Genomic DNA, 112,692 nt, shown 5'->3' with positions numbered 1-112,692 from the left:
TGACGGGGTCATAGTCCAGCTTGGAATACAGGCTCACATTGATGGCATGCGAGCTGATGGTGCCGCCCAGAATGGTGTAGCCGTCGGCCGGCGCACGGGCAGCTTGGGCCGAGCCCACGCTACCGCCAGCACCGCCCTTGTTTTCGATGATCACGGGCGTGCCAAGCGCCTTGCTCAGCGGCTGGGCAATCACGCGTGCCAGGGTGTCGGTATTGCCGCCGGGAGGAAACGGCACCAGATAAGTAATGGCTTTGCCGGTGGGCCAGTTGCCCTGTGCCAGGGCGGGCGCGGCCAGTTGGGATGCGCCGAGCAGCAGGAAGCTGGCGGCGAGAGTGCATTGGATTAAAGTGCGGCGTTGCATGGTGCGTGTCTCCGGTTGGGCGATAGCGTCTTCTTGCGCTGTGGATTGGGGGTTCAAAAACGGGGTTGATGGCCGGTGAAGCCAGGGTCGTACTTGCGCATTTGCCCCAGGTCGTCCCGGTTGCGAATGCCACAGCGCAGATAGTTGCCATGCAGGCGGGCCAGCGCCTCGCGGTCCAGCGTCACGCCCAGGCCCGGTGTGGTGGGCACGCGCAGGCTGCCCTGCTCGAACTGCAGACGACCGCCTGCGACGACCTCTTCGTCCTGCCAGGGGTAGTGGGTGTCGCAGGCATAGGTCAGCAGCGGCACGCTGGCGCAAAGGTGGGTCATGGCCACCAGGCTCACGCCCAGGTGGGAGTTGCTGTGCATGGACAGGCCCAAATCGAAAGTGCGGCACAGTGTGGACAGGCGCTGGGTGGCACGCAGGCCGCCCCAGTAGTGGTGGTCGCTGAGCACAATCTTCACCGGGCAGCCCATGTCGGCATTGCGGCGGAACTCGGCAAAGTCCGTCACCACCATATTCGTGGCCAGAGGCACCTCACACTCGCGCGCCACAGCCGCCATGCCGTCCAGACCGGGGGCCGGATCTTCGTAGTACTCCAGCACGCCGCGCAGCTGCTGCACGATCTTGAGACTGGTTTCCACCGTCCAGTTGCCATTGGGGTCTATGCGCAACGGCAGACCCGGAAAAGCCTCGGCCAGGGCCAGAATGCCTGCGGCCTCTTGCTCGGGCGGCAGCGTACCGGCCTTGAGCTTGATGCTCTGAAAACCGTACTGCGAGATCATGCGGCGCGCCTGCTCCACCAGTTGCTGCGGCGCCAGTGCCTCGCCCCAGGCGTCCGGCGCATAAGGCTTGTCGATGTGTTCGGCGTATTTGTAAAACAGATAGGCCGAAAACGGCACGCGGTCGCGCGCTGCGCCGCCCAGCAGATCCACGATGGGCGCCTGGGCCATCTGACCTTGCAGGTCCAGCATGGCGACTTCAAAGGCGCTGACCACCTTGGCCACGGTCTTGGACACATGGGTGCCCGGTGCCAGCGAAACCTGCTGGCCCAGAAACTCCGAAGCCGTCAGCTGGGGCGGCGTCACCAGGGCCGCAACACGCACTTCCATTTCGTTGAGCGCCCAGGGTGACAGTCCGATCAATGACGGTGCCACCTTGGCCAGCGCCTCCAGCATGGGCTGGTCGCCATAGCTTTCATTGATGCCCACCAGACCCGATGCGGTCTCGATTTCGATGATGGAGCGCAGCGCCCAGGGCTCGTGGATGCCGGCCGCATTGAGCAGCGGCGGATCACGGAAAGCAATAGGTGTGATGCGGATGTGGCGGATCGCGTGAGAGGTGCTCATTTTGGACGGGCAGCGGCGGTAGTGAAATCAGGGTGGCTGGGTGAAGCCACGGAGCTTGAGTACAGAGGTCTTGTGGTATGTTGTCGTACAACTAAAAACTATTATCATCAGAGCCATGAGCACCCAGACATCGGAATTACCCCAATCCACTGCATTTTTATTGCCGACGGAGGGGTCTGCGCTGCGCAGCAAGACCAGCCGAGGCAGTCGCAGCCTGGCCAATCTGTTGTCTGAAGAGTTCGAGCAAAAGATTCGACAAGGCCTGCTCAATGAAGGCGACAAGCTGCCTACCGAATCCGAGCTGGTTCGCAGCTACGACGTCAGCCGCACCGTGGTGCGTGAAGCCTTGTCCAAGCTGCAAGCCGGCGGTCTGGTGGAAACACGGCATGGCATAGGCACTTTTGTGCTGCCGGCACCGGTACGCCAGAGCCCCGTGCTCAACGCCCATGAATTGAGTGAATCGGTGGATGTGCTGGCCGTGCTGGAGCTGCGCATCAGCCTGGAGACCGAAGCCGCCGGCCTGGCCGCACAGCGCCGCCAAGCCCCACATCTGCAGGCCATGCGCGAGGCACTGCAGGCCTTCGAGCACAACTTTGCGCTCGGGCACGAGACCGTCAGCCACGACCTAGCCTTTCACCTGTGCATTGCGCAGGCCACGGGCAATCGCTACTTCCAGGAAATCCTCCAGCATTTCGGCACGCTGCTGATTCCGCGCAACCGCATCACCTCCATCCATACGCCGGCCCGCGACCCCGATTACCTGCGCCGCGTCAATCGCGAGCACGAGGAAATCTATGCCGCTATTGAGCGCCAGGACGCAGACTCTGCCCGGGCCGCCATGCGCATTCACTTGACCAATTCGCGCGAGCGCCTGCGCCTGGCACAACGTCTGAGTCAGTCTCAGGAATCAGGTCCAGCGGCTTAATCACCGCCCCATCCGCGTTTTCCCCTAGCAAGAAGGTATTGGGTTCTGAGATCTCTAGTTGTATGATGACAGACAACAACCAGGAGACAATCTCATCATGCTTTGCCGCTCCCGATTTCTGTGTTCCGCGCTGGCGCTTGCCGCCAGCAGCCTGTTTTCCCCTCAGCTGCTGGCAGCCGAAGCCTGGCCTTCCAAGCCGATTCGCCTGGTTGTTCCCTACCCCCCCGGCGGCAGTTCCGACATCATTGCCCGTGCCATAGGCCAGCAGCTTTCGCAAGAGTTCAAGCAACCCGTGGTGATCGAAAACAAGCCCGGTGCCAACGGCAATCTGGGCGCAGAGTTTGTCGCCCGCGCACCGGCTGACGGCTACACCTGGCTGCTCTGCGATCTGGGCGCGCTGGCCATCTCGCCTTCGGTCTATACCAAGCTCAGCTTCGATCCATCCAAGGCCTTGCGCGGGGCAGCCATGCTGGCTTACTCGCCCCATATGCTGGTGGTTCATCCCTCCGTGAAGGCCAACAATCTCAAGGAGCTGGTGGAACTGTCCAAGAAGCAGGATCTGAACTTCGCCGTGACGGCCAATGGCAGCGCCCCCCATCTGGCAGGCGTGGAGCTGGCCCGACTGACGGGAGCGAAATGGGTTTACGTGCCTTACAAGGGCGGCGTGCAATCGGTACAGGACACCGTCGCCGGCCAGACCCAGGTGCTGATGAACGGCATGTTGGCCACCTACCCCCATGTACAAAGCGGCAAGCTCAAGCTGCTGGGTATCTCCAAGAGCAGCCGCATGCCCTTGATCTCCGATGTGCCCACGCTGGCCGAGCAAGGCGCCCAGGGCTTTGATTCCGGCACCTGGCAAGGCGTGGTGCTGCCGGCCAAGACACCCGAAGCCGTCATTCAGCGCGTGAACCAGGCCCTGCTGGCCTCCATCCGCTCGCCCGAAGTGCGCTCGCGCCTCACGGCCCAAGGCGCCGAGGTGGTGACGATGACGCCCACCGAAACCGACAAGTTCTTCAACGCCGAGCGTGCCCGCTGGCGCACCGTGGTGCAAACCGCCAATTTGCAGCTGGACTGAAGTTCAGCACCTTTTCTGCTCTCTTCTTTCAAAGGATTACCATGACCCCCCAAGACCTCAAAGACGTGATGAGTTCCGGCCTGCTGTCCTTCCCCGTGACGGACTTCGACAGCAACGGTAACTTCAATGCCAAGGGCTATGCCGCCCGCCTGGAATGGCTGGCCCCCTACGGTGCCAGTGCCCTGTTCGCCGCTGGCGGCACGGGCGAGTACTTCTCGCTGTACGGCGATGAATACGGCCAGATCATCAAGACCGCCGTGGACACCTGCCGCGGCAAGGTGCCCATCATTGCCGGCGCCGGCGGCCCCACCCGCACTGCCATCGCCCACGCCCAGGAAGCCGAGCGCCTGGGTGCCCACGGCATCCTGCTGCTGCCCCACTACCTGACAGAAGCCGGCCAGGAAGGCCTGATCGCCCACGTGGAGCAGGTCTGCAAGAGCGTGAAATTCGGCGTCATCGTCTACAACCGCGACCGCACCCGCTTCACGCCCGAATCCCTGGCCATCCTGGCCGAGCGCTGCCCCAACCTGGTGGGCTTCAAGGACGGCATGGGCAACATCGAAACCATGTCCTCCATCTTTATGAAGATGGGCGACCGCTTCGCCTATCTGGGCGGCCTGCCCACGGCCGAGATCTATGCCGCCGCCTACAAGGCGCTGGGCACACCCGTGTACTCCTCGGCCGTCTTCAACTTCATTCCCAAGACGGCAATGGATTTCTACGAAGCCGTGCGCACCGACGACATGGCCACGCAGCACAAGCTGCTCAAGGATTTCTTCATGCCTTACCTGAAGATCCGCAACCGCGTAGAAGGCTACGGCGTCAGCATCATCAAGGCCGGCGCCAAGCTGGTAGGCCACGATGCCGGCCCCGTGCGCGCTCCGCTGACGGACCTCAAGCCTTCCGAGATGGAAGAGCTCAAGGCCTTGATCGACAAGCTCGGCCCCCAATAAGCCTGGCACCGGCAGGTGCCAGCACCTGCCGCCCCAAGGAGACAAACGCATGAAAAAAACATGGATCACTCTGGGCGCAGCGCTCGCCCTCACCACCCAGCTAGCGCCCATGGCCCAGGCGGCCGGGAGCTTTCCTGAAAAAGCCGTCAACATCATCGTGCCATTCCCGGCCGGCGGCTCTACCGACACCGTGGCGCGAGCCGTGGCCCTGAGCATGGCCGAGCAGCTGGGCAAGCCCTTTGTCGTGGAAAACCGCCCTGGTGCCACCGGCACCATCGGTGCGGGAGCCGTCAAGCGCGCGGCGGCCGACGGCTATACCCTGCTTGTCGCGTCGCTGGGCCCGTACGTCGTCACGCCCCATCTGGTCAAGAGCGTCCCCTACGACGCTGCCAAGGACTTCGACTACATCACCATTCCCGTGCAGGCGCCCAATGTGCTGGTGGCCAGCCCCAAGCAAAAGGTCCGCAGCGTGAGCGAAGTCATCGCCGCACTCAAGGCCAATCCCGGAAAAATCAGTTTTGCCAGTTCGGGCAACGGTTCTTCCGATCATCTGTCGGCCGAACTGTTCTGGCAGCAAACCGGCACCGAAGCCATGCACGTGCCCTACAAGGGTGGCGCACCGGCCATCACCGACCTGCTGGGCGGCCAGGTGGATTTCTCGTTCCAGAACGTCAATGCCGTGCTGTCCCACCTGCGCAGCGGCAAGCTGCACGCGATTGCCGTGACCGGCACGCAGCGCTCGCCCGTGCTGCCTGACGTGCCCACGCTGGCAGAGTCAGGCGTCAAAGGCGCGGAAGTCTATTCCTGGCAAGGCATGGCGGCCCCCAAAGGCTTGCCCGCCGATGTGAAGGCCAAGCTGGCCAAGGCCGCCATCGCCGCCGTGCAGCAGCCCGACATCCGCAAGCGCTTTGTGGAGCAGGGTCTGGAAATCGTAGGCAACACGCCCGAAGAGTTCACACGCTTTCAGACCCAGGAAAACGAACGCTGGAAGCAACTGATCCAGACCCGAAAAATCACTGCCGACTGAAGCCTTTTCGCCGCCGCTGGCGGCCCATGCACCCACAACACCGATAACGGAGACAACGCATGCGAAACCCTTCCCGCCGATTGCTGATCACACTGGCCTTGGCCGGCCTGTCTTGCGCTGCCAGCGCACAGTCCGGCAAACCCCTGACCCTGGTCATCCCCTTCTCACCCGGGGGCGGCAGTGACACCAGTGCCCGCCTGCTCAGTCAGACCCTAGGTACCCGCTTGGGTCAGACCGTGGTCATAGAGAACAAACCCGGTGCCGCCGGTGTCATCGGCGCCGACCAAGTGGCCCGTGCTCCAGCCGATGGCAACACCTTGCTGCTGGGCAATATCGGCACCCAGTCCATCAATCCCATCCTCTACAAAAAGCTGCCTTACGACGCCAAGACAGCTTTCGCCCCGGTCAGCCTGATTGCCGAACTGCCCCAGGTGCTGCTGGTACACCCCAGCGTGCAGGCCAAGGATGTGCCCGGACTCATCGCACTGCTCAAGGCCCAGCCCGGCAAACTCAGCTACAGCACCTCGGGTGCTGGCGGCTCCATGCACCTAGCCGCCGAGATGTTCAAAAGCGCCACCCGTACCGAGATCCAGCACGTACCTTACCGCGGCGGCGGACCGGCCATTGCAGACCTGCTGGCCGGCCATGTTCAGATGTCGTTTGCCACCGTGCTGGAAAGCATGGGTCACATCAAGTCGGGCAAGCTGCGCGCTGTGGCCGTGACCGGCGACAAGCGCGTTGCGGCTCTGCCCGATGTACCCACGGTTGCCGAGACCGTACCAGGCTTCAAGTCCATCTCCTGGGTCGGTGTGCTGGCCCCAGCCAAGACTCCGCAAGCCACCATAGACCGCCTGGCTGCGGCCATCCGCGACACCGTCGCCCAGCCCGAGATTGCCAGCAAGCTCAACGAGCAGGGTGCTGTCGCCAAGACCACGACGCCGGCACAGTTCGCCGCGCTGATCCAGGCCGACTACAACACCTACGCCCAGCTCATCACAGAAAAGGGGATCACGGCCGAATAAGCTGTACGCCCCTGACGGCACGCTGCGGCGGGCCGCTTCCACTTCCAGGGGGCCTTGGCCCCCGCCATTGACTGACAAGGATTTCCCGGCATGGCGACCACCCGACCACGCGTTCTCCAATACGGCAAGATGCCGCTGCCCCAGCTTGACGCCGACTTGGCTCAGGCCTACGAGGTAAGCATCCTCTCCGAGCAGCCCGACCCTGAACACTTTCTGGCCGAGCATGGTGCTCAGTTCGAATATCTGGTCACTTCGGCGGCCATGGGCTTGCCGGCGCGCGTGATCCAAGCTTTGCCCAAGCTCAAGTTTGTGAGCAGCTTTGGCGTAGGCTTTGATGCCCTGGATCGCGAAGCCCTGCAAGACAAGGGCGTGCGTGTGGGCTATACCCCCGGCGTGCTTGACGACTGTGTGGCCGATATGGCTTTTGCCCTGCTGCTGGACTCCACACGCGGCCTCAGCGAATCCGACCGTTTTGTGCGTCGCGGCGACTGGAGCAAAGGCCGCTTCGGCATCCGCACTCGCGCCAGCGGCAAGCGCCTGGGCATCTTCGGCATGGGCCGCATCGGCAGCACCGTGGCGCGCCGTGCAGCGGGCTTCGACATGGAAGTGGGCTACCACAACCGCCGCCCCATCGAGGGCTCGCCCCATCACTACCTGCCCTCGCTGCTGGAGCTGGCACGCTGGTCTGATTTTCTGATCATCACGGCCGCCGGCGGCGACAGCACCCAACATCTGGTCAGCACCGAAGTGCTTGACGCTCTGGGCCCGCAAGGCTTTCTGATCAATGTGGCCCGCGGCAGCGTGGTGGACGAAGCCGCCTTGGTGACCGCTCTGCAGCAGCAGCGCATTGCCGGCGCCGGCCTGGATGTGTTCGAGGACGAGCCCCGCCCCAAGCCCGAACTGCTCGCGCTGGACAACGTGGTGCTGGCACCCCACATCGCCAGCGGAACCCATGAAACCCGCCGCGCCATGGCCGACCTGGTGCTGCACAACCTGCAGCAATACATCGCCACGGGGCGCCCCGCGGCCGAAGTGCCTTGGTCAGCCGCGCAGTGATCACCGTCTATTCCTTCCGAGTCTGTTGAACGAGCACTCCATGTCCACTACCCCGACCATCACCGAGATTGAAGTCATCCCCGTCGCCGGCCGCGACGGCATGCTGATGAACCTCAGCGGCGCACACGCGCCCTACTTCACCCGCAACATCGTGCTGATTCACGACAGCAGCGGCCACACCGGTGTTGGCGAGGTGCCAGGTGGCGAAAGCATTCGCCAGGCTCTGGAAGACAGCAAAAGCGTGCTGATCGGCCAGTCCATCGGTCAGCATCTGCAACTGCTGCAGCGCGTGCAAAAGCATCTGGAAGGCCGCGACACCGGCGGCCGCGGCTTGCAGACCTTTGACCTGCGCATTGGCGTGCATGCGGTCACGGCCGTGGAATCGGCCCTGCTGGACCTGCTGGGCCAGCACCTGGGCGTGCCCGTGGCGGCCTTGCTGGGAGAAGGCCAGCAGCGCGACCGCGTGGAAATGCTGGGTTATCTCTTCTTTGTCGGCCCGTCGGACAAGACCCGCCTGCCCTATGTCAAACCCGGTGAAGACCAGCTGGGCAACGACAGCTGGACCCAGGTGCGCCATATGGAAGCCATGACGCCCGAGGCCATCGTGCGCCAGGCCGAAGCCGCTTACGAACGCTACGGCTTCAACGACTTCAAGCTCAAGGGCGGCGTGCTGGCCGGCGAGCAGGAAATCGAAGCCGTTACAGCCCTGGCCAAGCGCTTTCCCGAGGCCCGTGTCACGCTCGACCCCAACGGCGGCTGGCTGCTCAAGGACGCCATCCGCCTGATGCGCGACATGCACGGCGTGCTGGCCTATGCCGAAGATCCTTGCGGTGCCGAAGGCGGTTTCTCGGGTCGCGAAGTCATGGCGGAATTTCGCCGTTCCACCGGCCTGCCCACGGCCACCAATATGGTCGCCACCGACTGGCGCCAAATGGTGCACGCGCTGTCGCTGCAGTCGGTGGACATTCCGCTGGCCGACCCGCATTTCTGGACCATGGCCGGCTCCGTGCGCGTAGGCCAGACCTGCCGCGACTGGGGTCTGACCTGGGGTTCGCACTCCAACAACCACTTCGACATTTCGCTGGCCATGTTCACCCATGTGGCCGCTGCCGTGCCCGGCAAGGTCACGGCCATTGATACGCACTGGATCTGGCAGGACGGCCAGTACCTCACACAGAACCCGCTGCAGATCAAGGGCGGCTTTGTGGAAGTACCCAAAACGCCAGGCCTGGGCGTGAGCGTGGACCGCGCCGCCTTGCAGCGCGCCAACGCCCTGTACCTGGAGCACGGCCTGGGTGCCCGCGACGACGCCATCGCCATGCAATACCTGATCCCCGACTGGAAGTTCGACAACAAGCGGCCTTGCATGGTGCGCTGAACGCCGTCTGCCCCCGCACTTCGCCCGGAAAACGCCATGAGAAATGCCATGAATCGCCGCAAGCTTCTGAGCACCGCAGGTGCCTCCGCACTAGGTGTCTGGAGCGCCGCTGCAGGGGCGCAGTCTTTCAGCTTTTTGCCAAACCAGCGCTACCCGGATCCAGCCGTTTTTCTGCTGGACCCCAGCTTTGCCAAATACCGCATCTACAGCAGCACCGTGGAGCAGTTGGGCTCCGGCATGCGCTGGGCCGAAGGCCCGGCCTATTTCCCAGAAACCGGTACGCTGATCCTCAGTGACATTCCAAACAACCGGCTCATGAAATATGAGGAAAAAACCGGTATGTTTTCAGTGCACAAGGAAGGCGTGAACTACACCAACGGCAACACCCGGGATCGCCAGGGACGCCTGGTCAGCTGCGAGCATTCGGTGACACGCCGCGTGGTGCGTACCGAGCGCGATGGCCGCATGACGGTGCTTGCTGACAGCTATCAGGGCAAGCGCCTGAATGCGCCCAATGACGTGGTGGTGAAGTCGGACGACAGCATCTGGTTCAGCGACCCCCTGTTCGGTATCAACGGCGAATGGGAGGGCACGCGCGCCACGTCCGAGCAGGCCACCACCAATGTTTACCGCATTGGCAAAGACGGCCAGATCACCGCCGTGGTGACCGATATCGTCAACCCCAACGGGTTGGCGTTTTCCCCCGACGAGAAGAAGCTCTATGTGATCGAGTGGAAGGGCACGCCCAACCGCAGCCTCTGGAGTTTCGATGTCTCGCCCGACGGCAGTACCTTGTCAAACAAAACCAAGCTCATCGACGCCGAGGGCGCCGGTGCGCTGGATGGCTTTCGCGTGGACCGCGACGGCAATCTCTGGTGCGGCTGGGGCTTTAGCGGCGCCTTCAGCCCTGAGACCACCGACATCGGCGGCGGCATGCGAGCCCATTTGCCGCTGGGCAAATCCGCCGATATGGACGGCGTCAAAGTTTTCAACTCCCAGGGTAAGCCGATTGGCTTTATCCGCCTGCCCGAACGCTGCGCCAACCTCACGTTTGGCGGCCCTAAAAACAACCGCCTCTACATGGCCAGCAGCCATTCGCTGTACGCGCTCTATGTCGAAGCACATGGCGCCGTGTAAGCGCTTTTCCCATTTTTCTTCAGGACACCAGACATGACGATGCACAACAACCTCATCAACGGCCAATGGGTAGCAGGCAAAAGCTACGCCCCCAACCTCAACCCCAGTGATCTGTCCGATGTCATCGGCGAATACGCCCAGGGCGATGCCAGTGATGTGGAAGCGGCCGTGGCCGCTGCCACGGCCGCTTTCCCGGCCTGGTCGGTCAGCGGCATCCAGGCGCGTTCCGACGCCCTGGACAAGATCGGCTCCGAGATTCTGGCCCGCAAGGAAGAGCTGGGCGATCTGCTGGCCCACGAGGAAGGCAAAACCCGCGCCGAAGGCATTGGCGAAGTGGCCCGTGCCGGCCAGATCTTCAAGTTCTTTGCCGGTGAATGCCTGCGTCTGAGCGGCGAGACCGTACCTTCGGTGCGCCCCGGCATTGGCGTGGAGATCACCCGCGAGCCCATCGGGGTGGTCGGCCTGATTACGCCCTGGAACTTCCCCATCGCCATTCCGGCCTGGAAGATCGCCCCGGCCCTGGCCTTCGGCAACTGCGTGGTCTTGAAGCCCGCCGATCTGGTGCCCGGCAGCGCCTGGGCCCTGGCCGACATCATCCACCGCAGCGGCATCCCCGCCGGTGTCTTCAACCTGGTCATGGGCCGTGGCCGCGTGATCGGCGAAGCCCTGGTGCAACACCCAGGCATTGCCGCCATCAGCTTCACCGGCTCGGTAGGCGTAGGCCGAGGCATTGCGGCGGCTTGCGTGGCATCAGGCAAGAAGGTGCAGCTGGAAATGGGCGGCAAGAACCCGCAAGTGGTGCTGGACGATGCCGACCTGAACCAGGCCGTGGAGCTGTCCGCGCAAAGCTGCTTTTACTCCACCGGCCAGCGCTGCACGGCGTCCAGCCGCCTGATCGTCACCGACAAGATCTATCCGGCCTTTGTCGAAGCGTTGCAAGAGCGCATGGCAAAAATCAAGGTCGGCGATGCACGCGCTGCGGGCACCGACATCGGCCCCGTGGTCAGCCAGGCCCAGCTGGAGCAAGACCTTTCCTATGTGGAAATTGCCAAGGCCGAAGGCGCCCGGCTCGCCTCGGGTGGCGGCCGCGTGGCCTGCCACACCGGCAGCGGCAAGGAGGGCTTTTTCATGCAGCCTGCGCTCTTGGTGGACACCGAAGCCGGCATGCGCATCAACCGCGAAGAAGTCTTCGGCCCCGTGGCCAGCGTGATCCGCGTCAGCGGCTACGAGGAGGCACTGGCCGTGGCCAACGACACCGAGTTCGGCCTGTCCGCCGGCCTTGCCACCACCAGCCTCAAATACGCCACCCACTTCAAGCGCCACAGCCAGGCAGGCATGGTGATGGTCAACCTGCCCACGGCGGGTGTGGACTATCACGTGCCGTTTGGCGGCCGCAAGGGTTCGAGCTACGGCCCACGTGAGCAGGGCCGCTATGCCCAGGAGTTCTACACCACCGTGAAGACGGCCTATACCCTGGCCTGATTCAACAAAGTTGCAGCTTCTCTTTTGCCGGGCCTAGAGCCCGGCTTTTTTAAGCCCGAGCGTGAAAGCGGTAATCAGGCAAACCTCTATTGCTTGGGATTCCGTTTGGGCTCGGCCGCCGCCTCAGTTGGGCGATGCAGCAGCTCCAGAAAACGCTGCGCAGCACGGCTGATGGGACGGTCCTTGCGCACCAGGCTGCCATACGCCTCCAATTTGCGTCGCATCCGGTAGGGAAGGATATGCAACATGCCATGTGCGGCATTGATTTCAGCCACCGTCTGCGGAATCACACCCACCATATCGGAGCTGCGGATCAGATTCATCGTGGTCAGTATGGAACCCGTCTCGATCAGCCCTCTTGGCAAGGGAATGCAGTTCTCTCTGAACTCCTGCTCAATCAAGGCTCGCATAGGGCTGCCCGGAGGCTGCAGCACCCAGCCATAGGCCTGCAGGGCTTGAAAGGTGATCGGCTGCCCCCTCAGTAGCGGATGCTCATTGCCGACGATGACTGCCAGACTCTCATCATCGATCACACGGAAGCTGCAATCTTCTCCTGCCTCCGTCGTCATGCGCCCCAGTACCACCTCCAGCACGCCTTCCTGCAGCTGAGCCAGCAAGCGGTCACTGGTATCTACCGCTACCTCCACCTCCAGCAGCGGCAGCTCCTTCTTGAGCTCCAGCAAAGCCTGGGTCAGTCGCCCCGGCGACGCGGCCATGATGCTGCCGATCACCAGACGCCCGGCACTTCCATGGCGCAGTTCACCCAACTCGCGGTTCAGCGCTTCGATGTTGCCGCGCAGCGAGCGAAAGTAGGCCAACACCCGCTCGCCGGCCTCATTGCGTTGCAAGCGGCGCCCCACCCGCTCAAACAAGGGCTGCCCCAGCGCATCCTCCAGCTCATGCAGCATTTTGGTGGCCGCAGGCTGCGTCAACCCCAGCTCGGCCGCAGCGGCGCGCAGCGTCTGCCGCTCCTCAATCGCCAGCATCAAAGCCACCTGACGCATGCGCAAGCGGTTCAGAAGCTGAGGCGTGTTGTTCTGCTTGTCTATTGAACCCATGGTTTTGTTTTCTGATTCCTTCAGGTTATCGATTTATCAATAACTTTCAATTTACGTATATCAGAGCTCTCCCTAGGATCGGGGGCGATGAGATAAGAAACACCGGAGACAACCATGCATAGACGCCATCTGCTTTCTGCCGCCTTGTGCGGTACCGTCCTGCTTTCCTGGCAGGCCCATGCCCAAGACGCCAGTAACTGGCCCACCAAGCCCGTGCGCATGCTGGTGGGCTCGGCCCCGGGCGGCGGTACCGATGCCATGGCCCGCGCCGTGGCAGACCGGCTGGCACCCCTGCTCAAGCAACCTGTGGTGGTGGAAAACCGCCCCGGTGTCTCCAACACCATGGCCGTGGATGTCACGGCCAAATCCACCGACGGCCACACCATGGTGATGGGCGTGGTAACCGCTCACGCCATCGCTCCCCACTTGCTCAAGCTCGGCTATGACAACAACAAGGATCTGGTGCCGGTGGCCTTTGTCGGCTCCGTACCTAACGTACTGATCGTCGGCAACTCCGTCTCTGCCAACTCGGTGGCAGAGCTCATCAGCATGGCCAAGAAAAAGCCCAACCAGATCAACTTTGCCAGCAGCGGTACCGGCAGCACCCAACACATTGCCGCCGAAATGTTCAAAGATGCTGCGGGCATCAACATCACCCATGTGCCTTACAAAGGCAGCTCCGCAGCACTGGTCGATCTGGTCAGCGGCCAGGTGCAAATGAGTTTTGACACCATGCCCTCCGTCATCGGTCAGATCAAGGCGGGCAAGCTGCGGGCGCTGGCCGTCACCTCTCCCCAGCGCAATGCGCAGTTGCCCCAGGTTCCCACCATGGCCGAAGCGGGCCTGCCCAACGTGGAAATCAGCGCCTGGTATGGCATCTACATGCCGGCCTCCACGCCCAAGGCCGTGCAGCAAAAAGTGCATGACGAAGTCAACAAGGTCATCGCCATGCCCGAAACCAAAACCCGTCTGGAAGCCGTGGGCGCCGAACTGCGTCCCATGACCCAAGCGGACTTCGCCACCTACCATCTCGCCGAATACAAACGCTTCGGCGACATCATTCGCAAGAACAATATCAAGCTGGACTGAATCATGGCTACCGATTCTCTTCCCGTCGTCGCCCTCACCCTCGGAGATCCTGCGGGGATCGGGCCCGAACTCATCGCACGCTTGCTGGCAAAGCCCGAGGCCGCACAGCAAGCCAACCTGGTACTGATCGGTGACCCCTGGCTGTGGGAGCAAGGCCAGCGCATTGCCGGCGTACAGGTTGCCACCGTTCCCGCGCAGAATCTGGCCGAGGTGCGCCACCGCAGCAACGCCAATCTGCCTGCCTTCATCGCCATGGAGACGGTCTCGTCCACCGATGTGATGCAAGGTCAAGTCGGTGCTGTGGGCGGGAAGTCGGTGCTGCAGGTGCTCAATCGATGCATGGATGCGGCGCTGGTGGGCGACATCGATGCCATCTGCTTTGCCCCGTTGAACAAGCAAGCCATGAAGCTGGGCGGCCTGCGCCATGAGGATGAGTTGCATCACTTTGCCGAGTACCTGGGGGCACAAGGCTACTTCTGCGAATTCAACACCTTGGGCGATTTGTGGACCTCGCGCATCTCATCGCATGTGCCGCTCAAGGATGTCGCCAGCTATCTCAGTGTGGAGCGGATCACCCAGGCGGCCGAGCTGATCTACAAGGCCTTGCGTGCCAGCGGTTTTGCGGCACCCAAGGTCGCCATTGCGGGCTTCAATCCGCATAACGGCGATGGAGGCACCTGCGGTCGCGAGGAGATCGACATCATCGCCCCCGCCGTGCAGTCCTTGCAGGCTCGTGAATGGCCCAGCGAAGCACCGTTTCACGGTCCGTTTCCGGCCGACACCATCTTTCTGAAAGCCCTGGCCGGCGAGTACCAGGCCATCGTGACCATGTACCACGACCAAGGCCAGATCGCGATCAAGCTGCTGGGCTTTTCGCGCGGTGTCACGGTGCAGGGCGGTCTGCCCATTCCCATCACGACACCGGCCCACGGCACGGCCTACGACATTGCCGGCCAGGGCCGCGCCAATGTGGAGGCTACCTGGCAGGCGCTGCAGATTGCGGCCCGCATGGGCACCGCCCACCGCAGCAAACAACAGGCCACTGCCTGACCGACTCCCGCAGGTGGCTGCCGTCACCTGTCTTGTTCACGCTTTTTTGTAGAGGTCTTTATGAAGATCAAGTCTGTCCGCGCCCGTGTCTTCCAGTGGAAGGGCAAAACCGTTCCGCCCCAGGGCAACTTCTGCTCCAACGCCATGGATCTGATGTATTCCAACACCGAGTCCATGAGCACCTTCCGCTTTCATTCCTGGACGGTGGTGGAGATCGAAACCGATGACGGCATCGTCGGCATCGGCAATGTGGCGCTAGCACCGAAAATCGCCAAGGCCATCATCGACGAATACCTGGCGCCGCTGGTCATCGGTCAGGACCCCTGGGACTATGAATACCTGTGGCAACGCATGTATCGCGCCACCCATGCCTGGGGCCGCAAAGGCGTGACCATGGCGGCCATCTCGGCCATAGATCTGGCCATCTGGGACATTCTGGGCAAGAGCGTGAACAAGCCCGTGTTCAAACTGCTGGGCGGACGCACCAAGGAAAAAATTCCCTGCTACTACTCCAAGCTCTACCGCACCGACCTCAAGGAAATGCAGGACGAGGCACAGAAATTTCTGGACCAGGGCTTCACCGCTTTCAAGATGCGCTTCGGCTACGGCCCGGCCCATCTGCAGCACGGCGTGAAGGAGAACCTCAAGTCGGTCGAAGCCATCCGCGAAGTGATCGGCTACGACAACGACCTGATGCTGGAGTGCTACATGGGCTGGAACCTGGAATACGCCAAGCGCATGTTGCCCAAGCTCGCCAAGTTCGAGCCGCGCTGGCTGGAGGAGCCGGTGATTGCCGACGACATCGATGGCTACGCCGAACTGAACAATATGAACATCATCCCGATCTCGGGCGGCGAGCATGAATTCAGCCTTTACGGCTTCAAGCAACTGCTCGACAAGAAGGCGGTCAGCGTCGTGCAGTACGACACCAACCGCGTGGGCGGCATCACGGCCGCACACAAGATCAATGCCCTGTGCGAGGCCTATTCCGTGCCTGTCATTCCGCACGCCGGTCAGATGCACAACTACCACCTGACCATGAGCACGATTGCCTCGCCCATGGCCGAGTACTTTCCCATCTTCGACGTGGAAGTCGGCAACGAGCTGTTCTGGTACATCTTCGACGGCGAACCGATTGCCGACAACGGTTTCCTGCAACTGCGCGACGACGTGCCGGGTCTGGGCCTTTCGCTCAAGACCGAGTACCTCGACCAGTTCGACATCATCGAGTAAGGAGCCGCACCATGCCCGGACTTTCCAATCCCCGCTATCGCGGCATTTACCCCGTCGTTCCCACTACCTTCCACGAGGACGGCACGCTGGACCTGGTCAGCCAACGTCGCTGCGTGGACTTCATGATTGACTCCGGCGTTGACGGCCTGTGCATTCTGGCCAACTATTCCGAGCAGTTCCTGCTCGGAGATGAGGAGCGTGAAACCCTCACCCGCCTCGTGCTGGAGCATGTGGCGGGGCGCGTTCCGGTGATCGTCACCACCACCCACACCAGCACTGCCATCTGCGCCGCACGCAGCCGCCGTGCGCAGGATATGGGTGCGGCCATGGTGATGGTGATGCCGCCCTATCACGGTGCCACCTTCCGATTCGGTGAACCGCAGATACAGGCCTTCTACCAGGGCGTATCAGATGCCATCGACATTCCCATCATGATCCAGGATGCTCCGGCCGCCGGCACGCCGCTGCCACCCGCCTTTCTGGCCAAAATGGCCAAAGAGATAGAGCAGGTCAGCTACTTCAAGATGGAAACCGCCGGTGCAGCCAACAAGCTGCGCGAGCTGATTGCCCTGGGCGGCGAAGCCATCGAAGGTCCATGGGACGGCGAAGAAGGCATCACCTTGCTGGCCGACCTGGAGGCCGGCGCCACGGGCGCCATGACCGGCGGCGGTTTTGCCGACGGCATTCGCCCCATCATCGAAGCCCACCGCAACGGCGACAAGGACAAGGCTTTCGAGCAATACCAGCGCTGGCTGCCATTGATCAATCACGAAAACCGTCAGGCCGGATTTCTGGCCGCCAAAGCGCTGATGAAAGAAGGTAGCGTGATTGCTTGCGAAGCACCGCGTGCACCCTGGCCTGCACTGCACCCCGAGGTGCGCCGACAACTCATCGCCATTGCGCGCCGACTCGACCCTCTGGTTCTGCGCTGGGCGCGTTAAAAGGGCTGTGATGTCTCGTTTTGACAATCTGATTGCCGGCCAATGGACGGCTGGCACAAGCTACGCCCCCAACCTCAACCCCAGTGATCTGTCCGATGTCATCGGCGAATACGCCCAGGGAGATGCCAGTGATGTGGAAGCGGCCGTGGCCGCTGCCACGGCCGCCTTCCCGGCATGGTCCACATCGGGCATCCAGGCCCGCTTCGACGCCCTGGACAAGATCGGCTCCGAGATCTTGGCCCGCAAGGAAGAGCTGGGCGATCTGCTGGCCCGCGAGGAAGGCAAAACCCGCGCCGAAGGCATTGGCGAAGTGGCCCGTGCCGGCCAGATCTTCAAGTTCTTTGCCGGCGAATGCCTGCGCCTGAGCGGCGAGACCGTACCTTCGGTGCGCCCCGGCATTGGCGTGGAGATCACCCGCGAGCCCATCGGGGTGGTCGGCCTGATTACGCCCTGGAACTTCCCCATCGCCATTCCGGCCTGGAAGATCGCCCCGGCCCTGGCCTTCGGCAACTGCGTGGTCTTGAAGCCCGCCGATCTGGTTCCCGGCAGCGCCTGGGCCCTGGCCGACATCATCCACCGCAGCGGCATCCCCGCCGGTGTCTTCAACCTGGTCATGGGCCGTGGCCGTGTGATCGGCGAAGCCCTGGTACAGCACCCTGGCATTGCCGCCATCAGCTTCACCGGCTCGGTAGGCGTGGGCCGTGGCATTGCGGCGGCTTGCGTGGCATCGGGCAAGAAGGTGCAGCTGGAAATGGGCGGCAAGAACCCGCAAGTGGTACTGGACGATGCCGACCTGAACCAGGCCGTGGAGCTGTCCGCACAAAGCTGCTTTTACTCCACCGGCCAGCGCTGCACGGCGTCCAGCCGCCTGATCGTCACCGACAAGATCTATCCGGCCTTTGTCGAAGCGCTGCAGGCCCGCATGGCAAAAATCAAGGTCGGCGATGCGCGTGCTGCAGGCACCGACATCGGCCCCGTGGTCAGCCAGGCCCAGCTGGAGCAAGACCTCAGCTATGTAGAAATCGCCAAGGCCGAAGGTGCCCGCCTGGCGGCTGGCGGCTCCCGTGTGGCCTGCCACACCGGCAGCGGCAAGGAGGGCTTTTTCATGCAGCCTGCTCTCTTGGTGGACACCGAAGCCGGCATGCGCATCAACCGCGAAGAAGTCTTCGGCCCCGTGGCCAGCGTGATCCGCGTCAGCGGCTACGAGGAGGCACTGGCCGTGGCCAACGACACCGAGTTCGGCCTGTCGGCCGGCATTGCCACCACCAGCCTCAAATACGCCACCCACTTCAAACGCCACAGCCAGGCCGGCATGGTGATGGTCAACCTGCCCACGGCTGGCGTGGACTATCACGTTCCGTTTGGCGGTCGCAAGGGTTCGAGCTATGGGCCGCGTGAGCAGGGGCGCTATGCCCAGGAGTTCTACACCACGGTGAAGACGGCCTACACCCTGGCCTGAGGCTTGCACCATGCAAAAAGGCACAGCCTCCTGGCTTGGAGGCCGTGCCTTTTCCTGTCTGAATCGGCTAGCTAGCCGGTGGGGCTATCTGGCCCTAACCCGCCATGGCCCGAATGCGGGCCTCACGTTGTGCCGGCGTTTCATTGAGCAGCTCCCTGATGACTTCCTGGCGCGTTTTTCCGGGGCCCTTGGCTGCAGGAAGCTGCACCTGGTAGTTGCCGTCGCCGTAGATCAGCAGACCTTGACGCATGGCAGCCTCAGTCTCCGCCCTGACCTGGGCGCGGGTCTTCTGGCTGATGAAATGCTGTGGATGCACCACGACGCCCTTTTCGGTGGTGGTCGCGTGCTCATAGGCCGCAGAAGCCATGCCAGGCAGACCCAGAGCCACAACCGCAGCAGCGTTGGCAAGCAGCAAAGAGATGGAGAGATGACGTTGGGACATGGTGCGACCTCCTGATTGAAGTTGATGAAACCTAGCTCTCTCATGCCTTGGCAGGTGAGGAGTAGATGGCTTCATCCTAGACAGCCGACCCCCACAGAATCAGGACAGCACGGTGATATTCCTGTCATCTTTCATGGCGCCGGCAAGCTCTAGGCTCGAGCATGAAAAAAGGCAGCGCCCCCCTGAAGAGAAAACGCTGCCTTTGGTCTGATTTTTTAATGTTTTCGGCCGTAGATGCAGATTGGATAAGCGCCAGATGCTCCTGTTTTAGAAGAACAGCATGCGTACCCAGGGTGCGGCCAGCACGTTCAGCGCGCCGGCAATCATCATCACCAGCGAGGCCATCACGGCCTGCACCTCGCCGGCCTGGCGGGCACGCGCTACGCCGCTGCCGTGGGCGGCGCCGCCCCAGCTGGCACCGGTGGCCAGTTTGCTGCGGATACGAGGCAGAAAACGCAGCACGGTCTGGCCCAGCAGCATGGCGCTGACGCCGGTGAGCAGCACGAACAGGGCCGCCAGATCGGTGGGGCCGCCCAGCACTTTTTCGGCCTCGATGGCAAACGGTGTGGTGATGGAACGCACGGCCAGGCCTTTTTGCAGCTCCTGCGAAAGACCCAACTCATGGGCCAGCAGCAAGGTGCTAGCTATCGAGACCACGCTGGCCACGATGACCCCGGTGGCAATCGACATCCAGTGCTTGCGCAGCAAGCTGCGATGCTCATAAAGCGGAAGCGCAAAGGCCACGGTGGTCGGGCCCAGCAGCCAGACCAGCCAATGGGTCTGGGCATAGTATTGCGGAAAGCTCACCTGGGTCAGCAGGGCCAGGCCTATCAAGACCGCAGGCGTGGCGATGATGGGCATGAGCAGCACATGGGGGTGCTGGCGGTACAGGCGCTTGTTGAGCGCATAGCAGGCCAGCGTTGCCACCAAGGCCAGCACGCCTATGACTTCATTGGAGAACATGCTCTTCAAGCCTTGCCGCCCGCATGCAGACGGCGGCTGGATTTTCGCCGCGCCAGCCACAGCTCCAGCCGGTAGACCCGGTCTACCGCCAGCGCCGTCACGGCCATCACGCAGGCGGTGCTGGCCACGATGACGGCCAGAATGCGCAGACCCTGGTGGCGAATCAGATCAGGGTATTCGGTCACCACCAGCATGGCCGGCACAAAGAACAGCAGCATCTCGGCCATCAGCCAGTTGGTTCCGCTCTGCAGCCATTGCAGCTTGATCAGCCCCGAGAACAGGCCCAGGGCCAGCAGCGCAAAACCCATCAGCCCGGCGGGCATGCTCCAGCCAAAGTGCTGACGCAGCGCATCCATGACGACCCAGATGGCGCTGAGCACCGCAATCTGAGCCACGACTTTGACTTTGGGCAGCAGGCTGGGCAGACGCAGTGCCGGGATTTGAGAAAACGAGGACATGCTGCAATCCTAGGGTTTTTACTCATATTCGTGAAATGAATTATTCTCATTTTTTCGATGCAAAAAAGGCATTCCCATGGACTTGCGGGCTCTGCGCTACTTTGTCGAGGTGGTGCGCCAGAACGGCTTCACCCGTGCCGCCGAGGTCTTGCATGTGACCCAGCCCACCATCAGCAAGATGGTCAGATCACTGGAAGACGAGCTGGGCGGCCCGCTGTTGCTGCGCGAAGGGCGCGGCGTGCAGCTGACCGATGCGGGCCGGGTGGTGTTCGAGCGCGGCGTGACGCTGCTCGAACAGGCCCAGCTGCTGCGCCAGGAAGTGGCCGAGGTGGACGGCATTGCGCGTGGCGAGCTGTCGGTAGGCATCATGCCCACGGCGGGCCACTATATGGCGCCGGTGATTGCGCTGTTCCAGCAACGCCACCCCGGCGTGCGTCTGCATGTGGACGAGCAAGGTGCCCGCGCCCAGCGCCAGCGCGTACTTGATGGCTCGCTGGACATGGCCCTGGGCCTGCTCGACGCGGCCGAGACAGGTGCCGATACCGGGCTGGAAAGCTATACCTTCGCCCGCCAGAAAACCCGCGTGGCCCTGGCCGCCCATCGCGTCGGCAACGCCGAACAGCCTTTGCGCTGGCAGGATTTGCGCGAGCTGCCCTTTGTGCTCTACACCAGCGACTTCGCCCTGCACAACGCCGTGCAGCAGCAGTGCGCGGCCGCTGGCTTCGAGCCCCGGGTACAGCTGCAGACGCGCTACTGGGATTTCATCGGCGATCTGGTGGCACAGGATGTGGGCGTGGCCGTGATGTTCGAACATGTGATCGCCAAATTCGATCCGCAACGCGTGGCCAGCCGTCCGCTGACCGAGCCGGAGCTGGCCTGGGATGTGGTGCTGCTATGGCGCTCAGGCCATATGTCGCGGGCGGCGCGGGCCTGGCTGGACTGCGTGCGCGAGATCTATCCCCAGCCGCTACAGGGCGCCGCCTTGCCCGACTATCAAAATACATAGCTGCCTGCGCTTTCCTCATATAGGCTACAGCCTGTTTGATTCCAATTCTGCTCTTCGGGCACAGCTTTGGCTCAGGCGCTAAGCTCGCGGCATGCCACGTCCCACCCCGCCCAGCCGCACCTTCAACCGCTCACCCAACCCGCGCAGCAGCGTCGTGCGCCAGAGCGCGCCCCGGCCCGAAGTCCCCAGACTGCTGTGCTTTCACAAGCCCTATGGCGTGCTCAGCCAGTTCACGCCCGAGGGCAAGTGGCAAGGGCTGAAGGACTGGATTGATGTGCCCGGCGTGTATGTGGCGGGCCGGCTGGACGCCGACAGCGAAGGCCTGCTGCTGCTGACCAATGACGGCCAGTTGCAGGCCCGCATTGCCGATCCGCGGCACAAGATGGAGAAGACTTACTGGGTGCAGGTGGAAGGCGTGCCCGACGCTGCCGCACTGCAGCACCTGCGCGATGGCGTGCAGCTCAATGACGGCCTGACCTTGCCCGCCAAGGCCCGCCTGCTCGATCCCCAGCCTCTGATGGCCGCACGCAAGCCGCCGATCCGCGTGCGCCAGAACATTCCCGACAGCTGGATTGAGCTGATCATTCGCGAAGGCAAGAACCGCCAGGTGCGGCGCATGACGGCTGCCGTGGGCCACCCCACGCTGCGCCTGGTACGGATGGCGATCGGCCCCTACTCGATTGAAGGACTGGAGCCTGGGCAGTGGGTGGATGCACTGCCGGACAGCGGCTCGACCAGCGACTCTTAACGCAAGGTATCGAGCTGCTCCAGCGCGTCCTCGTCTTCAGGCAGGAGTGCAGCCTGCCAGCGCGGCAGGCTCAACCAGGGGCGAAAGTGACGCCAGCCTATCTGCACCTCCTGCAGATTGCCCTGCAGCAAAGGCAGGACGGCAGCCAGCTCGGACTGACGGGTCTGTACGCAACCGCGCAGCGATGACATGGCTTGCTGGCCGCGGCCGAAAAAGCGCTGCCTGCCCAGCCATTCCGGTGACGGCAGGCATTGGGCGTAGGCCAGCTGCAAGCTGCCGGCCTCGGCCCCTTCCACCACGGAAACCAGGGCCTGCAGGTGCACATTGAGCTGCTCCTGCGGCATCAGCCCCGCCAGCTGCAGCTCCAGCGCACCCTCATGAAAACGATAGCGCGCAGGCAAGGCGGCGCTCAGGGTGTAGCTGCTGCCGCTGCGTGAACTGGCACGGTGGCTCAAGATGCGGCTGCCCTGCTCCAGCACGGGCCGGACCAGCTGCAGTGCGGCGCGCTGGTGCTCGGCATCGTTGCGTTTCAAGGAAATGCGCAGCTGCGTGCTGTCATAGCCGCGCCACTCCTCGCGCCAGACCATCCAGCCAGCGGTATGAGGGGCGAAAAAGATCAGCACGATCACCACGAGCATGGGCACAATGCCCGCCGCCAGCGACCAGCCCGCCTTGATGTCAGCTGCAGCCTGCGCATCCTTGCCCAGGCTGAGCAGATTGCCTGCCAGCTTGATCAGCGCCGCAAGGCTGATGACCAGCGCGATGCCAGCACCCAGCGAGAGTTGCTCGGGCGAGAACATGCGCTGCGGCAGATGGACCAGGGTGGTCAGCATGATGACGCAGCCCAGCAGCACCACCAGGGTCGAGAGCACATAAAACAGGGCCGGATGCTTCTGCGCCTCTTGCTGCAGATCCAGCGCCGGGTTCAGCTCCAATGCATGCTGCAACTGCCTTCTGCGCCACCAGCGCAACGGCAGCCAAAGCAAGGCGCTTGCCAGCAGACCGACCAGGATGGAGATCAGCACCGCCGAAAACGCCCAAAGAAACACCAAGCCCATCAACACCATCATCAAGCCAACCAGCCACATCATCCCTCGTCACTCCCTATGTCATTGATAGCAGCTGGCGATTGGCGCATGCTGGCTACCGCCTGGTTTTACCTTAAAAAGAAAACGCGCTTGCTGCTCAGGCAGACAAGCGCGTCGAGAGGAATGACAGTGCTTTAAGCGCAGGTCTTGTTGTTGGCGCCGTGCATGCCTGCGGCCTTGGCTTCGGCTTCCGTCATATATTTGCCGTTCTTGGTCGTGCCATAAAAGCGGCTGCCCTGGCAGTGGTAAATCTTGCTGTCCTCATTGGCCCAGACCTTGCCGGCACCGCCGCCTGCTGCAGCCGTTTTTGCCGTCTTGGCCGCTGGTGCCGGCGTCGCGGCGGCTGCCGCTGCTGCGGGCTTTCCGGCCGCTGCAGGTGCCGATGCCGGTGCGGCCTTGGTCGCTGGCATGGCAGCGGCTGCAGGCGGCGTCTTGGCCGCAGGCGCGGGGGCCGTCTTGGCTGCCGGTGCGGTAGCGGGCGCCGCCGGTGTCTGGGCGAAGCTGGTCAAGGAACTGCCCATCAAGGCTGCAGCCAGCCACAAAGTCCATGTGTTGCGCATCAATGCACTCCCGGTTTGGTGGAATGCCGCGCCAGACCTGGCGCGGCCGCTGACATGCTGCGCCAGCCTGCTTCAATCCGCAAGAGTGCCAGCGTCAAAAAGTGTCTGACAGCGTGGGGTAGAGCTGCTGCATCACCACCTGCAGCCCGCGCTGCAACAGCTGCTCCACATCGGTCTGGACTGCGCCGGCATCGGCCGACGCATCGGCAGCACGCAAGCTGTCCCACAGCTGTGACCATTCCTCGCCTTGCGCCTGCATGGCAGTCTGCACGGCCTCGCTCCATGGCTGCGGAGCCGCAGGGCTGGTGTAACGGCCGCGACCGCGTCCGAAGTGGGAGATGAGCAGATACTTGAGCAGCACCTGGGCCGCCAGGGCGTTCAGATAGTCGCTCGAGAGCTGAAAAGTCTGCGCCTGCTGGTCAAACATCTTGTTCGCACCCCAGGCCGCGCCCGCAAACGTGGCCGCACCCACCAGAGCCCCCAGCAAGGCACCCGTGCCCAGCGTGAGGCCGCCGGCCACCAGATCCGCACCCAGGCCGGTGGCAGCACCCGCCGTCAGCGCCCCCCAGAGGCTGGCGGCCTGGGGATCGAGCGGCGTGCTCACCTTGAGCTGGTTTTGCAGCTGCTCCTCGATCTGGCTGGCGGCCTTGCCGTCCAGCTGATGGATCTCCAGCAAGCGCTGCGTGGTCTGCATATCGGCCTGGCGCAGCGTCTGCATCAGCCGCTGCACGGCGGCCCTGGCCTGCGGCTCCAGAGTCTCGGCATCACCCTGGCTCTTGCCCAGCTTGGCGGTGAGGCTGCTCAGGCTGTGCCAGGCACGCGCCAGCAGCTTGCCCTGGGCCGGGTCCATGCGCTCCTGCAAGCGGGCCGAGGCGATCAGCTGCTCGGCCATGGCCTGCAGGCTTTGCGCCTGCCGCTGCGCCTGGCGCTGGGCACGCTCTTGCAGCAGGCGCTCGTATGCAGCCTGCTTGGCCTGCGGCAGCAGCGGGGCAATGCTTTGCATCATCCGGCGCTCATGCCACCAGCTGCGGGTGAAGGCATCGAGCACCAGCACGTCCTGCACAGTGTCCTTGAAGGCGGCCGTGGCCTGCTTCCAGCGCAGCAGATCGTCGGCGGTCTGCTGCTGCGTGGTGTCGCTGCCGATCTGGTTGAGCAAGACGATGACGGGCTTGCCCAGCCAGCGCAAGATGCTCATCTCCGCACTCCAGTAACCGGCATCGGCCGGGTCTTCGGCGGCGTTGACCAGATAGAGCATCACATCGGCATGATCGCGCGCGGCCAGCAGGGCGCGCTGGCTCAGGAAAAACGGTTTGTCGCGCCAGCGATCCCAGACATTGCTGAGAAACCAGCCCAGGGGATTGCCCTGCTGCCGCAGGCGCTCATACAGGCGCACGGAATCGCCAAAGCCCGGCGTATCCCACAGCCACAGCTCATCGCCTTGCTGCGTTTTCTGCAGCAAATAGCGCTGCGACTGGGTGGTGACATGGGCTCCGTCCTCGATCTCGCCCACGTCGTCGGAAACCAGGGTACGGGTCAGCGTGGTCTTGCCGATATTGGTGTGCGACAGCAGACACCATTGAATGCTTTGCTCGGGGTCTGTGGCCAGAGCCACGGCGGTATTTTCTGTGGACATATTCAGTTTCCGGCGGCGGGAATCAGCGTGACATGCAGGCCTGCGCGGCGTACAAAGTCCTGCCACAGATGCTCACGCTCCTGCACTCGGCCTGGTGCGCCGGTGTTGCGGGCACGAAAGTCCTGCGCCCACAGCCAGACGTCCGTCTGTGCCCCCCAGTAATGCAAGACCTGGCCGAGCAGGGCGCCGTGAATCTCCGCCTCGGGCGTGGCGGCCAGATTGAGCAGCAGCACTTGCTGGCCTGTACCATCCAGCGCCTGCGGCAAAGGCGAGCCATAGGCCAGCGCAGGCAGCAGCGTCAGCTGCGCGCCGGCGCCATAGCTTTGCACCACATGGTTGCGCAACACGGCTTCGCGTTCGGGGGTGAGGTCCAGACTATAGGGCTGCACCAGCAGCTGCGTGGCCCGGCCCGCCCAGTCGCGCTGCAGTTTTTGAAAATACGGCTGCTGCAAAGGCAGGGCCATATGACGTTTCATCCAGCCCAAGCGCACGCCCTGCCACAGCGCCAGCAACAGACGCGGCCCTATCACCGTGATGCACAGCAGCAAGGTATAGAGCTGCACCCAGCGCTCGCCCACCGTGGGGCGCTCCAGCCACTGAACGAGGCCCGCCGCCACCTCGGGTGTGCCGCTGGGCACCCAGCCTTGCAGGGCACGGATTTCTTCCAGACTCCAGGGGGGGGCGCCCACCAGCCAGTGAACCGGGGCAAACAGAATGTTGAGACAGGTCTGAACGGCCGCAGGCGAGAGAAACGTGCTCTCCCAGCCCACCTGATACTCGCGGGTCAGTCCCGTGATCCACAGCGACGCCAGCGCGCCCAGCGCCAGCATGGCCGCGCCCAGATGCAGGCACAGCAGCCATTGCGCATGGCGCTGGCGGCGGCTGATCTGCCACCAGTTGCGCTCAAAGGTCAGCGCCAGCTTGCGCAGGCCGGTACCGGCCGTCAGCTGTGCGCGCCTGGCAGCCAGCTTTTGCAGCCAGCCGCTGGGGGCCCTTGCCGCCTCGCCCGCGTTGGCGGCATGGGCCTGTGTAGGCGCCAGCGGCAGCAGCACCTCGGGCTTGCGCCTCACCAGCGCCCGCAGGCCTCCGACGATCAGCAGCCCATAGACCAGCAGATTCCACAACACAATGCCTACCAGCGAAAGCGAGAGCAGATCGACCCGGTGCGGATCGGTGATGGCATGGCCCAGATAGCCCAGCACCAGCGCCGCCGCCAGAATGCCGATGACCGCCCAACGCGATACACCGGCCGAGCGCAGCCACAGCGCACGGATGTCGGCAGGCAGTTGCGCATTGGCAATGATGCGTTTGGCGCGCTCCTGTAGAAATGCGGCAAAGGCGGTGCTGCCATCGCCACTCTTGCCCAGGGCATGCAGACTCTCTTGCGTGATGGCATTGCAGCGCGCGGCCGTGGGCAGACTCTCATGGGGCGCTGCAGTCTCTATGGCATGCGCAAAGACAATGTCGCGGACGGTTCTGGCTTTCATGGCCTTATTGTGTTGCAGGCCGCCGCGGACGGCCAAAAATACCAAAACAATAGCTGTAAACGCTTGTGATATGTAGGCTGGCGTCCATTTCTGCTCTGACAGGCTCGGGCTTGTCTGCATCGGCAGCGCACAGCGGCTGTGATATGAAGACGGTCTCAGAACCATGACACCAGGAGACAAGCAATGAGCAAAAATCCCGCGGCCATGCCGGACGCCAACGGTTTTTTCGGCCCCTACGGTGGTCAGCTGGTACCGCCCGATCTGAAAAAGTGCATGGATGAAATCTCGCAGGCCTATGACGAGATCGTCAAGCGCCAGGACTTTCAGGACGAGCTGGCCGCCCTGTTTGCCGACTATGTGGGGCGCCCCAGCCCGATTTTTCACGCCAAGCGCCTGTCGGATCAATTGGGCGGCGCGCAGATTCACCTCAAGCGTGAAGACCTGAACCACACCGGTGCGCACAAGATCAATCACTGCCTGGGCGAGGCCTTGCTGGCCAAGTTCATGGGCAAGAAAAAAGTGATTGCCGAAACCGGAGCCGGCCAGCACGGCGTGGCTCTGGCCACGGCCTGCGCTCTGGTGGGTATTCCCTGTGAGATTCACATGGGCCAGGTGGACATAGAGAAAGAGCACCCCAACGTCACCAAGATGCGCATTCTGGGCTGCACCCTGGTGCCCGTCACGCGCGGCGCTGCCACTTTGAAGGAAGCGGTGGACAGCGCTTTCGAGGTCTATCTGCAAGACCCCGTGAACACCATCTATGCCATTGGCTCGGTGGTCGGCCCCCACCCCTTCCCCATGATGGTGCGCGACTTCCAGTCCATCGTGGGTCGCGAGGCCCGCGAGCAATTCCAGCACAAGCACGGCAAGCTGCCCGAGCATGTGGCCGCCTGCGTGGGCGGCGGCAGCAACGCCATGGGCATCTTCACGGCCTTTCTGAACGATGCCTCCGTGCACCTGGTGGGCGTGGAGCCTGCAGGCGAAGGCATTGACAAGCCCGGCCGCCATGCCGCCACCCTCTCGGTGGGCAAGCCCGGCGAGATTCACGGCATGAAGTGCTATGTGCTGGAAAACGCCGACGGCACGCCCGCCGCCGTGCACAGCATTGCCTCGGGCCTGGACTACCCCGGCGTGGGCCCGCAGCACAGCTATCTGAAGGATCTGGGCCGGGTGGACTACCAATCGGTGGACGACAAGGCCTGCCTTGACGCCTTCATGACGCTGTCGCGCGTGGAAGGCATCATCCCCGCACTGGAGAGCGCCCATGCCGTGGCCTGGGCCATACGTGAGGCACCCAAGCTGGGCCGCGACCAGCACATTCTGGTCAACCTCTCGGGTCGCGGCGACAAGGACGCGGATTACGTGGCCAAGAAGCTGGGGCTGTAATCACAATCTTCAAAGTCTGCGCAATGCGCCGAGAGACTCGCTCAATGAAAAGCGGTAGCTCGGCGCTCTTGTCACCTCCACGCCGCCCGGCAGCCACCTGACCCGGGCGATGAGCAAGCCCCTGCGGGGCCATCCATGCTCTGACACCGCAGATTCGCGCCAGCCGTATGACACGCTGGCGCTGCTCTTGCGTGGTCATGGGTGCGGGAATCCTTACAGACTAACGAGGCCGATGCGCAACAGTCCATGCGCTGCACGCTCGCGCCGCCATCCTTCCTCCACGCCCCCAAACCGGGCCAGGCTCAGACACTTGCCCCAGCATCCACCGATCTGAGCCGGCGAAACCTGGCTTCAAGCGGATTTTTGCAACAGCGTCATGACAAAACATGAGCGCTTGATTTTCGGTATCAGACGTGGACTGTCCATATAATTTTGCACTTTAATCGTCGGGGTGGGAAAAGGTGGCTATCGTTGGCATGTGCGATGCTTCCGATTCGATATTTAAGGATTTGCTATGGATAGACTGGGTGAAGAATTACAAGATTTCATGAATGGAATCGCAGCCAGCGTGGCTTTGATTCGCGTGAATGAAGAGGGTTTGGCCGTCAGCTCTTGCAACGAAATATTCTTCGACATGATGGGGGCTAAAAGAAACTCCATTCACCGCTATCCATTTTCGCTAGAAACAATCGTTCCCAATTATGCAAGACGAGAACTGCGTTTAGCAGTTATCAATTGCCTGGCAGATGGTGTTTCTCATGAATTGGAGCAAGCCTATGATTTGAAAGATGGAACGCACTGGTGGCGTCTGTCTTTGAAACCTTTCAAGAAATCAGCCAACTCCGAAACGGCCGAAGGGGTTTTTCTCACCGGAATTGAAATCACCAAGAAAATGCTGTTGATGCATGATCTTGAAGTCAGCACATCACGTTTCCGTTCGGTTGTGGATGCCGCATACGACGCCATCATCACCATCGATCAGCAGCATCACATCACCTTGTTCAATCGGGCTGCGGAAGGCTTGTTCGGCTACGACCAGGAAGAAATGCTGGACCAGCCGCTGGAAGTATTGCTTCCTCCTGCGGCCCGCGAAGGTCACCGGGGATATGTGCATCAGTTTGCGCGTTCTCCGGTGCGTTCCAGACAAATGGACGAGCGAAACCGGATTTACGGACTTCATAAGGACGGAAGCCGTATCCCGGTAGAAATTGCCATCTCTAAGATTACCGTGAATGGACTGGTGGAATTCACCGCGATTATCAGAGACATCACGGACAAGGTCCATTTGGTCGATCTTCTGCACCGTCAGGCGGCGGTCGATGATTTAACCGGACTGCCTAATCGCCGCGAATTCAATGATGTGGCCAGGAGCTTGTTTGAAACAGAAAATCCGCTCTCCATACTGATGATGGATCTGGATAATTTCAAACTGGTCAATGACACTTATGGTCATGAGGGCGGAGACGATGTGCTGAAAGCCTTTGCATCCATCGCCCGCGAGACGATAGGAAAAGAGCATATTGTTGCCAGGCTCGGTGGCGAAGAATTTGTGGCCTGCCTGATTAATACCGATAAAGAAGAGGCGCTGGAAATAGCTGAAAATTTGAGAAAGAAAATCTCTGACAGAGATTTTTCCTATTCTTGGCCAGAAGACAGAGCCATCCCCTTTACCTTGAGCATAGGCGTGGCCGTGAAAGGCGCCAAAGACAGAGAGATGTCAAATTTGCTCAGAAGAGCCGATGAAGGGCTGTATTTGGCCAAAGAGAACGGCCGCAACCGAGTCGAGGCGATTGGCTGATCTGGCCCGAGCTCAGACGGCTGCCATTGCATAAAGCCGTCTGAGATCAGAGCAAATCAGGCTTGCAGCCTCATGACTGCAAGAAAAATCAAGCCAGATTCGGGGCTAGATACCTGCGCAGCTCCTCGATATCCATACCTCGACGCGCAGCCATATCGGCCAACTGGTCTTCGCCGATTTCGCCCACGTTGAAGTATGTGGCTTCGGGGTAGCCGATGTAAAAGCCGCTGACGCTGGAGGCGGGGTTCATGGCCAGGCTTTCGGTCAGCGTCATGCCGACTTCCTCGGCCTGCAGCGTCTTGAACAGGTCCCACTTGGCCGTATGGTCGGGGCAGGCCGGATAGCCTGGCGCAGGACGAATGCCTTTGTATTCTTCCTTGATCAGCGCTTCGTTGCTCAGTGTTTCATCCTCGGCATAGCCCCACAAATCCTTGCGCACGCGCTGATGCAGGCATTCGGCAAAAGCTTCGGCCAGACGGTCGGCCAAGGCCTTGAACATGATGCCGCTGTAGTCGTCCAGCGCGGCTTCAAATTCCTTGTCCTTTTTCTCGGCACCGATACCGGCCGTGACGGCGAACAGACCCGCATAGTCGGCAATGCCCGATTCCTTGGTGGCCACAAAATCAGACAGGCAGCGGCTGGGGCGCATCACGGGCCGGCCATCCGGGCCGTCAATCGCCTGCTTTTCGGTTTGCTGGCGCATGCCATACCAGGTCATCAGCACCTGGCTGCGCGACTCGTCGGTGTAGAACTCGATGTCGTCGCCCACGCGGTTGGCGGGGAACAGGCCCATCACGCCATTGGCTTGCAGCCAGCGGCCTTCGATGATTTTCTTGAGCATGGCCTGGGCATCGGCCTGCACCTTGCGCGCTTCCACGCCCACGATTTCGTCGTCGAGGATGGCGGGATAGGCACCTGCCAGGTCCCAGGTCTGGAAGAACGGACCCCAGTCGATGAACTGGGCAATCTCGGCCAAGTCAAAGTTCTTGAACACGCGGCGGCCCTGGGCACGCGGTGCCACGGGCCGGTGGGCGGCAAAGTCCACGGGCGTGGCATTGGCGCGGGCCTTTTCCAAAGGCCACAGCGGCGTCTTCTTCTTGTTGGCGTGCTGGGTGCGCACCTTGTCGTAGTCGGCCTGCACTTCCTGCAGATAGGCCTCCTTGTTCTCGCCCAGCAGGCTTTGCGCCACGCTCACGCTGCGCGAGGCATCGGGCACATACAGCACCGGGCCTTCGTACTTGGGCGCAATCTTCACGGCGGTGTGCACGCGCGAGCAGGTGGCGCCGCCGATCAGCAGCGGAATCTTCTTGATGCGGAAATAGTCGTCCTTGTGCATCTCGCCTGCCACGTACTGCATCTCTTCCAGGCTGGGCGTGATCAGGCCCGACAGGCCGATGATGTCCGCGCCTTCGGCCTTGGCTCGCGCCAGGATTTCGTGGCAGGGCACCATCACGCCCATGTTGATGACTTCGAAGTTGTTGCACTGCAAGACCACGGTGACGATGTTCTTGCCGATATCGTGCACATCGCCCTTGACGGTGGCGATCACGATCTTGCCGCGGCTGCTCACGTCCATGCCGGCAGCTTCCTGCTGGCGTTTTTCTTCCTCGATATAGGGCACGAGGTGGGCCACGGCCTGCTTCATCACGCGGGCCGATTTCACCACCTGGGGCAGGAACATCTTGCCGGCGCCAAACAGGTCGCCGACCACGTTCATGCCGTCCATCAACGGGCCTTCGATCACATGCAGCGGACGGCCGCCACCCTGGATCACGATGGCCTGATAAGCCTCTTCCGTGTCTTCGGTGATGAAGTCGGTGATGCCGTGCACCAGAGCGTGCGACAGGCGCTCACCCACGGTTCTGGGGTGCTCGGGCGTGCCGCGCCATTCCAGCTTCTTGCTTTCGTCCTTGGCGCCGCTCTTGGCGCTGTCGGCCACTTCCACCAGACGCTCGCCGGCGTCGGGGCGGCGATTGAGCACCACGTCTTCCACGCGCTCGCGCAGCACCGGCTCCAGGTCGTCATACACGCCCACCATGCCGGCGTTGACGATGCCCATGTCCATGCCGGCCTTGATGGCGTGGTACAGGAACACGGTGTGGATCGCTTCGCGCACCGGGTCGTTGCCGCGGAAGGAGAAGCTCACATTGGACACGCCGCCGGACACCTTGGCACCCGGCAGGTTCTGCTTGATCCAGCGCGTGGCTTCGATGAAGTCCACGCCGTAGTTGTTGTGCTCTTCGATGCCGGTGGCCACGGCAAAGATATTGGGGTCGAAGATGATGTCCTCGGGGGCAAAACCCACTTCGTCCACCAGGATGCGGTAAGCACGCTCGCAGATCTCGATCTTGCGCTCGAAGGTGTCGGCCTGGCCTTTCTCGTCAAAGGCCATCACCACGGCGGCAGCGCCATAGCGCTTGACGAGTTTGGCGTGCTTCTTGAACTCGTCAACGCCCTCTTTCATCGAGATGGAATTGACGATGCCCTTGCCCTGGATGCAGCGCAGACCGGCTTCGATCACCTCCCACTTGGAGCTGTCCACCATGATGGGCACGCGGGCGATATCGGGCTCGGAGGCGATCAGGTTCAGAAAGCGCACCATGGCGGCCTTGCTGTCCAGCATGGCCTCGTCCATGTTCACGTCGATCACCTGAGCGCCGTTTTCCACCTGCTGGCGGGCCACGGCCAGCGCTTCTTCGTACTGCTCGTTGAGAATCAGGCGCGCAAAGGCTTTGGAGCCGGTGACGTTGGTGCGCTCGCCCACGTTGACGAACAGCGTGTCTTCGCCGATGAACACGGGCTCCAGGCCCGACAGGCGCATGGGGGGCACGGAAGAAATAGCAGTGGCGGGGATTGCAGCAGACATCATGCTCACCTGTGTGAAAACCAGAATCAGAAATAACAGGTGAGCGCCGTTGTTGCGAGGCAGTTGGGTAACAAGACCAGAACTGCTGACCCCAAGCCTGACGCACTGGTTGGACATCAACCAGCTAGCTGCAGCGCTCCTTGGGGCGAAGCCCTGCATTTTATGTCCATGCAGCCGATCTGCACCATGGGCGCTGGTGAATGCGCCTTAAACCCCCATGCGTCCATCGCACGACCTGGGCCTGGAGCCGCGCCGCATCTTCTTGCGCAAACGCCAAACTTTGCCCAGGGAATATCGTCAACGACGAACGCTGCCATCTGGTTTCAAGCATATTCGCCCGCTAGACCACACCGATGCCAGATGAATGCCGGTTGCACCCGCCATGGACGGCTGTCATGCTGGCGCCATCAAAGCGCAGGTCCTGTTTCGAGGCACTGGCCAAACCAGCCCGAACACTTTTTTGCGAGTCCGATGCACGGTTCAAGCCGTAGCCCCGGACTTCCCCCAAAAAATCACCGCCTGCCGTTGAGGGACAGGCAACGATTGGAGAACCTACATGCACGTCGGCTTTGGCGCGTACTACACCCTTATTTTTGCCGTGCTGGTGCTGCTGCTGGGCAAGCTGATGACGCGGCACATCCGCTTTCTGCGCGACTTCAACATCCCCGAGCCCGTCTCCGGCGGACTGGTGGCAGCGGCAACGATTTTCCTGCTCCATGAAACCACGGGCCTGACCCTGGGTTTTGAGTCCAGCCTGCAAGACGCCTTCATGCTGGTGTTTTTCTCCTCCATTGGCCTGAGCGCCAACCTCTCCAAACTGCGCGAAGGCGGCACGGCACTGCTGGTCTTTCTGGGGCTGATCGCCGGTTTCATCTTTTTGCAGAACGTGGTGGGCGTGGGCATGGCCACCTTGCTGGGACAAGATCCGCTGATGGGCCTGGTCGCGGGCTCCATCACCCTCGTCGGAGGCCATGGAACAGCCGGCGCCTACGGCGCAATGCTGGAGAACGAATACGGCCTCACCGGTGCCACGGCACTGGGCATTGCCTGCGCCACCTTTGGCCTGGTCATAGGCGGCCTGCTCGGCGGCCCGCTGGCCAAGCGGCTGATCACCAGCCGCCAACTGGCCCAGCCCCGCACCGAGGCCCAGCAGCTGAGCACCGAAGAACCCGCAGTGAGCGAGAGCAGCGATGTGGCCAATTTCGAATCCTCCAGCAAGGCTCCTCGCCTGATCACGGCCGACGCCGCCGTGGAAACCCTGGCGCTGTTTGCCGGCTGCCTGGCGTTTGCCGAACTCATGACCTCGCTGACCCAGGGCGTTATCAAGCTGCCCACCTTTGTCTGGGCCCTGGGCGGCGGCGTGATCATTCGCAATGCGCTGGACTATGTGTTCGGCATCAAGGTCTTTGACCGGGCCATCGACGTCTTCGGCAGCGCGGCCCTGTCGATTTATCTGGCCATTGCCCTGCTGTCGCTCAGACTGTGGGAGCTGACGGATCTCGCCGCACCGCTGATGGTCATTTTGCTGGTGCAGACCTTGTTTTTGGCCGCATACGCCACCTTGGTGACTTTCCGCGTCATGGGCAAAGACTACGACGCCGCCGTACTGGCCGCCGGCCACTGCGGCTTTGGCATGGGTGCCACGCCCACGGCCGTGGCCAATATGCAGGCCTTGACCAACCAGTATGGCCCCTCGCACAAGGCCTTTCTGATCGTGCCACTGGTGGGCGCCTTCTTCATCGACATCATCAACGCCTTTTTGCTGCAGGGCTTCATCAGCTGGTTGCGCTGATTCCTGTCACTGCTCCCCAACGAAAAAAGCGTGCACCTTGACAGGGTGCACGCTTTTTTTGATAGCTGCCTGCGCTTGACCATCAAGCGCTGCAGCTGGATTTTTTTACTTGACTCAGGCCGACAGATTCTGGGCCGAGGCAGGCAGGCCGAACAGGCGGTCAAACGCCCAGTTGAAGGCAAAGGTGTAGACCATGAAGAACACCAGCAGGCCGGCTTCCATCACCGTCGCCTGCCACAGCGAGACGTCGAACCACCAGGCCATGAGCGGGATGAGGGCCAGCGCCAAGCCGCCCTCAAAGCCAATCGCATGCACCACGCGGCGCAGCACGGAGCGGCCCTTGACGGCCTGGCGTGCTTCCCATTTTTCAAACAGGTGGTTGAAGCTCAGGTTCCAACAGATCGCAATCACCGATGCGGCGACGGCCATGACGCTGGAGTCGCCGGCCTTCTGGCCGATGGCCATGAAGATCAGGCTGGAGACGGCGATGGCGATCGCCTCGTACAAAGAGACATAGATGATGCGACGCTTGGGGCCTTGCAGACCAGTGGCCTTGGTGGGCGCGGCGCCATTGGCAGAAGCATGAACAGTGTGAGCGGCAGAAGAAGAAGCGGATGCCATCGCGGAGGCTTGTTGAGACATGGACCGCAGTGTATGTTCTGAAAACTGAAGATAAAAGTCATCTCCTTTCAATTTTCCTGATAGATAACGCCATGCCATTCGCTGCCGACCAGGTTCCGCTGTTTCTTGCCGTGCTCGATGAAGGTTCGTTTTCCGCTGCCGCCCGCAAGCTGGGGCGCGTGCCCTCGGCCGTGAGCATGGCCGTGGCCCAGCTCGAAGCCGAACTGGATTTGCAGCTGTTCGACCGCAGCGGGCGCGAACCCCGGCCCACGGCTGCCGCCCGGGCGCTGGAGCCGCAGGCCCGTCTGCTGGCCGAGCAGCTGCAGCAGCTCAACTGGCAGGCCAGCGCCTTGCATCAGGGGCTGGAAGAAAGATTGACGCTGGCGATTGCGCCCGAGCTGCTCTCCACCCCCTGGACCGAGACGCTGGCCGCCCTGGTGCAGGAGTTTCCCGCCCTGCCGATTGAAGTGCTGACCGCACCGCAGACCGATGCCCTGCAGCTTTTGCACGCAGGCCGCGCCCATCTGGCCCTGGTGTTTGAACGCCCGGCCATTGACGGGCGCGAAGGCTTTCAGGAAATGGGGCGCGAGACGCTGCTGGCCGTGATGTCCCCCCAGTTCGCCCCCTGGCAGCAGGCGCTGGCCGAGCATGGTAAGCGCGCCCGGCTCAGCGTGGAACAGTTGGCCGCGACCCGCCAGGTGCTGGTGGCCAGCCGCGATCCGCAACAGACCGACCCGCGCTTTGTTTTTGCCCGCCAGCTGTGGCGCACCGACAGCCATCAGGCCGCACTGTCGCTGATTGGCGCGGGCATGGCCTGGGGCTGGCTGCCCAAGGGCCTGGTCGAGCCGCGCATTGCCGCCGGTCAGCTGCTGGAAATTCCCGTGCAAAACCTGAGCAATGGCACCACACTGTTCGTGGACTGGGTCTGGTCCAAGGAAAGCCCGCAAGGCCTGGCCGCCCGCCGCTTTGTGCAGCTGCTGCGCGAGCAGGGAGTGCCGCAGCGGCCGAATTAGGCATTAAATCAGCCTGAAGCCATTACCAACCAATCACATACAGCTAGATTATTCATAGCAACCGCTTTCATCCACCTTGTTCATGGAGCTGCGTTATGTCCACCCCCAGCCAGCCGGTACAGCCCTCGCCCTCTGCCGAGAATGTCTATCCTTTCGAGAGCAAGCACAAAGCCCTGCGCAAGCTCTGGCAGCAATGGCAGCCCGGCGTGCCGCGCGACAGCCGCAAGCAGGATGCCGATGCGCCGCCCGCCGTGGAGCTGGCCGGCTTCGAGCCCGGAGCCAAGCCGTTTTCGGCCGGCCAGGGCAAGCAGCATGACAAGGACAGCGTCAGCACGCTGGCCCGGGAACTCGATGGTCTGCAGAACATCTTCTATGCCGACCGGCGCTTCAAGCTGCTGGTCATACTGCAAGGCATGGATGCGGCCGGCAAGGACGGCACGCTGCGCGGCGTGTTCGGCCAGATGACGCCGCTGGGCGTGCACACCGTGGGCTGGAAAGCGCCCACCGATGCCGAAAAAGCCCATGACTATCTGTGGCGCATCCACCAGCAGGTGCCGGGCGCGGGCGAGATCGTGGTGTTCAACCGCAGCCAGTACGAAGACGTGCTGGTGCCCGTGGTCAACCGCTGGATCACGCCCGAGCAGCAGGCCCAGCGCTATGCCCAGATCAACGACTTCGAGCGCATGCTCAGCGAAAACGGCACCCTGGTCGTCAAGTTCATGCTGCACATCAGCAAGGACGAGCAGCGCCAGCGCCTGCAAGAGCGGCTGGACGACCCCTGCAAACACTGGAAGTTTGACGAAAGCGACCTCAAGGCGCGCGCCCAGTGGGACGAGTATCAGCAGGCCTATGAAAAACTGCTGGCCGCCACCCACACACCCTGGGCTCCCTGGACCATTGTTCCCGCCGACTCCAAAACCCACCGCAATCTGATGATTGCCACCTTGTTGCGCGAGGTGCTGGGCAATCTGGAACTCCAATACCCTGCGGGCTCGCCGGCGCTGGAGAAAATCCAGGTGAAGTGAAGCGGCTTGCTATTATTTCAAAAGCTGCTGGCGCTCAGCTTGATTTGAATGCAGCGTGTTTTCGCATCAAGATCCAACAATCATTGGCGCAAGCGGCTTCTGTTTTATGAGCAAACCGGCTTAGAACTGCCAGCCCAGCTGGCCCAGGCCCTCGAAAGCAACGGTCAGGCGGTCCCCCGCGTCAAGCTTCAGACAGCCGCACCAGCTGCCCGTGGTCACCACCGTGCCTGCGGGCACGCTGCCGTAGCGGCGCGCCACATGCTGCATCCAGTCCAGCAGCAACCAGGCCGGATCACCCAGGCTATGCGTGCCGGTAAAACGCTGGGGCGCCTCACCGTTCACGGCCACGGTGCAGACCTGCTGCGCCCAATCCCGGCCCGCCAGCAATGTGGCGGGCAGCCATTCGCCCAGCGCCAGACCGCCATGGCATTGGCCGTCGGCCAGCAAGGCCAGGGCCGGCGCCTGCAAGCCGTCGCGCCAGCGCACATCCACCCATTCAATGGCCACGGCCACACCGTCCACCAGGGCCAGAGCGCTCTCGGGAGTCAGGGCGGCAGCTTGCTGTGCAGAAATGTCCTGGCCTATGCGTAAGGCGATTTCCGCCTCTGCACCACGCAGATTGAATACGGTTTGCGGGGCGGCAGCCCAGGCCAGGCCTTGCTGCACGCCGGACTCGGGCAGGGGCACATGCAGCAAGGCCGTCTGGCGGTTGGCAGCGCCGGACTTCCAGTAGCGCGGGGCCCGGTCTGCGGGCCACCAGCCCCAGACGCCGGCCAGCGCGGACTGCACAGCGCGTGCATCTTCCTCGCTACGCATCAGTGCTGCCACATCCGCGCCCAGGCTCATCTTCTCGCCCAGCTTGCGTGACCACCACAGCGCATCGGCCGTGGCATAGGCATCTTCATGCAGGGCCGGAGCCAGCTGCGCCCAATCGGGCAGCACATCCTGCACGTCCCGCAACTCGGGGGCCAAACCCATGGGCGGGGTGTTGGCAAAAGGGGCGGGGCCGCACCAGCCGTCTTGGCAATCGTTGTTTTCAGACATGGAAGCAATGATGGCAAATTCCGCGCCCGGTTGCGCATTCCCCCGCCAACACTGGGCAGCATCGACGGTTTTTCAGGGTTATGCATTAAATGCATAAGACCCCAAGCAACAAGCCTTGGACAAGCCACACAGCCCCGCGCACACTGTAGATCCCGGACAGCGAGGCCTCACAACGGCCCGTTCCACCTCAGTCAACCAGGCCCAAATCATGCAAGCCACAGACTCTTCCGCACACGCTCTGCCTTCTTATCTGAATTCCGAGCACCTCGGCCCCTGGGGCAACTATCTGCAGCAAGTAGATCGCGTCACGCCTTATCTGGGCTCGCTCGCCCGCTGGGTCGAGACCCTCAAGCGCCCCAAGCGCATTCTGATCGTCGACGTGCCCATCGAGATGGACAACGGCACCATCGCCCACTTCGAGGGCTACCGCGTTCAGCACAATCTGAGCCGCGGCCCCGGCAAGGGCGGCGTGCGTTTCCACCAGGACGTGACGCTGTCTGAAGTCATGGCGCTGTCGGCCTGGATGTCGGTCAAGAATGCCGCAGTGAACGTGCCTTACGGCGGTGCCAAGGGTGGTATCCGCGTCGATCCGCGCAAGCTTTCGACCTCCGAACTGGAACGCCTGACACGTCGCTACACCAGCGAGATCGGTCTGCTGATCGGCCCATCCAAGGACATTCCTGCTCCCGACGTGAACACCAACGGCCAGATCATGGCCTGGATGATGGACACCTACTCCATGAACACCGGCGCCACCTCCACTGGCGTGGTAACCGGCAAGCCGGTCGATCTGGGCGGCTCGCTGGGTCGCGTGGAAGCGACAGGCCGCGGCGTGTTCACCGTGGGCGTGGAAGCCGCCAAGCTGACCGGCCTGCCCTTGCAAGGCGCACGCGTGGCCGTGCAAGGCTTTGGCAATGTGGGCGGTACTGCAGGCAAGCTGTTTGCTGAAGCCGGCGCCAACATCGTGGCCGTGCAAGACCATACCGGCACCATCTACAACGCCAACGGCTTTGATGTGACGGCTCTGCTGGCGCACGTGGCAGCCAATGGCGGCGTGGGCGGCTTTGCCGGTGGCGAAGCCATGGATACCAAGGATTTCTGGGCCGTGGATTGCGAGATCCTCATCCCTGCTGCGCTGGAAAGCCAGATCACCAAGGACAACGCCGCTCAGATCAAGGCCAAGATCGTGATCGAAGGCGCCAACGGCCCCACCACGCCCGAAGCCGACGACATCCTGACCGACAAGGGCGTGCTGGTGCTGCCCGACGTGATTGCCAACGCCGGTGGCGTGACCGTGTCCTACTTCGAGTGGGTGCAGGATTTCTCCAGCTTCTTCTGGACCGAGGACGAAATCAACGCCCGCCTGGTGCGCATCATGCAAGAGGCCTTCGCTGGCATCTGGCAAGTGGCCCAGGAAAACAAGGTGTCGCTGCGTACCGCCACCTTCATCGTGGCTTGCAAGCGCATTCTGCACGCTCGCGAAATGCGCGGTCTGTACCCATAAGCATCAGCGGTGGGCGCCTGGCGCCTTCCCTTTGCACATCGCCCCTGTTTCTTCGGAAGAGGGGCGATTTTTTTTGCGGCAAGGCGGCACGCCCTGATCGGCGTGGGACTTAGCCACTGTGAAGTGCACAACGAAAAAAGCCTTCTGTTTCCAGAAGGCTTTTTTGATGGTTGCGCGAGAAGGATTTGAACCTCCGACCTTTGGGTTATGAGCCCAACGAGCTACCAGACTGCTCCATCGCGCGGTAATTTCTCTGACTTGGCAGCTTTATGTCGTTGCCGTATCGATGGATGGATTGTAGCCGATATTCTCTTGTCATGCGCACTGGTTATATGAACTCATTGCTTTTATGGCTATTGGCTCTGAAATTTGTCGCCCGCCTACCAGTGGCTAGCGGCAATCTGCGCTCTGTATAGTGGCCGCCCATGGCCAAAGAAAAAACCACGTTTACCTGCAATGCCTGCGGCGGCACCAGCCCGCGCTGGCTGGGCAAATGCCCTAGCTGCGGCGCCTGGAACTCGCTGATAGAGACCGTGGCCGAATCGGCTTCGGGCGGCAAGAACCGGCTGAGCCAGCCCCAGGGCTACGCAGGCCTGGCCAATGCCCAGCCCGTCACGCCGCTGTCGGCCATCGAAGCACAGGACGTGGCGCGCACGCCCAGCGGCATCGAGGAACTGGACCGGGTACTGGGCGGCGGCGTGGTGGAAGGCGGCGTGGTCCTGATTGGCGGAGACCCTGGCATAGGCAAGTCCACACTTCTTCTGCAGGCCATGGATGCCTTGCACCGCATAGGCCTGCCCACGCTGTATGTGACCGGGGAGGAAAGCGGTGCCCAGGTGGCCCTGCGTTCGCGACGCCTGGGGCTGGACAACAGCCAGGTCAATGTGCTGGCCGAGATTCAGCTGGAGAAAATCCTGGCCACGGTGGAAGCGACTCAGCCGGCCGTGGTGGTGGTCGACTCGATTCAGACCGTGTATTCGGACCAGCTATCGTCCGCACCCGGCTCGGTGGCCCAGGTGCGCGAATGCGCTGCGCATCTGACACGTGCGGCCAAGACCACGGGCATCACCATCATCCTGGTAGGCCACGTCACCAAGGACGGCGCCCTGGCCGGCCCGCGCGTGCTGGAACATATGGTGGACACGGTGCTCTACTTCGAGGGCGATACACACAGTAACTTCCGCCTGGTGCGCGCCATCAAGAACCGCTTTGGAGCGGTGAACGAGATTGGCGTCTTCGCCATGACGGAAAAAGGCCTCAAGGGCGTGAGCAACCCCAGCGCCATCTTCCTCTCCCAGCACAGCGAGCCCGTGCCCGGCAGCTGCGTGCTGGTGACGCTGGAAGGCACGCGCCCTCTGTTGGTGGAAATTCAGGCACTCGTCGATCAAGGCGGCCCGCAGGCCCGCAGGCTGTCTGTCGGCCTGGACAAGGACCGCCTGGCCATGCTGCTGGCCGTGCTCAACCGCCATGCGGGCGTGGCCTGTGCCGATCAGGATGTGTTCGTCAATGCCGTGGGCGGCGTGCGCATCAATGAGCCGGCAGCTGATCTGGCGGTGATGTTGGCGATCACTTCCAGTCTGCGTGGCAAAGCGCTGCCCAAGGGCTTTATCGCCTTTGGCGAAGTCGGCCTGGCCGGCGAGGTGCGCCCCGCGCCACGTGGGCAAGAGCGCCTGAAGGAAGCAGCAAAGTTAGGATTCACTGTCGCTGTAGTCCCCAAGGCCAATGCGCCCAAGAAGGCCATTCCCGGCCTGACCATTCATGCGGTGGAGCGCGTGGACGAAGCCATGAATATCGTGAGAGGCATTGCTTGATTCTTAAAAAGGCTAGCTATCAGCGCTTGATTTGATTGAATTTCAAATACAAAACGACTGAATTCTCAACTTCTGAAAGCGCCACCCGCTCCTGTTTTGGAATCCATCACCCGCCCCTCCGAGTTGAATCAAGGGGCATACGCACTGACCGCAGACTCCGACCTCTGCTTGCATAAGACAATCTCACCCATGAATTTGCGCAATATTCTGATTCCTGTGGGCCTGCTCATTCTGGTGCTTGCGGCCCATCGGTCTGCGGGCTGGCCAGGCGTGGCCGCCGTGGCCGGCGGCATCATCATGTGGCTGCTGCTGCACTTCACGCGGCTGATGTCCGTCATGAAGAAAGCCGCCAACCGCCCCATGGGCTATGTGGGCAGCGCCGTCATGCTCAATGCCAAGCTCAAGCCCAAAGTGCCCCTGGTGCACGTGGTGGCCATGACACGCTCGCTGGGCGAGCGCCTGTCCGAAGAAGGCAAGGATCCTGAAATCTACCGCTGGACCGACGGCAGCCAGTCGCATGTGACCTGCGAATTTGTCTCGGGCCGCTTGGTGAAATGGTCGCTGCAACGCCCCGAGCCCAAGGAGGATGCAGCCGCTTTGCCCACACCGGAAACAAACGCCCAGACTCCAGGCTCTGCGACATCCTAAAATAAGGGCTTACGGAGACAAACGCCGCAGCTGAACACTTCAGCGCTGGCGTCCGTCCGCACACAAGCCCTTAGAGGATGGTTTTATGAGCCCTGTTGTTCCCTCGATGTCCGACCGCGACGGCAAGATCTGGATGGATGGCCAGATGGTGGAATGGCGCGATGCCAAGATCCATGTGCTGACCCACACGCTGCACTACGGCTGCGGCGCATTCGAAGGCGTACGCGCCTATGAGACCGAACAAGGCACGGCCATCTTCCGCTTGCAGGATCACACCAAGCGCCTGTTCAACAGCGCCAAGATCCTGCGCATGCAGATCCCCCTCACCCAGGACCAGGTCAATCAGGCCCAGGTGGACGTGGTCAAGGCCAACGGCCTGAAGTCCTGCTATCTGCGCCCACTGACCTGGATTGGCGACCGCAAGCTGGGCGTGAGCCCCAAGGGCAACACCATCCATTTGATGGTGGCCGCATGGGCCTGGGGCGCCTATCTGGGCGAAGACGGCATGGAGCGCGGCATCCGCACCAAGATCTCCAGCTTCACGCGCCACCATGTGAACATCACCATGAGCCAGGCCAAAGCGGTGAGCAACTACACCAACTCCATACTGGCCAACACCGAAGCCCTGGACGACGGTTACGACGAAGCCATCTTGCTGGATGCCTCCGGTTTTGTGTCCGAAGGCTCGGGCGAAAATATCTTTGTCATCAAGGACGGCGTGGTCTACACACCCGATCTGTCGGCCGGTGCCCTGAACGGCATCACCCGCAACACCGTGATGCACATCTGCGAAGACCTGGGCCTGCAAGTCGTGCAAAAGCGCATCACCCGCGATGAGCTGTATATCTCCGACGAGCTGTTCTTCACCGGCACCGCCGCCGAAGTGACTCCCATCCGCGAAGTGGACCGCATCCAGATCGGTGAAGGCCGTCGCGGCCCACTGACCGAAAAAATCCAGAAGGCCTTCTTTGACATCGTCAACGGCCGCAACCCCAAGTACGCTCACTGGCTGACTTTGGTCTGACCCCCCTAAGGCGCTGGACGGCGCCTTCGCTGCGAGATGATGCTGGCTGGTCTCCCCTTGCTCAGGCACCCGTTGGCAGCGTCGAACCGATTACCATCCCCACTGAAATTTCTGAGAAAGATTACCTAGCATGTCTACCAATGCCGTCATCGAACTGGCCGCCCAGGATTTGAACCACCAAGGCGGCGTGTTCTGCCCCAGCCCCAAAGCCGACATGAAGCTGTGGAACACCCATCCCAAGGTTTATCTGGACGTGGCCAAAACCGGCGAAGCCAAGTGCCCCTATTGCGGCACGGTCTACCGTCTGAAGGCTGGCGAAGTGTTCTCGGGCGGTCATTGAGCCAACTGCACACACCTCACCTCAAGGCCTTTTCAAGGCCTTTTTTCTTGAGGGTGCAAGGCCTGATGCCAGGTGCTGCCAGGCACGGATCCGCCATGCGAGGCAAACATTTCCGTGAAGTGACGACGCTCGCCGCCGCGCAGTTTGACGATGGGAGCACTTTGCCTGGGTGCAGCGACCAGACATAGCTGTGGGTAAAGCAGGTACCACTTCCAGCGCAAAGCGCGGTGATAGTAGTAAGCCGTGTCCTCGGCCTTGAACAAGGCCATGCGCGAGAATTGCTGGCCACGCAGTACCTGCTGGGCCGTGATGTGAATCAGCAAATAGCGGGGGTCTTCGATATTTTGCTGAATCTCAGACCAGCCCGGCATGGATTGGTGACGTTGCAGATAGGCATCCGTTCCCTCTTCAATCAAAGCCAGGTGGAACTCTTTCTGCCAAGCTGTGATGAAGGGCGAGCCAGCTACGGCGCCGAATGCCCAGCTTTCAATCACCGGAAATTGAGCGTCCTTGGTGAATTTCTCAAGGTAAAAACCAGTGAACTCGGAGCGTGGATCCGCTCCAGCCTGCATCCAGTCCAGAGAACTGGTCAGCAAGGTGCTGGCATCCAGCCAAAAACCACCGTAGCAGGCAACAAGATACAGACGCAGCCAGTCGGACTGCTTGGTGGGATGCAGCTGTGCAAATTGCGCGGGAAGCTCCCCGGATCGCACGTACTGATCCAAATTGCCGGGATGCACCAGACGGACTTCATAATCCGGGCATTGCAGACGCCAGCTCTGAATGCATTCGTTCACAAACGCATCCGGCTGCGGGTGATTCCAATAAGTCCACAGCAGCTTGGGAATTTTTACCTCACCTTCCCGTTGATCAAGGCGGCCTTCCAGCATTACTGAGCGGGGCAATCTGTACTCTGCAGAGGAGTTCAGCACTTTGGGCTGAACCAGTTGCAATACGCCCTTGAACAGGCAGGCTGGAATCCGGGTCATGATGGAAAAGCGTCGCTGGATACTTGGATTGAAAACACAAAATTTGTCGCACACGGATTGTCCGTCAGAACCCATGAACCACGATTTCTCGGATACGCAAAAACCTGCAAGCCACCCACCCAAGCGACTGCTGCATTTTGTGACGGGGGGGTTTTCTGGAGCGACTCAGGTCGCTGTTGATCTGTGCCTCGCCGCGCAGCGAAGCTCCGACTTCCAGGTTCTGCTGGTACTCAGACGCAAGCGCAGCACATCCGACGAGAAGATACAGGCCTTGAGGGACCAGGGCCTGCAAGTGATTGTGGTGTCCAACTGGCTGCATGCCTTGACCGTATGGGAGCTGCGAAAAATCATTCGCTCATGGAAGCCGGATGTCGTCTTCGCCCATGGTTTCAGTGACCATATTTGGGGCCGCAAGGCGGCAGCCCTGGAAGGCGTGCCCCATATCTTCCATGTCGAACATAACTCGCGGGAGCGCTACACCGATCGCCGTCTGCGCCAGGCCTTGGCACTCGAGCCATTCACACAGGCTCACATCGGTGTTTCGGAAGGCGTGCGTACCAGCCTAGTGGAACGAGGCTTTCCGCCCGAAAAATGCATTGCCTTGTGCAATGGCATAGACCTGGCTCGCTTCCCCGACAGTGCCATCCCTCTTCACTGGAAGCAGCGAGAAGCCGCAATCATCATGGCCTCACGCTTTGCACGGCAAAAGGATCAAACCACGCTCATTCAAGCCTTGGCGGTCCTCAAGGAGCGCGGCCTCAAGCCACAGCTGTACCTGGCCGGCGCAGGAAAAAAGTATCTGCGAACCAAGGCAGAACACCTGGTCAAACAACTGCATCTGGAGCAGCAGGTTCAATTCCTGGGCAATGTGCCTGATCTGCCTCAGCGTTTGACTCAAATTCAGATCTTTGTGCTGTCCACCCACTGGGAGGGCATGCCTCTGGCGCTGGTCGAAGGCATGGCCGCGGGCTGCGCCTGCGTTGTCTCCGATGTGATCGGTGCACGCGAAGTGGTTGAACCCGGCGTCACGGGCTTGCGGGTGCCCGAGTCCGACGCAAACGCCATGGCCGATGCATTGCAGAAATTACTTCAGAACCCGGATCATGCCCAGCAATTGGGCCAAGCCGCCAGGCTGCAGGCAACCCAGCATTACGGACGTGATCACATGTGGCAGGGATATCGCAAGCTGCTCAGGACTTAGCCTTCAACACCTCGGAGACATGGGGTGGCGTAGCCCGTGAATTGGCCCATGTGAGTTGCAATTTCATCTTGAACTTGCGCAAGCGCTGAGCCAGATCGGCAGGAGCCTCACGCTGCGCCCAAATGCTGCTGACCTCACTGGTATCGTCAAGTGCAATCACCGACGGATAGACCCCAAAGACCCGCAATCCGTTTTCAAGCCAGAAGCGGATATCCACATCCACAGGCCTGCCAAACGGCCTACGCGTGGCCAGCATTTTTTGAGCTCCAGCCCTGCTGATCACGTAACCGGCAGCAAAACTGGGAATGCGCTGGTAAGAAATAAGCTCCAAAGCGCTTTCGCCCAAAGGCGCTCTGGATGCGATCTTCTCTTTCTCACGTCCAAACAACTTAATCATGTCCCAGCTGGCATCCTGCGACAGCGCTGCAATCGCATTCAATGCCTGGGGAAGCGCTGGCAATAAACGCACATCGTCCTCAAACACGACCAGGGCGGGCGCATCGCTGCCCAGCAATTTCTCACACGCCGTCAAGTGGCTGCAATAGCAGCCTTTTTCGCCATTGCCCATGGGCTTAAAGTACTGGTCTTGATTCAGCTGTTCACAAAAATACTGCGACTGAATTTGAGCCGGTAAATCATTCCACCAAACAGCAGGCAAACGTGAAGCGCTTAAGCCCATGTTTGCCAGCTGGGATTCCATACGCTCGCGGCGCTCCACATCCTTGGCCAGATTGATATAGACGATAGGCAATGACGGCATACACTTCGCACCCAATAAAGACGGCTGAAGTGTAGTGCCGTGAGCCCGGCACCCTTTGGGAGCCGTCAAAAGACCCATATAAACATGAAACCGCAAAGCAATTCATTACAACCGCACACGCCGTTGGCCCACGGGCTCTCGTACGCCCTGGACGTCGCCTGCTTTGTGTTTTTTGCACTCAGCCTCTGCCTTCCGTCCGGATACTCATATGGCTCAACCGCAATAGCCATCTTGACCCTGGCGGGTTGCCTGCTTGCACGCCCGGCCACTCGGATGCCACAGGGCACGGCCTATCTGCTGGGCATTCTTCTGCTGATGGGCCTGTTATGGAGCATATCGCTTGACCATTGGTTCTCTTTTGCAGGCTGGGGCTATGGAGCCAAATATGCGCTCGCAGCGCTAAGCCTTTGGTATCTCAGCAAAACCGGCGTTCGTATGAGCGCTGTGGTGTGGGGTCTTGCCTGCGGAGCGGCCGGAGCACTCGCGATTGCTGCCTATCAGGCCGGCGTGCTCAAGATGCCTCGAGTCAGTGGTTTTACCAATGCCATACAGTTTGGTGGCATCGCCATGTATCTGGGCTTCGCTACATGGGTGCTGGCCTTGTTTGGCCGCTGGAGCAAATCTCAAACGACGGCTCTTGGCATCCTCGGAGCATGCGCCATTTACGCCTCTTTTCTGTCAGATTCCCGCGGATCCTGGGTCGTGGTGCCCATGCTGATCGTGGCCGTGTGGTGCATGGCCTGGCTCAATGGCTTCAAGCGACTGGCCACGGTGTCTGCAGTTCTCATGGTTGTCATTGGCCTGGCCTTGGCAATGCCGGCATACAACAAGCTGGAGCAGCGCGGCTCCGAAGCGGTGTCAGAAGTTTCCCTGTACCTCAAGGAACCTCAGAAATATGCAGAGACCTCGGTGGGTCAGCGGCTGGAACAGTGGCGCCTGGCACTGCATCTGATTGAACAACGTCCGCTCGCGGGCTGGGGCCTGTCCGGCTATGCTCAAGCCAAGCAAGAGATGGTTGACAAGCACCTGGCGCATCCATCAGTCATGGAATATGGCCATGCACACAATGAAATTCTGGACATGTGGGTCAAACGCGGAATGCTGGGGCTGCTACTGCTGCTCTTGTTCTACGCAGTACCTCTGTGCGTTTTCTGGCCCAGCTCGCGCCGTCTGGCCCTGGTCAGCGAAGAGGTAAAGCCCAAGCTGTTTGCCCTGCGTGCAGCAGCATCCCTGCTGCCGCTCGCGTATTTCGGCTTCGGTTGGACTCAGGTCTTCTTCGCCCACAACAGCGGAAACATGTTCTACATCTTCAGTCTGGTTGCTCTCTGGGGCGCGATCTGCCGTCTGGTGGCGCAGAACCCGGTTGCTGCGCAGCCAGAGAAAAATCACTTCTGAGTTTTTGCTGGCAAACCCAGCACCAAGGCGCCAAGCGCGCCTTGGGCCAGGGCAAAAAATCCATAGAGCAGCCCGACACCTATTGCCGAGGCTGCGGCCACGCCAAAAGGCGCCAGCGCAGCGACACAGGCCGCTTCACGCGTACCCCAGCCACCGACGCTGACAGGTAAGGCAGCCATCAGAAAAATGGGCGCGATGGCAAATGCCCAGACACTCCAGGGCAGATTGAGGCCCAAGGCCACTCCTCCGCATGCCAATGCCGTAGCAGAGAAAACTTGAACCAAGGCAGACAAAAGTGCCTGCACCCACAAAAGCTTTGCGCTATGTTCTTGCGCCACCGCTGCCTGTAGCGGCTTGGCCCATGTAGGGAGCCTGGATAGCGCAGAGCTTTTCTTGAGCCAGTTCAATAGCACCATCGGCATAGCCAGCCATATCACGGCGATGGCCACACAAGCTACGGCAAAGTACTCAGTAGGAAGATGAAGCACAGGTGCCAGTACCGATGCATTCAGTACCGCGCCAGCAGCACCGATAGCGCACAGCATCCACAAGCCGCTGATGCGATCCAGGAATACAGAAATTCCGGCACCTTGATTGGCTGCAGCACTGCGCTGAAGCATGACGGCGCGGTAAACATCCCCCCCCAACACAGCACCCGGCAGCAGCACATTGAGGCCCATGGCCTGAAAATACCACTGCAAGGCATGGGGGACGGACATCCGGGCACCAAACCACTGGGCCAACTCGCGCCAGCGCCAGGCAGAAACCAGGTTGGAGGCAATGCCAGCCAACAGCCCTGCGCACAGCCACCACTTGTCGGCATGACGCAGTCGCTGCAGCAACGACAAAGGATCCGCCACATAGACAATGCCCGCCAGCAGCAACAGTCCGACCAACAGCCGAAGGCCCGATTTGAGACTCTTTTTCACGTCTTGGCCCTGGCTGCCATCACCACCCAAGACATGCTTATGAAGCAACTTTGCGGCGCTCTTCAACCGTCGCTGCGCCGTATTCCTTGGCGTAATACTGCAGACCGCTACCCGATTCGTAATAGATGCGCGTCAGCAGCTCGCCAATCAGACCCGCGGCAATGAACTGCATGCCCATCAGCATCAGCATGACGCCCGCCATGAGCAAAGGCCGTCCGCCAATGTCTTCACCCATCAGTTTTTCCACGAACAGCCACATCAGAATCAGCGCACCAGGTGTGGCAAGCCATAGGCCAAAACCACCGAAGGCATGCAAGGGGCGCTGACGAAAGCGCATGAAAAAGACAATGAAAATTAGATCCAGAATCACCCTGAATGTGCGATCGATACCGTACTTGGACACGCCGTGAGTGCGGGCATGGTGCCGAACCGGAACCTCAGCAATCCGCGCCCCCGCATCACGGGCAAGTGATGGAATGAAGCGATGCATTTCGCCATACAGGCGGATACGGTCGATGATTTCACGGCGGTATGCCTTCAACGCGCAACCATAGTCATGCAACTGCACATTGGTGAGCTTGGAGATGAGACGATTGGCCAGTACCGACGGCAAGCGGCGCGACAAAGCCTTGTCCTGGCGGTTCTTGCGCCAGCCCGAGATCATGTCTAGGTCGGGCTCATTTTCCAGACGCTCCAGCAGCAAAGGAATATCACCGGGCTCGTTTTGCAGATCGGCATCCAGAGTCACCACATAGCGACCGCGCACACGGTCAAAACCGGCCTGCAAGGCGCTGGACTGGCCATAGTTGCGCACCAGACATACTGCACGCACCCAAGGGTGAGTCTCGGAAATTTCGCGCAAACGCTTGGCACTTCCGTCATTGGATCCGTCATCCACAGCAATCAGTTCGTAGCTCAGCGGCTGTGTGCGCATGGCGGCATCAATGCGCGCTACCAGATCGGGCAGATTATCGAACTCGTTATAAATCGGGACAACGATGGAAACTTCGGGAATTAAATCGTGCACGGAGGTCAGGCTCAGCGTTGGGGTAACAGTCACCTATACTAACTTAACACCCTCGATAGCCACCTCTCACTGGGCACGCCTTGTTTTGCAGCGCACTGCAAAAAGCAAGTGCGAGCGCCCAAAATATTGGGCCTCTTGCCAATGAATATGGCATCCACCAATTCCATTCACCGCCCCGAATGGCAACAAGCGCTTTACTCCAGGCCCTGGATTGGACTGCTGTTGCTCAGCTTTGCGCATATTGCATCCCGTTCACTGATTTCATCGGGAATGAAATGGGATGAATCCGAGCAGATTCTCTGGGCCCAAAATCTTTCTCTAGGCTACGGCCCTCAGCCGCCGCTGTACTCATGGATTCAGTGGGCAGTCTGCCAATTGCTTGGCCCTTCGGCATTGGCGCTGGCAGTGCTCAAGCACGCACTGATTGCACTGACCTACTGCTTCGCCTGGCTGGCCGGCCGACAGTTGTTCAATGAGAAAGGGGCCTGGTGGACCGCAGCCGGCCTGCTGCTCATGCCCCCGTTTGGCTGGGACTCCCTGCGCGATCAAACCCATACCGTGATGGTGACCGCCATGACCATGGGCCTGTGGTGGGCAGTGCTAAGACAGATACAGCGGCCGCAGGCCGTGAATTTGGTGTTGATCGGCATTTTTTGCAGCCTGGGCATGCTGTCCAAATACAGCTATGCCATGTTGATTGGCGCTCTGTTCGTGGCTGCCATGTCGGTGCCACGCGTGCGTTCAGCGCTGCTCTGCCGGGGCTGGTGGCTGGCCCCGCTGACCGGCGTGTTGCTGCTTGCACCTCACGCGTTCTGGCTGGCATCGCATTGGGGTATGGCTACCGCAGAGACGGTGCAGAAAATGTCCATCACGACCGAAACGTCTCACCTCAAAGGACTGGGCAATCTGACCAAGGCCTTGCTCTCCACGCTGGGCCTGTGGCTGTTGGCCGTTGCAGTCGGCTACCGCTCCCAGCTCGGGAAACACACACCTGAAGCAACGGCATCTCTGCCATCCCGTTCCTGGGCCTTGCCACTTTTTCAGCGCTATCTGCTCATCATTGCGCTGTGTCTGCTCGGCATGGTGCTGGCAGCCGATGTGACTGACTTCAAGCAGCGCTGGATCCTGCCGCTCACCGCTTGCCTGCCTATCGCCCTCTATGTATGGCGCCCTGCCCTGCTTGAGCCAGAAGCTGGCAAGACCTTCACCACGATTGCACTGGCTTTCTCTCTTATTTTTCTGACCATGGCCACGCTGCGCCCCTGGTATGCAGGCTGGAAGAATGCCCCGGATGAACTCAACCATCCCATCAAGGAACTGGCCAGGCAGCTCAGTGCCTCAGGTTATACCGGTCAAGGGCTGATTGTCGGATCGGATCACATGCTCGCGGCCATGCTGCACTCCCGCTTTCCCGCCACATATGCCATGGGATGCCCGGATGGCCAACAAGTGCAGCAATGCCTTGCTCAAGCCAAGACACATCCAGCGCATCCGGGAAGCGGCATCTTGCTGATCACCCGCCTGGACAAACCAGTGCCCAACTGGTGGAGCGGCGTGTTCACCGTGTTGCCGGCCACGCCGGTACAGGCCCTGAGCATTCCCTATGAAAAAATGCCAGTCCCAGGCAGGCCTGCGCAATACCAATACGTCTGGATTGCATCCAAAGCACAACCATGAATCCTGTCTTGATCACCGGCTGCGCCGGATTTATCGGCATGCATTGCGCCCAGCGTCTGCTGGCACAAGGCATTCCCGTCGTGGGCATCGACAACCTCAACAACTACTACGACGTCGCTCTCAAGCAGGCAAGGCTGGATCAACTTCGGCCCAACAGCCAATTCCGCTTTGCCGAGCTGGATCTGGCCGACCGCAAAGCGATGGCAACGCTGTTTGCCGAGGTGAAGCCCTCCAGAGTCTTGCATCTGGCAGCCCAGGCCGGTGTGCGTTACTCCATTGGCCAGCCTGACGATTACACGGATTCCAACCTGCTGGGCTTTGGCCATATCTTGCAGGGCTGTCGCCTGCATCAGGTCGAGCATCTGGTCTACGCCAGCAGCTCCAGCGTCTATGGCGGCAACACCAGGATGCCGTTTGCCGAGAGCGATGCCGTCGATCACCCCATCAGCTACTACGCGGCCACCAAGAAGGCGAATGAGCTGATGGCCCACAGCTATTCACATTTGTATGGCATGCCCACCACGGGCTTGCGCTTTTTCACGGTGTACGGGCCCTGGGGTAGGCCGGATATGGCCTTGTTCAAATTCACCAAGGCCATCCTGGCTGGCGAGGCCATCGATGTGTACGGCGATGGTCAACTGGTGCGCGACTTCACCTATATCGACGATATCGTGGAAGGCATCATGCGCGTGCTGGACAAGCCTGCCACGCCCGATACCAGCTACAACAGCCACCAGCCCAATCCGGGCACCAGCACGGCGCCATACCGGATCTTCAATATCGGCAACAACTCTCCCACGGTGTTGATGGATTACATCGCCGCACTGGAAGCGGCCTTGGGAACCACCGCCCAAAAGCGCATGCTGCCCATTCAGCCGGGCGACATGCACAGCACCTCGGCCGACACCCGAGCCTTGCAAGCCTGGATCGACTTTGCTCCTGCCATGCCGGTCGTAACCGGTGTGCAACGGTTTGTCGATTGGTATCGCTCTTTTTATTGCGTATGAAAGTCACTGTCTTTGGTACCGGCTATGTCGGTCTGTTTCAAGGCACCGTGTTGGCCGACGTCGGTCATCAGGTGCTGTGCGTGGATGTGGATGAGATCAAGGTCGCGGCCCTTCAGGTCGGCCATATCCCGGATTCACGAACCGGGTCTGGACACACTCGTCATCCACAGTCAGCGGCTGGGTCGCCTGCAGTTCTCCACCAATGCAGCAGACGGCGTGGCCCACAGCGAACTGATTTTTCTGGCCGTAGGCACGCCACCCGATGAAGATGGTAGCGCCGATCTGCAATATGTGTTGGCGGTGGCCAAGACCATTGCGCAACACATGAACGGCCCGCGCATCGTCATCAACAAACCCACGGTCCCCGTGGGCACGGCAGACAAGGTGGCGGCCGTGATGGCACAAGACCTGGCAGAGCGCGGCGTGCAGCACCGGTTTGATGTGGTCTCCAATCCGGAATTTCTCAAGGAAGGGGCTGCCGTGGCTGATTGCCAGCGCCCTGACCGCATCATCATCGGTACCGGCAACCCGGCATCCGAAGCCAAGCTGCGCGAACTCTATGCACCCTTCAACCGCAACCACGACAGAATCGTGGTCATGGATGTGAAAAGTGCCGAACTAACCAAATATGCCGCCAATGCCATGCTGGCGACCAAGATCAGCTTCATGAACGAGATTGCCAACCTGGCCGAGCGCCTGGGCGCCGATGTGGAAGCCGTTCGCCGCGGCATTGGCAGCGATCCGCGCATTGGCTACCACTTCATCTACCCCGGTGCCGGCTATGGCGGCGGCTGCTTTCCCAAGGATGTGAAAGCCCTGATTCACACAGCCAAGCAAGTGGATTTCGAGCCCCTGCTGCTCAATGCCGTGGAAGAGCGCAACCAGGCACAGCGCAATGTATTGTTTGAACGTATCAGCGCCTTCTATCAAGGCAAGTTGCGGGGGAAAACCGTGGCCGTCTGGGGCTTGGCCTTCAAGCCCAACACCGACGATATGCGCGAAGCACCCAGCCGCAATCTGCTGGAGGCGCTATGGGCGGCTGGAGCCACCGTGCAAGCCTATGACCCGGTGGCCATGCAGGAGGCACAACGCATTTATGGCGAACGCCCGGACTTGAAACTGGTGGAGAGCCCGCTGGCCGCAGTACAAGGCGCAGAGTGCCTGACGATAGTTACCGAGTGGCAGATTTTTCGCGCCCCAGATTTCGAACTACTGGCCCGGACCCTGAGCGACAGGGTCATTTTTGATGGTCGCAATCTGTTCGATCCCGCACTGCCCGCCAGCCACGGTCTGGGCTACGTCTCCATCGGCAGGCCAGCCATACCGCCACATTGACCTCATACGACACGCCCCGCCTGTGCTTGCGGGGCGTTTTTCCTCAGATCAAGGGCAAGGTGATCACAAAGCTGGCCCCCGGCTTGCCGTCCAGCCGGTCTTCGCAGCGCACGCTGCCGCCATGCCGCTCAGCAATCGAGCGCACCAGGGACAGCCCCAGGCCTACGCCGCCCGAGCGCTCGCTGGCACCGGGCAGACGATAGAACTTTTCAAAGATGCGCTCACGCTGCCCCTCGGGCACACCTGGGCCTCGGTCTTCGACGCGAATCACGGCCATGCGGTGCTGTCGGGCCAGTATCAGCGTGATCTCACCCTGGCTATAGCGGCGTGCGTTTTCCAGCAGATTGCGCAAGGCGCGGCGCAGCAGCTTGGAGATGCCTTGCACCTCCAACGAGCCATCGGCCTGCACATCCAGCTCGGCATCGATGCGTGCGCACTCTTCAGCGGCCAGACCGATTAGATCGATGGACTCCGTGGTGCCTACATCCACCTCACGCGTATCAAGGCGGCTGGCCAGCAAAATCTCGTCGACCAACTGATCGAGTTCGCTGATATTGCGCTGAATCTCGGCCTTGGCGCGTGCGCTGGCCGGGTCATCTCCCATGAACTCAAGGCCCATGCGTATGCGTGTCAGCGGCGAACGCAGCTCATGCGAGGCATTGGCCAGCAGCGATTTGTGCGAGGTCATCAGCGTCTCAATCCGCGCCGCTGCCGCGTTGAACTGGTGGGCCAGATCGGCGACTTCATCGTGGCCGCGCTCAGGCACACGCACCGACAGATCGCCTTCACCAAAACGCTTCACGCCGCTTTGCAGATGCTCCAGTCGCTTGAGCAAGCGACGGATGATGGGAAACACGCCCACCGCCACGGCCACACCGACCAGGCCCAACATCCATAAAAAACCGAAGGGCGGGCGCAGCCAGAAGGCCACGGCACTGTCGCGTGGCGGCGGACGGCCTTCGCCACGCCATTCACGGGGGGCCAGCCACAATTCGTAGGGCTTGCCGTCACTGCCGGCAATTTCAAAGCGCACGCCATCGCCAGGTGGGCCGGGTATACGGATGGCACGGCCTTCGGCCATGACTTCGCCATCGGGGCCCCGCATCACCATCTCGCGCGAGGGAGGTGTGGCACTGGTTTGTTGCGCTCTTTGCTCTTCGGCAATCTTCCAGGCCCATGCGACAGCCAGCGTCAGCACCGCCATGCCCAGCACCACGGCCAGCCAGATGCGCAGATACAGGCGCTGGGAAAAAATGCGCAGCAGCTTCATCAGTCTTGCTGCTTGGCAAACACATAACCCACACCACGCACCGTCAAGATGCGTTTGGGGTTTTTGGGGTCGGCCTCGATGGCCGCCCGGATGCGGCCCATGTGCACGTCAATGGAGCGGTCGAACGCCTCCAGTTCACGGCCACGTACCGCTTCCATGATCTGGTCGCGTGTGAGCACACGGCCGGCGCGCTCGGCCAGCGCCACCAGCAGATCGAATTGGTAGGAGGTCAGATCCGTGGCCTGGCTGCCCACATTCACGGTGCGCGCATCGCGGTCAATCTCCAGGCTGCCGAAGCGCATGACGGCCGTGCTGGGCGCTGGGCCATCGCTGCCCTTGCGACGCAGGATGGCGCGAATACGGGCCAGCAGCTCGCGCGGCTCGAACGGTTTGGGCAGATAGTCATCGGCGCCGATTTCCAGACCGATGATGCGGTCCATGGGGTCGCCCTTGGCCGTCAGCATCAATACCGGAACCTGGGCTGCAGCGCCCGGCATGGCACGGATGCGGCGGCAAACCTCCAGCCCGTCCATATCGGGCAGCATGAGATCCAGTATCACCAGATCCGGCAATTCGGCCCCGTTGCCATCGCCAGGCAGCAAGCAATCCAGTCCGCTTTTGCCGTCGGCCATGTGCCTGACTTCCAGCCCGTTGTTACCCAGATAGTCCCCCACCATCTGCGCCAGGCGGGTGTCATCTTCAATCATCAGCAGTTGGTGCGTGCTCATAGGGGGCAGTGTAGTCATGCTCGCGCCTTGTATTGGGTCCAAGGTTGAATGTTTCCATCCGTGCGTCAGCTGCAGTTGTCTCGCACGTAAAGTTGGGTAAACGCGTGCGATACATCAAAAACAATAGCTAATTGCGCTTTCTAATCAAGCGCCAGAGCCTATTTTCACTCTGGATACCAGAAACAACAGCAGCAGCACCGGCAAACCCATCAAGGCCGTGGTGTGGAAGAACGCTTCGTAACCATAGGCATCCACAAACACGCCAGAAAAGCCGGCCAGCCACTTGGGGGCCAGCAGCATCATGGAGCTGAACAAGGCGTATTGCGTGGCCGAATACTGCACATTGGTCAGGCCCGAGAGATAGGCGATAAAGGCCGCAGAGGCAATGCCGCCGGCCAGGTTGTCGGCGCTGACCACCCAGACCAGGGCCGTCAGATCATGGCCCCGCGTGGCCAGCCAGGCGAACAGCACATTGGTAGCGGCCGAGAGAATCGCCCCCAGCATCAGCACCCGCATCACGCCCCAGCGCACGGCCATGGTGCCGCCGACAAAGCCGCCCACCAGCGTCATGATCACGCCAAACACCTTGGTGACGGCCGCCACCTCCTCTTTCTTGTAGCCCATGTCCACATAGAAAGGGTTGGCCATGATGCCCATCACCACATCGCTGACCCGGTACAGACCGATCAGCGCCAGCAGCAACAAGGCCTGCCAGCGGTAGCGGCGAATGAAGTCGGCAAACGGCTCAACCAGCGCACCGCGCAGCCACTCCGCCGCATTGCGAGCCGGAGCAATCGGTCTGGCCTGGGGTTCGGGCGAGAACAACACCGTCAACATGCCCACCAGCATGCTGGCCGCCATGGCGCTATAAGCCACATGCCAGGCCTGCACCACATAACCTTTGGTGTCGCCCTGCACCTGAGAAGCCACCCAGAGCACGCCCGCGCCGGCCCAGATCATGGCCAGGCGATAGCCGGTCTGGTAGGTGGCGGCCAAGGCGGCCTGATCTTCCACCGTGGCCGATTCGATGCGGTAGGCGTCCAGCGCAATGTCTTGCGTGGCCGAACCAAAAGCCACCAGCACCGCACAGATCACCAGCGGCTGCAAGGCCTGCTTGGGGTCCATGAAGGACATGCCCAGCAAGCCCGCCACAATCAGCAACTGCGAAAACAGCAGCCAGCTGCGACGGCGGCCCAGCATCCTGGTGAAGAAGGGCAGAGGCAAGCGGTCCACCAGCGGCGACCACACCCACTTGAAGGCATAGGCCAGGCCCACCCAGCTCAGAAAACCGATAGTCGTGCGATCGATATCTGCCTCGCGCAGCCAGAAACTCAAGGTCCCCAGCACCAGCAGCAAAGGCAGGCCGGCAGAAAAGCCCAAGGCCAGCATGCGCAGGCTGGTGGGTTCGGCATAGACCTTGAGGGCCTGAGCCCAGCTGCGCTTGGCGGGCGCAGGAGCATCGGTGCAATGGGGGCTGGCTTGTGTTTTGGGGGACGGCTCGGTCATGGTCTGGCTCTTTGAGGCAGTGGGCATTATCGGTTGCCGGCCCTGCCCGCCCAGCGCTACCATCCAGGCACTGCCTCTGTGCCTGTAAAGCTTTGTTTACGCCATGACATTCCGCCCCCCGACCGCTGCACCTGCGCTGCTTGAAGCGCAGAGTTCGGTGCGCCATTACAGCGCGGAGCATCAGGCTCATGCCCACGGTCACGCCCAAATGCTGTTTGCCTTGCAAGGCCGTTTGGAGCTGGAGGTGGGCGGCCGGGCCAGCTATGTGGACAACGCCTGCGGCATGGTCATTCCTGCTGGCATGGATCACGGCTATCTGGCCCAGCCGCAGACGCGGGTGTTCGTGATTGACGCACCCGATGCCGCCGGGCTGGACAGGCTGCGCCGCTTTGCCGTTCCGCCACCGCTGCGCTACCCGGCTTCTGCCCTGTCTGCTGCGGCACAAATGGCCTTGGTGCTTGAAGCGCCCAGCCTGCTGCAGCGCCGCGGCATTCAGCTGCAGTCTCTGCAGTATCAGGTTCAGGCCGGCTTGCATGAGGACTGGCCTACCGCCCGCCTTGCGGCCCTGGCCCACCTGAGCGTGGCCCAGTTCCATGCCCGGTTTGTGGAGCTGGCAGGCTGCACGCCTCAGGCCTGGCTGCGCAATCTGCGCCTGGATGCTGCGGTGCGACAGCTCACGCAAGGCGCCTCGCTGGAGGCCACGGCCCTGCGCTGCGGCTACGCCTCGGCCAGCGCACTGGCCTACGCCCTGAGGCGCGAACGCGGGGTGACATCGCGCCAGCTGCGCAGCGCACGCTGACGCCCGCACCCGCGCCTCACTTCCAGCGTTTCTCTACAGTTTCGGCAGCGGCTCACTGCATGATTGCCACATCATGTCTGCCAGCACCACGGCGTCTCCCGCCCCCTTCTCTTCTTCCTCCGGCCCCGTGGGTCTGGTTCTGCTCGCCGCCTTGCTCTGGGGCACCACGGGCACGGCCCAGCACTTTGCACCGGCCAATCTGTCGCCCTACTGGGTTGGCGGCTTGCGCATGGCCATGGCGGCGCTGTTCTTCATCGCTCTGGCCGCCGTGACAGACGGGCAAAACCGCAGGCCCGCCGCCCCCACCCGCTGGAGCCGTCTGCTGTTTTGCGGGCTGTGCATGGCCGTCTACAACCTCAGCTTCTTTGCCGGCGTGCGCGCCTGTGGCGTGGCCCTGGGCACGGCACTGGCCATTGGCAGCGGCCCCATCTGGGCCGGGCTGATGCAGGCCGTGGTGCAAAAGCGCATGCCCAGCCCGCTGTGGTGGCTGGGTACCTGCACGGGCGTGAGCGGTGGCGTGGTCATGGCCCTGGCCTCGGCAGACTCGCAGCAGCTGCCATGGCTGGGCATGGCCCTGTGCCTGCTGGCAGGTATGTCCTATGCCGCATATGCGCTGGTCAATCAGGCCCTGGTGCTTGAAGGCCAGGTGGCCCGCGTCAACGCCTGGGTGTTTGGCTGTGCGGCCCTGATGTCGCTGCCGCTGGCCGCATGGCTGGGCGGGCCGCTGCACACCAGCGCCAGCGGCTGGGCCGTCGTGGTCTATCTGGGCGTGGTGGCTACCGGTGTGGCCTATCTGCTGTTCTCCATGGGCTTGCGCGGCATGTCGGCCGCCACCGGCGTGGCCTTGAGCAAGGCCGAGCCCATCACCGCGTTTGCCCTGTCCTTGCTGGTGGTGGGCGAGCGCCCGGCCTGGTGGGCCGCTCTGGGCCTGCTGGCCGTCATTGGCGGGCTGTGGATTGTGGTGAAAGCAGAGCGTGAAGCCGCAGCTTGACGAATTAGCCAACCGTGACTTGCAGCTGACATAGACTTTGTCCATGCACAGCCCATCTTCCTCACAGACCATGCACTGTTTTTGCTCCCTGCACCAGGGCCGACGCGGCTTTTTGCTGACTGCGGCTTCGCTGGCCATCGCGTCTCCGGCCGCCATGGCCCAGGTCGATGTGGGAGCCCCCTCCCTGCTGCGAAATGTGGTGCCGGCAGAAGCCCTGGAGGAATCCGCCACGCAGCAATACCAGCAGTTGCTGGGCCAGGCCAAAGCCAAGGGCGCGCTGGTAGACGGCAACAATGCCCAGCTGCAGCGCCTGCGCGCCATTGCCCAGCGCATCATTCCCTACACAGCGCAGTGGAACGAGCGAGCCAAAGCCTGGCGCTGGGAAGTCAATCTGATCAACAGCAAGCAGATCAATGCGTTTTGCATGCCCGGCGGCAAGATTGCTTTCTACACCGGCATCATCGACCAGCTGCGATTGAGCGACGATGAAATCGCCATGGTCATGGGCCATGAAATGGCCCATGCACTGCGCGAGCATTCGCGCGAGCAACTGGCCAAGAACCAGGCCACAGGTCTGGGACTGTCCCTGGGTGCGCAGCTGCTGGGCCTGGGCGATCTGGGCAATGCCGCCGCCAGGGTGGGCACACAGCTGCTGAGTCTGAAATTCAGCCGCAATGATGAAAGCGAAGCCGATCTTGTCGGGCTGGAACTGGCCGCCCGCGCGGGTTTCAATCCCCAGGCCGCCGTCACGCTATGGGAAAAAATGGGCCAGGCCACGGGCAATAACGGCGTGGGCTTTCTCTCCACCCACCCCACAGGCCCCAACCGCATACGCCAGCTGGAAAGCAATGTGCCTCTGGTCCAGCGTCTGTACGAGCAAGCACGTCGTCGCTAGGAAAACCCGCTTCATGGCGCCCAGGCACTGTCTCTATATTGGGAGTTTGCTGTGTGAACCGGCTTCTGGAGCACTCTCATGCACGCCCTGGATACCCACGATGTCTTCAATCAGTTCGACGAGCTGACAGGCTACAACCTAGTACAGGCCGATGCGGCCTTGCAGGAAATCCTGCAGCGCCAGCGGGCGCAAGACTTCACCGCCCCGCTGCTGCACTTTGCCACCCAGCTGGGAAACAAGACCACCTGGCTGCAGGCGGAGCAGGCCAATCGCCATGCACCCGAGCTGCACCGCTTCGATGCCCGCGGCCGCGCACTGGACGCCCTGGAGTTTCACCCCAGCTGGCACAGCCTGATGACGCTGTACCGTGAGCAAGGCCTGATCTCCCTGCCGTTCGAGAGCGACAGCCCAGGCCGCTGGAGTGCCTGGGCAGCCGGCTTTTACCTGCATGGCCAGGTGGAACAAGGCACGCTATGCCCGGCCACCATGACCACGGCCGCCATTCCCGTGCTGCAAAAAGAGACGCAGCTATGGCAGCAGCTGCAAGCCCAGCTGTTCAGCCACGACTACGATGCGCGCGACCTGCCGTTGGCCCAGAAAAAATCTATCTGGATCGGCATGGGCATGACGGAAAAACAGGGAGGCTCCGACGTGCGCGCCAACACCACGCTGGCCACGCCCATCGCTGCCGGCGGGCGGGGTGGCGAGTACCTGCTGCGCGGGCACAAATGGTTTTTCTCGGCCCCCATGTGCGACGCACATCTGGTGGTGGCGCGCATGGCTGCGCCTGGCGGAGAAATCGGTGGCCATGCCTGCTTTTTCGTACCGCGCTGGCGCCCGGACGGCAGCAAGAACCCGGTGCGCATACAGCGCCTCAAGGACAAGGTGGGCAACCGCAGCAACTCCAGCGCCGAAGTGGAGTTGCAAGATGCCTACGGCATCCTGATGGGCGAAGAAGGGCGCGGCATACCCACCATCATCGAGATGGCCAACTACACGCGCCTCAACTGCGTGCTGGGCAGCGCGGCCATACTGCGCACGGCCACCGTGCAGACCATTTCCTATGCACGCCAGCGCATGGTGTTCGGCAAATTGCTGGCCGATCAACCCCTGATGCGTGGCGTGCTGGCCGATCTGGCGCTGGAGAGCGAAGCCGCGCTGCAACTGGCCATGTATCTGGCCCAGGCTTATGAGGCCGAGGCCAGCGGCGACGCCTTGGCCCGCGCCTGGAAACGCATCATGACGCCTGCCGCCAAGTTCTGGGTCTGCAAACGCTCGGTAGAGCTAACGGGCGAAGCCATGGAAGTCTTTGGCGGCAACGGCTATGTGCAGGAAAGCATAGTCTCGCGCCTGTTCCGCGAAGCCCCGGTGAACTCCATCTGGGAAGGCTCAGGCAATGTGATGTGCCTGGATGTGCTGCGCGCCATGGGCCGCGAACCTGAGGCTGCACACCTGCTGCTGCAGGACCTGATCACCATGGCGGCGGGCGATGCCGAGCTGACTCAGCTGGCGCACTCGCTGACTCGGAGCCTGTCGGCACCAGCCTTGGAACTGGAGCCCCAAGCCCGTCGCCTGGTGCAGGATCTGGTCTTGCTGGCCCAGGGCTGTTTGCTGCGCCAACACGCACCAGACTTCATGGCCGATGGCTTTGTGAGCACGCGCCTGGGTGAGCAACGCGGCGCCATGGTGGTCGGCGCCTTCAACGCGGCCATGCTGGATGTGGACGCCATCCTGCAGCGCGCGCTGCCGGTCTGACCAAGCCAGCGCTCGGGCAGGACGCTCAGCGCTTGAGCAGGGTTTTCAGTCCGTCCAGACTTTGTTGCAGCGTGCGGCCGCTGGTATTGAGCGTGAAGTCGGCCTTGGAATAAAAGGCCGATCGGCCGTCCAGAATGCGGCGCAAATCATCCATGGCCTCGGGGTTGGCCGCCATGGGGCGGGTATCGCCTTGCGCCACCACGCGGCTCATATGTTCCTCGGGATCGGCTTGCAGCCACACGGTGGTGCAATGCGACAGCAGCTCGTTGAAGGTGGCGGCATCCGAGACCACGCCACCGGGCGTGGCAATCACCACATCGCTGTAGATCTGCACGGTTTCTTCCAGCGCACGGCGCTCGTAGCGGCGGTAGGCACTGGCACCGTAGAGGTCGTAGATCTCGCGCACGCTGCAGCCGGCCACGCGCTCGATCTCCTGATTCAGCTCCAGAAACGGCACACCCCGGTGCAAAGCCAGCATGCGACCCAGGGTGGACTTGCCCGCACCGCGCAAGCCGATCAGCGCAATGCGGGTGCTGCGGTGCGTGTCCTTACCGGGCGCCATGCCCAGCACCTCGCTGGCCGCCAGCCGCACGCGCTGCAGCTCGCTTTCGGGCCGGCCTTCCAGCAGCTCGCGCAGCAACAGCCATTCGGGGCTGGCCGTGGTGATATCGCCCAGCAACTCCGCCATCGAGCACTGCAACGCCTGCGCAATCTGGTGCAACACCAGGATGGAGACATTGCCCGTGCCGTATTCCAGATTGGCAAGATGGCGCTCGGAAACCTGGGCTGTAGACGCCAGATTGCGGCGGGTCAACCCACGGCGCGCGCGCAGATTACGCACCCGCTCGCCCAATGCCTGCAACAGCGGGCTTTTGCCCGCCTCATCCCCATCCGCAGCCAATGCAGACGCCATAACAAACTGATCCATAAAGCTCCCCAGAGGGCGTGAATGATAAACAGTCGGGGTTAACGCGAATCATGCAATATATTGCTTGACACTGCATTCTCTCCTATTTATCTTTTGCATGCACGCACAATATTGCATGTTTCTCAATGAGAGTTTGATGCAGCTCAGAGCCGAGCTGCTGGAGACAAAAAATGCAGATCAAGACCCGCCCCCACATTCCCAGCACAGTCTGAAGCCGCTCTCAAGGCCTCAGCCATCCTCTGGAACCACCCCCACAAGCACTACGGTGCAGCCGCACCGAGCCCTGAGCAACAACCACAGGCAGACCCCATGACAGAACTTCTTGCCAATCACGTCGCCGGCCGCTGGCAAACCGGCAGCGGCGCGGGCAGTGTCTTGAAAGACCCTGTACTGGGGACCGCCCTGGTACGGGTCGATGCCGGCGGACTGGACCTGGCCGCCGCCTTTGCCTTTGCCCGTGAAACCGGCGGCAAGGCCTTGCGTGCGCTGAGCTATGCAGAGCGAGCCCAGTTGCTGGCCAAGGTGGCGGCCGTGCTGCAAGCCAACCGCGATGCCTACTACGACATCTCCATGGCCAACAGCGGCACCGTGAAAAACGACACGGCCGTGGATGTGGACGGCGGCATCTACACCCTGAGCCAGTACGCCAAATGGGGGACGGCGCTGGGTTCGGCCCGGCATCTGAGCGATGGCGCAGCGGTGGCTCTCGCCAAGGAAGGCGCGTTTCAGTCGCTGCACATCCAGGTGCCCACCCAGGGCGTGGCGCTGCTCATCAATGCCTTCAACTTTCCGGGTTGGGGCCTGTGGGAAAAAGCCGCTCCCGCCCTGCTGTCTGGCGTGCCCGTCATCATCAAGCCGGCCACGGCCACGGCCTGGCTTACCCAACGCATGGTCAAGGACGTGGTGGACTCCGGCGTCCTGCCGCCCGGCGCTCTGTCCATCATCTGCGGTAGTTCGGCCGGCCTGCTGGATCAGCTCCAGCCCATGGACGTGATGTCGTTTACCGGCTCGGCAGAAACCGCCGCCACGATTCGCGCCCACAGCGCCATCACCCGCCATTCGGTGCGCAGCAATATCGAAGCCGACAGCGTGAACTGCGCCCTGCTGCTGCCCGGCCATGCGGCCGACAGCGAGGTGGTGCAGCTGCTGGCCCGCGAGGTGGCGCGCGAGATGACGGTCAAATCCGGCCAAAAATGCACGGCCATACGCCGGGTGCTGGTGCCACAGGCCTTGTATGACAGCGTGGCCCAGGCCATTGCGGCACAGCTGACCAAGGTCGTCGCAGGCAATCCGCGCAATGACTCCGTGCGCATGGGCTCTCTGGTCAGTCGCGAGCAATACGCGGTGGTGCAACAAGGTCTGGCCCAGCTGCTGCAACACACGACCGCCTTGCATGACGCACGCCACAACGCCCTGGTGGATGCAGATCCCGCCATCGCCGCCTGCGCCCAGCCCGTGCTGCTGGGCTGCCAGGACCCGGACGCCACCGCCAGCGTGCATGACATTGAAGTCTTTGGCCCCGTGGCCACGCTGATGCCTTATCGCAATCTGGAGCACGCCCTGGCCCTGGCCCACCGCGGCCAAGGCTCGCTCGTGGCCTCGATTTACGGTGAAGCGCACTATGCACTTGCGCAGACCGCTATTGAATTGGCAGCAACCCACGGCCGCGTGCACGTGGTCAGCCCCGAAGTTGCCAAGCTGCACACCGGTCACGGCAACGTCATGCCCCAATCCCAGCATGGCGGGCCGGGGCGAGCCGGTGGCGGCGCCGAACTCGGCGGCTTGCGGGCGCTGGATTTCTATCACCGCAAAACCGCCATCCAGGCACAACCGTCCGTACAGCAAGCCCTAGACAACTGAAGCCGCAACCGCAGCCAGCGCCAGGAGCAAGACCATGATCGACTTCAGCCAGCCATTCAATTTCGCCCAGCATCTGCTGGCGCTCAACACCCAGCGCGCCGACAAGATTGCCTACACCGACGATCACGGTACGCTCAGCTACGGCCAGCTGGAAGAGCAGGCCCGCCGCCTGGCCCAGGCCCTGGTGGCCTCGGGCGTGCACCGCGAGGAGCGCGTGCTGCTGGTCATGCACGATATGCGCGAATGGGTGATCTCGTTTCTGGGCGCCATGTACGCAGGCGTGGTGCCGGTGGCCGTCAACACCTTGCTCACGGCAGAGGACTATGCCTACATGCTGGAGCACTGTCGGGCGCAAGCCATTTTGACCAATGGCGCCATGGTGCCCATGCTTGAGCAGGCCCTGGCCAAGGCAAGACATGAGGTTAACCACATCTGGGTGGCCCAGCCCCAGGAAGCCGGGCCCGAGCTGCCACCCACCTTCGAGTCCATGCAGCCCTGGCTGGCCAGCCATTCGCCCATGCCCCATCCCGCCCCCACGCAGGGCGACGATCCCGGCTTCTGGCTGTATTCCTCGGGCTCCACCGGCAAGCCCAAGGGCACGGTGCACACCCACGCCAACCCCTATTGGACGGCCCAGCTCTACGGCACGCCCGTGCTGGGCTTGCAGGAAAGCGATGTCTGCTTTTCCGCCGCCAAACTCTACTTTGCCTACGGTCTGGGCAATGCCCTCACCTTTCCCTTGAGCGTTGGCGCCAGCGTGGTGCTGATGGCCGAGCGCCCCACTCCAGACGCGACTTTTGCGCGCTGGACCCAGCACCAGCCCACCGTGTTCTTCGGCGCACCCACGGGCTTTGCCGGCATGCTGGCCGCGCCCCATCTGCCCGCCCGCGAACAGGTCAGCCTGCGCATGTGCTCGTCCGCCGGCGAAGCCCTGCCCGGCGAGATTGCACAGCGCTTCAAGGCCCACTTCGGCGCCGACATCATCGACGGCATTGGCTCCACCGAAATGTTGCATATCTTTCTGTCCAACCGGCCGGACGACATACGCTACGGCAGCACCGGCAAGCCGGTGCCGGGCTACGAGGTGGAACTGCGTGCAGAAGATGGGAAACCCGTGGCCGATGGCGAGATTGGCGACCTCTACATCAAAGGCCCTAGCGCCGCGCTGATGTACTGGAGCAACCGCGACAAGACTCGCGACACCTTTCAGGGTGCATGGCTCAAAAGCGGCGACAAATACGTTCGCGATGCCGATGGCTACTACACCTATGCCGGGCGCAGCGACGACATGCTCAAGGTCAGCGGCATCTATGTCTCGCCCTTCGAGGTGGAAGCCACGCTGATGCAGCACCCGGCCGTGCTGGAAGCGGCCGTCATCGGCAAGACCGACGCCGACGGCCTGACCAAGACCAAATCCTTTGTGGTCTGCAAGCCAGGGCAGAGCACCACCGAGCAGGAGCTCAAGGCTTTTGTCAAAGAGCGGCTGGCACCCTACAAATACCCGCGCTTCATCGAATTTGTGACCGAGCTGCCCAAGACTGCCACAGGAAAAATCCAGCGCTTTCGCTTGCGCGATCTGGAATCAAAATCCGAATGAGTGCTGATGCAGATTGCGCTGTCAGCTATGAATTTTGAAATATTCAATTTGAAGCCAGCTCCCGTTTTCGGTCACGAATCACTAAGGGCAATTGCTCGTATTGCTTTAAACCTAAAGTTGTTAGAGTGCCACGGTATCGTCTGCGCCGCAGACCGTCGGCTTCGTTGTCAGTGAGTTTCTAAGCATTCATTCCAACCACCTGGAGACCAACATGAGCAAGCAATGGGTAAGCTGGAGCGCCATCGCACTGGCCGCTTGTGCCGCCACCGGCGGCAACGCATTCGCGCAGGACAAGATCAAGGTCGGCTTCATGCTGCCTTTCAGCGGCACTTATGCGGCCCTGGGCAATGCCATAGAGAACGGCTTTCGCATGCATGTGACAGAGCAGGGCGGCAAGCTGGGCGGGCGCGAGATCGAGTTCTTCAAGGTCGATGACGAATCCGATCCTGCCAAGGCCACCGACAACGTCAACCGCCTGATCAAACGCGACAAGGTCGACGTGATCATAGGCACGGTGCACTCCGGCGTGGCCATGGCCATGGCCAAGGCCGCCAAGGAAAGCGGCACCGTGCTCATCGTGCCCAATGCCGGAGCCGATGCCGTCACCGGCCCCATGTGCGCGCCAAACATCTTCCGCAGCTCCTTCAGCAACTGGCAAACCGCCTACCCCATGGGCGTGGTGGCAGCCAAGCAGGAAGGCAAGAAGAACGCCATGACCATCACCTGGAAGTACGCCGCCGGCGAGGAGGCGGTGAACGGCTTCAAGGAAGGTTTCGAGAAGAACGGCGGCAAGGTCAGCAAGCAACTCACCCTGCCCTTCCCCAATGTCGAATTTCAGGCCTTGCTGACGGAAATTGCAGCCGCCAAACCCGATGCCGTGTTCTCCTTCTTTGCCGGCGCAGGAGCCGTCAAATTCGTCAAGGATTACCATGCTTCCGGCCTGTCCAAAACCATTCCGCTCTACGGCCCGGGCTTTCTGACCGACGGCACGCTGGAAGCGCAAGGCGAAGCCGCGCAGAACATGCTGACCACGCTGCACTATGCCGACGAACTGGGCACGCCGCGCGACACGGCCTTTCGCACCAACTACGCCAAGAGCTTCAAGCTGCAGCCCGATGTCTATGCCGTACAGGGCTATGACGCGGCCCAGATGCTGGCCGTGGGCCTGAAGGCCGCGGGCGGCGATATTGCCAAGAAGGATGTGTTCCGCACGGCGCTGGAAAAAGCCACCATCCCCAGCCCGCGCGGCGACTTCACGCTGAGCAAGGCCCACAACCCCGTGCAGGACATCTATCTGCGCAAGGTCAGCGGCAAGGAAAACAAGAAGATCGGCATTGCCTCCAAGGCGCTGGCCGACCCCGCACGCGGCTGCCGTATGTAATCACGGTCATGGGCGCGGTCTGCCCCCTGCCGGGCGATCCGTGCTCGCCGCATAAGCCTTTTTATCGACCCAAAGGATTGCCGTGGATCTAGCCACCTTCCTCGTGCAGTGCCTGAACTCGGTTCAGTACGGGCTGCTGCTGTTTCTGCTGGCCTCGGGGCTGACGCTGATCTTCGGCATCATGGGCGTGATCAATCTCGCGCATGGCAGCTTCTACATGATTGGCGCCTATGTGGCCTTCTCTCTGGCGCCCTATCTGGGCCAGCATTTCATCACCATGCTGCTGGTCGGCGTGCTGCTGGCCGTGGCCCTGGGCTATCTGCTGGAATGGGCCTTCTTCAGCTTTCTCTACGAGCGCGATCACCTGCAGCAAGTGCTGATGACTTACGGCCTGATTCTGGTGTTCGAAGGTCTGCGCGCCATCCTGGTCGGCAACGATGTGCACGGCGTGGAAAAACCGGCCTGGCTGGCCGGCAGCTTCCCGCTGATGGGCATGATGCAATACCCCTGGTACAACGTGTTTGCCGCCGTGGCATGCCTGGTGGTGGCCTTGCTGATGTACTACACCGTCAACCGCACGCGCTTGGGCATGATGATCCGCGCCGGCGCCAGCAACCGCGACATGGTGCGCGGCCTGGGCATCAACATCAAACGCCTGTACCGCATCGTCTTCGCCGTGGGCGTGGCCCTGGCGGCACTGGCCGGCATGATTGCCGCCCCCATGAGCTCGGTCTACCCGAACATGGGCTCCAGCGTGCTCATCATCTGCTTTGTGGTGGTCGTGATCGGCGGCATAGGCTCCATCACCGGAGCGCTGATTGCCTCGCTGCTGGTGGGCTTTGTCGATACCTTCGGCAAGGTGTTCTTTCAGGAGCTGAGCGGCATGAGCATCTATCTGCTGATGGCCATCATTCTGGTGTGGCGGCCCGAAGGCCTCATGGGTAAGAGATGAAGCACCCCCTGTGTCGCTTCGCTCCTTCCCCCTCTCTAGCGTTACACGCTGGAGGGAGACGACGCCCTCGCTGCGGGGCGGCCCTTGCTCGGCGTCCTTTGTCCAGATTGCGCCAGTTTCACGAGAAGTGCTACGGATCACCGATATGAGCAACTCTTCTTCCACGCCATTGCCCAACACCAACCAGGCCTATGCGCAAGCACCTGCGGTGACCCAGCAGAGCCGGCCTATTCGCTCCAAAAGCGTGTGGGTCGGTGTGGTGCTGCCGCTAGCCTGCGCAGCGCTGCTGGCCGTGGCCCAGCCCTTCTGGTCCAGCTATCTGTCCGATCTGGTCGTCAAGATCATGATCCTGTCCATCTTTGCGCTGAGCCTGCATATTCTGGTCGGTGGCGCGGGTCTGGTCAGCCTGGGCCATGCGGCCTACTTCGGCCTGGGCGCCTATGCGGCCGTGAAGGCGGCAGGGCCCGACGGCAGCAATTTTCTCGTCATGCTGGGCGCTGCGGTGGGCGCTTCCGGCCTGTATGCGCTGGTCGTCGGAGCACTCAGCCTGCGCACCAAGGGTGTGTACTTCATCATGGTCACGCTGGCATTTGCCCAGCTGGCTTTCTTTGTGGTGCATGACGTGGGCTACTTTGGCGGCAGCGACGGCATCTACCTCATGCAGCGCCCTGCGCTAGGGCCCCTGGACATGGAAAGCAGCAGCACCCAGTACTACGTGGTGCTGGCTGCCCTGGTGCTGGTCTATGCCTTCATCGCCATGCTGCGCCACTCGCGCTTCGGCCACGCGTTGTCCGGCATCCGCGTCAACGAGCAGCGCATGCGTGCCGCCGGTTTTGCCACTTACGGCTACAAGCTCGCCGGCTTTGTGATCGCCGGTGCGCTGGCCGGTGTGGCGGGTTTTTTGCTCGCCTCACGCGATGCCGTGGTCAACCCCGAGCTGCTGGCCTGGCACCACTCGGGCGAGGTCTTGCTGATGCTGATTCTGGGCGGCGTGGGCTCGCTGCGCGGTGCGGTGCTGGGCACCATCACCTTTGTGCTGCTCAAGGAGGTGCTGAGCACCCACGCCATCGTGGGCAATGCGGCCGACCACTGGCAGCTGAGCCTGGGCGTGGCCATCATCGTGCTGGTGGCCTTGCTGCCCAAGGGCTTGGTAGGCATCAACGACAAATGGCAGAAAAAGGCGCAAGCCCAGAGCGAAAAAGCGCCCGCAGCGACTGAAGAAGGAGAGCACCATGGCTGATGCCCACAACCCAGCCGCCAAGCTTTCCGTACGCGCCCTGACCCGCCGCTTTGGCGGGCTGGTGGCCGTGAGCCATGTGGATATCGATCTGCATGAAGGCGAGGTCCATGCCGTCATAGGCACCAATGGCGCCGGAAAATCCACCTTGATCAATATGCTCTCGGGCGAGCTGGCCGCCAGCAGCGGCAGCATTCACCTCGAAGGCCGGGACGTAACCCAGATGCCCCAGCCCCAGCGTGCCAGGGCCGGCGTGGGCCGCAGCTACCAGCGCACCACCATCTTTCCCGAATTCACGGTGCTGGAAAACTGCCGCCTCACCGCGCAAGCCCAGGCCAGACCCCGGCCCTGGCGTATCTGGGAAAGCGCGCAGCACTGCGACGCCAGTCTGCAGCGCGCGCATGCCGCGCTGGCCAGTGCAGGGCTGCAGCATCAGGCACAGACTGTTGCCGGCAGCCTGAGCCATGGTGCCAAGCGCCAGCTGGAGGTCGCCATGTGCTTGGCCACCGAGCCCCAGGTGCTGCTGCTGGATGAGCCGCTGGCCGGCATGGGGGCCGAGGAAACCGAGCGCATGCTGACGCTGTTGCAGCAGCTTAAACAAGGTCATGCCGTGCTGCTGGTGGAACACGATATGGATGCGGTTTTCCGCATTGCCGATCGCATCACCGTCATGGTCAACGGCGCGGTGGTTGCCACCGGAACGCCCGCACAGATACGTGTCGACCCCGTGGTTCGCACCGCTTATCTGGGAGAGGAAGAGCATGCTTGAAACCCTCGCAGAAAAACCCGGAACAGCGGCCGCGCAAGCCATGTTCAGCCTGCAGCAAATCCATACCTATTACGGCGACAGCCATATCCTGCACGGCGTTTCGCTGGCGTTGCCGCAAGGCCAGGCCGTGGGCCTGCTGGGGCGCAACGGCATGGGCAAGACCACGCTGATCCGCACCTTGATGGGCTATGTGCCCGCACGTGAAGGCCAGGTGTTTGCCGACGGCAAGAACATCACCGGCGCAGCGCCCGAAAAAATGGCGCGCCTGGGCATTGGTTATGTGCCCGAAGGACGCGGCGTGTTCCCCAATCTCTCGGTCAAGGAGAACCTGCTGATGAGCGCCCGCGCCGGCCTCGACGGCCAGAAAAACTGGACCTATGAGCGCGTGCTGGAGACCTTTCCCCGCCTCAAGGAGCGCCTCGCCAACGGCGGCAATCAGCTCTCGGGGGGCGAGCAGCAAATGGTCTCGATTGGCCGCGCGCTGATGACCAACCCGCGCCTGCTGATTCTTGACGAAGCCACCGAAGGCCTGGCCCCGCTGGTGGTGGCCGAAATCTGGCGCGTGATCGCACAGATTCGCCAGACCGGCATCTCCACCTTGATCGTGGACCGCGACTACAAGAAAGTGCTGGCCCATACCGATCATGTGGTGGTGATGGAAAAAGGCCGGCTGGCCTTGCAGGCGGAATCGGCACAGCTGCAAGCCCGGCCCGAACAACTCTCCACCCTGTTGGGCGTTTAAAGCAAAACAACCTTCCGGCCCTTTATTCGTTTACGCAAGCAGCTCTTATTTTGCGAGCGATTCCGCATCCAGCCTCACGCGGCTGGCCTGCTCGGGCGGCAGGATCGCCATGGTCAGACTGCAGCTGCAAGTGAGTTTGCCGTCTTCGTCGCGCAGCTCTATGCCCCAGACATGGGTGGTGCGGCCCAGGTGGGTGGGGCGGGCGGTGGCGGTGATCCAGCTGCCCTTGCGCCCGGCGCGCACATGGTTGGCCGAGACATTCAGGCCCACGCAGCGGTAGCCCTCGGGAATCGAGCAGGCCGCAGCCAGCGAGCCCAGCGTTTCCGCCAGCACCACGCTCACTCCGCCATGCAGGATGCCGTAGGGCTGGCAGGTGCGTTCGTCCACATGAATGCGGGCACAGACATAGTCGTCGCCATACTCCGTGAACTCAATGCCCAGATGGGAAATTGCAGTGTTGGCACTGCCTGCGTTCAGCGCCTTCAAATCCAACTCTTTTGTCCAGATCGCCATACTGCTCCTGTGGTGGTGCATGAAAAAAGGACGCCTGTTTTCAGGGCGTCCTTTGATGCTAATGCGTTGGTGCAGCCAAGAGCTAGCACCAAGCGGACTAGGTGTGCGTTCAGGCGTGCATGTCGCCCTTGTCCATGAAGCGCTGATGCCAGGAAAGTGCTTCCGTCAGAATGTGCGGCGTGTGCTGCGGGCCTTTGCTGCGGGCACGGTCAAAGTAATCCTGCAGCTGATCGCGATAGTCGGGATGGGCGCATTTGTCGATGATGACTTTGGCGCGCTGCTTGGGCGAGAGGCCGCGCAGATCGGCCAGGCCTTGCTCGGTGACGATGATCTGCGTGTCGTGCTCGGTATGGTCCACATGCGAGCACATGGGCACGATGCAGCTGATCTTGCCGTCCTTGGCCACGGAAGGCGTGACGAAGAACGACAGATAGCCGTTGCGGGCAAAGTCGCCCGAGCCGCCGATGCCGTTCATCATGCCCGTGCCCATCACATGGGTGGAATTGATGTTGCCGTAGATGTCGGCCTCAATCATCGAGTTCATGGCGATGATGCCCAGGCGGCGCACCAGCTCGGGGTGATTGGAGATTTCCTGCGGGCGCAGGATGATGCGCTCGCGGTAGAAGTCGATGTTGTCCTCGAAGTCCTTGTAGGCCGCAGCAGACAGCGAAATTGCCGTGGCCGAGGCCTTGCTCATCTTGCCGGCGCGCAGCAGATCGAGCATGCCGTCCTGCAGCACTTCAGTAAAGCCCAGCAGATTGTCGAACGGACCGGTCAAAAGGCCGGCCAGCACGGCGTTGGCCACATTGCCCACGCCCGACTGAATGGGCAGCATTTCCTTGGGCAGGCGGCCCATCTTCATCTCATGGACGAGAAAGTCGATGATGTAGCCGGCAATCTTGTTGGAGTTCTCATCGGGCGTGGCAAACACGTTGTCGCGATCGCCCTTGTGGGTCTCCACCACGGCCACGACCTTGGATGGGTCCACGCGCAGGTAGCGCTCACCGATGCGGTCGTCGGCATGCGTGATGTTGATGGGCACGCGACGCGGCGGAATGGCCGTGCCGTAGTAGATATCGTGCATGCCTTCCATCTTGGCCGGCAGCTGGGTGTTGACTTCGAGGATCACCTTGTCGGCAATCTCCAGCCAGGTCTTGTTGTTGCCCACCGCCGTCGAGGGGATCAGCAGGCCGTCGGCCGTCACGCCCAGCACCTCGATCACGGCGATATTCATCTTCCCCAGAAAGCCGAACCATGCGTGCTGAGCCACATGGGACAGGTGCATGTCGATGAAATCGATCTCGCCGGCATTGATTTCCTTGCGGGCGATGGGGTCGGTGTTGAAGGGCAGGCGCTGGCCCAGGGCATGGGCCTCGGCCATCACACCGTCGCATTCGGCGGCCGTTGAGGCCCCGGTCCAGACGTTGATCTTGTAAGGCTTGCCTTGCGCGTGCTCGGCCTTGGCGCGCTGCGCAATGGCTTGCGGCAAGGCCTTGGGGTAACCGGCTCCGGTAAAGCCGCTCATGCCGACATTGACACCGTGGGGAATCAAGCCGGCGGCCTCTTGTGCGGTCATGACACGCGAGAGGAATTCTGGATAACGTACGCGATCTGCGATGGACATTGCATGCTCCAACTACGAGGTTCCAGCTGCACGCCCGGCCTCCTCCATCGCTCGCGGTGGTTTTGCAGGCCTGTACTCACAGCGCTCAACTGACGCCTCAAAAAAAACCGCCCCGGTCAGGGGCGGCGTCTCCAGCGGGAAATAGTAACAGCGTGGAACACGATTCCCGGGTTATCCCTGAAAGGCCCCGCGCTGCTGTCAGGGGAATGATCCCCGATTACAGATCGGCACTCCCCCGGAGTTGCCCTGAGTTTCAGGCCGGCTTGCCGCCCTTGTTGAGCAAGGCATACAGGATGATGGCGCCGAAGGTGGCGCAACCGATGCCGCCCAGCGCGAATTCGCCGAACTTGAGCGTGAATTCGCCCGTGCCCAGAATCAGGGTGATGGCGGCCACGATCAGGTTCTTGGTGTCCGAGAAGTCCACCTTGTTGTCCACCCAGATCTTGGCACCGGCCACGGCGATCAGACCGAACACCACGATGGACACGCCGCCCATCACGGGCAGCGGGATCGCCTGGATCAGCGCGCCGAACTTGGGCGAAAAGCCCAGCAGCACGGCCAGCAGGGCGGCGACCAGGAACACGGCGGTGGAGTAGATGCGGGTTGCGGCCATCACGCCGATGTTTTCGGCATAGGTGGTCACGCCCGTGCCGCCGGCAGCGCCCGAGACCATGGTGGCCACGCCGTCGCCGATGAAGGCCCGGCCCATGTACTGGTCCAGGTTCTTGCCGGTCATGGCGGTCACGGCCTTGATGTGGCCCAGGTTCTCGGCCACCAGGATGATGACTACGGGCACGATGAGCAGCATGGCATTGCTGCTGAATACCGGCGTATGCAGCGTGGGCAGGCCGAACCAGGCGGCGTTCAACACGCCGCTCAGATCCGCCGGCTTGCCCCAGCCCAGCACATTGGTGAACACGGCATAAAGCACGCTGGCCACCAGCAGGCCGATCAGAATCAGCAGGCGCTGCAGCATGCCGCGCGTGAACACCGCCACCAGGGCCACGGACACAAAGGTCAAAGCCTGCATCCAGGCTTCAAAGTTGTTGGCCGCCATGTTCTTGATGGGAATGGAGGCCAGATTCAGACCGATGATGGCCACAACGGCACCCGTCACCACGGGCGGCATGAAACGCTCTATCCAGGCCGTGCCCACGACCTGCACCAGCACGCCAATCAGCGTGTAGACGGCACCGCAGGCAATGATGCCGCCCAGCGCCAGCCCCACATTGGCATTGGCGCCCTGGCTGGCCGCATAGCCGGTTGCAATGTTCACCACACCGATAAAGGCAAAGGACGAACCCAGATAGCTGGGCACCTTGCCGCCGGTGATCAGAAAGAAGATCAGCGTGCCTATGCCGCTCATCAGCACGGCAAGGTTGGGGTCAAAGCCCATGAGGATGGGAGCCAGCACCGTGGAGCCAAACATGGCGATCACGTGCTGCACGCCCATCAGCCCGGTCTGGGGCCAGGGCAGACGCTCATCCGGCCCGATCACGCCCCCTGCATCCAGCGCCGCCGAGGGCCGCTCTTTCCATTGAAAAATTCCCATCCCATCTCTCCTGGAGGTTTAAAACGGTGCCGATTATGCAAGCCGCGCCGATTTTTGGCGCAGCACAAGCGCTACCACTGGTGCGAACACCACGCGGCTTGCGGTATGACTATCAAAACAGGAGCTATCAGCGCTTATTTGGCTTTGACTTCAGCTTTATAAAAGCCTCAACCCATCAAAGGACAGTCGCTGACAGCTATCAAAAGCAGTTATTTCTGCTGCAGCGCCCGCGCAATGCGGTCGCGCTTGACCGTGGGCTTGGGCACCTTGAACGGGAACCACATGCGCACGTCTTCCTCCAGACCGATGCCGTGCATGAAGTTGTAGATGGCCTTCTTCAGCGCCCCGCCCAAAGCGTCGTGATCCACGCCCGTGGGGTCGATGAAAGGCCGGTCGTTCTTGGCAAAGTCGCCGGGCGGCAGCGGCGGCAGCTCGATGCCGTATTCCTCGGGGTTCAGCCCTACCGGCGAGTGCACGGTGCAGCTGAAGCGGTGAAAGAAGCCGCTCTGTATGCAGCCGTTGAGGAAGAGCTGGCGCACGTATTCCAGCGCATCCACCGTGTCCTGCACGGTCTGCGTGGGAAAGCCGTACATCAGATAGGCATGAACCAGAATGCCGGCCTCGGAAAAGGCCTTGGTCACGCGCGCCACCTGGTCCACCGACACGCCTTTTTTCATTAACGTGAGCAGGCGGTCGGAAGCCACTTCCAGCCCGCCCGAGATGGCGATACAACCGCTGTCGGCCATCAGCTCGGCCAGTTCGGGGGTGAAGGTTTTCTCGAAGCGCACATTGCCCCACCAGGAGATGCCGGCCTTGCGCGCAATCAGCTCCTGCGACAAGGCCTTGAGCGCCTTGGGCGGCGCGGCCTCGTCCACAAAGTGAAAGCCGGTCTGGCCGGTCTCGGCGACGATGGCTTCAATCCGGTCGGCCAACACTTCGGCGCTGGCGCCTTCGTAGCGGCCTATGTAGTCCAGGCTGACATCGCAGAAGCTGCACTTCTTCCAGTAGCAGCCATGGGCCACGGTGAGCTTGTTCCAGCGTCCGTCGCTCCAGAGGCGGTGCATGGGGTTGAGCATGTCCAGCAGCGACAGGTATTTGTCCAGCGGCAGGCCGTCCCAGGTGGGCGTGCCGACCTCGGCAAAGGCAATGTCGGCCTCCATCATGTTCACGTATTGCACAGCGCCATCGTCACCGCGCACAAAAGTACGCACCAGACGTGATTTACCGCGCTCGCCCCGCAAATGTTCTAGCAGCGCCAGCAGCGGGCGCTCGCCGGCATCCAGCGTCACAAAATCGAAGAAATCAAACACACGCGGCTCGGCCAGCTCGCGCAGCTCGGTGTTGACAAAACCACCGCCCAGCACCGTGGTGATCTGCGGGTGGTGCTTTTTGATGGTCTGGGCAATGCGGAAAGCCGCATAGGCCGAGCCCGGAAACGGCACGGACAGCAGCACCACCGTGGGCTGGTGGCGCTCGATTGCCGCCAGCGTCAGCGCGCTCAACATGTCGTCCACCAGATTGGGCGGCGCGGCCAGCGCATCGGCCAGCGGATCGAAGGTAGGCTGGCTGCCGGCCAGCGATTCGGCATAGCGCACGAATTCAAAGCGCTCGTCCACTGCGTCGCGCAGCACATCGGCCAGATCGTTGAGATACAACGTGGCCAGGTGCTTGGCCTTGTCCTGCAGGCCTAAAGCGCCAAAAGCCCAACCCAGCGGATCCCCGCCCTCCTCGTCCTCATACACATCCAGCGTGGAAAAACGCGGGCCTTCGGGCAGGTAGTGGCGTCCGGCGATGCGGTGCGCCAGCGTGCTGTCGCGGCCCTGCAAAAAGGCGATGGCTGGGCCTATGGTGGCCAGATAACGATCCTGCTGCTCCACAAAGGACTGCACGGCCGGCGTGTGCTTTTTGGCGGGCAGCGTCTGGATGCGCTCGGCCACGGCGCGCAGGCCTTGGGGCGAGAGCAGCTCCAGCACCAGAGCCAGGGCCAGATCCTCCTGCACGGCCGTAATGCCGCGCGAACGCAGAAAGCCCGTCAGATAGGCGGTGGAGGGATAAGGTGTGTTCAGCTGCGTCATCGGCGGGATGACGGCCAGCACACGGGTAGGCAAGGCGGACATGGGGTGCAGGTCGCAGGCAAGCGCCGTTGACGGTGAAGACAGACCCCGATTATCCGTTTGCACGATCAGCCGTGCTGCACAGGTGACAAGTCGGGGGGCGAGCCCGGATGACGTCCGCCGCCCCCGGCGCTAGGCTGATGCCATGGACTTCGCCCCCCAAACCTCCCCCGCCTCATCAATTCCCGCCTATGTACCTCAGATCCGGCTGTACCAGCAATGGCTGCAAGAGCAGCACGGCCTGAGCTTTGCCGACTATGACGCGCTGTGGCGCTGGTCGGTCACGGATCTGGATGCCTTCTGGCAAAGCATCTGGGATTACTTCAAGCTGCAGTCCCCCACGCCCCACAGCGCCGTGCTGGCACGCAACACCATGCCGGGCGCCCGCTGGTTTCCGGGCGCGCAGCTCAATTACGTCCGACAGGTCTTACGCCATGTGGACGCCGCCCATGCGGCAGGCATGCCCGCCGTCGTCAGCCGCAACGAGCAAGGCCTGCAGCGCGAGTTGGGCTGGCCCGAGCTGCGCCGCCAGGTGGCTGCGCTGGCCCTGCACCTGCGCGCGCAAGGCGTGGGCAAGGGAGACCGGGTGGCCGCCTATCTGCCCAATATTCCCGAGGCCATCGTCGCCTTTCTGGCTTGCGCCAGCCTGGGTGCGGTGTGGAGCATCTGCGCACCGGACATGGGCACCCATGCCGTGCTCGACCGTTTCAAGCAAATTGAGCCCAAGGTGTTGATTGCCGTGGACGGCGTGCATTACGCAGGCAAGGACATAGACCGCCGCGAGGTGCTGCAGGAGCTGCGCACCGGCCTGCCCAGCGTGCAGCATGTGGTGCTGGTGCCGAATCTCAATACTTCGATAAAGATAGCTGATACCGCAGACTACGCCAGCGTTACCGCCAGAAATGATGCTGAAACCACGGCTTTCGAGCCCGAATGGCTGCCCTTCGACCACCCGCTGTGGATCGTCTACTCCAGCGGCACCACCGGCCTGCCCAAACCCATTGTTCACGGCCATGGCGGCATGGTAATGGTGGCCTTGCAACTCAAGGCCCTGCACAACGACATAGGCTGCAGCTACGAGCCCAATAGCTGGGGCGAGCGCTACCACTGGTACAGCTCCACCGGCTGGGTGATGTGGAATGCCCAGGTCAGCGGCCTTTTGGGCGGCACGACCTGCGTGATCTTTGACGGCAGCCCCGGCGGCAGCAAGGAAAAGCCCGACTGGGCCACGCTGTGGCGCTTTGCGGCCGAAACCGGCGTGACCAGCTTTGGCTCGGGTGCGGCCTTCTACGCCAACTGCATGAAGGCCAGAGTGGATCTGTCTGGCTGTGGCGACCTCTCGCGCATACGCGGCCTGGGCAGCACCGGCTCGCCTTTGTCTGCCGAAGTGCAGCAATGGGGCACGGAGCAGTTCGCCAAACTGGGCCACGCCAACATCTGGTGGAACAACCTCTCGGGCGGCACCGACTTTGCCGGCGCTTTTATTGGCGGCAACCGCGATCTGCCGCTCACTCCCGGCATCATGCAGTGCCGCCAGCTGGGTGCGGCCGTCGAAGCCTGGAACGAACAGGGTCAACCCGTGATGGACGAAGTGGGCGAGCTGGTCTGCACCCAGCCCATTCCTTCCATGCCGCTGTATCTCTGGGGCGATACCGACGGCAAACGTTATCTGAGCAGCTATTTCGACATGTATCCGGCCGGCCACGGCCGCCAGCCCGGCGGCGGCGACGGTTCGCCAGCCATGGGCCCGGTATGGCGCCATGGCGACTGGATTCGCCTGCTGGCGGGCGGCGGCTGCATCATCTACGGCCGCAGCGATGCCACCATCAACCGCCACGGCCTGCGCATGGGCACCAGCGAGATCTACAGCGCCGTGGAAGCCCTGCCCGAGGTGCTGGACAGCATGGTGGTCGATCTCGAATATCTGGGGCGCGAAAGCCATATGCCGCTATTTGTGGCGCTGCGCCCCGGCGTGGTGCTCGATGAGGGTCTGCGCGCACGCATCAACGCCGCCATCCGCACCGCCCTCTCGCCACGCTTCGTGCCCGACGCCATCTATGCCGTGGCCGAGATTCCGCGCACGCTCAGCGGCAAGAAGCAGGAGCTGCCCATTAAGAAGCTGCTGCTGGGCCAGCCGCTGGCCAAGGTCGTCAACAAGGACGCCATGGCCAACCCCGGCTGCCTGGACTGGTACGAGGCCTTTGCCAGAGAACATCTGGCAAAGACCGAAACCACGGCTTAACGCCCCGTGAATTGCGGCTGGCGCTTCTCGCGCCAGGCCGCACCGCCCTCCTGCAGATCGACGGAAGCAATCGTGGCCTGCACCGCCGCATCAATGCCGGCCTTGTCATGCACGCCGCGCGCGATGGCGTTGAGGTGCTTTTTCATGCCCAGCATTGCCAACGGTGCCATGCCGGCCAGCGTGGTCTGCAGGCGCTGCAGCTCGGCGCCGATATCGGTGCCGTCTGCCAGATGAGTGAGAAAGCCGCAGTCCTTCATGGCCCGGGCATCCAGCTTCTCGGCCGTGAGAAACAAGCGCTTGGCCATATCCACGCCCAGACGGGTGACATAGCGCTCCAGCCCCGACAGGTAAAAATGCAGGCCCAGGCGCGCGGCAGGCATGAACATCTGGCTGGCCGCCCCGCCGACACGAAAGTCGCAGGCCAGGCCCATATCGGTGGCACCACCAAACACCCCGCCCTGAATCGCCGCAATCGTCACAGCGCGGCAGTTCTCCAGCGCATCCACCATTTCGCCAAACGAGCTGCCCGCGTTCTGGCTGTTGGCGATCTCGGCAATGTCATAGCCGCTGCAAAAATGCTTGCCCACGGATTGCAGCGTCAACACCAGCACGCCGGGGCTGGCGTTGATCTGGTCGATCTGCGCACGCAGTACCGTCAAGTCCTCGGGCAGCAGCTTGTTGGCAACTTCGGGACGACGCAAAGTGATGCTGGCACATGCGCCTTGGATCAAAAGCTCAGGGGTCATACCTGTATTTTCATCCATGTGACAAAGTCCGAATCCGCGTTGAGTTGATGTAAGTGTTGTGGAGAGCCCTACTCAAAGCACCCTGGCTACCGCCTCGCGCGCGGGACACAGGTACACTTTGGCGTCCTCATAGCGCGTCCCTGTGGCGCCCTCTTCATCCATGGCAGTTGAACTCAACGGCGCATTGCGCCCCAGCTTTGACCTCAAGAGTGCGCAATTGCCCGTGCTGTCCATGGTGCTGCGCGAGACCAATGTGCACGCGCTGATCGACGATCTGGCCAAACGGCTGGTCGACGATCCGGATTTCTTCGACAACGACCCGGTGCTGATCGATCTGTCCCATGTGGCCGATGCCGCCGAGGAAATCGACTTTTCCGCCCTGGTGGCTGCCTTGCGCGCCCACCGCACCGTGCCCGTGGCTGTGCGCGGCGGCAATGAAAAGCAGATGGCCGACGCCCATGCCCTGGGCCTGACGGCGGCGCCCGACATCGTTCCCGCCCGCCGGGTGGAGCCTGAGATCCGCGAAATCATCCGCGAGGTCGAAGTGCCCGTGGAAGTGCCGGCGCCGCTGGCCGATGCCGTGATCGTGGACAAGCCGCTGCGCTCGGGTCAGCGCGTCTATGCCAAGGGAACCGACATTGTGGTGCTGGCCATGGTCAGCTATGGTGCAGAGGTGATTGCCGACGGCAACGTCCATGTCTACGCGCCGCTGCGCGGCCGGGCCGTGGCTGGAGCCAGCGGCAATACCCAGGCCAGAATTTTTAGCACTTGCATGGAGGCGCAATTGCTGTCCATCGCAGGTATCTACCGCACAATTGAAACCGACTTACCCCCAGAGCTTGCCGGCAAAGCTGCCAAGGTACATCTGGAGGGTGAAAAAATCATCATCGAACCGGTGTGAACAAGACACACCGGGTGCCCCATCAACTCGCATTCATCTGTCTTTAAGGAATCGTGCAAACATGGCCAAAATCGTCGTCGTGACCTCTGGCAAAGGTGGGGTCGGCAAGACAACCACCAGCGCCAGCTTCGCTTCAGGCCTCGCATTGCGTGGCCACAAGACCGCAGTGATTGATTTCGATGTGGGTTTGCGCAATCTGGATCTGATCATGGGCTGCGAACGCCGCGTGGTCTATGACCTGATCAACGTCATCCAGGGTGAGGCCAACCTCAACCAGGCCCTGATCAAGGACAAGCAGTGCGACAACCTGTTCGTGCTGGCTGCATCGCAAACCCGCGACAAGGACGCTCTCACGCAAGAAGGCGTGAAGAAGGTGCTGGACGATCTGTCCGGCATGGACTTCGACTACATCATCTGCGACTCACCCGCTGGCATTGAAAGCGGTGCCCTGTTCGCCATGCATTACGCCGATGAGGCGCTGGTGGTGACCAACCCCGAAGTCTCGTCCGTGCGCGACTCGGACCGTATTTTGGGCATGCTCAGCTCCAAGACCGCCAAGGCCATTGCCGGCGAGCCGCTCAAGGAGCATTTGCTCATCACCCGCTACAACCCCAACCGCGTGCAGGATGGGCAGATGTTGTCGCTGGAAGACATTCAGGACATTCTGCGCATCGAGCTGATCGGTGTGGTGCCCGAGTCGGAAACCGTGCTCCAGGCCTCCAACCAGGGCATTCCTGCCGTGCACATGCAAGGTTCTGACGTGGCCGAGGCCTATCAGGATGTGGTGTCCCGTTTCCTGGGCGAAGACAAGCCCATGCGCTTTACCGAAGCCATCAAGCCCGGCTTCTTCAAGCGTATCTTTGGCGGGAGGTAAGCCCTATGTCCATGTTGTCGTTTCTGCTCGGAGAGAAGAAGAAGTCAGCGTCGGTGGCCAAGGAGCGCCTGCAGATCATCCTGGCGCGTGAGCGCGTGGGTGGTGAGAATTCCGGCAAGCCCGACTACCTGCCGGCCCTGCAAAAAGAGCTGATGGCCGTGATTTCCAAATACGTGGATATCAATCCCAGCGACATCAAGGTCCAGCTGGAGCGCCAGGAAAACCTGGAAGTGCTGGAAGTCAAGATCGAGCTGCCGGACGCGCCGCGCGTTTCGTAAATCGCTACGCAATCGGTAGCGCTTGGCGCCTGATGAATAAGGAAATGGGCCTCAAAGGCCCATTTCCATTTCAGACTCAGGACTTCAGCGCTTCGCGCATGGTCACGAACTCTTCGGCCACCGTGGGATGCACGCCCAGCGTGGCGTCCAGCTGCTGCTTGGTCACGCCGCACTGCAAGGCCACGGCAAAGCCCTGTATCAGCTCTCCAGCGCCCTCGCCCACCATGTGCAGGCCCAGCACGCGCTGATCGGCCGATCCCACCACCAGCTTGAGAAACACATGCTCCGGCTCGGCCCCCATGCGGTTGCTCAGCGGGCGAAACGTGGACTGGAAAATCTGTACCGCCCCCACGCGCTCGCGGGCCTGAGCCTCCGACAGGCCCACGGTTCCCACATGGGGGTGAGAGAACACCGCCGTGGGCACCAGGGCGTAATCGGGCGCGCTTTTGCCGCCCTGGCCAAACAGCCTATGGGCAAGCACCGTGCCCTCGGCCAGCGCCACGGGCGTCAGCGCCATGCGGTCGATCACATCGCCCACGGCATGAATGGAGGGCACCTGGGTGGTGAAGTGTTCGTCGACCTCAATGGCGCCTTTGTCATTGCATTGCACGCCCACTTCGGCCAAGCCCAGACCCCCAGTGTTGGGGTTGCGGCCGGTGGCAAACATCACGCAGTCCGCCACCAGGCTCTGGCCGCTTTTCAGCTGCAGGTGCAGGCCGTCGGCTTGCTTGTCTATGGCGACGATGGCGTCGTTCCACTGAAACCCCACGCCCTGGCTCTGCATCTCTTCGGCCAGCACCCGGCCCAGGTCGGTATCAAAGTGGCGCAACAGTTGCTGGTTGCGGTGCAGCAAGGTGGTCTTTGCGCCCAGTCCATTAAAAATGGAAGCGAACTCCACGGCGATATAGCCGCCGCCCACCATCACCACGCGCTGGGGCAGTTGCGGCAGGTAAAAGGCCTGATCGGAGCTGATGGCGTGCTCCACGCCCGCAATATCGGGCAGGCTGGGCTGGCCGCCCGTGGCGATCAGGATATGGCGGGCGGTCAGAGTCTGTCGTCCGTCCACCACCACGCTATGGGGGCCCGACAGCGCCGCACGGCCGCGAATGATAGTGATGCCCGAGCCCTGCAGCATCTTGTCGTAGACGCTGTTGAGCCGCTCGATTTCGCGGTCCTTGTTGGCAATCAGCGTGCTCCAGTCGAACTGCGGCGCAGCAAGCTGCCAGCCGAAGCCCTTGGCCTCCTCGGCCACCTGACTGAAATGCGCGGCATGGCTGAGCAGCTTTTTGGGAATGCAACCCACGTTGACGCAGGTACCGCCCAGCCGGCCCGACTCCACCACCGCCACACGCGCCCCCAGACTGGCGGCCACGCGGCTGGCGCGCACGCCGCCGGAGCCCGCACCAATCACCAGAAAGTCATAGTCGAAATCGCTGTGCTGCATATCTGTCTCGCTCTTGGTTGGAGTACCGACTCTAACCAAGACCGACAGAACCGGCCGCCACCGCGGTTATCGCGGGCCACTAGCCGGATTCAGAACGGCTTGTCCCCGATGACGGTGGCGCGATGCATGCGGCGCACGGCGGGAAAATAGTCCTGCACCGCATAGTGCTGGGTGGCGCGGTTATCCCACATGACGATGGTGTCGGGCTCCCAGCGCAGGCGCATCTGGTACTCCAGAATCGCCGGCTGGCGCAGCAGATAGGCCATCAGATCCTGCTGCTGGGCATGGATTTCGTTGGCCGAGCGAAAGCTGTCGAAGTGCGCCGTGAAGTTGGCAAAGTGGGTGACGAAAGTCTCGTTCACATACAGAATTTTCTTGCCGCTTTCCGGGTGGGTGCGCACCACGGGATGCACCACGGGCGGGTATTTGGCACGGGCCTGGGCCTGTTCCTCGGGTGTCATACGGGCGCCGAAGGAGGGCAGGATGTCGTGCACGGCAAACAGCTTAGCAATCTGCTGCTTGCGCGCCTCTGGCAGCTTTTCGTAGGCCAGCTCCATATTGATCCAGACCGTATCGCCGCCCACTTCCGGGCATTCCACGCAGCGCAAAATAGAAGCCATCGACGGGGTTTCGCGCCAGGAAACATCGGTGTGATAGACGTTCTCGGTGCCTGGCATTTTGTGGTTGCCGCCCAGCAGGACCAGCTCGGGATGATCGGGATGCGGGGGCAAGACGGGGTGCCGCTCCAGCTCGCCGAAACACCGTGCAAACGCCACATGCTGGCCTGCGGTGATGTTCTGCGCGCGCAATACCAATACCTTGTACGCCACCAACGCCTGACGCAGCTCGCCGGCCTGCGCAGCGCTCAGGGGCTGGCGCAGATCGATGCCAGACACCTCCACGCCAATCGCTGGCGAGATGCGCTTGAGCCGTATGCCGCTCTGGCCGGTGGTGGCCACCTGGGCCTGGGTACGGACGATGCTGTCTTCACATTCGATCATGGCTAGCCTCCAAAGCATTGCAGAGATTCAGACAAGGCTTTGGTTCATGCCGACAAACCGCAGCCACCAGAACTTGTTTCTGATTTCGGACAATCTATGACGCTGCCGGGCGGACCGTATCGTTCAATGTGACTAGGTGCAGTTCCCAGTCATGACAAGGCTTGGCATAGCAAAAAGGCTTCTTGCGAAGCCTTTGAAAGTTCTCAGCCCATCAGGCCGCCGGTATGCATATGCCCTGCGTGGTAGAGCAGCGGCGCTCGCTCGCGGTGGTGCTCGCAGTGCTCGACCTCGCCGATGAAGATGAGGTGATCGCCCTCTTCATGGTGGTTGCGGTTGCGGCATTCAAAGACCGCGGTGCACTCGTCCAGCAAGGGCACGCCATGCACGGAGTCATGGTGTGCCGTGTGGCTGAAACGATCCGCGCCCTTGAGCGCAAACAGCTCGGCCAGCGGCTTTTGCGATGCGGCCAGCACATGGATGGCGTAGTGCGAGCAGTTCTGGAAGATGGGCAGGGACTTGGCCCCCAGGCCCAGGCTCCACAGCACCAGCGAGGGGTGGAGCGAGAGCGCGTTGAACGAGCTGACGGTGGTGCCCACCGGTTGGCCCTCGGGCCCACGCGCCGTGATGATGGTCACGCCGGTGGCAAACTGGCCTAGCGCATCGCGAAACTCGCGCTGCGAGAAAGCAGGGGCCGAACGCAGGCCAGAAGTGGTCAGAGCGGAATTCACAAGAGCCTGATGCAAGAACCGCAACCCGGCAAAGGCGCGGCGAATCCAAAAAGACAACGGAGCTTGAGCTCCGTCAAACACCTCGATTATCGGTGCGATGCCGGCATGGCGCTGATGAAAAGGGCTTACGCGGCAGCGCATGCGCGCAGCCAACTCTCAAAGCTAGTGGATTTGATAGCTGATACCGCTTACTAACACTTGATTTCAGAAGAAAATTCATCTGAAAATCAATTTATAAAAGCGCAATAAGCTCTCATAAAGTGAGCACCACACCAACGTTAGCCCAAGCGGGTCTGGGCCAGCGCCGCCGCATATTGCTGCAGCCAGCCGCCCATCTTGGCGCGGGTGCAGCGCTGCAGCTGCATCAGCAGCTCGTGCTCCGGCCGTGGCAAGGCATAGCGCTGGCTCAAATCCTCTTGCATGCGGGCCAGCAGGGCTGCGGCCATTTCGGCATCGGCCAGGGCTCGGTGGGCACGCCCGGTTGACGGCAGGTGCAGATGACGAGCCAGATTGCCCAGGCTGTGGCTGGGTGCCTCGGGGTAGATGCGGCGCGAGAGCAAAACCGTGCAGGCAAAAGGCTGGGCGGCGGCCACCCCGGCCAGCGCCAGCTCGGCCTGCCAGAACTTGCTGTCAAACGAGGCGTTGTGCGCCACCATGGGCGCGCTGCCCACAAACCGCGCAGCCTCGCGCATGACCTGGGCCGCAGGCGGCGCACTGCGCACCATGGCGTTGGTGATGCCGGTCAGATCGGTGATGAAGGGCGATATCCAGGCCTCGGTCTGCATCAGGCTTTGAAAGCGATCCACCACGCGGCCCTGCTCCAGCAGCACGATGGCCACTTCCGTGGCCCGCGCCCCTTGGGCCGGGCTCATGCCCGTGGTTTCAAAGTCGATGACGGCAATCGCAGAACTCATGGCGGCATTGTGCCGTGGCGCTTAGCCCGATTCCCTCAGTCCGCGCCCAAGTCTTCCTCGCTAGGCACGCCCAGGCGCTGCACCACCAGCTCCAGCAGCTGATAAAGCTGCGCCACTTCCTCGCTACCGACCAGACGCTCGATCTCGGCGTAGATCTCTTCGGAGTGCGGGGCAATCTCGGCCACCATGGCATGGCCCGCAGGCGTCAAACCAAACTCCGAGCCGCGCAGATCGCCCACATGGCGGCCGCGCTTGATCAGCTGGCGGCCTTCCAGCGTCTTGAGCAGGCGCGAGAGGCTGGGCATGCTGATGAAGGTCATCTGCGACAGATCCATGGGGCGCAGCCGGCGATCGGACGCCGACATGGCCCGGATCACGCGCCATTGCTGCTCGGTCAGTCCATGGGCGCGCAGCGAGGGGCGAAAGCGCACCATGACCGACTCACGGGCCTTGAGCAAGGCCATGGGCAGGGAGCGCGCAAAAGAGCGCATGGGTTCAACGGCGTGGATGGTGTTGTGCTGAGTCATGACAGGGATAGAAAACTCACCCGATTGTATGTAAGTAGTTTGACGTACTCCGCAACTCAAGGTCACTATTGCGTTCCGGCGCAAAGCGACCCAGGTGCACCATCCGAAGCTCAATAGGTGCTGCTGGCCGCCACGGGCTTCACATCCTTGAACTGGGCCGCCAGGGCGCTGGTGGCGCGCACCAGCAGGCCGGTATCCAGGCCCACGGCCACAAAGCTGCAGCCCAGCGCCAGATAGTTGCGCGCCAGCGCCTCGTTAGGCGTCAGAATGCCGGCGGCCTTGCCTACCCGGCGTATGCGCGCAATCGCATCGGCAATAGCGGCCTGTACCTCGGGATGGCCGGGATCGCCCACATGGCCCATGGCGGCCGACAGATCGGCAGGGCCGATGAACACGCCATCCACGCCCTCGGTGGCGGCAATCGCATCCAGATTCTTCAGCCCCTGCACCGACTCCACCTGCAGCAGCATGCACACCTGCGCATTGGCCTCGTGGTAGTAGTCGGCACGGCGGCCCCAGGCCGATGCGCGTGCGCCGGCCATGCCGCGTATGCCGCCCTTGCCATCGTCTTGCGGATAGCGCGAAGCCCGCACAATGCGCGCGGCCTGCTCGCCGTTATCGACCATGGGCACCAGCAGCGTCTGCACGCCCAGATCCAGATACTGCTTGATCAACATCTCGCCGATTTCGCCATGGCCCATGGGAATGCGCGCAATCGGATGGCTGGCCGGATGAGTGGCAACTGCCTGCAACTGGCTCAGCAAGGTCAGCGTGTCATTGGGGCCGTGTTCGCCGTCGATCAGCAGCCAGTCAAAACCCGCACCGGCACAGATTTCCGCCGTGTACGGGCTGCCCAGACCCAGCCAAAGGCCGATCTGCGGCTGGCCTTGTGCAATCGCGCGCTTGAAGACGTTGATCGGTGTTTGCATTGTCATTTCAATACCCCATGCACAGATACTTGGTGCTTACGTACTCTTCAATGCCTGCGGCCCCGCCTTCGCGCCCCAGGCCCGATTGCTTGACGCCACCAAACGGCGCCACGGCCGTGCTGATGATGCCGCTGTTGATGCCCACCATGCCGTATTCCAGCGCCTCGCTCACGCGCCACACGCGGCCCACATCGCGGGCATAGAAGTAAGCTGCCAGGCCGAACTCCGTGTCATTGGCCATGCGAATCGCCTCTTGCTCGCTCTTGAAGCGAAACACCGGTGCCACGGGGCCAAACACCTCCTCTTTGGCGATGCGCATGCCGCTCTGGACATTGCCCAAAATGGTGGGTTCATAGAAGCTGCGGCCCAGCGCGCTGCGCTTGCCGCCGGTGATGACTTGCGCGCCTTTGGCCAGCGCCTCGCCCACCAGTTCTTCGACTTTTTCCACCGCCGCATCGTCGATCAGCGGGCCTTGGGTGATGCCGTCTTCGGCACCATTGCCCACCTTCAGTGCCTGCACCGCCGTCTTGAGTTTTTGCATGAAGGCCTCGTACACGCCGTCCTGCACCAGCAGGCGGTTGGCACACACGCAAGTCTGGCCGGTATTGCGGTATTTGGAGGCCATGGCGCCTTCCACGGCAGCGTCCAGATCGGCATCGTCGAACACGATGAACGGTGCATTGCCGCCCAGCTCCAGCGACATTTTCTTGAGCGTGGGCGCGCATTGCGCGGCCAGCACACGCCCGACTTCGGTAGAGCCGGTAAACGTGAGCTTGCGCACCGCCGGGCTGGCCGTCAGCACGCCGCCAATGGCCCGCGCCGAGCCGGTAATCACGCTGAAAACCCCGGCAGGCACGCCGGCGCGCTGGGCCAGCTCGGCCAGGGCCAGCGCCGACAGCGGTGTTTGCTGCGCAGGCTTGACGATGATGGTGCAGCCGGCGGCCAGGGCCGGTGCCACCTTGCGCGTGATCATGGCGGCCGGGAAATTCCAGGGCGTTATCGCAGCACACACGCCTACCGGTTCCTTGGTCACCACAATCTTTTTATTACCCCAGGGCGAAGGCACGGTGGAGCCGTAAACACGGCGCGCCTCTTCGGCAAACCATTGCACATAGGACGCTGCGTAGGCGATCTCGCCACGCGATTCGGCCAGCGGCTTACCCTGCTCGGCCGTCATGATCTGGGCCAGGTCTTCCTGGTGTTGCATCAGCAACGCAAACCACTGCTGCAAGACGGCCGCACGCTGGTCGGCGGTTTTCGCCTTCCACAGCACAAAGGCCTGCTGCGCCGCATCAATGGCGCGCCGGGTTTCAGCCTCGCCCATTTTGGGCACCTGGGCCAGCAACTCGCCCGTGGCGGGGTTGTGCACATCCAGAGTGGCGCCCGCATCGGCGGTCTGCCACTGACCGTCGATCAGGCACAGGTTTTTGAGCAGGCTGGGATCACGCAATTTCAACAACATTTCTCTCTCCTCACGACCGCTGGCCGCAGCTAATTTCTAAGTCAGACAAAGCAAAACTGCAGCTTGCCCAGTGCGCCATAGTCGGCCTCGAATGCATCGCCCTGGCGTGCGGCAACCGGGCGGGTGAACGAGCCTGCCAGCACGATCTGTCCGGCTTGCAGCGACTCGCCCCAGGGGGCCAATTTATTGGCCAGCCAGGCCACGCCGATCGCCGGATGCCCCTGCACTCCAGCGGCCAGCCCCGTCTCTTCCACCACGCCGTTCTGGCGTAGGATGGCTCCGCACCAGGGCAGATCCACCGTAGCCGGAGCTACGCGCTTGGCGCCCAGCACAATGCCGGCGTTGGCGGCGTTGTCGCTGATGGTGTCGAACACCTTGCGCATCTTCTGGGTGTGGCGGTCCAGCTGCTCAATGCGCGAGTCAATGATCTCTATGGCCGGCGTCACGTACTCGGTGGCGGCCAAAACATCCTGCAGCGTGATTTCTTTGCCACCGGACAAGCCCGGGCCCAGCAGCGGCGCTTTGAGCACAAAGGCCAGCTCCACCTCCACGCGCGGGGCGATGAAGTTGTGCAGCGGAATCTCCAGCACCTGACCCGGCGTCGCCGTATAGAGCATGGAGTCGAGCAGCGTACCGAAATCGGGTTCGTCGATCTGGCTGGAGATCTGCATGGCCCGCGAGGTCAGGCCGATCTTGTGACCTATCACCTTGCGTCCGGCAGCCAGCTGCATACCCACCCATTCGCGCGAGACGCGGTAGCCGTCCTCTATGCTCATGCCGGGAAAACGTTTGGAAAAATGCTCGATCTGCACGCGCGATTTCTCGCTTGCATCGAGCTCCTGGGCCAGTTGTGAAATCAGTTCAGCGCTAAACATATTCAAAGCTTTGCAAACAAGGGATGCAGCGTGCTGTGCTTGCCGTCGTAGACCTGGCCTGGTGATTCATCCACCTGCACGGTCAGACCCAGATGACGCTGCTCAAACAAGGGCTTCAGATGCGCTTTTGCGCAATCCAGAAGTGCATCTCCGGCGCTTTTTTTCACAGGCTCGGAACGCCCTCTGCCCATGCGCAGATTGAGGTAGACAAAGCCATAGTCGCCATCACCGCCGGCGGCCTGGCCCGCCGCTCCGCCATCGGCCACGGCCGAGTGCGGCGCCGGGTAGGCAAACACACGTATGCCGCCGGAGGGAAAGACTTGACTTCCGTCTTCAGAACGCACGGTCTGCATGGTGTCGGCCAGCTTGCGGCACAGAGCGCCCATATCGGTGTGCGCGTCCAGATTGGAGGTATAGAGAATGACGACATGGGGCATGAAATCAAATCCTTGTCACAGTCTGCTGCCCATGGCGGCTGCCATGCTGGCATGGCTGGCCTGGGCCGCAGGAATGGCATCGCCGCTTTGCGGCGTGATGGGGAAAACGGCATTGAGCTGACCCGTGCCGGAGGCACCGAAATACGGGGTGATGATCTCGGCCGCAGCGTCGTACTCCGACCAACCCAGAGCGCCCATCAGCATGGCCGTGTCGTGCATGAAACCTTCGCCATGGCCCTTGGCTGCGTACTCGGGCAACATGCCGCAAAAAGCCTGCCATTCGCCCGCCTGCCACATGCGCACCACCTCTCTGTCCAGCTGCTCCAGAAAAGGGCTCCAGATCTTGAAGGCAAACTCGGGTGCCAGGCCGTTTTGCGCAAAGCGGTGCGACATGGAGCCGCTGGCCAGAATGGCCACCGTGCCATCGTATTTTTCTTCGATGGCACGGCGAATCGCCCAGCCCAGACGCGCGCTGTCGTTGAGGTAATGGGCCATGCACATGGCAGAGACCGACACCACCTTGAACTGCTGATCCGCATTCATGTAACGCATGGGCACCAGCGTGCCGTATTCAGGCTCCAGCGTGGTGGCATCGTGGGCCAGTGTTTCCACGCCCAGGGCATTCGCCTCGGCTGCCAGCAGCTTGCCCAGTTCCGGGTTGCCGGGAAACTCGAACGGCATATGGCTGATGAAATGCGGCAACTCGTTGCTGGTGTAGGAGCCCTGAAAGTGCGGGCCGCAAAGCACGTGATAGCCGGCGTTGACCAGCCAGTGCGTATCGAACACCACCAGCGTGTCCACCCCCAGCGCGCGGCAGCGGCGGCCGATTTCCTTCAGACCGTCAATCGCATCCTGGCGCGTGCCTTTGCGCGGACCGTCAATCTCACTGAGGTAGATCGACGGCACATGCGTGATCTTGGCGGCCAATGCAAGCGTCCCCATGATGTCTCCTTATCAAAACAATAGCTGTCAGCGCTTATTGCGTGAAGGCTGGCATTGAATTTCAATGCCAGCGCCTCACGCAAGCTGCGTCAACCCATGGTGATGTTGGCGCGGCGAATGATTTCGGCATATTTGCCGATTTCGCTGTTCACAAAACCACTGAACTGCGCCGCGCTTCCCGGCTGCGCCACCACGCCGCTCTTGGCAAAAACTTCCACCACATTGGGGCTGGCCAGCGCCTTGTTCACCTCGGCATTCAGGCGCTGAACAACCGCCTCCGGCGTGGCAGCCGGTGCCAGCAGCCCCTGCCAGGAGTTGGATTCCAGCGCCACACCCTGCTCTGCCAGCGTGGGCACCTGGGGCGCAAAGCGCGAACGCTTGGCCGTTGCCATGCCTATGGCCGTGAGCTTGCCGCTTTCGATGTGCCCCCGGAATTCAGACCAGTTGCCGAACATCACCATGACCTGCCCGCCCAGCAAATCCGTGAGCGCCGGCCCCTGACCCTTGTAAGGCACATGCACCATGTCCACGCCCAGCATCTGGCATAGCAAAGCCCCCGACAAGTGGGCCGAGGTGCCGTTGCCGAACGAGGCATAGGTCAGCGCATCGGGCTTGGCCAGCGCGGCTTGCTTCAGGTCCGCCAGGGTCTTGATGCCGCTCGAAGGATGGGTGGCCAGCACATGTTCCGACAGGCCCATCAGCGCCACCGGTTTCAGATCCCGCACCGTGTCATAAGGCAGGCTTTTGACCAGCGTCTTGTTGGCGGTAAAGCTGTTGGCCACGCACACCAGGGTATAGCCGTCGGCGGGCTGCTTGGCCACATAGTCCACGCCGATCACCGTGCCGGCGCCGGGCTTGTTTTCCACGATCACGGACTGACCCAGCTGCTTGCTCAGCTCGGTGCCGACCAGGCGCGCCACCATGTCCGTGGTGCCACCGGGCGTGAAGGGGACGACGATGCGCACCGGCTTGCCCGGCCAAGCACCGGTCTGGGCCAGCGACAGGCCGGCAGCCGATGCCAGCGCGGCCGCAGTGCCTGCGTGCAGAAAATCACGACGTTGCATTCTTGTCTCCTAGTTTTGGATTTTTATGCCTCAACCGCTTGATGAATAAGCGCGAACCGCTATCAAAAGCAATGCGCCATGCATCACGCTTACACGCCCCAATGTGGGATGTGATGGCTGCCCATGGACACGGCAATGTTCTTGGGTTCGCAGAACACTTCATAGCTCCAGCTGCCGCCTTCGCGACCCGTGCCCGATGCCTTGGTGCCGCCAAAAGGCTGACGCAGATCGCGCACGTTCTGGCTGTTCACAAAGCACATGCCGGCTTCCACTGCCGCAGCCACGCGGTGGGCCTTGCCGATGTTCTCGGTCCACACATAGCTGGACAGACCGTACTGGATGTCGTTGGCCAGACGGATGGCCTCGGCCTCGTCGCTGAAAGGGATGATGCAGGCCACGGGGCCGAAGATTTCTTCCTGCGCAATCCGCATGCGGTTGTCCACATCGGCAAACACCGTGGGCAGCACATAGTTGCCCTTCTTCACGCGGTCGGCCACCACGGGAGCCTCCAGGCCGCCACACAGCATGTTGGCGCCCTCCTTCTGACCGAGTTCTATGTAGTGGCGTACCTTGGCCAGATGACCCTGACTGATCATGGGTCCGACGATGGTTTTCTCATCCAGAGGATCGCCCACGGTGATGCGTTTGGCACGCTCCACAAAGCGCTCGACGAACTTCGCGTAAATGCCTTTTTGCACCAGGATGCGGCTGCCCGCCGTGCAGCGTTCGCCGTTGTTGGAAAAGATCATGAACACGGCCGCATCCAGCGCGCGTTCGAAGTCGGCATCTTCAAAAATCACGAACGGGCTTTTGCCACCCAGCTCCATGCTGAACTTCTTGAGGCCCGCAGATTGCACGATGCGATTGCCCGTGGCCGTGGAGCCGGTGAATGACACGGCGCGCACATCACGATGCGCCACCAGCGGCTCGCCGGCATCCTTGCCATAGCCGTGCACCAGGTTCAGCACGCCCGGCGGAATGCCGGCCTCCAGCGCCAGCTCACCGAGACGGGCTGCCGTCATGGGCGACAGCTCGCTCATCTTGAGCACGGCGGTATTGCCGAAAGCCAGACAGGGTGCGACTTTCCAGGTCGCGGTCATGAAAGGCACGTTCCACGGCGAGATCAGCGCGCACACGCCCACGGGGTGGAACAGCGTGTAGTTCAGGTGTGTAGGTGTGGGATAGGTGTGGCCGTCCACCCGCGTGCACATCTCGGCAAAGTAGTAGAAGTTGTCGGCGGCGCGCGGAATCAATTGCTTGCCGGTTTGCGCAATCACCTGGCCGCAATCATCGGTCTCGGTACGGGCGATTTCGGGCACATGCTGGGCAATCAGATCGCCCAGCTTGCGCACCAGCTTGGCGCGCTCTGTGGCCGGCGTATTGGCCCATTTGGGGAAGGCCTCCTTGGCCGCAGCCACCGCAGCATTGACTTCTGCTTCGCCGCCCGAAGCCACCTCGGCCAACACCTCTTGTGTGGCGGGGTTCACGGTTTCGAAATAGTCTTTGCCCGCCACGGATTTGCCGTTGATCAGATGATCGATGCGCATGGGTTGTCTCCTGAATTCTTGCTAGTTAAGCCTGGGCCAGCAGCTCGTCGCCACCTATGAAATTCACCAACCGGCCCACGCCCTCGATCTCGGTCACGATCTCGTCACCGACTCTGGAATCGGCCACACCATCGGGGGTGCCGGTCAGAATCAGATCGCCGGGATTGAGCATCATGAAGCTGGACAAATGGGCAATCAGCGCGGGAATGCTGTGCACCATGTCGGCGGTGTTTCCATCCTGTTTCAGCTCGCCATTGACCCAGCTTCTGAGGCGCAGATTCATGGGGTCGGCAATGTCGGCAGCATCCACAAACCACGGGCCTACGGGCGTCGCTCCATCGCGGTTTTTTACGCGCAGATTGGGGCGGTAAAAGTTCTCCAGATAGTCGCGTATGGCGTAGTCATTGGCGGTCACGTAACCGGCCACCACGCTGTAAGCGTCTTCTTTTTTGACATGGCGGCAAGTCTTGCCAATCACCACGCCCAGCTCGCACTCGAAGTGCATATAGCTCACATCCGCCGGCCTGCGCGTGCGGCCACGGTGGCCGTTCAGGGCATTCGGGCCTTTGAGAAAAACCAACGGCTCTTCTGGCGCCTTGTTGAACGAAATTTCCTTGGCGTGATCGGCGTAGTTCAGACCCAGCGCAAAAATAGTGCCGAACTCCATGGGCGGCAGCCATTGCAGCTCGGTTTCAGCCACGGAGCGGCCGTCGGGCAGCAGCACTTGACCGTCAGAAGACTCGGTGACCTGGAGCACCCGGCCCTCAAAAACAATGCGTCCGTGCTTCATGCCTGCACCTCTTGAATCACCGTATGCGTCAACTCGCCCAGACCGGGCACTTTGATGTACACGACATCGCCAGGGCGCGCCTCCGGCGAGCCTTCACCCGGACCCAGCAGCAGCACGTCACCCACGGCTAACGTCATGAATTCCGTCACATCGGCAATTAGCTGCGCGGCCGGGCGCACCAGTGTGGCAAAGCTGCGCTCGTAAGCGCGCTCGCCGTTGATGGCAATGCTGAGCGTGGCTGCATCGAGATCAAAACCAGCCTCGTCATGAAACATGCGGCTGACAGGACAGAAACCATCACGGTCGCGCTGGCGTATGGCGGGACGGTAGTAGTTTTCGTGGGGCAGCGTCACATCGCTGACCAGCACAAAACCGGCCACATGACCAAGCGCCTGATCGGCAGAAACGCGCGTTGCGGCTTTGCCGATCACCAAGCCTATCGTGGCATCGATGCGCACGACACCGGGATCAGCGGGCACGGCCACGGCAGCGCCATCGACCGCGAAAGTATTGCGCGGCTTGATATAGAGCACGGGCGCCTGGGGCGCAGCTTTGTAGGGCGCGCTGTCGAACTCGGGCGACAAGCGCTCCACGGTGGCGCGGTCATTGAGCAGCACACCGTACACGGTGGCCAGCGGCAATCCGTCGTTCAGAAGAATGGGCTGAGTCTGCATGGTTGATATTTAGTTAACGTGGTAATTATTCTCTCGAATAAACCACGCGTCAACGCATGCAGATCGGGGTTTTCCCGTGAATTGAAGCCCTCAGGCCGTCAGCACCGCCTGCTGCTGACGCTGCGGCCTGCTGGCTTGGCCCCAGAAGCCGAAGTCCAATGCGGGCCGCTCGCCGCTGATCAGCGCCGCCAGGGCCTTGCCCGAGCCCGCGCCATGCGTCCAGCCCAGCGTACCGTGGCCGGCATTGATCCAGATACCCTGGGCCGCCGTAGCACCAATGCAGGGAATGTTCGTCGGAGTGGCGGGCCGCAGACCGCACCAGAACTGCGGGTCGCCACCTTGCTCGGGTAAACGGGTATCGCATACGCCGGGCAGGATTTCCTCGATGCGCTGCACCAGCATATGGCAGCGCGCGCGCGCCGTGGCGCTGTCCAGCCCGAGGTCGTAGCCGCCGATGGCTATCGTGCCTGCCACGCGCAGCTGGTTGCCCAGGCGGCTCATGGCGATCTTGCGGCTGTCGTCTATGGTGGAGACCCAGGGCGCTTTTTCGGGCTGCAGAATGTTCAGCGTGGCGCTATAGCCTTTGCCAGGATAAATGGGAGCCTTGACGCCCAGCGGCTTGAGCAATTGCGGCGTGTAGCTGCCGCAGGCCACGACGATGGCATCCGCCGTCAACAGACGGTTGGCCGCAGTGTGATGAGCCCGAATGCGCACGCTGGCCGGCTTGCCCGGCTGCGCGGCTTGCAACTGCTCGATCTGGGTGTCGTAGAGAAAATTCACGCCGCGCGCAGCGCACAGCTGAGCCAGCTTTTCGGTGAACGCGCGCGCGTCGCCGCTCTCGTCGCTATCGGTGAAGGTACCGCCTGCAATCTGCTCGCCATAAGCGCTGAAGGCCGGCTCGATTTTCAGCAACTCGTCGCGGCTGACCAGGCGGCGCTGCACGCCGTGGCGGCGCATCAGCTCCACCGCTTCGGCGGCCTCGTCAAAAGCCTGCTGGCTGCTGTAGAAGTGGGCAATGCCACGTTCCAGGCGGTTGAATTCAATGCCGGTCTTGTGCACCACGTCCTTGAGCGCCACATGGCTGTAGGCACCCAGGGCTACGATCTGCTGCACATTGCGCGCAAACGCGCTGTCATTGCACTGGGCCAGAAACTGCAGACACCAGCGCCACTGGGCCATGTCCAGCTGGGGCCGGAACAGCAGCGGCGCTTGTTTGTCGAACATCCATTTGAGCGCCTTCCACGGCGCCTGGCGGTTGGCCCAGGGCTCGCAGTAGCTGACGGAGATTTGCCCCGCATTGGCAAAGCTGGTCTCCAGCGCCGGGCCGCTTTGGCGGTCCACCACGGTGACTTCGTGTCCGCGCTCGCGCAGATGCCAGGCGGTGCTGATGCCGATGATGCCGGCGCCCAAGACGATGATGTTCATGCGGCCAGTGTCTGCACTCTTGTCGTCAATCAAAAGCACTATTAAATTTTCAGCAGATTCATCAGTTTCATTTATGGGATTGCCATGACCTCCTGGGACCCGGCGGCACTCGAATGCCTGGCCGCCATCGTGGAAGAAGGCGGCTTTGAGCGCGCTGCGCAAAAGCTGCACATCACGCAATCGGCCGTGTCGCAGCGCCTGCGTGCGCTGGAGATGCAAGTAGGCTCGGTGCTGGTGCAGCGCACCCGCCCCGCCAAGGCCACCAGTGCCGGGCGGCTGCTGCTCAAGCATGCCAAGCAGCTGCGCCTGCTGCGGGCCGATGTGGCACGCGAGCTGCAGGAGCTGGCACCCCAGACCGGGCAAAGCCTGGCGGGCGAGACCATCTCGATTGCCATCAACGCCGACAGCATTGCCACTTGGGCCATGACGGCGCTGGACGCCCTGGTCAAGGACGGGTTGCCTCTGGAGGTGCTGGTGGATGACCAGGACTTCACCCAGGAGTTGTTGCGCTCCGGCCAGGTCATGGGCTGTGTGACCACCCTCAAGCAGGCCTTGCGCGGCTGCACGGTGCGGCCGCTGGGCGCCATGCGCTATGTGGCCGTGGCGGCCACAGCGTTTGCGCAGGACAAGCTGCCGCAGGGGCTGACGCGCAAGAACTTCAACACGCTGCCGTTTCTCTCCTTCAACCGCAAGGACGATATGCAGGCCGAATTCGTGGCGCGCAGCCTGGGCCTGAAAAACGTCTCGCTGCGCCATCAGATTCTGCTGCCCAGCTGCGAAGCCCAGGTACGCGCCGTGCGCGCCGGCTGGGGCGTGGCCGTGCTGCCGCAACTGCTGGTGCAGCCCGATCTCGACAGCGGCGCTCTGGTGGAAGTGGCACCCGGCCATGCGCTGGCGATTGCGCTGTTCTGGCACTGCTGGAATCTGGAGTCGCGCGTGCTCTCCCATGTCAGTGACGCGCTGCTGGACAGCGCACGCACGCTGCTGGTTCAGCCATGAAAAAAGCCGTGCCTAGCGGCGCGGCTTTTCAGATCTCAACAGAGGTGCTTTGGTTTTTGTAGCTATTGCCGTCTGCTCTTGCTTGATTTCATAACGCTATATGCTTGAAATGTTTTGAAAATCAGCGCCAGCAGCTATGAAATCTGAAGATCGTCAGACCATCAGCGGATCAGCAGCACAGGAATGGTGCAGCCCGCCAGCACTTGCGAGCTGACCGAACCCATGACCAGACGGCCCAGCGCGCTGTGGCCGTGGGTGCCCATGACGATCAGGTCGTACTGACCTTCTTGCGCGTACTTGACGATGGTCTCCGCAATCGGACCGACCTTGCTCACGCTTTTCGCGCTCACGCCATGTGTCTGCAAAGTCGCGAGCACGGGCTCCAGAATCTTCTGGCCTTCTTCGTCGTAGTACTGCTCCACCACCTCCTTGCCCAAGGCCGCACGTGCACGCGGGGGCAGCAGGGGCTGAACGGTGATCACGGTGTATTCACGACTGGCGCTGAGCATCTCCTGATGCGAGCTCAGATAGGCCAGCATTTTCTGCGTGTAGTTGCTACCGTCGACTGCGAGCAAGATCTTCATACCGGGTCCTCCATGTTGATGATTCAAGCCTAAGCTTTTGGCAGTATGACAGTCTTGACTTAACTCAAGTCAATTGTTGCTGTCGGCAAAAATCCGATCTGCTCGCCTTTGCGCGCATAGCCCAGGGGATTGGCCACCACGCGGCAACGCCAGGCCCGGCCGTCATCATGCCGGCCACTGACCACGTAGTCGCTAGGGCAATGCAGATGGCCGTGCAGCCACAGATCGGCATAAGGCAGACAGTCGTCCATCACATTGCAAAAGCCGGCCGTGCCGGGCACCAGGCCGTAGCGCGGATCGGCACTTTTGAGGCTGGGCGCGAAGTGGGTGACGGCTACCGTCGGCCCGTCGAACGGCTGCTGCAAGGCGGCCCGCAACCAGTCCTGACAGACCAGACACTCCTCGCGCATGGGTTCGGCCAGAAACGGCTCCCCATGGCGGCTGCCGCCGGTTTTCCGCAGATAGAAGTTGGCGGCGCGAAAAGCCTTGTCGCGCAGCCGGTGCAGGCGGGTGGTGTCGCTCACGCCCTCGTTCATGGCGATGGCGTCAAAGTCGCTCCACAGCGTAGTGCCTATGAAGCGCACACCGTCCATGACCACGGTTTCACGATCCAGCCAGATCAAACCCAGGCGATCACAGGTTTGGCGCAGACGCAGGCGCGCCTCGTCAAAGTCCTGGGAATCGTATTCATGGTTGCCGGGCACAAACAGCACGGGGGCGGGCCAGCCCGCGTATTGCGGCAGCGGCGAAAAGCGCTCCAGCCCGAAATTCTCTCCATTCACCTGGGTAGAGCTTTGGTAGGAGCCGATATCGCCCGCCAGCACCAGCACATCGGCGCCAGCAGCCGGCTGGGCTTCGAATTGGGGATGGACTTCAAGGTGCAGGTCGGACAACAGCTGGATCTTCATGGCTGTCAGTGTATTCAAGCGTGCGGCGGCACCGGTGCATGGTCGTTGGAAAAAGTGACTGCCGCCGCGCGTGCCAGCGTCCTGAGCAGCCAGTCATAGGCCTGAGGGTGGGGGCCGCGACGGCGCCACAGCGCATCCACATGCACGGGCGTCACGTCAAAAGGCAGCTCGCGCAGCACCAGTTGCTCCTCCATGCCCGTCACCGGCACAAAGTGGCGCGGCAAGATGGTGAGCAGGTCCGAATGCATGATCACCCGCCCGGCGGTGAAGAACTGATTGACGGTGAGCACCACCTCGCGCGAGCGGCCCAGTGAGGCCAGGGCCTCGTCGATAAAGCCGAACGAGCGGCCCGAAAAGCTCACCAGCATATGGCGGGCCGCGCAGTAATTATCCAGTGTGAGTTGCACATGCTCCAGCGCATGGCCTTTGCGCATCACGCACAGGTATTCACCCTCGTACAGCCGCCGGTTGTCGAAGGCCACCAGGGCACCCGCCTGAGCCCGGGCCGTCAGATCGGCCAGCACGGCGGGAAAGTAGCCCACGGCCATGTCGGCCTCGCCGGCATCGAGCAGAGCACGCGGATCGCGCGTGACCAGCGGCAGCAGGCGTATGCCTACGCCGGGGGCTTCTTTTTCCAGAATCGGGTACAGCGGCGGGATCAACGTGGCGGCCGTGGCATCGGCCATGGCCAGCACAAACGTGGTGTGGGCGGTCTCGGGATTGAAATCATCGGGCGACAGCGCCCCTTCCAGATGCTGCAGCGCTTCGCGTATCACCGGCCACAAGGCCTGGGCGCGCGGCGTGGGCTCCACCCCCTGGCCCTGGCGCACCAGCAACTCGTCGCCCAGCACCTCGCGCAAGCGCCGCATGGCATTGCTCACCGCCGGCTGGGTGATGGACAGCTTGTGCGCGGCCTTGGTCAAACTGCGCTCGGACATGACTTCGTCAAACACGCGCAGGAGGTTGAGATCGAGTGAGCGAAAGTTCAGTGGGGTCATAACAAGCAATTCATCACTACTGTGAATGCTACAGATTCAAAATATAAATTTGAATGCATGTGGGGTAAACCCTATAGTTCATATCAGTCCCCCGGCATTTCGCCACAAGCGTTGGACCACAGGGCTTTCTGCCATGAGCAACTTTATATACAACTCCTACTCTGTCGAGCACCCAGGTGTGGTGCGAATCTATCAAACCGAAGAAGAGCGTCTGGTCGCTGCTGCCCAGCCTCAGAAGTCTTCCCAGTCGCACTGGCTGCTGCTGGCCATCGTGATGGTGGCTTTGGCTGCCGCAGTGCACGAGATCACCGAATCCTGGACCGATGGCCACATGCTGGCCGCCTGGATGGTGCTGTGGTCCATGGCCTTTGCCGGCGCAGCCCTGTTCTCCTCCCCTGCCCGCCGCAGCCTGCGCATGGTGCGCACCGGCTACCGCGCCTGGGTGGACAGCCGCCAGCAAGCCGTTTCCGATGAACGTGTCTGGAACGCCGCGCTGCAAGACGCCCGCCTGATGGCCGATCTGGCCCGCGCCATGGATCGCCAGCGCAACTGATCTGCCTCACGCGCTACAAAAGCCGCTGCCCATAAGGCCAGCGGCTTTTTAACGTCTGGTTTGACAAGAAATCGGGCTCAACCGCATATCCAATCTGCGTCATAAGCTATCAGATTCGCTGCATCCCAATAAAAAGCCCCGCAGGCTTGCACACCTGCGGGGCTTTTGCATTCAGCGACGACTGAATCAGGCGGCCAGACGCTCTTCCAGCTGGGCCTTGGTATCCAGCAAGGCCTTGGGCAGGTTGTAGGCCAGCTTGTCGAAATGCTCGCCGTGCAGCTTCATTTCTTCGGCCCAGGCAGCCTTGTCGATATTGCTCACGCTGGCGAACTGCTCGGCGTTGAAGTCCAGGCCGTTCCAGTTGATTTCAGCGTACTGGGGAGCCACGCCGAAAGCGGTTTCTTCGCCTTGAGCCTGGCCTTCCAGACGGTCGATCATCCACTTGAGCACGCGCATGTTTTCGCCGTAGCCGGGCCAGACAAACTTGCCTTCGGCATTCTTGCGGAACCAGTTGGTGGTGAAGATCTTGGGCAGGGCTGCGCCCTGGGCTTCGATCTTGGCGCCCATGTCCAGCCAGTGCTGGAAGTAGTCGCTCATGTTGTAGCCGGCAAACGGCAGCATGGCGAAGGGGTCGCGACGCACCACGCCTTGCGCGCCAAAGGCGGCGGCCGTGGTTTCGGAGCCCATGGTGGCAGCCATGTAGACGCCTTCGGTCCAGTTGCGGGCTTCGGTCACCAGAGGCACGGTGGTGGAGCGACGGCCGCCGAAGATGATGGCGTCGATCTTCACGCCCTTCTGGTCGTCCCAGGCTTCGTCCAGCGCGGGGTTGTTGGTGGCGGCCACGGTGAAGCGGGCGTTGGGGTGAGCGGCCTTGGCACCGGTTTCCTTGGCGATCTGGGGTGTCCAGTCCTTGCCTTGCCAGTCGATCAGGTGATCCGGCAGCTTGCCCTGGTCTTTTTCCATGCCTTCCCACCACACGTCGCCGTCGTCGGTCAGCGCCACGTTGGTGAAGATCACGTTCTTGTCCAGGCTCAACATGCAGTTCGGGTTGGTCAGCATATTGGTGCCGGGAGCCACGCCAAAGTAGCCGGCTTCAGGATTGATGGCACGCAGCGAGCCGTCAGCCTGGGGTTTGATCCAGGCGATATCGTCGCCAATGGTGGTGACCTTCCAGCCGTCGAAGGCCTTGGGCGGCACCAGCATGGAGAAGTTGGTCTTGCCGCAAGCCGAGGGGAAGGCGGCAGCCACGTGGTACTTCTTGCCTTCGGGGTTTGTGACGCCCAGGATGAGCATGTGCTCGGCCAGCCAGCCCTGGTCGCGGCCCATGGTCGATGCAATGCGCAGCGCAAAGCACTTCTTGCCCAGCAGAGCGTTGCCGCCGTAGCCGGAGCCGTAAGACCAGATTTCGCGGGTCTCGGGGTAGTGAACGATGTACTTGGTCTTGCTGCAAGGCCAGGTGGTTTCGTCCTTCTCGCCAGCGGCCAGAGGTGCGCCGATGGTGTGCACGCAGGGCACGAATTCGCCGTCGGTGCCGATCACGTCATACACGGCCTTGCCCATGCGGGTCATGATCTTCATGTTGACCGCCACATAGGGGCTGTCGGACAGCTCGATGCCCACGTGGGCAATGGGCGAACCCAGAGGACCCATGGAGAAAGGCACCACAAACATGGTGCGGCCTGCCATGCAGCCGTCGAACAGCGGGTTCAGCGTGGCACGCATTTCCGCAGGTTCCATCCAGTTGTTGGTGGGGCCGGCGTCTTCCTTCTTGGCGGAGCAGATATAGGTACGGTCTTCCACGCGGGCCACGTCCGAAGGATCGGTCCAGGCCAGGAAAGAGCCTGGGCGCTTGGCCAGAGGCTTGAAGGTACCGGCGTCCACCAGTTCCTGGCACAGCGCGTCGTATTCGGCTTGCGAACCATCGCACCAGTGAATCTTGGCGGGCTTGCACAGCGCAGCCATCTCAGCCACCCAAGCAATGAGCTTGGGGTTTTTGACGTAGTCGGGGGCCTGCAGCGTCAGGCCTTGCATCACGGGTGCGTTCATGGGGAAGTTCCTTTAATTAAAAACCAGTTTTTCAAAGAAACAGAGAACCACCGGGGCGGCTGCGTCTTTGAAAAAAGGCTTGAGAAAAGGAGCACAACGCATGACCGCTAGCCTAAAACCGGACTGTCACTAGTCCTTAAAAGCACAAAGCAGCCATGCCTTCCATGGCAATGGGACATCGATTCTAGGGAGAGGCGATTTTTTTGTCAGCATTTCAGATGCAATACCCATGCGTTTTATGCATGTAAATATGCAACTAAGAGCATGCCTATGCTGCCCATGCAGGCGTAAAAAAACCCCGCAGCGCGGGGTCTTGGCGGCCAGAGCCAGGCTTCAAGCCATATGCACGGCAATAAAGGCTAGCAAAAACATCATCACGGCCCCGGCCACGGGCAGCACGACGGGGATATAGGGCACGACAGCCTCGGCCGCGTCCATGGGTTCGGAATGGGAAACGGGATCATCTGACATGCGATCAATGCTCCTCCTGAAAGCAGGCGGTGAAACAAGCAAATTCTGCAGCCATTCTAGGTACAGCTCTCGCGCCAACGCTCAGGGAAAGCCATAGCGCCGGCCATGCAGGTATCGAGATTGCAGGCCGTTGCGACGGCCTAACAGCACTGCTTCTATGTCGACCATGCGCAGATCAGTGCGCGCCCGGGAGCAAGGGAATATGCTGAGTCTGTGGACGATCCGGCACGCTTATCGCGGACAGTTCAACGCAAGAACGCAGCGCCGAAGTCCACCTCCGAAAGGATGGCTTATATGCTTAGTGCTTCTTTCTTGTGCTGGCTGATTGTCCTGTTGCTGGTGATCGGCTTGGCGTCTGCCTCGATCCGGATTTTTCGCGAATACGAGCGCGGTGTGGTCTTTACGCTGGGACGTTTCTGGAAGGTCAAGGGGCCGGGACTGATCTTCATCATTCCTGCCGTTCAACAAGTGGTGCGGGTGGATTTGCGCACCGTGGTGCTGGAGGTTCCGGCACAAGACGTGATCTCTCGCGACAACGTCTCGGTCAAGGTCAATGCCGTGATTTATCTGCGCGTGGTGGATGCCGAAAAAGCAGTCATCCAGGTGGTCAACTACCTTGAGGCGACCAGCCAGCTCGCACAGACCATGCTGCGCTCCGTGCTGGGAAAGCACCAACTAGACGAGATGCTGGCGGAGCGCGAATCACTGAACCTGGACATTCAACAGGCACTGGATGCACAGACCTACACCTGGGGCATCAAGGTCTCTAATGTGGAAATCAAACAAGTCGATCTGACCGAATCCATGATCCGGGCGATTGCGCGCCAGGCCGAAGCAGAGCGGGAGCGCCGCGCCAAGGTGATTCATGCCGAGGGCGAGTTGCAAGCTTCGGAAAAACTGTTCCAGGCGGCGAAAGTGCTGGCGCAGGAGCCCCAGGCCATCTTGCTGCGCTATCTGGAGACGCTGACCGTGATCGGCGCGGACAAGAACACGACCGTGGTCTTCCCGCTGCCCATGGATCTGGTGACACCGTTGATGAAGAAGGTCGCGTCCTTGTCGATATGAGCAACGCCGCCCTGCTCCATTCACACCAGGGCGGCCTCCATGCCAGCGCGGCGCAGTTGCTCCAGCACCTCGCTCACATGGGCCTGACCGCGTGTTTGCAACACAAATTCAATCTCCACGTTCTGCGCGGCCAGCATGGTGAAGGCGCGCTGGTGGTGCACCTCTTCGATATTGGCGCCAGCGCCTGCCACCGTGGCGGTGATGTGGGCCAGCACGCCGGGAATATCGCGGGCGCTGACGCGGATGCGGGCCAGACGGCCGGAGCGCACCATGCCGCGCTCGATGATGGCGGCCAGCAGCAGCGGGTCGATATTGCCGCCCGATAGCACCAGACCCACTTTCTTGCCCTTGAAGCGCTCTGGGTAGCGCAACAAGGCGGCCAGGCCCACAGCACCCGCACCTTCGACCAAGGTTTTTTCAATCTCCAGCAGCATGAGCACGGCCTGCTCGATATCGCCTTCATCCACCAGCAACAAATCATCCACGCAGTGCCTCACCACTTCCTGGGTGATGACGCCGGGCTGGGTCACGGCAATGCCCTCGGCAATCGTGGACGTACCCATGGGCAGATCGGTGTTGCGCACGGCATTGAGCATGGACGGAAAGCGCTGGGTTTGCACGCCAATGATTTCTATGCCGGGCTTGACGGCCTTGGCTGCCGTGGCAATGCCGGCAATCAGGCCGCCACCGCCAATGGCGACGACCAGCGTTTCCAGGTCGGGCTGGGTTTGCAGCATTTCAAGAGCCAGTGTGCCCTGACCGGCGGCAATGGCTTCGTCGTCATAGGGATGGACAAAGGTCAACTGCTGCTCCTGCGCCAGCTGGTAGGCATGGGCGCGGGCTTCGGCCAGCGTGTCGCCATGCAGCACCACTTCGGCACCAAAGCCGCGCGTGCGCTCCACCTTCACGCCCGGCGTGAAGCGCGGCATGACGATGACGGCCCGCATGCCCAGCCGCTGGGCATGGTAGGCCACGCCCTGAGCATGGTTGCCCGCACTCATGGCGACCACGCCGTGGGCGCGCTCCGCAGCGGTGAGCATGAGCAGCTTGTTGAGTGCTCCGCGCTCCTTGAAAGAGGCGGTGAACTGCAGATTCTCGAACTTGAGATAGACCTGCGCTCCCGTGATTTGCGAGAGCGTGCGCGATTCGACGCAAGGGGTCTGGAGCACCGCGCCCTGAAGGCGGGTGGCGGCGGCTTGGATGTCTGAAAAGGTCAGCATGGTGCAGCTATTGTGCAAGCCGCCAGCACCCGCCAGCCCATATTCGGGAATTGATGGAGCCGCTTGCAGGGAAAACGCCTGCCAGGCGCGGCCCCCGCTTCGGTGCAAGCTTGAACCGCCCTGACTGCATCAGCGAGATCACACCTTCACTCCCGAATTCATAGCTGGCAGCGCTTTCAGTTATTGAACTAGAGGCATAAAAAGGCCTGAACTGCGTTGCCAAGCGCCTGAGTCCCGCGGCATCAGGAATACCCTAGGTTTAGCCAAAACATGCATCATAGTGCGTGATTCCGCGTGCAATTTTCCGATGAATCTGCATAATTGTGCCGACACCGGGAAATTTTCTGCACTATCTTTCATCTCACCTGGGGGCGAACATGCAGCCGCAAGCCATCGTCGATTACCGCACCGAACCGGGCCAGTACCGTCACTGGTCATTTGAAGTGGAAGGCTCCATCGCCCGCATGAAGCTGGACATTGCCGAAGACGGCGGCATACGCCCCGGCTACAAGCTCAAGCTCAACAGCTACGACCTGGGCGTGGATATCGAGCTGCACGATGCGCTCAACCGCATCCGCTTCGAGCATCCGCAAGTCAAAACCGTGGTCGTCACCAGCGGCAAGGAGCGCATCTTCTGCTCCGGCGCCAACATCTTCATGCTGGGCGTCTCGTCGCACGCCTGGAAGGTGAACTTCTGCAAGTTCACCAACGAAACCCGCAACGGCATGGAAGACAGCTCCAGGCACAGCGGCCTCAAGTTCGTCGCCGCCGTCAACGGCGCCTGCGCCGGTGGCGGCTACGAACTGGCCCTGGCCTGCGACGACATCGTGCTCATCGATGACCGCTCCTCTTCCGTCTCCCTGCCCGAAGTCCCGCTGCTGGGCGTGCTGCCGGGCACCGGCGGCCTGACCCGTGTAACCGACAAGCGCCATGTGCGCCACGATCTGGCCGACATCTTCTGCACCAGCGTGGAAGGCGTGCGCGGCCAGCGTGCGGTGGACTGGCGGCTGGCCGATGCGATTGCCAAGCCGGCGCAGTTTGCCGAACTGGTCACGCAGCGCGCGGAGAATCTGGCAAAGAACAGCCTGCGCCCGGCGACAGGCAACGGCGTAAAGCTCACAAAAATAGAGCGTACCGCCAGCGCAGACGGCATGGGCTATGCGCATGTGAACGTGCAGATCGACCGCAGCAAGCGCGCAGCCACCCTCACCGTCAAAGCACCGCAAGGCCCGCAGCCTGCCGACATTCAAGGCATTGAAGCAGCCGGTGTGCACTGGTGGCCGCTGGCCATGGGCCGCGAGCTTGATGACGCCATTCTTCATCTGCGCACCAACGAACCCGACATCGGTACCTGGCTGCTGAAAACCGAAGGCGATGCCGCCGTCGTGCTGGCTACTGACCAGGTCTTGCTGGCCCATCAGGAGCACTGGCTGGTGCGCGAAACCATAGGCCTGCTGCGCCGCACGTTTGCGCGGCTGGATGTGTCCTCACGCTCCTTGTTCGCGCTGATCGAGCCCGGCTCCTGCTTTGCCGGCATGCTGGCCGAGCTGGCTTTTTGCGCCGACCGCGCCTACATGCTGGTGCTGCCCGACGAACCCGAGCGCGAACCCGTGATTCAGCTCGATGACTTCAACTTCGGCCTGCTGCCCCTGGTCAATGAGCAAAGCCGTTTGCAGCGCCGCTTCTACGAAGAAGCCGCTCCGCTGGACGCGGCCCGCGCCGCAGTCGGCCAGGCACTCAATGGCGACGCCGCGCAGCAGCTGGGCCTGGTCACGGCGGCACTGGACGACATCGACTGGGAAGACGAGATTCGCATCGCCATCGAGGAGCGCGCCGCCATGTCGCCCGACGCCCTTACCGGCCTGGAAGCCAATCTGCGCTTTGCCAGCAAGGAGAACATGATCACGCGCATCTTCGGCCGTCTGTCGGCATGGCAGAACTGGATCTTCATACGCCCCAATGCCGTGGGTGAAAAAGGCGCGCTCAAGGTCTACGGGTCTGGCCAGAAAGCCGGCTTTGACTTCAACCGCGTTTGACTTCCACCGCCTTCAGGAGATAGCACGATGAACAGCATCAACTACAGCGAAAAAATCCCTAACAACGTGGACCTGAGCGGCGACCGCACCTTGCAGCGCGCGCTGGAAAGCTGGCAACCCAATTTCATACGCTGGTGGGACGATGTGGGCCCCGAAGGATCGACCAATCACGACGTGTATCTGCGCACCGCCGTGAGCGTGGATCCGCAAGGCTGGGCACAGTTTGATTACGTGAAGATGCGCGACTACCGCTGGGGCATTTTCCTCAATCCCGGCGACGCCAATCGCAGCGTGCACTTTGGCGATCACAAGGGCGAAAAAGCCTGGCAGGACGTGCCCGGCGAGCACCGCGCCAATCTGCGCCGCATTATCGTCACCCAAGGCGATACCGAGCCCGCCTCGGTGGAGCAGCAACGCCATCTGGGCCTGACCGCGCCCAGCATGTACGACCTGCGCAATCTCTTTCAGATCAATGTGGAAGAAGGTCGCCATCTCTGGGCCATGGTCTATCTGCTGCACAAGCATTTCGGCCGTGACGGCCGCGAGGAAGCCGAGGCCCTTCTGGAGCGCCAATCGGGCGATGAAAACAACCCGCGCATCCTCGGTGCCTTCAATGAAAAAACCCCGGACTGGCTGGCGTTTTTCATGTTCACCTACTTCACCGATCGGGACGGAAAATTCCAGCTGGCCGCACTGGCTGAAAGCGCTTTTGATCCGCTGGCGCGCACCACCAAGTTCATGCTCACCGAAGAGGCCCACCACATGTTTGTGGGCGAATCCGGCATCTCCCGCGTGCTGGCCCGAACCTGCCAGGTCATGAACGAACTCAAGACCGATGACGTGAACAAACTGCGCGCGGCGGGCGTGATCGATCTGCCCACGATTCAGCGCTATCTGAACTTCCACTACAGCGTCACCATCGACCTGTTTGGCGCCGACCAATCCAGCAATGCCGCCACCTTCTATAGCTCGGGACTCAAGGGCCGCTACGAGGAAGGCAAGCGCGACGACGACCACAAGCTGCACGGCCAGCAATACAAGGTGCTGGAAGTGGTGGACGGCAAGCTGCAAGAAAAGGAAGTGCCCATGCTCAACGCCTTGAACGAGGTGCTGCGCGACGACTACATCAAGGACAGCAATGCCGGCGTGGGCCGATGGAACAAGGTGATGGAAAAGGCCGGCATAGACTTTCGCCTCATCGTGCCACACAAGGCCTTCAACCGCCAGATCGGCGCGCTGGCCGGTGTGCGTCTGAGCCCCGATGGCCGCCCCGTGAACGCGCAGGAATGGGAAGCCCGCAAGCAGGAATGGTTACCCACCGACGACGACCGCGCCTTTGTGGCTTCGCTCATGGGCAGCTGCCTGGAGCCAGGCAAATTCGCTGGCTGGATTGCTCCGCCCGTCATGGGTATCAACCGCCAGCCCATCGACTTTGAATACGTGAGGTTCAATTGACCCCAGAGCCGCTGCGCAGCGGCTCTTGCTCGGCACCTCTCGCCTGGGTCGTGCCAGTTCTGGGCCATGTCAGGAGAAAACAATGAGCAGCACCACGTTGATCGCCAATGGCATTCTCAATCAGCACCTGATTGACCCGGAAATCTGCATACGCTGCAACACCTGCGAAGCCACCTGCCCGGTGGATGCCATCACCCATGACGACACCAACTACGTGGTCATGGCCGACAAGTGCAATGGCTGCATGGCCTGCATCTCGCCCTGCCCCACGGGCTCCATAGACAACTGGCGCCAGGTGCCTGCCAGCGAGCCGTATTCGCTGGCCGATCAGTACGGCTGGGAAAGCCTGCCTGCCGAGCTGCCACCCGAACGCCTGGCCGCCGCCCAGGAAGCCCCGGTTTATGTGCAGGACATGACACAGGCTGTGATTGCCGCTGCCAGCAGTTCAGCCGCTGCCGCCCACACCACGGCCGTGGATGGCAGCTTTCGCGCAGCCACCTATGGAGCCACCACGCCGCCCTGGTCTGCGGCGCATGCCTATACCAATCTGTACGGGCCCAAGAACCCCATCACGGTGACAGTGGCCGGCAATATCAACTGCACCGAGGCCGGCTACGACAACGAGACCCACCATATCGTTCTGGACTTCGGCGCCATGCCTTTTCCGGTGCTGGAAGGGCAGTCGATTGCCGTCATCCCGCCCGGCGTGGATGCCAATGGCAAAGCCCATGTGGCACGCCAGTACTCGGTGGCCAGCGCCCGCAACGGCGAGAGGCCTGGCTATAACAACGTGGCGCTGACCGTCAAACGCGTGACGCAAGACTATGAGGGCCGGCCCACGCGCGGCGTGGCCAGCAACTATCTGTGCGATGTGCAGGTGGGCGACAAGGTACAGGTCATAGGGCCGTTCGGTAGCTCCTTCCTCATGCCCAACCACCCGCGCTCGCATATCGTGATGATCTGCACCGGCACCGGCAGCGCCCCCATGCGCGCCATGACGGAGTGGCGCCGCCGACTGCGCAAGAGCGGCAAGTTCGAAGGCGGCAAGCTGATGCTCTTCTTCGGCGCGCGAACGCCCCAGGAGCTGCCTTACTTCGGTCCCTTGCAGAATCTGCCCAAGGACTTCATGGACCACAATTTCGCCTTCTCGCGCGTGCCCGGCCAACCCCGGCGTTATGTGCAAGATGCCATGCGCGAGCGGACCACGGATCTGGCACAGCTTCTGCGCGACGACAACACCCACATCTATGTCTGCGGACTCAAGAGCATGGAGGAAGGCGTGGTGCTGGCACTGCGCGATGTGGCCCAGCAGGCCGGCCTGGCCTGGGACGATCTGGGCGCCAGACTCAAGCGCGAAGGACGCCTGCATCTGGAGACTTATTGAGGCCGCCGCATGTCATGCCGTTGACAGCGCAAGCCCGGCCTGCGCTCTACAGTGGGACCACAACCACCCACGAAAGACAGGCATGAATGCTCGGGCGAATTTCATCCGCATGCAAGACAGCACGCGTGAAGACTGGCAGTTGATAGGCGGCGAGTTTGCGCAATTCACGCGCGGCCTGCCCGATAGAGTGATGGCCCATCTGAAGCTGCTGGAAGGCGACTACGGCGGCTTTCCGGTGGACCGCTATACCCACTCGCTGCAAACCGCCACGCGCGCCCTGCGCGACGGCCGGGATGAGGAATATGTGGTCTGCGCCCTGCTGCACGACATAGGCGACACCCTGGGCTCGTTCAACCATCCCGACATTGCCGCCGCCATTGTTCAGCCCTTTGTGAGCGAAGCCAATCACTGGATGATCAAGCACCACGGCATCTTCCAGGGCCACTATTTTTTCCATCACCTGGGCATGGATCCGGACATGCGCGAGCAGTTCAAGGACCAGCCGCATTACGCGCACACGGCCGAGTTCTGCGAGCTGTATGACAACCCGGCTTTCGACCCTCAGGCCGAGACCTTGCCGATCAGCGAATTCGAGCCCATGCTGCGCCGACTGATGGCATCTCCCAAGCAAAGCCTTTACAAGGCGGCCATGGCCCGCTGAGCCTGGAGTTCAACGCTATTGATTCATGAGCTTCTAGCGCATTTCACTCAATAATTTCAGACTGATTTTCATCTGAAATCATTGAAGCACCTGCGCTAACTGCTCATGTATTTAAAGTCGTATTTCAAACATCTTCGGCCTGGCTACGCGCCAGGCGTTCGCTCTTCCAATACACATCGTCGCCACCATCCACGCGGTTGAGCACGCGGGCCAGCACAAACAGCAGATCGGACAGGCGATTCAGATACTGGCGCGGCGCGGCACGCATGGCTTCGGCCTGCTCCAGCGCCACCACATGGCGCTCCGCGCGGCGCGCCACGGTGCGGCACACATGGGCTTGCGATGCAGCGCGCGTGCCGGCCGGCAAGATGAATTCCAGCAAGCGCGGCAGCTGCGCGTTGTAGTGGGCCAGCGCGTTATCGAGCTGCAGCAAAGCATCGTCCTTGAGCAGCTCGTAGCCGGGCATGGACAGCTCGCCGCCCAGGTTGAACAGCTGGTGCTGGATATCGACCAGCAGATCGCGCACATCCTGGGCCAGCGGCTCGCACAGCAGCAGGCCGATATGCGAATTCAGCTCGTCCACGTCGCCCATGGCATGGGGGCGCCCGCTGTTCTTCGATACCCGGCTGTTGTCGCCCAGGCCCGTGGTTCCGTCATCGCCGGTGCGGGTGGCGATCTGTGTGAGGCGGTTGCCCATATGTCTTCCTTTTTCAATCAATGCAGTGCTAGCGCTGATTGTGCTTGACGCAAGGAACACCCCACCCTCATGGGCGGCAATCAGGCTGCCAGTTCGGCTTGCGGCAAAGGGAATTCGGCGCCGCTGTAATTCAGCTGAATCTCGTGCTCACCACGCACCAGCCTATGCGCCCATTCTTCCACCAGCAGCTTGCTTTGGGCATCGATGCGCGCGCCCAGCGCCAGCCGCACCAGGTCGGGCTCTTCCAGCCCGAAGGCGCGGTAGCCGCCCAGATGCAGCACATCGTTTTCATGGTCTTCAATTGCGCGAAACAAGGCCTCGCCGGAGTTGCAAATGGCCGAGGCCACAAACACTTCAGGATCGCGCTCCACCCAGTCGAGCACATTGCCGATCTGGGCCGCGCCATGTTCACGGCAGGCTTGCGTAACGC

Annotated in this window: 101 protein-coding genes, 1 tRNA gene, 1 pseudogene and 1 riboswitch (2 of these 104 only partly in view); of the genes and pseudogenes, 53 read left to right on the top strand and 50 right to left on the bottom strand. The window is 61.8% G+C overall.

The window, feature by feature from the left end; all coding sequences use genetic code 11:
* Both EAO39_RS01770 and EAO39_RS01765 read right to left on the bottom strand, forming a co-directional pair.
* On the bottom strand, window positions 1-361 hold the 5' end (the start) of the coding sequence (locus tag EAO39_RS01770; protein WP_120965675.1) for a tripartite tricarboxylate transporter substrate binding protein. Its footprint begins 641 nt before the window's first position; only the first 361 of its 1,002 coding nucleotides appear in the window; it begins with the start codon at window positions 359-361; the stop codon falls past the left edge of the window.
* Between the two features lie 53 nt (window positions 362-414).
* Window positions 415-1,710, bottom strand: coding sequence for a glucarate dehydratase family protein (locus EAO39_RS01765; protein WP_120965673.1), 1,296 nt, complete (start codon window positions 1,708-1,710; stop codon window positions 415-417).
* 160 nt (window positions 1,711-1,870) lie between these two features.
* Between EAO39_RS01765 and EAO39_RS01760 the strand changes: the two genes are divergently transcribed.
* From EAO39_RS01760 to EAO39_RS01720, 9 genes are all read left to right on the top strand, one after another.
* Window positions 1,871-2,635, top strand: coding sequence for a FadR/GntR family transcriptional regulator (locus EAO39_RS01760; protein ID WP_120965671.1), 765 nt, complete (start codon window positions 1,871-1,873; stop codon window positions 2,633-2,635).
* Between the two features lie 97 nt (window positions 2,636-2,732).
* On the top strand, window positions 2,733-3,710 hold the full coding sequence (locus EAO39_RS01755; RefSeq protein ID WP_120965669.1) for a tripartite tricarboxylate transporter substrate binding protein: 978 nt from the start codon (window positions 2,733-2,735) through the stop codon (window positions 3,708-3,710).
* A gap of 41 nt (window positions 3,711-3,751) precedes the next feature.
* Window positions 3,752-4,663 carry a 5-dehydro-4-deoxyglucarate dehydratase gene (gene kdgD / locus EAO39_RS01750; RefSeq protein ID WP_120965667.1) on the top strand — a complete coding sequence of 304 codons (912 nt, stop codon included), beginning with the start codon at window positions 3,752-3,754 and terminating at the stop codon, window positions 4,661-4,663.
* 49 nt (window positions 4,664-4,712) lie between these two features.
* Complete coding sequence (locus EAO39_RS01745) at window positions 4,713-5,690, top strand: tripartite tricarboxylate transporter substrate binding protein (RefSeq protein ID WP_120965665.1); 978 nt, start codon at window positions 4,713-4,715, stop codon at window positions 5,688-5,690.
* Between the two features lie 59 nt (window positions 5,691-5,749).
* On the top strand, window positions 5,750-6,712 hold the full coding sequence (locus EAO39_RS01740; protein ID WP_205589334.1) for a tripartite tricarboxylate transporter substrate binding protein: 963 nt from the start codon (window positions 5,750-5,752) through the stop codon (window positions 6,710-6,712).
* Between the two features lie 90 nt (window positions 6,713-6,802).
* A complete protein-coding gene (locus tag EAO39_RS01735) occupies window positions 6,803-7,768 on the top strand; it encodes a 2-hydroxyacid dehydrogenase (RefSeq protein ID WP_120965661.1) in 966 nt (321 codons plus the stop codon).
* A gap of 40 nt (window positions 7,769-7,808) precedes the next feature.
* The gene (locus EAO39_RS01730) at window positions 7,809-9,146 is read left to right on the top strand and encodes an enolase C-terminal domain-like protein (protein ID WP_120965659.1); all 1,338 of its coding nucleotides are present in this window, start codon (window positions 7,809-7,811) and stop codon (window positions 9,144-9,146) included.
* Between the two features lie 48 nt (window positions 9,147-9,194).
* Window positions 9,195-10,283: an SMP-30/gluconolactonase/LRE family protein gene (locus EAO39_RS01725; RefSeq protein ID WP_120965658.1), complete on the top strand. Its 1,089-nt coding sequence runs from the start codon at window positions 9,195-9,197 to the stop codon at window positions 10,281-10,283.
* Between the two features lie 33 nt (window positions 10,284-10,316).
* On the top strand, window positions 10,317-11,765 hold the full coding sequence (locus tag EAO39_RS01720; RefSeq protein WP_120965656.1) for an aldehyde dehydrogenase family protein: 1,449 nt from the start codon (window positions 10,317-10,319) through the stop codon (window positions 11,763-11,765).
* An 86-nt stretch (window positions 11,766-11,851) separates the two neighbouring features.
* Here the strand turns inward: EAO39_RS01720 and EAO39_RS01715 are convergent, their stop codons facing one another.
* Entirely contained in the window at window positions 11,852-12,823 is a 972-nt protein-coding gene (locus EAO39_RS01715; RefSeq protein ID WP_120965654.1) for a LysR family transcriptional regulator, read from the bottom strand.
* A gap of 114 nt (window positions 12,824-12,937) precedes the next feature.
* Between EAO39_RS01715 and EAO39_RS01710 the strand changes: the two genes are divergently transcribed.
* The 5 genes from EAO39_RS01710 to EAO39_RS01690 are packed head-to-tail and all read left to right on the top strand — an operon-like array spanning window position 12,938 to window position 18,595.
* The gene (locus tag EAO39_RS01710) at window positions 12,938-13,912 is read left to right on the top strand and encodes a tripartite tricarboxylate transporter substrate binding protein (protein WP_120965652.1); all 975 of its coding nucleotides are present in this window, start codon (window positions 12,938-12,940) and stop codon (window positions 13,910-13,912) included.
* 3 nt (window positions 13,913-13,915) lie between these two features.
* Window positions 13,916-14,962: a 4-hydroxythreonine-4-phosphate dehydrogenase PdxA gene (locus EAO39_RS01705; RefSeq protein ID WP_120965650.1), complete on the top strand. Its 1,047-nt coding sequence runs from the start codon at window positions 13,916-13,918 to the stop codon at window positions 14,960-14,962.
* A 60-nt stretch (window positions 14,963-15,022) separates the two neighbouring features.
* Window positions 15,023-16,195: an L-rhamnonate dehydratase gene (locus EAO39_RS01700; RefSeq protein WP_120965649.1), complete on the top strand. Its 1,173-nt coding sequence runs from the start codon at window positions 15,023-15,025 to the stop codon at window positions 16,193-16,195.
* An 11-nt stretch (window positions 16,196-16,206) separates the two neighbouring features.
* Window positions 16,207-17,136: a dihydrodipicolinate synthase family protein gene (locus tag EAO39_RS01695; protein WP_120965647.1), complete on the top strand. Its 930-nt coding sequence runs from the start codon at window positions 16,207-16,209 to the stop codon at window positions 17,134-17,136.
* A 10-nt stretch (window positions 17,137-17,146) separates the two neighbouring features.
* A complete protein-coding gene (locus tag EAO39_RS01690) occupies window positions 17,147-18,595 on the top strand; it encodes an aldehyde dehydrogenase family protein (protein WP_120965645.1) in 1,449 nt (482 codons plus the stop codon).
* 94 nt (window positions 18,596-18,689) lie between these two features.
* Here the strand turns inward: EAO39_RS01690 and EAO39_RS01685 are convergent, their stop codons facing one another.
* From EAO39_RS01685 to EAO39_RS01675, 3 genes are all read right to left on the bottom strand, one after another.
* Window positions 18,690-19,037, bottom strand: coding sequence for a DUF4148 domain-containing protein (locus tag EAO39_RS01685; protein WP_120965643.1), 348 nt, complete (start codon window positions 19,035-19,037; stop codon window positions 18,690-18,692).
* Window positions 19,038-19,304: 267 nt separating this feature from the next.
* Window positions 19,305-20,000, bottom strand: coding sequence for an LrgB family protein (locus EAO39_RS01680; RefSeq protein WP_120965641.1), 696 nt, complete (start codon window positions 19,998-20,000; stop codon window positions 19,305-19,307).
* Window positions 20,001-20,005: 5 nt separating this feature from the next.
* Complete coding sequence (locus EAO39_RS01675; protein WP_120965639.1) at window positions 20,006-20,458, bottom strand: CidA/LrgA family protein; 453 nt, start codon at window positions 20,456-20,458, stop codon at window positions 20,006-20,008.
* A gap of 76 nt (window positions 20,459-20,534) precedes the next feature.
* Here EAO39_RS01675 and EAO39_RS01670 point away from each other — a divergent pair, with 76 nt between their 5' ends.
* Together EAO39_RS01670 and EAO39_RS01665 are read left to right on the top strand one after the other, a co-directional pair.
* Window positions 20,535-21,464: a LysR substrate-binding domain-containing protein gene (locus EAO39_RS01670; RefSeq protein WP_120965637.1), complete on the top strand. Its 930-nt coding sequence runs from the start codon at window positions 20,535-20,537 to the stop codon at window positions 21,462-21,464.
* 91 nt (window positions 21,465-21,555) lie between these two features.
* Window positions 21,556-22,212, top strand: a complete 657-nt coding sequence (locus EAO39_RS01665) for a pseudouridine synthase (protein ID WP_120965635.1) — start codon at window positions 21,556-21,558, stop codon at window positions 22,210-22,212.
* Here the strand turns inward: EAO39_RS01665 and EAO39_RS01660 are convergent.
* The 4 genes from EAO39_RS01660 to EAO39_RS01645 form a co-directional block, all read right to left on the bottom strand.
* Window positions 22,209-23,303 carry a hypothetical protein gene (locus EAO39_RS01660; protein WP_120965633.1) on the bottom strand — a complete coding sequence of 365 codons (1,095 nt, stop codon included), beginning with the start codon at window positions 23,301-23,303 and terminating at the stop codon, window positions 22,209-22,211. The genes EAO39_RS01665 and EAO39_RS01660 overlap by 4 nt on opposite strands.
* A gap of 131 nt (window positions 23,304-23,434) precedes the next feature.
* Window positions 23,435-23,860: a signal protein gene (locus tag EAO39_RS01655; protein WP_205589332.1), complete on the bottom strand. Its 426-nt coding sequence runs from the start codon at window positions 23,858-23,860 to the stop codon at window positions 23,435-23,437.
* A 94-nt stretch (window positions 23,861-23,954) separates the two neighbouring features.
* Window positions 23,955-25,493, bottom strand: coding sequence for a DUF3482 domain-containing protein (locus EAO39_RS01650; RefSeq protein WP_120965631.1), 1,539 nt, complete (start codon window positions 25,491-25,493; stop codon window positions 23,955-23,957).
* A 2-nt stretch (window positions 25,494-25,495) separates the two neighbouring features.
* On the bottom strand, window positions 25,496-26,980 hold the full coding sequence (locus EAO39_RS01645) for a DUF2868 domain-containing protein (RefSeq protein WP_120965628.1): 1,485 nt from the start codon (window positions 26,978-26,980) through the stop codon (window positions 25,496-25,498).
* A gap of 183 nt (window positions 26,981-27,163) precedes the next feature.
* Here EAO39_RS01645 and trpB point away from each other — a divergent pair, with 183 nt between their 5' ends.
* Both trpB and EAO39_RS01635 read left to right on the top strand, forming a co-directional pair.
* On the top strand, window positions 27,164-28,366 hold the full coding sequence (gene trpB / locus EAO39_RS01640) for a tryptophan synthase subunit beta (RefSeq protein ID WP_120965626.1): 1,203 nt from the start codon (window positions 27,164-27,166) through the stop codon (window positions 28,364-28,366).
* Between the two features lie 514 nt (window positions 28,367-28,880).
* Window positions 28,881-30,164, top strand: coding sequence for a sensor domain-containing diguanylate cyclase (locus EAO39_RS01635; RefSeq protein WP_120965625.1), 1,284 nt, complete (start codon window positions 28,881-28,883; stop codon window positions 30,162-30,164).
* A gap of 88 nt (window positions 30,165-30,252) precedes the next feature.
* Here the strand turns inward: EAO39_RS01635 and metH are convergent, their stop codons facing one another.
* Complete coding sequence (gene metH, locus EAO39_RS01630) at window positions 30,253-33,030, bottom strand: methionine synthase (protein WP_120970570.1); 2,778 nt, start codon at window positions 33,028-33,030, stop codon at window positions 30,253-30,255.
* Between the two features lie 34 nt (window positions 33,031-33,064).
* Window positions 33,065-33,178: riboswitch (S-adenosyl-L-homocysteine riboswitch) on the bottom strand.
* Window positions 33,179-33,586: 408 nt separating this feature from the next.
* Here metH and gltS point away from each other — a divergent pair.
* Window positions 33,587-34,822: a sodium/glutamate symporter gene (gene gltS / locus EAO39_RS01625; RefSeq protein ID WP_120965623.1), complete on the top strand. Its 1,236-nt coding sequence runs from the start codon at window positions 33,587-33,589 to the stop codon at window positions 34,820-34,822.
* A gap of 114 nt (window positions 34,823-34,936) precedes the next feature.
* Here the strand turns inward: gltS and EAO39_RS01620 are convergent, their stop codons facing one another.
* Window positions 34,937-35,443 (bottom strand): PACE efflux transporter, encoded by a 507-nt coding sequence (locus EAO39_RS01620; RefSeq protein ID WP_120965621.1) that lies wholly within the window; start codon window positions 35,441-35,443, stop codon window positions 34,937-34,939.
* A 92-nt stretch (window positions 35,444-35,535) separates the two neighbouring features.
* On the opposite strand from EAO39_RS01620, the gene EAO39_RS01615 reads away from it, so the two are divergent.
* On the top strand, window positions 35,536-36,456 hold the full coding sequence (locus EAO39_RS01615) for a LysR family transcriptional regulator (RefSeq protein WP_120965620.1): 921 nt from the start codon (window positions 35,536-35,538) through the stop codon (window positions 36,454-36,456).
* A gap of 95 nt (window positions 36,457-36,551) precedes the next feature.
* Window positions 36,552-37,481, top strand: a complete 930-nt coding sequence (locus EAO39_RS01610) for a PPK2 family polyphosphate kinase (RefSeq protein ID WP_120965618.1) — start codon at window positions 36,552-36,554, stop codon at window positions 37,479-37,481.
* Window positions 37,482-37,601: 120 nt separating this feature from the next.
* On the opposite strand, the gene EAO39_RS01605 is transcribed toward EAO39_RS01610, so the two are convergent.
* The gene (locus EAO39_RS01605) at window positions 37,602-38,525 is read right to left on the bottom strand and encodes a fumarylacetoacetate hydrolase family protein (protein WP_120965615.1); all 924 of its coding nucleotides are present in this window, start codon (window positions 38,523-38,525) and stop codon (window positions 37,602-37,604) included.
* A gap of 208 nt (window positions 38,526-38,733) precedes the next feature.
* On the opposite strand from EAO39_RS01605, the gene EAO39_RS01600 reads away from it, so the two are divergent.
* Window positions 38,734-40,029: a Glu/Leu/Phe/Val dehydrogenase gene (locus tag EAO39_RS01600; protein ID WP_120965613.1), complete on the top strand. Its 1,296-nt coding sequence runs from the start codon at window positions 38,734-38,736 to the stop codon at window positions 40,027-40,029.
* Between the two features lie 167 nt (window positions 40,030-40,196).
* On the opposite strand, the gene EAO39_RS01595 is transcribed toward EAO39_RS01600, so the two are convergent.
* Window positions 40,197-40,273 (bottom strand) — tRNA-Met (locus tag EAO39_RS01595).
* A 181-nt stretch (window positions 40,274-40,454) separates the two neighbouring features.
* On the opposite strand from EAO39_RS01595, the gene radA reads away from it, so the two are divergent.
* From radA to EAO39_RS01575, 4 genes are all read left to right on the top strand, one after another.
* Window positions 40,455-41,840 carry a DNA repair protein RadA gene (radA, locus tag EAO39_RS01590; RefSeq protein ID WP_120965611.1) on the top strand — a complete coding sequence of 462 codons (1,386 nt, stop codon included), beginning with the start codon at window positions 40,455-40,457 and terminating at the stop codon, window positions 41,838-41,840.
* A 189-nt stretch (window positions 41,841-42,029) separates the two neighbouring features.
* Entirely contained in the window at window positions 42,030-42,488 is a 459-nt protein-coding gene (locus EAO39_RS01585; protein WP_120965609.1) for a glycerate kinase, read from the top strand.
* A gap of 85 nt (window positions 42,489-42,573) precedes the next feature.
* A complete protein-coding gene (locus EAO39_RS01580) occupies window positions 42,574-43,512 on the top strand; it encodes a branched-chain amino acid transaminase (protein WP_120965607.1) in 939 nt (312 codons plus the stop codon).
* Window positions 43,513-43,642: 130 nt separating this feature from the next.
* The gene (locus tag EAO39_RS01575) at window positions 43,643-43,852 is read left to right on the top strand and encodes a zinc-finger domain-containing protein (RefSeq protein ID WP_120965605.1); all 210 of its coding nucleotides are present in this window, start codon (window positions 43,643-43,645) and stop codon (window positions 43,850-43,852) included.
* Window positions 43,853-43,884: 32 nt separating this feature from the next.
* Here EAO39_RS01575 and EAO39_RS01570 read toward each other — a convergent pair whose 3' ends face one another.
* Window positions 43,885-44,841, bottom strand: coding sequence for a capsular polysaccharide synthesis protein (locus EAO39_RS01570; protein ID WP_120965603.1), 957 nt, complete (start codon window positions 44,839-44,841; stop codon window positions 43,885-43,887).
* A gap of 73 nt (window positions 44,842-44,914) precedes the next feature.
* Between EAO39_RS01570 and EAO39_RS01565 the strand changes: the two genes are divergently transcribed.
* Window positions 44,915-46,042, top strand: a complete 1,128-nt coding sequence (locus tag EAO39_RS01565; RefSeq protein WP_120965601.1) for a glycosyltransferase — start codon at window positions 44,915-44,917, stop codon at window positions 46,040-46,042.
* Here EAO39_RS01565 and EAO39_RS01560 read toward each other — a convergent pair.
* On the bottom strand, window positions 46,032-46,802 hold the full coding sequence (locus EAO39_RS01560; protein ID WP_120965599.1) for a glycosyltransferase family 25 protein: 771 nt from the start codon (window positions 46,800-46,802) through the stop codon (window positions 46,032-46,034). The genes EAO39_RS01565 and EAO39_RS01560 overlap by 11 nt on opposite strands.
* A gap of 84 nt (window positions 46,803-46,886) precedes the next feature.
* Here EAO39_RS01560 and EAO39_RS01555 point away from each other — a divergent pair, with 84 nt between their 5' ends.
* On the top strand, window positions 46,887-48,197 hold the full coding sequence (locus tag EAO39_RS01555; protein ID WP_120965597.1) for an O-antigen ligase family protein: 1,311 nt from the start codon (window positions 46,887-46,889) through the stop codon (window positions 48,195-48,197).
* Here the strand turns inward: EAO39_RS01555 and EAO39_RS01550 are convergent.
* On the bottom strand, window positions 48,188-49,126 hold the full coding sequence (locus EAO39_RS01550; protein WP_120970568.1) for a lysylphosphatidylglycerol synthase transmembrane domain-containing protein: 939 nt from the start codon (window positions 49,124-49,126) through the stop codon (window positions 48,188-48,190). The genes EAO39_RS01555 and EAO39_RS01550 overlap by 10 nt on opposite strands.
* A 37-nt stretch (window positions 49,127-49,163) precedes the next feature.
* Entirely contained in the window at window positions 49,164-50,162 is a 999-nt protein-coding gene (locus tag EAO39_RS01545; protein WP_120970566.1) for a glycosyltransferase family 2 protein, read from the bottom strand.
* A gap of 138 nt (window positions 50,163-50,300) precedes the next feature.
* Between EAO39_RS01545 and EAO39_RS01540 the strand changes: the two genes are divergently transcribed.
* The 3 genes and pseudogenes from EAO39_RS01540 (at window position 50,301) to EAO39_RS01530 (ending at window position 54,172) form a co-directional block, all read left to right on the top strand.
* Window positions 50,301-51,830, top strand: coding sequence for a glycosyltransferase family 39 protein (locus tag EAO39_RS01540; RefSeq protein ID WP_205589331.1), 1,530 nt, complete (start codon window positions 50,301-50,303; stop codon window positions 51,828-51,830).
* Window positions 51,827-52,837 carry an NAD-dependent epimerase gene (locus tag EAO39_RS01535; protein ID WP_120965595.1) on the top strand — a complete coding sequence of 337 codons (1,011 nt, stop codon included), beginning with the start codon at window positions 51,827-51,829 and terminating at the stop codon, window positions 52,835-52,837. Before EAO39_RS01540 ends, EAO39_RS01535 begins: the two co-directional genes overlap by 4 nt.
* Window positions 52,834-54,172: pseudogene (locus EAO39_RS01530) on the top strand (UDP-glucose/GDP-mannose dehydrogenase family protein). The gene EAO39_RS01535 and the pseudogene EAO39_RS01530 overlap by 4 nt, the downstream one beginning before the upstream one ends.
* Before the next feature lie 43 nt (window positions 54,173-54,215).
* On the opposite strand, the gene EAO39_RS01525 reads toward EAO39_RS01530, so the two are convergent.
* From EAO39_RS01525 to EAO39_RS01515, 3 genes are all read right to left on the bottom strand, one after another.
* Window positions 54,216-55,442, bottom strand: a complete 1,227-nt coding sequence (locus EAO39_RS01525) for an ATP-binding protein (RefSeq protein ID WP_120965593.1) — start codon at window positions 55,440-55,442, stop codon at window positions 54,216-54,218.
* Window positions 55,442-56,188: a response regulator transcription factor gene (locus EAO39_RS01520; RefSeq protein ID WP_120965591.1), complete on the bottom strand. Its 747-nt coding sequence runs from the start codon at window positions 56,186-56,188 to the stop codon at window positions 55,442-55,444. Before EAO39_RS01520 ends, EAO39_RS01525 begins: the two co-directional genes overlap by 1 nt.
* Window positions 56,189-56,314: 126 nt before the next feature.
* Window positions 56,315-57,676 carry an MFS transporter gene (locus EAO39_RS01515; RefSeq protein ID WP_162989468.1) on the bottom strand — a complete coding sequence of 454 codons (1,362 nt, stop codon included), beginning with the start codon at window positions 57,674-57,676 and terminating at the stop codon, window positions 56,315-56,317.
* Between the two features lie 103 nt (window positions 57,677-57,779).
* Between EAO39_RS01515 and EAO39_RS01510 the strand changes: the two genes are divergently transcribed.
* The 4 genes from EAO39_RS01510 (at window position 57,780) to EAO39_RS01495 (ending at window position 62,116) form a co-directional block, all read left to right on the top strand.
* Window positions 57,780-58,475, top strand: coding sequence for an AraC family transcriptional regulator (locus EAO39_RS01510; protein WP_120965588.1), 696 nt, complete (start codon window positions 57,780-57,782; stop codon window positions 58,473-58,475).
* Between the two features lie 73 nt (window positions 58,476-58,548).
* Window positions 58,549-59,466 (top strand): EamA family transporter, encoded by a 918-nt coding sequence (locus EAO39_RS01505; protein ID WP_120965586.1) that lies wholly within the window; start codon window positions 58,549-58,551, stop codon window positions 59,464-59,466.
* A 43-nt stretch (window positions 59,467-59,509) separates the two neighbouring features.
* Window positions 59,510-60,361: a M48 family metallopeptidase gene (locus EAO39_RS01500; RefSeq protein ID WP_240466871.1), complete on the top strand. Its 852-nt coding sequence runs from the start codon at window positions 59,510-59,512 to the stop codon at window positions 60,359-60,361.
* A 78-nt stretch (window positions 60,362-60,439) separates the two neighbouring features.
* Window positions 60,440-62,116, top strand: a complete 1,677-nt coding sequence (locus EAO39_RS01495; protein ID WP_120965582.1) for an acyl-CoA dehydrogenase family protein — start codon at window positions 60,440-60,442, stop codon at window positions 62,114-62,116.
* Window positions 62,117-62,141: 25 nt separating this feature from the next.
* Here the strand turns inward: EAO39_RS01495 and EAO39_RS01490 are convergent, their stop codons facing one another.
* Window positions 62,142-63,044: a helix-turn-helix transcriptional regulator gene (locus tag EAO39_RS01490; protein ID WP_120965580.1), complete on the bottom strand. Its 903-nt coding sequence runs from the start codon at window positions 63,042-63,044 to the stop codon at window positions 62,142-62,144.
* Between the two features lie 309 nt (window positions 63,045-63,353).
* Between EAO39_RS01490 and EAO39_RS01485 the strand changes: the two genes are divergently transcribed.
* From EAO39_RS01485 to EAO39_RS01455, 7 genes are all read left to right on the top strand, one after another.
* The gene (locus EAO39_RS01485; RefSeq protein WP_120965578.1) at window positions 63,354-64,904 is read left to right on the top strand and encodes a 3,4-dehydroadipyl-CoA semialdehyde dehydrogenase; all 1,551 of its coding nucleotides are present in this window, start codon (window positions 63,354-63,356) and stop codon (window positions 64,902-64,904) included.
* 34 nt (window positions 64,905-64,938) lie between these two features.
* Window positions 64,939-66,501 carry a benzoate-CoA ligase family protein gene (locus EAO39_RS01480; RefSeq protein WP_120965576.1) on the top strand — a complete coding sequence of 521 codons (1,563 nt, stop codon included), beginning with the start codon at window positions 64,939-64,941 and terminating at the stop codon, window positions 66,499-66,501.
* A gap of 211 nt (window positions 66,502-66,712) precedes the next feature.
* A complete protein-coding gene (locus tag EAO39_RS01475) occupies window positions 66,713-67,882 on the top strand; it encodes an ABC transporter substrate-binding protein (protein WP_120965574.1) in 1,170 nt (389 codons plus the stop codon).
* A gap of 82 nt (window positions 67,883-67,964) precedes the next feature.
* Window positions 67,965-68,834 carry a branched-chain amino acid ABC transporter permease gene (locus tag EAO39_RS01470; protein WP_120965572.1) on the top strand — a complete coding sequence of 290 codons (870 nt, stop codon included), beginning with the start codon at window positions 67,965-67,967 and terminating at the stop codon, window positions 68,832-68,834.
* Window positions 68,835-68,979: 145 nt separating this feature from the next.
* A complete protein-coding gene (locus tag EAO39_RS01465; protein ID WP_120965570.1) occupies window positions 68,980-70,074 on the top strand; it encodes a branched-chain amino acid ABC transporter permease in 1,095 nt (364 codons plus the stop codon).
* Window positions 70,067-70,840 carry an ABC transporter ATP-binding protein gene (locus EAO39_RS01460; protein ID WP_120965568.1) on the top strand — a complete coding sequence of 258 codons (774 nt, stop codon included), beginning with the start codon at window positions 70,067-70,069 and terminating at the stop codon, window positions 70,838-70,840. The genes EAO39_RS01465 and EAO39_RS01460 overlap by 8 nt, the downstream gene beginning before the upstream one ends.
* A 40-nt stretch (window positions 70,841-70,880) precedes the next feature.
* Window positions 70,881-71,582 (top strand): ABC transporter ATP-binding protein, encoded by a 702-nt coding sequence (locus EAO39_RS01455; protein WP_120970561.1) that lies wholly within the window; start codon window positions 70,881-70,883, stop codon window positions 71,580-71,582.
* Between the two features lie 45 nt (window positions 71,583-71,627).
* On the opposite strand, the gene EAO39_RS01450 is transcribed toward EAO39_RS01455, so the two are convergent.
* From EAO39_RS01450 to EAO39_RS01435, 4 genes are all read right to left on the bottom strand, one after another.
* Entirely contained in the window at window positions 71,628-72,095 is a 468-nt protein-coding gene (locus EAO39_RS01450; RefSeq protein ID WP_120965566.1) for a PaaI family thioesterase, read from the bottom strand.
* Between the two features lie 109 nt (window positions 72,096-72,204).
* Window positions 72,205-73,719: an acetyl-CoA hydrolase/transferase family protein gene (locus tag EAO39_RS01445; protein WP_120965564.1), complete on the bottom strand. Its 1,515-nt coding sequence runs from the start codon at window positions 73,717-73,719 to the stop codon at window positions 72,205-72,207.
* 253 nt (window positions 73,720-73,972) lie between these two features.
* Window positions 73,973-75,271, bottom strand: a complete 1,299-nt coding sequence (locus tag EAO39_RS01440; RefSeq protein WP_120965562.1) for a solute carrier family 23 protein — start codon at window positions 75,269-75,271, stop codon at window positions 73,973-73,975.
* Window positions 75,272-75,480: 209 nt separating this feature from the next.
* Window positions 75,481-77,388 carry a radical SAM protein gene (locus EAO39_RS01435; RefSeq protein ID WP_120965560.1) on the bottom strand — a complete coding sequence of 636 codons (1,908 nt, stop codon included), beginning with the start codon at window positions 77,386-77,388 and terminating at the stop codon, window positions 75,481-75,483.
* A gap of 142 nt (window positions 77,389-77,530) precedes the next feature.
* On the opposite strand from EAO39_RS01435, the gene EAO39_RS01430 reads away from it, so the two are divergent.
* Entirely contained in the window at window positions 77,531-79,627 is a 2,097-nt protein-coding gene (locus tag EAO39_RS01430; RefSeq protein ID WP_120965558.1) for an acetoacetate--CoA ligase, read from the top strand.
* On the opposite strand, the gene EAO39_RS01425 is transcribed toward EAO39_RS01430, so the two are convergent.
* Window positions 79,624-80,373 carry an enoyl-CoA hydratase/isomerase family protein gene (locus EAO39_RS01425; RefSeq protein WP_120965556.1) on the bottom strand — a complete coding sequence of 250 codons (750 nt, stop codon included), beginning with the start codon at window positions 80,371-80,373 and terminating at the stop codon, window positions 79,624-79,626. The two genes, EAO39_RS01430 and EAO39_RS01425, sit on opposite strands and share 4 nt — an antisense overlap.
* A gap of 160 nt (window positions 80,374-80,533) precedes the next feature.
* On the opposite strand from EAO39_RS01425, the gene minC reads away from it, so the two are divergent.
* The 3 genes from minC to minE all read left to right on the top strand — a co-directional run bounded on the left by minC (window position 80,534) and on the right by minE (window position 82,426).
* Window positions 80,534-81,274: a septum site-determining protein MinC gene (minC, locus tag EAO39_RS01420; protein ID WP_120965554.1), complete on the top strand. Its 741-nt coding sequence runs from the start codon at window positions 80,534-80,536 to the stop codon at window positions 81,272-81,274.
* Window positions 81,275-81,335: 61 nt separating this feature from the next.
* Entirely contained in the window at window positions 81,336-82,148 is an 813-nt protein-coding gene (minD, locus tag EAO39_RS01415) for a septum site-determining protein MinD (protein WP_120965552.1), read from the top strand.
* A gap of 5 nt (window positions 82,149-82,153) precedes the next feature.
* Window positions 82,154-82,426, top strand: a complete 273-nt coding sequence (gene minE / locus EAO39_RS01410) for a cell division topological specificity factor MinE (protein WP_120965550.1) — start codon at window positions 82,154-82,156, stop codon at window positions 82,424-82,426.
* Window positions 82,427-82,502: 76 nt separating this feature from the next.
* Here the strand turns inward: minE and gorA are convergent, their stop codons facing one another.
* The 15 genes from gorA to EAO39_RS01335 all read right to left on the bottom strand — a co-directional run bounded on the left by gorA (window position 82,503) and on the right by EAO39_RS01335 (window position 97,185).
* Entirely contained in the window at window positions 82,503-83,870 is a 1,368-nt protein-coding gene (gorA, locus tag EAO39_RS01405) for a glutathione-disulfide reductase (protein WP_120965548.1), read from the bottom strand.
* Between the two features lie 89 nt (window positions 83,871-83,959).
* Window positions 83,960-84,871 carry a TauD/TfdA family dioxygenase gene (locus EAO39_RS01400; RefSeq protein ID WP_120965546.1) on the bottom strand — a complete coding sequence of 304 codons (912 nt, stop codon included), beginning with the start codon at window positions 84,869-84,871 and terminating at the stop codon, window positions 83,960-83,962.
* A 203-nt stretch (window positions 84,872-85,074) separates the two neighbouring features.
* On the bottom strand, window positions 85,075-85,599 hold the full coding sequence (locus EAO39_RS01395) for a flavin reductase family protein (protein ID WP_120970559.1): 525 nt from the start codon (window positions 85,597-85,599) through the stop codon (window positions 85,075-85,077).
* 278 nt (window positions 85,600-85,877) lie between these two features.
* Window positions 85,878-86,513 carry a 3'-5' exonuclease gene (locus tag EAO39_RS01390; RefSeq protein WP_120965544.1) on the bottom strand — a complete coding sequence of 212 codons (636 nt, stop codon included), beginning with the start codon at window positions 86,511-86,513 and terminating at the stop codon, window positions 85,878-85,880.
* A gap of 35 nt (window positions 86,514-86,548) precedes the next feature.
* Window positions 86,549-87,040 (bottom strand): homoprotocatechuate degradation operon regulator HpaR, encoded by a 492-nt coding sequence (gene hpaR, locus EAO39_RS01385; protein WP_120965542.1) that lies wholly within the window; start codon window positions 87,038-87,040, stop codon window positions 86,549-86,551.
* 110 nt (window positions 87,041-87,150) lie between these two features.
* Window positions 87,151-87,969 carry an aldolase/citrate lyase family protein gene (locus EAO39_RS01380; protein WP_120965540.1) on the bottom strand — a complete coding sequence of 273 codons (819 nt, stop codon included), beginning with the start codon at window positions 87,967-87,969 and terminating at the stop codon, window positions 87,151-87,153.
* A gap of 7 nt (window positions 87,970-87,976) precedes the next feature.
* Complete coding sequence (locus EAO39_RS01375) at window positions 87,977-89,431, bottom strand: NAD-dependent succinate-semialdehyde dehydrogenase (RefSeq protein ID WP_120965538.1); 1,455 nt, start codon at window positions 89,429-89,431, stop codon at window positions 87,977-87,979.
* Between the two features lie 41 nt (window positions 89,432-89,472).
* On the bottom strand, window positions 89,473-90,306 hold the full coding sequence (gene hpaH / locus EAO39_RS01370; protein WP_120965536.1) for a 2-oxo-hept-4-ene-1,7-dioate hydratase: 834 nt from the start codon (window positions 90,304-90,306) through the stop codon (window positions 89,473-89,475).
* Window positions 90,307-90,308: 2 nt separating this feature from the next.
* A complete protein-coding gene (locus EAO39_RS01365) occupies window positions 90,309-90,743 on the bottom strand; it encodes a 5-carboxymethyl-2-hydroxymuconate Delta-isomerase (protein ID WP_120965534.1) in 435 nt (144 codons plus the stop codon).
* 15 nt (window positions 90,744-90,758) lie between these two features.
* Window positions 90,759-91,685 carry a 3,4-dihydroxyphenylacetate 2,3-dioxygenase gene (hpaD, locus tag EAO39_RS01360; protein WP_120965532.1) on the bottom strand — a complete coding sequence of 309 codons (927 nt, stop codon included), beginning with the start codon at window positions 91,683-91,685 and terminating at the stop codon, window positions 90,759-90,761.
* Between the two features lie 89 nt (window positions 91,686-91,774).
* Complete coding sequence (locus EAO39_RS01355; RefSeq protein WP_120965530.1) at window positions 91,775-92,749, bottom strand: tripartite tricarboxylate transporter substrate binding protein; 975 nt, start codon at window positions 92,747-92,749, stop codon at window positions 91,775-91,777.
* Between the two features lie 89 nt (window positions 92,750-92,838).
* Window positions 92,839-94,296: a 5-carboxymethyl-2-hydroxymuconate semialdehyde dehydrogenase gene (hpaE, locus tag EAO39_RS01350; protein ID WP_120965528.1), complete on the bottom strand. Its 1,458-nt coding sequence runs from the start codon at window positions 94,294-94,296 to the stop codon at window positions 92,839-92,841.
* A gap of 25 nt (window positions 94,297-94,321) precedes the next feature.
* On the bottom strand, window positions 94,322-95,086 hold the full coding sequence (locus EAO39_RS01345; protein ID WP_120965526.1) for a fumarylacetoacetate hydrolase family protein: 765 nt from the start codon (window positions 95,084-95,086) through the stop codon (window positions 94,322-94,324).
* Window positions 95,083-95,760, bottom strand: a complete 678-nt coding sequence (locus EAO39_RS01340) for a fumarylacetoacetate hydrolase family protein (protein WP_120965523.1) — start codon at window positions 95,758-95,760, stop codon at window positions 95,083-95,085. Before EAO39_RS01340 ends, EAO39_RS01345 begins: the two co-directional genes overlap by 4 nt.
* A 90-nt stretch (window positions 95,761-95,850) precedes the next feature.
* Entirely contained in the window at window positions 95,851-97,185 is a 1,335-nt protein-coding gene (locus EAO39_RS01335) for a D-amino acid dehydrogenase (protein WP_205589330.1), read from the bottom strand.
* An 84-nt stretch (window positions 97,186-97,269) separates the two neighbouring features.
* Between EAO39_RS01335 and EAO39_RS01330 the strand changes: the two genes are divergently transcribed.
* Window positions 97,270-98,184, top strand: coding sequence for a LysR family transcriptional regulator ArgP (locus EAO39_RS01330; protein ID WP_120965521.1), 915 nt, complete (start codon window positions 97,270-97,272; stop codon window positions 98,182-98,184).
* Between the two features lie 161 nt (window positions 98,185-98,345).
* Here the strand turns inward: EAO39_RS01330 and EAO39_RS01325 are convergent, their stop codons facing one another.
* Genes EAO39_RS01325 through EAO39_RS01315 form a run of 3 tightly spaced genes read right to left on the bottom strand, consistent with a single transcriptional unit; the run spans window position 98,346 to window position 100,674 of the window.
* The gene (locus EAO39_RS01325) at window positions 98,346-98,768 is read right to left on the bottom strand and encodes a universal stress protein (RefSeq protein ID WP_120965519.1); all 423 of its coding nucleotides are present in this window, start codon (window positions 98,766-98,768) and stop codon (window positions 98,346-98,348) included.
* 59 nt (window positions 98,769-98,827) lie between these two features.
* Window positions 98,828-99,676: a metallophosphoesterase gene (locus EAO39_RS01320; protein ID WP_120965517.1), complete on the bottom strand. Its 849-nt coding sequence runs from the start codon at window positions 99,674-99,676 to the stop codon at window positions 98,828-98,830.
* Between the two features lie 14 nt (window positions 99,677-99,690).
* Entirely contained in the window at window positions 99,691-100,674 is a 984-nt protein-coding gene (locus tag EAO39_RS01315; protein ID WP_120965515.1) for a LysR family transcriptional regulator, read from the bottom strand.
* Window positions 100,675-100,807: 133 nt separating this feature from the next.
* Between EAO39_RS01315 and EAO39_RS01310 the strand changes: the two genes are divergently transcribed.
* Window positions 100,808-101,227 carry a hypothetical protein gene (locus tag EAO39_RS01310; RefSeq protein ID WP_120965513.1) on the top strand — a complete coding sequence of 140 codons (420 nt, stop codon included), beginning with the start codon at window positions 100,808-100,810 and terminating at the stop codon, window positions 101,225-101,227.
* A 186-nt stretch (window positions 101,228-101,413) separates the two neighbouring features.
* Here the strand turns inward: EAO39_RS01310 and EAO39_RS01305 are convergent, their stop codons facing one another.
* Both EAO39_RS01305 and EAO39_RS22425 read right to left on the bottom strand, forming a co-directional pair.
* Window positions 101,414-103,273: a phosphoenolpyruvate carboxykinase (GTP) gene (locus EAO39_RS01305; RefSeq protein ID WP_120965511.1), complete on the bottom strand. Its 1,860-nt coding sequence runs from the start codon at window positions 103,271-103,273 to the stop codon at window positions 101,414-101,416.
* A gap of 333 nt (window positions 103,274-103,606) precedes the next feature.
* Window positions 103,607-103,744: a hypothetical protein gene (locus EAO39_RS22425; RefSeq protein ID WP_162989467.1), complete on the bottom strand. Its 138-nt coding sequence runs from the start codon at window positions 103,742-103,744 to the stop codon at window positions 103,607-103,609.
* Window positions 103,745-104,038: 294 nt separating this feature from the next.
* Here EAO39_RS22425 and EAO39_RS01300 point away from each other — a divergent pair, with 294 nt between their 5' ends.
* Window positions 104,039-104,809 (top strand): slipin family protein, encoded by a 771-nt coding sequence (locus EAO39_RS01300; RefSeq protein ID WP_120965509.1) that lies wholly within the window; start codon window positions 104,039-104,041, stop codon window positions 104,807-104,809.
* 20 nt (window positions 104,810-104,829) lie between these two features.
* Here EAO39_RS01300 and EAO39_RS01295 read toward each other — a convergent pair whose 3' ends face one another.
* Window positions 104,830-106,029: a threonine ammonia-lyase gene (locus tag EAO39_RS01295; protein WP_120965508.1), complete on the bottom strand. Its 1,200-nt coding sequence runs from the start codon at window positions 106,027-106,029 to the stop codon at window positions 104,830-104,832.
* Between the two features lie 377 nt (window positions 106,030-106,406).
* On the opposite strand from EAO39_RS01295, the gene boxC reads away from it, so the two are divergent.
* From boxC to EAO39_RS01275, 4 genes are all read left to right on the top strand, one after another.
* Entirely contained in the window at window positions 106,407-108,065 is a 1,659-nt protein-coding gene (gene boxC, locus EAO39_RS01290) for a 2,3-epoxybenzoyl-CoA dihydrolase (protein ID WP_120965505.1), read from the top strand.
* Between the two features lie 27 nt (window positions 108,066-108,092).
* Window positions 108,093-109,520 carry a benzoyl-CoA 2,3-epoxidase subunit BoxB gene (gene boxB, locus EAO39_RS01285; protein WP_120965504.1) on the top strand — a complete coding sequence of 476 codons (1,428 nt, stop codon included), beginning with the start codon at window positions 108,093-108,095 and terminating at the stop codon, window positions 109,518-109,520.
* An 82-nt stretch (window positions 109,521-109,602) separates the two neighbouring features.
* Window positions 109,603-110,904, top strand: coding sequence for a benzoyl-CoA 2,3-epoxidase subunit BoxA (boxA, locus tag EAO39_RS01280; protein ID WP_120965502.1), 1,302 nt, complete (start codon window positions 109,603-109,605; stop codon window positions 110,902-110,904).
* A gap of 82 nt (window positions 110,905-110,986) precedes the next feature.
* Complete coding sequence (locus EAO39_RS01275; protein ID WP_120965500.1) at window positions 110,987-111,565, top strand: HD domain-containing protein; 579 nt, start codon at window positions 110,987-110,989, stop codon at window positions 111,563-111,565.
* Window positions 111,566-111,689: 124 nt separating this feature from the next.
* Here EAO39_RS01275 and EAO39_RS01270 read toward each other — a convergent pair whose 3' ends face one another.
* Both EAO39_RS01270 and EAO39_RS01265 read right to left on the bottom strand, forming a co-directional pair.
* Complete coding sequence (locus EAO39_RS01270) at window positions 111,690-112,262, bottom strand: cob(I)yrinic acid a,c-diamide adenosyltransferase (RefSeq protein ID WP_120965498.1); 573 nt, start codon at window positions 112,260-112,262, stop codon at window positions 111,690-111,692.
* A gap of 80 nt (window positions 112,263-112,342) precedes the next feature.
* Window positions 112,343-112,692, bottom strand: the final stretch of a protein-coding gene (locus tag EAO39_RS01265; RefSeq protein WP_120965496.1) for a BMP family ABC transporter substrate-binding protein. The gene runs 613 nt beyond the window's last position; only the last 350 of its 963 coding nucleotides appear in the window; the start codon falls outside the window, past its right edge — the gene reads right to left on this strand; it ends in the stop codon at window positions 112,343-112,345.

It is taken from the genome of Comamonas sp. lk, from assembly GCF_900564145.1.
GTDB lineage: Bacteria > Pseudomonadota > Gammaproteobacteria > Burkholderiales > Burkholderiaceae_C > Comamonas.
Note: the sequence above shows the minus strand (reverse complement) of the source record. Positions and strands in the feature narration are given on the sequence as shown.

What these genes read in the sequence shown, in the direction of transcription:
- EAO39_RS01765 (WP_120965673.1), bottom strand. Translation starts at nt 1,710, where the DNA reads ATGAGCACCTCTCACGCGATCCGCCACATCCGCATCACACCTATTGCT.
- EAO39_RS01755 (WP_120965669.1), top strand. Translation starts at nt 2,733, where the DNA reads ATGCTTTGCCGCTCCCGATTTCTGTGTTCCGCGCTGGCGCTTGCCGCC.
- kdgD (WP_120965667.1), top strand. Translation starts at nt 3,752, where the DNA reads ATGACCCCCCAAGACCTCAAAGACGTGATGAGTTCCGGCCTGCTGTCC.
- EAO39_RS01745 (WP_120965665.1), top strand. Translation starts at nt 4,713, where the DNA reads ATGAAAAAAACATGGATCACTCTGGGCGCAGCGCTCGCCCTCACCACC.
- EAO39_RS01740 (WP_205589334.1), top strand. Translation starts at nt 5,750, where the DNA reads ATGCGAAACCCTTCCCGCCGATTGCTGATCACACTGGCCTTGGCCGGC.
- EAO39_RS01735 (WP_120965661.1), top strand. Translation starts at nt 6,803, where the DNA reads ATGGCGACCACCCGACCACGCGTTCTCCAATACGGCAAGATGCCGCTG.
- EAO39_RS01730 (WP_120965659.1), top strand. Translation starts at nt 7,809, where the DNA reads ATGTCCACTACCCCGACCATCACCGAGATTGAAGTCATCCCCGTCGCC.
- EAO39_RS01725 (WP_120965658.1), top strand. Translation starts at nt 9,195, where the DNA reads ATGAATCGCCGCAAGCTTCTGAGCACCGCAGGTGCCTCCGCACTAGGT.
- EAO39_RS01720 (WP_120965656.1), top strand. Translation starts at nt 10,317, where the DNA reads ATGACGATGCACAACAACCTCATCAACGGCCAATGGGTAGCAGGCAAA.
- EAO39_RS01715 (WP_120965654.1), bottom strand. Translation starts at nt 12,823, where the DNA reads ATGGGTTCAATAGACAAGCAGAACAACACGCCTCAGCTTCTGAACCGC.
- EAO39_RS01710 (WP_120965652.1), top strand. Translation starts at nt 12,938, where the DNA reads ATGCATAGACGCCATCTGCTTTCTGCCGCCTTGTGCGGTACCGTCCTG.
- EAO39_RS01705 (WP_120965650.1), top strand. Translation starts at nt 13,916, where the DNA reads ATGGCTACCGATTCTCTTCCCGTCGTCGCCCTCACCCTCGGAGATCCT.
- EAO39_RS01700 (WP_120965649.1), top strand. Translation starts at nt 15,023, where the DNA reads ATGAAGATCAAGTCTGTCCGCGCCCGTGTCTTCCAGTGGAAGGGCAAA.
- EAO39_RS01695 (WP_120965647.1), top strand. Translation starts at nt 16,207, where the DNA reads ATGCCCGGACTTTCCAATCCCCGCTATCGCGGCATTTACCCCGTCGTT.
- EAO39_RS01690 (WP_120965645.1), top strand. Translation starts at nt 17,147, where the DNA reads ATGTCTCGTTTTGACAATCTGATTGCCGGCCAATGGACGGCTGGCACA.
- EAO39_RS01685 (WP_120965643.1), bottom strand. Translation starts at nt 19,037, where the DNA reads ATGTCCCAACGTCATCTCTCCATCTCTTTGCTGCTTGCCAACGCTGCT.
- EAO39_RS01680 (WP_120965641.1), bottom strand. Translation starts at nt 20,000, where the DNA reads ATGTTCTCCAATGAAGTCATAGGCGTGCTGGCCTTGGTGGCAACGCTG.
- EAO39_RS01675 (WP_120965639.1), bottom strand. Translation starts at nt 20,458, where the DNA reads ATGTCCTCGTTTTCTCAAATCCCGGCACTGCGTCTGCCCAGCCTGCTG.
- EAO39_RS01670 (WP_120965637.1), top strand. Translation starts at nt 20,535, where the DNA reads ATGGACTTGCGGGCTCTGCGCTACTTTGTCGAGGTGGTGCGCCAGAAC.
- EAO39_RS01665 (WP_120965635.1), top strand. Translation starts at nt 21,556, where the DNA reads ATGCCACGTCCCACCCCGCCCAGCCGCACCTTCAACCGCTCACCCAAC.
- EAO39_RS01660 (WP_120965633.1), bottom strand. Translation starts at nt 23,303, where the DNA reads ATGATGTGGCTGGTTGGCTTGATGATGGTGTTGATGGGCTTGGTGTTT.
- EAO39_RS01655 (WP_205589332.1), bottom strand. Translation starts at nt 23,860, where the DNA reads ATGCGCAACACATGGACTTTGTGGCTGGCTGCAGCCTTGATGGGCAGT.
- EAO39_RS01650 (WP_120965631.1), bottom strand. Translation starts at nt 25,493, where the DNA reads ATGTCCACAGAAAATACCGCCGTGGCTCTGGCCACAGACCCCGAGCAA.
- EAO39_RS01645 (WP_120965628.1), bottom strand. Translation starts at nt 26,980, where the DNA reads ATGAAAGCCAGAACCGTCCGCGACATTGTCTTTGCGCATGCCATAGAG.
- trpB (WP_120965626.1), top strand. Translation starts at nt 27,164, where the DNA reads ATGAGCAAAAATCCCGCGGCCATGCCGGACGCCAACGGTTTTTTCGGC.
- EAO39_RS01635 (WP_120965625.1), top strand. Translation starts at nt 28,881, where the DNA reads ATGGATAGACTGGGTGAAGAATTACAAGATTTCATGAATGGAATCGCA.
- metH (WP_120970570.1), bottom strand. Translation starts at nt 33,030, where the DNA reads ATGTCTGCTGCAATCCCCGCCACTGCTATTTCTTCCGTGCCCCCCATG.
- gltS (WP_120965623.1), top strand. Translation starts at nt 33,587, where the DNA reads ATGCACGTCGGCTTTGGCGCGTACTACACCCTTATTTTTGCCGTGCTG.
- EAO39_RS01620 (WP_120965621.1), bottom strand. Translation starts at nt 35,443, where the DNA reads ATGGCATCCGCTTCTTCTTCTGCCGCTCACACTGTTCATGCTTCTGCC.
- EAO39_RS01615 (WP_120965620.1), top strand. Translation starts at nt 35,536, where the DNA reads ATGCCATTCGCTGCCGACCAGGTTCCGCTGTTTCTTGCCGTGCTCGAT.
- EAO39_RS01610 (WP_120965618.1), top strand. Translation starts at nt 36,552, where the DNA reads ATGTCCACCCCCAGCCAGCCGGTACAGCCCTCGCCCTCTGCCGAGAAT.
- EAO39_RS01605 (WP_120965615.1), bottom strand. Translation starts at nt 38,525, where the DNA reads ATGTCTGAAAACAACGATTGCCAAGACGGCTGGTGCGGCCCCGCCCCT.
- EAO39_RS01600 (WP_120965613.1), top strand. Translation starts at nt 38,734, where the DNA reads ATGCAAGCCACAGACTCTTCCGCACACGCTCTGCCTTCTTATCTGAAT.
- radA (WP_120965611.1), top strand. Translation starts at nt 40,455, where the DNA reads ATGGCCAAAGAAAAAACCACGTTTACCTGCAATGCCTGCGGCGGCACC.
- EAO39_RS01585 (WP_120965609.1), top strand. Translation starts at nt 42,030, where the DNA reads ATGAATTTGCGCAATATTCTGATTCCTGTGGGCCTGCTCATTCTGGTG.
- EAO39_RS01580 (WP_120965607.1), top strand. Translation starts at nt 42,574, where the DNA reads ATGAGCCCTGTTGTTCCCTCGATGTCCGACCGCGACGGCAAGATCTGG.
- EAO39_RS01575 (WP_120965605.1), top strand. Translation starts at nt 43,643, where the DNA reads ATGTCTACCAATGCCGTCATCGAACTGGCCGCCCAGGATTTGAACCAC.
- EAO39_RS01570 (WP_120965603.1), bottom strand. Translation starts at nt 44,841, where the DNA reads ATGACCCGGATTCCAGCCTGCCTGTTCAAGGGCGTATTGCAACTGGTT.
- EAO39_RS01565 (WP_120965601.1), top strand. Translation starts at nt 44,915, where the DNA reads ATGAACCACGATTTCTCGGATACGCAAAAACCTGCAAGCCACCCACCC.
- EAO39_RS01560 (WP_120965599.1), bottom strand. Translation starts at nt 46,802, where the DNA reads ATGCCGTCATTGCCTATCGTCTATATCAATCTGGCCAAGGATGTGGAG.
- EAO39_RS01555 (WP_120965597.1), top strand. Translation starts at nt 46,887, where the DNA reads ATGAAACCGCAAAGCAATTCATTACAACCGCACACGCCGTTGGCCCAC.
- EAO39_RS01540 (WP_205589331.1), top strand. Translation starts at nt 50,301, where the DNA reads ATGGCATCCACCAATTCCATTCACCGCCCCGAATGGCAACAAGCGCTT.
- EAO39_RS01535 (WP_120965595.1), top strand. Translation starts at nt 51,827, where the DNA reads ATGAATCCTGTCTTGATCACCGGCTGCGCCGGATTTATCGGCATGCAT.
- EAO39_RS01525 (WP_120965593.1), bottom strand. Translation starts at nt 55,442, where the DNA reads ATGAAGCTGCTGCGCATTTTTTCCCAGCGCCTGTATCTGCGCATCTGG.
- EAO39_RS01520 (WP_120965591.1), bottom strand. Translation starts at nt 56,188, where the DNA reads ATGACTACACTGCCCCCTATGAGCACGCACCAACTGCTGATGATTGAA.
- EAO39_RS01515 (WP_162989468.1), bottom strand. Translation starts at nt 57,676, where the DNA reads ATGACCGAGCCGTCCCCCAAAACACAAGCCAGCCCCCATTGCACCGAT.
- EAO39_RS01510 (WP_120965588.1), top strand. Translation starts at nt 57,780, where the DNA reads ATGACATTCCGCCCCCCGACCGCTGCACCTGCGCTGCTTGAAGCGCAG.
- EAO39_RS01505 (WP_120965586.1), top strand. Translation starts at nt 58,549, where the DNA reads ATGTCTGCCAGCACCACGGCGTCTCCCGCCCCCTTCTCTTCTTCCTCC.
- EAO39_RS01500 (WP_240466871.1), top strand. Translation starts at nt 59,510, where the DNA reads ATGCACAGCCCATCTTCCTCACAGACCATGCACTGTTTTTGCTCCCTG.
- EAO39_RS01495 (WP_120965582.1), top strand. Translation starts at nt 60,440, where the DNA reads ATGCACGCCCTGGATACCCACGATGTCTTCAATCAGTTCGACGAGCTG.
- EAO39_RS01490 (WP_120965580.1), bottom strand. Translation starts at nt 63,044, where the DNA reads ATGGATCAGTTTGTTATGGCGTCTGCATTGGCTGCGGATGGGGATGAG.
- EAO39_RS01485 (WP_120965578.1), top strand. Translation starts at nt 63,354, where the DNA reads ATGACAGAACTTCTTGCCAATCACGTCGCCGGCCGCTGGCAAACCGGC.
- EAO39_RS01480 (WP_120965576.1), top strand. Translation starts at nt 64,939, where the DNA reads ATGATCGACTTCAGCCAGCCATTCAATTTCGCCCAGCATCTGCTGGCG.
- EAO39_RS01475 (WP_120965574.1), top strand. Translation starts at nt 66,713, where the DNA reads ATGAGCAAGCAATGGGTAAGCTGGAGCGCCATCGCACTGGCCGCTTGT.
- EAO39_RS01465 (WP_120965570.1), top strand. Translation starts at nt 68,980, where the DNA reads ATGAGCAACTCTTCTTCCACGCCATTGCCCAACACCAACCAGGCCTAT.
- EAO39_RS01460 (WP_120965568.1), top strand. Translation starts at nt 70,067, where the DNA reads ATGGCTGATGCCCACAACCCAGCCGCCAAGCTTTCCGTACGCGCCCTG.
- EAO39_RS01455 (WP_120970561.1), top strand. Translation starts at nt 70,881, where the DNA reads ATGTTCAGCCTGCAGCAAATCCATACCTATTACGGCGACAGCCATATC.
- EAO39_RS01450 (WP_120965566.1), bottom strand. Translation starts at nt 72,095, where the DNA reads ATGGCGATCTGGACAAAAGAGTTGGATTTGAAGGCGCTGAACGCAGGC.
- EAO39_RS01445 (WP_120965564.1), bottom strand. Translation starts at nt 73,719, where the DNA reads ATGTCCATCGCAGATCGCGTACGTTATCCAGAATTCCTCTCGCGTGTC.
- EAO39_RS01440 (WP_120965562.1), bottom strand. Translation starts at nt 75,271, where the DNA reads ATGGGAATTTTTCAATGGAAAGAGCGGCCCTCGGCGGCGCTGGATGCA.
- EAO39_RS01435 (WP_120965560.1), bottom strand. Translation starts at nt 77,388, where the DNA reads ATGTCCGCCTTGCCTACCCGTGTGCTGGCCGTCATCCCGCCGATGACG.
- EAO39_RS01430 (WP_120965558.1), top strand. Translation starts at nt 77,531, where the DNA reads ATGGACTTCGCCCCCCAAACCTCCCCCGCCTCATCAATTCCCGCCTAT.
- EAO39_RS01425 (WP_120965556.1), bottom strand. Translation starts at nt 80,373, where the DNA reads ATGACCCCTGAGCTTTTGATCCAAGGCGCATGTGCCAGCATCACTTTG.
- minC (WP_120965554.1), top strand. Translation starts at nt 80,534, where the DNA reads ATGGCAGTTGAACTCAACGGCGCATTGCGCCCCAGCTTTGACCTCAAG.
- minD (WP_120965552.1), top strand. Translation starts at nt 81,336, where the DNA reads ATGGCCAAAATCGTCGTCGTGACCTCTGGCAAAGGTGGGGTCGGCAAG.
- minE (WP_120965550.1), top strand. Translation starts at nt 82,154, where the DNA reads ATGTCCATGTTGTCGTTTCTGCTCGGAGAGAAGAAGAAGTCAGCGTCG.
- gorA (WP_120965548.1), bottom strand. Translation starts at nt 83,870, where the DNA reads ATGCAGCACAGCGATTTCGACTATGACTTTCTGGTGATTGGTGCGGGC.
- EAO39_RS01400 (WP_120965546.1), bottom strand. Translation starts at nt 84,871, where the DNA reads ATGATCGAATGTGAAGACAGCATCGTCCGTACCCAGGCCCAGGTGGCC.
- EAO39_RS01390 (WP_120965544.1), bottom strand. Translation starts at nt 86,513, where the DNA reads ATGAGTTCTGCGATTGCCGTCATCGACTTTGAAACCACGGGCATGAGC.
- hpaR (WP_120965542.1), bottom strand. Translation starts at nt 87,040, where the DNA reads ATGACTCAGCACAACACCATCCACGCCGTTGAACCCATGCGCTCTTTT.
- EAO39_RS01380 (WP_120965540.1), bottom strand. Translation starts at nt 87,969, where the DNA reads ATGCAAACACCGATCAACGTCTTCAAGCGCGCGATTGCACAAGGCCAG.
- EAO39_RS01375 (WP_120965538.1), bottom strand. Translation starts at nt 89,431, where the DNA reads ATGTTGTTGAAATTGCGTGATCCCAGCCTGCTCAAAAACCTGTGCCTG.
- hpaH (WP_120965536.1), bottom strand. Translation starts at nt 90,306, where the DNA reads ATGTTTAGCGCTGAACTGATTTCACAACTGGCCCAGGAGCTCGATGCA.
- EAO39_RS01365 (WP_120965534.1), bottom strand. Translation starts at nt 90,743, where the DNA reads ATGCCCCATGTCGTCATTCTCTATACCTCCAATCTGGACGCGCACACC.
- hpaD (WP_120965532.1), bottom strand. Translation starts at nt 91,685, where the DNA reads ATGGGGACGCTTGCATTGGCCGCCAAGATCACGCATGTGCCGTCGATC.
- EAO39_RS01355 (WP_120965530.1), bottom strand. Translation starts at nt 92,749, where the DNA reads ATGCAACGTCGTGATTTTCTGCACGCAGGCACTGCGGCCGCGCTGGCA.
- hpaE (WP_120965528.1), bottom strand. Translation starts at nt 94,296, where the DNA reads ATGCGCATCGATCATCTGATCAACGGCAAATCCGTGGCGGGCAAAGAC.
- EAO39_RS01345 (WP_120965526.1), bottom strand. Translation starts at nt 95,086, where the DNA reads ATGAAGCACGGACGCATTGTTTTTGAGGGCCGGGTGCTCCAGGTCACC.
- EAO39_RS01340 (WP_120965523.1), bottom strand. Translation starts at nt 95,760, where the DNA reads ATGCAGACTCAGCCCATTCTTCTGAACGACGGATTGCCGCTGGCCACC.
- EAO39_RS01335 (WP_205589330.1), bottom strand. Translation starts at nt 97,185, where the DNA reads ATGAACATCATCGTCTTGGGCGCCGGCATCATCGGCATCAGCACCGCC.
- EAO39_RS01330 (WP_120965521.1), top strand. Translation starts at nt 97,270, where the DNA reads ATGACCTCCTGGGACCCGGCGGCACTCGAATGCCTGGCCGCCATCGTG.
- EAO39_RS01325 (WP_120965519.1), bottom strand. Translation starts at nt 98,768, where the DNA reads ATGAAGATCTTGCTCGCAGTCGACGGTAGCAACTACACGCAGAAAATG.
- EAO39_RS01320 (WP_120965517.1), bottom strand. Translation starts at nt 99,676, where the DNA reads ATGAAGATCCAGCTGTTGTCCGACCTGCACCTTGAAGTCCATCCCCAA.
- EAO39_RS01315 (WP_120965515.1), bottom strand. Translation starts at nt 100,674, where the DNA reads ATGACCCCACTGAACTTTCGCTCACTCGATCTCAACCTCCTGCGCGTG.
- EAO39_RS01310 (WP_120965513.1), top strand. Translation starts at nt 100,808, where the DNA reads ATGAGCAACTTTATATACAACTCCTACTCTGTCGAGCACCCAGGTGTG.
- EAO39_RS01305 (WP_120965511.1), bottom strand. Translation starts at nt 103,273, where the DNA reads ATGAACGCACCCGTGATGCAAGGCCTGACGCTGCAGGCCCCCGACTAC.
- EAO39_RS22425 (WP_162989467.1), bottom strand. Translation starts at nt 103,744, where the DNA reads ATGTCAGATGATCCCGTTTCCCATTCCGAACCCATGGACGCGGCCGAG.
- EAO39_RS01300 (WP_120965509.1), top strand. Translation starts at nt 104,039, where the DNA reads ATGCTTAGTGCTTCTTTCTTGTGCTGGCTGATTGTCCTGTTGCTGGTG.
- EAO39_RS01295 (WP_120965508.1), bottom strand. Translation starts at nt 106,029, where the DNA reads ATGCTGACCTTTTCAGACATCCAAGCCGCCGCCACCCGCCTTCAGGGC.
- boxC (WP_120965505.1), top strand. Translation starts at nt 106,407, where the DNA reads ATGCAGCCGCAAGCCATCGTCGATTACCGCACCGAACCGGGCCAGTAC.
- boxB (WP_120965504.1), top strand. Translation starts at nt 108,093, where the DNA reads ATGAACAGCATCAACTACAGCGAAAAAATCCCTAACAACGTGGACCTG.
- boxA (WP_120965502.1), top strand. Translation starts at nt 109,603, where the DNA reads ATGAGCAGCACCACGTTGATCGCCAATGGCATTCTCAATCAGCACCTG.
- EAO39_RS01275 (WP_120965500.1), top strand. Translation starts at nt 110,987, where the DNA reads ATGAATGCTCGGGCGAATTTCATCCGCATGCAAGACAGCACGCGTGAA.
- EAO39_RS01270 (WP_120965498.1), bottom strand. Translation starts at nt 112,262, where the DNA reads ATGGGCAACCGCCTCACACAGATCGCCACCCGCACCGGCGATGACGGA.